Annotated in this window: 97 protein-coding genes, 1 tRNA gene and 1 pseudogene (1 of these 99 only partly in view); 47 read left to right on the plus strand and 52 right to left on the minus strand. The window is 68.0% G+C overall.

Annotated elements, in window-relative coordinates; genetic code table 11:
• The 3 genes in view from mexA to PcP3B5_RS02800 are tightly spaced (at most 15 nt apart) and all read left to right on the plus strand, a layout consistent with a single transcriptional unit that may run on beyond the window.
• Positions 1 to 1,109 carry the 3' portion of a multidrug efflux RND transporter periplasmic adaptor subunit MexA gene (mexA, locus tag PcP3B5_RS02790; RefSeq protein WP_009615280.1) on the plus strand. 40 nt of this gene lie to the left of the window's left edge, so 1,109 of the gene's 1,149 nt are visible here — the last part of the coding sequence; its start codon lies off the left edge, out of view; the stop codon is at positions 1,107 to 1,109.
• Between the two features lie 15 nt (positions 1,110 to 1,124).
• On the plus strand, positions 1,125 to 4,268 hold the full coding sequence (locus PcP3B5_RS02795; RefSeq protein ID WP_043315852.1) for an efflux RND transporter permease subunit: 3,144 nt from the start codon (positions 1,125 to 1,127) through the stop codon (positions 4,266 to 4,268).
• Between the two features lies 1 nt (position 4,269).
• Entirely contained in the window at positions 4,270 to 5,715 is a 1,446-nt protein-coding gene (locus PcP3B5_RS02800) for an AdeC/AdeK/OprM family multidrug efflux complex outer membrane factor (RefSeq protein ID WP_061560523.1), read from the plus strand.
• Between the two features lie 871 nt (positions 5,716 to 6,586).
• Here PcP3B5_RS02800 and PcP3B5_RS02805 read toward each other — a convergent pair.
• The 13 genes and pseudogenes from PcP3B5_RS02805 to ubiE all read right to left on the minus strand — a co-directional run bounded on the left by PcP3B5_RS02805 (position 6,587) and on the right by ubiE (position 17,001).
• Entirely contained in the window at positions 6,587 to 7,015 is a 429-nt protein-coding gene (locus tag PcP3B5_RS02805; RefSeq protein WP_009615389.1) for a UPF0158 family protein, read from the minus strand.
• A gap of 68 nt (positions 7,016 to 7,083) precedes the next feature.
• Entirely contained in the window at positions 7,084 to 8,658 is a 1,575-nt protein-coding gene (locus tag PcP3B5_RS02810) for a methyl-accepting chemotaxis protein (protein WP_043269465.1), read from the minus strand.
• Positions 8,659 to 8,877: 219 nt separating this feature from the next.
• On the minus strand, positions 8,878 to 9,750 hold the full coding sequence (locus tag PcP3B5_RS32495; protein WP_372241065.1) for a methyl-accepting chemotaxis protein: 873 nt from the start codon (positions 9,748 to 9,750) through the stop codon (positions 8,878 to 8,880).
• Between the two features lie 33 nt (positions 9,751 to 9,783).
• A pseudogene (locus tag PcP3B5_RS32500) lies at positions 9,784 to 10,791 on the minus strand (methyl-accepting chemotaxis protein); the annotation flags it as partial.
• A 157-nt stretch (positions 10,792 to 10,948) separates the two neighbouring features.
• Positions 10,949 to 11,656 carry a 16S rRNA (uracil(1498)-N(3))-methyltransferase gene (locus PcP3B5_RS02820; protein WP_061560525.1) on the minus strand — a complete coding sequence of 236 codons (708 nt, stop codon included), beginning with the start codon at positions 11,654 to 11,656 and terminating at the stop codon, positions 10,949 to 10,951.
• Entirely contained in the window at positions 11,653 to 12,453 is an 801-nt protein-coding gene (tatC, locus tag PcP3B5_RS02825; RefSeq protein WP_009615398.1) for a twin-arginine translocase subunit TatC, read from the minus strand. The genes PcP3B5_RS02820 and tatC overlap by 4 nt, the downstream gene beginning before the upstream one ends.
• Entirely contained in the window at positions 12,450 to 12,896 is a 447-nt protein-coding gene (gene tatB / locus PcP3B5_RS02830; RefSeq protein ID WP_058487684.1) for a Sec-independent protein translocase protein TatB, read from the minus strand. Before tatB ends, tatC begins: the two co-directional genes overlap by 4 nt.
• Before the next feature lie 13 nt (positions 12,897 to 12,909).
• A complete protein-coding gene (locus PcP3B5_RS02835; protein ID WP_009615402.1) occupies positions 12,910 to 13,155 on the minus strand; it encodes a twin-arginine translocase TatA/TatE family subunit in 246 nt (81 codons plus the stop codon).
• 25 nt (positions 13,156 to 13,180) lie between these two features.
• A complete protein-coding gene (locus PcP3B5_RS02840) occupies positions 13,181 to 13,519 on the minus strand; it encodes a phosphoribosyl-ATP diphosphatase (protein WP_009615404.1) in 339 nt (112 codons plus the stop codon).
• Positions 13,512 to 13,916, minus strand: coding sequence for a phosphoribosyl-AMP cyclohydrolase (gene hisI / locus PcP3B5_RS02845; protein ID WP_009615405.1), 405 nt, complete (start codon positions 13,914 to 13,916; stop codon positions 13,512 to 13,514). Before hisI ends, PcP3B5_RS02840 begins: the two co-directional genes overlap by 8 nt.
• Positions 13,917 to 13,998: 82 nt before the next feature.
• The gene (ubiB, locus tag PcP3B5_RS02850) at positions 13,999 to 15,597 is read right to left on the minus strand and encodes a ubiquinone biosynthesis regulatory protein kinase UbiB (RefSeq protein WP_043269455.1); all 1,599 of its coding nucleotides are present in this window, start codon (positions 15,595 to 15,597) and stop codon (positions 13,999 to 14,001) included.
• Positions 15,594 to 16,217: a ubiquinone biosynthesis accessory factor UbiJ gene (locus tag PcP3B5_RS02855; protein WP_061560526.1), complete on the minus strand. Its 624-nt coding sequence runs from the start codon at positions 16,215 to 16,217 to the stop codon at positions 15,594 to 15,596. Before PcP3B5_RS02855 ends, ubiB begins: the two co-directional genes overlap by 4 nt.
• 1 nt (position 16,218) lies before the next feature.
• Positions 16,219 to 17,001: a bifunctional demethylmenaquinone methyltransferase/2-methoxy-6-polyprenyl-1,4-benzoquinol methylase UbiE gene (gene ubiE / locus PcP3B5_RS02860; RefSeq protein WP_043319126.1), complete on the minus strand. Its 783-nt coding sequence runs from the start codon at positions 16,999 to 17,001 to the stop codon at positions 16,219 to 16,221.
• Positions 17,002 to 17,131: 130 nt separating this feature from the next.
• On the opposite strand from ubiE, the gene PcP3B5_RS02865 reads away from it, so the two are divergent.
• The 3 genes from PcP3B5_RS02865 to PcP3B5_RS02875 all read left to right on the plus strand — a co-directional run bounded on the left by PcP3B5_RS02865 (position 17,132) and on the right by PcP3B5_RS02875 (position 18,857).
• Positions 17,132 to 17,407: a polyhydroxyalkanoic acid system family protein gene (locus PcP3B5_RS02865; RefSeq protein ID WP_009615409.1), complete on the plus strand. Its 276-nt coding sequence runs from the start codon at positions 17,132 to 17,134 to the stop codon at positions 17,405 to 17,407.
• A gap of 129 nt (positions 17,408 to 17,536) precedes the next feature.
• Positions 17,537 to 17,959 carry a phasin family protein gene (locus tag PcP3B5_RS02870; protein ID WP_061560527.1) on the plus strand — a complete coding sequence of 141 codons (423 nt, stop codon included), beginning with the start codon at positions 17,537 to 17,539 and terminating at the stop codon, positions 17,957 to 17,959.
• Between the two features lie 10 nt (positions 17,960 to 17,969).
• Positions 17,970 to 18,857 carry a phasin family protein gene (locus PcP3B5_RS02875; protein WP_061560528.1) on the plus strand — a complete coding sequence of 296 codons (888 nt, stop codon included), beginning with the start codon at positions 17,970 to 17,972 and terminating at the stop codon, positions 18,855 to 18,857.
• Positions 18,858 to 18,907: 50 nt separating this feature from the next.
• On the opposite strand, the gene PcP3B5_RS02880 is transcribed toward PcP3B5_RS02875, so the two are convergent.
• The 10 genes from PcP3B5_RS02880 to PcP3B5_RS02925 all read right to left on the minus strand — a co-directional run bounded on the left by PcP3B5_RS02880 (position 18,908) and on the right by PcP3B5_RS02925 (position 32,572).
• Complete coding sequence (locus tag PcP3B5_RS02880; protein ID WP_043269446.1) at positions 18,908 to 19,522, minus strand: TetR/AcrR family transcriptional regulator; 615 nt, start codon at positions 19,520 to 19,522, stop codon at positions 18,908 to 18,910.
• Between the two features lie 275 nt (positions 19,523 to 19,797).
• Entirely contained in the window at positions 19,798 to 21,480 is a 1,683-nt protein-coding gene (phaC, locus tag PcP3B5_RS02885; protein WP_043319131.1) for a class II poly(R)-hydroxyalkanoic acid synthase, read from the minus strand.
• 178 nt (positions 21,481 to 21,658) lie between these two features.
• Positions 21,659 to 22,669, minus strand: a complete 1,011-nt coding sequence (gene phaZ, locus PcP3B5_RS02890) for a poly(3-hydroxyalkanoate) depolymerase (protein WP_237142617.1) — start codon at positions 22,667 to 22,669, stop codon at positions 21,659 to 21,661.
• Positions 22,666 to 24,345 (minus strand): class II poly(R)-hydroxyalkanoic acid synthase, encoded by a 1,680-nt coding sequence (gene phaC / locus PcP3B5_RS02895; RefSeq protein ID WP_061560529.1) that lies wholly within the window; start codon positions 24,343 to 24,345, stop codon positions 22,666 to 22,668. Before phaC (PcP3B5_RS02895) ends, phaZ begins: the two co-directional genes overlap by 4 nt.
• Before the next feature lie 396 nt (positions 24,346 to 24,741).
• Positions 24,742 to 25,113: a gamma-butyrobetaine hydroxylase family protein gene (locus tag PcP3B5_RS02900; RefSeq protein ID WP_009615423.1), complete on the minus strand. Its 372-nt coding sequence runs from the start codon at positions 25,111 to 25,113 to the stop codon at positions 24,742 to 24,744.
• 447 nt (positions 25,114 to 25,560) lie between these two features.
• Complete coding sequence (hslU, locus tag PcP3B5_RS02905) at positions 25,561 to 26,901, minus strand: ATP-dependent protease ATPase subunit HslU (protein ID WP_043269440.1); 1,341 nt, start codon at positions 26,899 to 26,901, stop codon at positions 25,561 to 25,563.
• A gap of 29 nt (positions 26,902 to 26,930) precedes the next feature.
• Complete coding sequence (hslV, locus tag PcP3B5_RS02910) at positions 26,931 to 27,467, minus strand: ATP-dependent protease subunit HslV (protein WP_024128800.1); 537 nt, start codon at positions 27,465 to 27,467, stop codon at positions 26,931 to 26,933.
• 155 nt (positions 27,468 to 27,622) lie between these two features.
• A complete protein-coding gene (locus tag PcP3B5_RS02915) occupies positions 27,623 to 28,414 on the minus strand; it encodes an SPOR domain-containing protein (RefSeq protein ID WP_061560530.1) in 792 nt (263 codons plus the stop codon).
• Between the two features lie 6 nt (positions 28,415 to 28,420).
• Entirely contained in the window at positions 28,421 to 30,160 is a 1,740-nt protein-coding gene (gene argS / locus PcP3B5_RS02920) for an arginine--tRNA ligase (RefSeq protein ID WP_061560531.1), read from the minus strand.
• Between the two features lie 192 nt (positions 30,161 to 30,352).
• The gene (locus PcP3B5_RS02925; protein WP_061560532.1) at positions 30,353 to 32,572 is read right to left on the minus strand and encodes a primosomal protein N'; all 2,220 of its coding nucleotides are present in this window, start codon (positions 32,570 to 32,572) and stop codon (positions 30,353 to 30,355) included.
• A gap of 220 nt (positions 32,573 to 32,792) precedes the next feature.
• Here PcP3B5_RS02925 and rpmE point away from each other — a divergent pair, with 220 nt between their 5' ends.
• From rpmE to PcP3B5_RS02965, 8 genes are all read left to right on the plus strand, one after another.
• The gene (rpmE, locus tag PcP3B5_RS02930) at positions 32,793 to 33,008 is read left to right on the plus strand and encodes a 50S ribosomal protein L31 (RefSeq protein WP_009615432.1); all 216 of its coding nucleotides are present in this window, start codon (positions 32,793 to 32,795) and stop codon (positions 33,006 to 33,008) included.
• 23 nt (positions 33,009 to 33,031) lie between these two features.
• Entirely contained in the window at positions 33,032 to 33,838 is an 807-nt protein-coding gene (locus PcP3B5_RS02935; protein ID WP_061560533.1) for a thermonuclease family protein, read from the plus strand.
• Positions 33,835 to 35,286 carry a M48 family metalloprotease gene (locus PcP3B5_RS02940; RefSeq protein WP_061560534.1) on the plus strand — a complete coding sequence of 484 codons (1,452 nt, stop codon included), beginning with the start codon at positions 33,835 to 33,837 and terminating at the stop codon, positions 35,284 to 35,286. Before PcP3B5_RS02935 ends, PcP3B5_RS02940 begins: the two co-directional genes overlap by 4 nt.
• A 104-nt stretch (positions 35,287 to 35,390) precedes the next feature.
• Complete coding sequence (locus PcP3B5_RS02945; RefSeq protein WP_043269415.1) at positions 35,391 to 36,659, plus strand: malic enzyme-like NAD(P)-binding protein; 1,269 nt, start codon at positions 35,391 to 35,393, stop codon at positions 36,657 to 36,659.
• A 542-nt stretch (positions 36,660 to 37,201) separates the two neighbouring features.
• A complete protein-coding gene (locus tag PcP3B5_RS02950) occupies positions 37,202 to 38,548 on the plus strand; it encodes an NfeD family protein (RefSeq protein ID WP_061560535.1) in 1,347 nt (448 codons plus the stop codon).
• Entirely contained in the window at positions 38,545 to 39,312 is a 768-nt protein-coding gene (locus tag PcP3B5_RS02955; RefSeq protein ID WP_141766302.1) for a slipin family protein, read from the plus strand. The genes PcP3B5_RS02950 and PcP3B5_RS02955 overlap by 4 nt, the downstream gene beginning before the upstream one ends.
• 93 nt (positions 39,313 to 39,405) lie before the next feature.
• Positions 39,406 to 40,179, plus strand: coding sequence for a phosphatase PAP2 family protein (locus PcP3B5_RS02960; protein ID WP_061560536.1), 774 nt, complete (start codon positions 39,406 to 39,408; stop codon positions 40,177 to 40,179).
• Positions 40,180 to 40,228: 49 nt separating this feature from the next.
• A complete protein-coding gene (locus tag PcP3B5_RS02965; protein WP_058487665.1) occupies positions 40,229 to 40,957 on the plus strand; it encodes a substrate-binding periplasmic protein in 729 nt (242 codons plus the stop codon).
• 7 nt (positions 40,958 to 40,964) lie between these two features.
• Here PcP3B5_RS02965 and yccS read toward each other — a convergent pair whose 3' ends face one another.
• Both yccS and dbpA read right to left on the minus strand, forming a co-directional pair.
• Positions 40,965 to 43,160: a YccS family putative transporter gene (yccS, locus tag PcP3B5_RS02970; RefSeq protein ID WP_061560537.1), complete on the minus strand. Its 2,196-nt coding sequence runs from the start codon at positions 43,158 to 43,160 to the stop codon at positions 40,965 to 40,967.
• A 382-nt stretch (positions 43,161 to 43,542) separates the two neighbouring features.
• Positions 43,543 to 44,919 (minus strand): ATP-dependent RNA helicase DbpA, encoded by a 1,377-nt coding sequence (gene dbpA, locus PcP3B5_RS02975; RefSeq protein ID WP_061560538.1) that lies wholly within the window; start codon positions 44,917 to 44,919, stop codon positions 43,543 to 43,545.
• A gap of 335 nt (positions 44,920 to 45,254) precedes the next feature.
• Between dbpA and PcP3B5_RS02980 the strand changes: the two genes are divergently transcribed.
• Positions 45,255 to 45,467, plus strand: a complete 213-nt coding sequence (locus tag PcP3B5_RS02980; protein ID WP_009615451.1) for a cold-shock protein — start codon at positions 45,255 to 45,257, stop codon at positions 45,465 to 45,467.
• Between the two features lie 110 nt (positions 45,468 to 45,577).
• Positions 45,578 to 46,072 carry a retropepsin-like aspartic peptidase RloA3 gene (gene rloA3, locus PcP3B5_RS02985; RefSeq protein ID WP_061560539.1) on the plus strand — a complete coding sequence of 165 codons (495 nt, stop codon included), beginning with the start codon at positions 45,578 to 45,580 and terminating at the stop codon, positions 46,070 to 46,072.
• A gap of 1 nt (position 46,073) precedes the next feature.
• On the opposite strand, the gene mdtD is transcribed toward rloA3, so the two are convergent.
• Positions 46,074 to 47,507, minus strand: coding sequence for a multidrug transporter subunit MdtD (mdtD, locus tag PcP3B5_RS02990; RefSeq protein WP_061560540.1), 1,434 nt, complete (start codon positions 47,505 to 47,507; stop codon positions 46,074 to 46,076).
• A 263-nt stretch (positions 47,508 to 47,770) separates the two neighbouring features.
• Here mdtD and PcP3B5_RS02995 point away from each other — a divergent pair, with 263 nt between their 5' ends.
• A complete protein-coding gene (locus PcP3B5_RS02995) occupies positions 47,771 to 48,316 on the plus strand; it encodes a DUF2780 domain-containing protein (protein WP_081884608.1) in 546 nt (181 codons plus the stop codon).
• Positions 48,317 to 48,585: 269 nt separating this feature from the next.
• Complete coding sequence (locus tag PcP3B5_RS03000; protein WP_043269398.1) at positions 48,586 to 49,128, plus strand: DUF2780 domain-containing protein; 543 nt, start codon at positions 48,586 to 48,588, stop codon at positions 49,126 to 49,128.
• A gap of 1 nt (position 49,129) precedes the next feature.
• On the opposite strand, the gene PcP3B5_RS03005 is transcribed toward PcP3B5_RS03000, so the two are convergent.
• Positions 49,130 to 50,017 carry an acyltransferase gene (locus tag PcP3B5_RS03005; protein ID WP_043269396.1) on the minus strand — a complete coding sequence of 296 codons (888 nt, stop codon included), beginning with the start codon at positions 50,015 to 50,017 and terminating at the stop codon, positions 49,130 to 49,132.
• Positions 50,018 to 50,147: 130 nt separating this feature from the next.
• Here PcP3B5_RS03005 and PcP3B5_RS03010 point away from each other — a divergent pair, with 130 nt between their 5' ends.
• From PcP3B5_RS03010 to PcP3B5_RS03035, 6 genes are all read left to right on the plus strand, one after another.
• Positions 50,148 to 51,392 (plus strand): HD-GYP domain-containing protein, encoded by a 1,245-nt coding sequence (locus PcP3B5_RS03010; RefSeq protein ID WP_043269394.1) that lies wholly within the window; start codon positions 50,148 to 50,150, stop codon positions 51,390 to 51,392.
• Between the two features lie 76 nt (positions 51,393 to 51,468).
• A complete protein-coding gene (gene rloA2 / locus PcP3B5_RS03015) occupies positions 51,469 to 52,008 on the plus strand; it encodes a retropepsin-like aspartic peptidase RloA2 (RefSeq protein ID WP_061560541.1) in 540 nt (179 codons plus the stop codon).
• Positions 52,009 to 52,063: 55 nt separating this feature from the next.
• Positions 52,064 to 52,747, plus strand: a complete 684-nt coding sequence (gene creB, locus PcP3B5_RS03020; RefSeq protein ID WP_043269390.1) for a two-component system response regulator CreB — start codon at positions 52,064 to 52,066, stop codon at positions 52,745 to 52,747.
• On the plus strand, positions 52,747 to 54,165 hold the full coding sequence (gene creC, locus PcP3B5_RS03025; protein ID WP_061560542.1) for a two-component system sensor histidine kinase CreC: 1,419 nt from the start codon (positions 52,747 to 52,749) through the stop codon (positions 54,163 to 54,165). The genes creB and creC overlap by 1 nt, the downstream gene beginning before the upstream one ends.
• Before the next feature lie 517 nt (positions 54,166 to 54,682).
• A complete protein-coding gene (gene creD, locus PcP3B5_RS03030) occupies positions 54,683 to 56,059 on the plus strand; it encodes a cell envelope integrity protein CreD (protein WP_043269386.1) in 1,377 nt (458 codons plus the stop codon).
• A gap of 11 nt (positions 56,060 to 56,070) precedes the next feature.
• Positions 56,071 to 56,373, plus strand: coding sequence for a hypothetical protein (locus PcP3B5_RS03035; RefSeq protein WP_043269384.1), 303 nt, complete (start codon positions 56,071 to 56,073; stop codon positions 56,371 to 56,373).
• Between the two features lie 265 nt (positions 56,374 to 56,638).
• Here the strand turns inward: PcP3B5_RS03035 and PcP3B5_RS03040 are convergent, their stop codons facing one another.
• From PcP3B5_RS03040 to PcP3B5_RS03065, 6 genes are all read right to left on the minus strand, one after another.
• Positions 56,639 to 57,262, minus strand: a complete 624-nt coding sequence (locus tag PcP3B5_RS03040; protein WP_061560543.1) for a glutathione S-transferase — start codon at positions 57,260 to 57,262, stop codon at positions 56,639 to 56,641.
• Positions 57,263 to 57,274: 12 nt separating this feature from the next.
• Positions 57,275 to 58,231, minus strand: a complete 957-nt coding sequence (locus tag PcP3B5_RS03045; RefSeq protein ID WP_061560544.1) for a Vgb family protein — start codon at positions 58,229 to 58,231, stop codon at positions 57,275 to 57,277.
• Between the two features lie 114 nt (positions 58,232 to 58,345).
• On the minus strand, positions 58,346 to 60,754 hold the full coding sequence (locus PcP3B5_RS03050; protein ID WP_061560545.1) for a TonB-dependent siderophore receptor: 2,409 nt from the start codon (positions 60,752 to 60,754) through the stop codon (positions 58,346 to 58,348).
• A 304-nt stretch (positions 60,755 to 61,058) separates the two neighbouring features.
• Positions 61,059 to 62,018 carry a FecR family protein gene (locus PcP3B5_RS03055; RefSeq protein WP_061560546.1) on the minus strand — a complete coding sequence of 320 codons (960 nt, stop codon included), beginning with the start codon at positions 62,016 to 62,018 and terminating at the stop codon, positions 61,059 to 61,061.
• Positions 62,015 to 62,533, minus strand: coding sequence for an RNA polymerase sigma factor (locus PcP3B5_RS03060; protein ID WP_009615470.1), 519 nt, complete (start codon positions 62,531 to 62,533; stop codon positions 62,015 to 62,017). The genes PcP3B5_RS03055 and PcP3B5_RS03060 overlap by 4 nt, the downstream gene beginning before the upstream one ends.
• A 172-nt stretch (positions 62,534 to 62,705) precedes the next feature.
• Complete coding sequence (locus PcP3B5_RS03065; RefSeq protein ID WP_061560547.1) at positions 62,706 to 64,883, minus strand: malate synthase G; 2,178 nt, start codon at positions 64,881 to 64,883, stop codon at positions 62,706 to 62,708.
• Between the two features lie 292 nt (positions 64,884 to 65,175).
• Here PcP3B5_RS03065 and PcP3B5_RS03070 point away from each other — a divergent pair, with 292 nt between their 5' ends.
• Positions 65,176 to 65,634 (plus strand): GNAT family N-acetyltransferase, encoded by a 459-nt coding sequence (locus tag PcP3B5_RS03070; protein WP_061560548.1) that lies wholly within the window; start codon positions 65,176 to 65,178, stop codon positions 65,632 to 65,634.
• Between the two features lie 22 nt (positions 65,635 to 65,656).
• Entirely contained in the window at positions 65,657 to 66,175 is a 519-nt protein-coding gene (locus PcP3B5_RS03075) for a glycine cleavage system transcriptional repressor (protein WP_009615475.1), read from the plus strand.
• Positions 66,176 to 66,801: 626 nt separating this feature from the next.
• On the opposite strand, the gene rarD is transcribed toward PcP3B5_RS03075, so the two are convergent.
• The 6 genes from rarD to PcP3B5_RS03105 all read right to left on the minus strand — a co-directional run bounded on the left by rarD (position 66,802) and on the right by PcP3B5_RS03105 (position 72,196).
• Positions 66,802 to 67,686 (minus strand): EamA family transporter RarD, encoded by an 885-nt coding sequence (gene rarD / locus PcP3B5_RS03080; protein WP_009615478.1) that lies wholly within the window; start codon positions 67,684 to 67,686, stop codon positions 66,802 to 66,804.
• 943 nt (positions 67,687 to 68,629) lie between these two features.
• Complete coding sequence (locus PcP3B5_RS03085) at positions 68,630 to 69,604, minus strand: serine/threonine protein kinase (RefSeq protein ID WP_061560549.1); 975 nt, start codon at positions 69,602 to 69,604, stop codon at positions 68,630 to 68,632.
• 166 nt (positions 69,605 to 69,770) lie between these two features.
• A complete protein-coding gene (locus tag PcP3B5_RS03090; protein WP_061560550.1) occupies positions 69,771 to 70,217 on the minus strand; it encodes a substrate-binding domain-containing protein in 447 nt (148 codons plus the stop codon).
• 78 nt (positions 70,218 to 70,295) lie between these two features.
• A complete protein-coding gene (locus PcP3B5_RS03095; protein ID WP_061560551.1) occupies positions 70,296 to 71,063 on the minus strand; it encodes a TOBE domain-containing protein in 768 nt (255 codons plus the stop codon).
• An 88-nt stretch (positions 71,064 to 71,151) separates the two neighbouring features.
• Entirely contained in the window at positions 71,152 to 71,850 is a 699-nt protein-coding gene (locus tag PcP3B5_RS03100) for a ComF family protein (RefSeq protein WP_061560552.1), read from the minus strand.
• Between the two features lie 52 nt (positions 71,851 to 71,902).
• Positions 71,903 to 72,196 (minus strand): hypothetical protein, encoded by a 294-nt coding sequence (locus tag PcP3B5_RS03105; protein ID WP_009615487.1) that lies wholly within the window; start codon positions 72,194 to 72,196, stop codon positions 71,903 to 71,905.
• 228 nt (positions 72,197 to 72,424) lie between these two features.
• On the opposite strand from PcP3B5_RS03105, the gene bioB reads away from it, so the two are divergent.
• The 11 genes from bioB (at position 72,425) to PcP3B5_RS03160 (ending at position 84,334) form a co-directional block, all read left to right on the plus strand.
• Positions 72,425 to 73,477, plus strand: coding sequence for a biotin synthase BioB (gene bioB / locus PcP3B5_RS03110; RefSeq protein WP_061560553.1), 1,053 nt, complete (start codon positions 72,425 to 72,427; stop codon positions 73,475 to 73,477).
• Between the two features lie 88 nt (positions 73,478 to 73,565).
• The gene (bioF, locus tag PcP3B5_RS03115; RefSeq protein ID WP_061560554.1) at positions 73,566 to 74,771 is read left to right on the plus strand and encodes an 8-amino-7-oxononanoate synthase; all 1,206 of its coding nucleotides are present in this window, start codon (positions 73,566 to 73,568) and stop codon (positions 74,769 to 74,771) included.
• On the plus strand, positions 74,764 to 75,489 hold the full coding sequence (locus PcP3B5_RS03120; RefSeq protein WP_009615492.1) for an alpha/beta fold hydrolase: 726 nt from the start codon (positions 74,764 to 74,766) through the stop codon (positions 75,487 to 75,489). The genes bioF and PcP3B5_RS03120 overlap by 8 nt, the downstream gene beginning before the upstream one ends.
• On the plus strand, positions 75,482 to 76,288 hold the full coding sequence (gene bioC / locus PcP3B5_RS03125) for a malonyl-ACP O-methyltransferase BioC (RefSeq protein WP_061560555.1): 807 nt from the start codon (positions 75,482 to 75,484) through the stop codon (positions 76,286 to 76,288). Before PcP3B5_RS03120 ends, bioC begins: the two co-directional genes overlap by 8 nt.
• A 148-nt stretch (positions 76,289 to 76,436) precedes the next feature.
• The gene (bioD, locus tag PcP3B5_RS03130) at positions 76,437 to 77,126 is read left to right on the plus strand and encodes a dethiobiotin synthase (protein ID WP_043269354.1); all 690 of its coding nucleotides are present in this window, start codon (positions 76,437 to 76,439) and stop codon (positions 77,124 to 77,126) included.
• A gap of 66 nt (positions 77,127 to 77,192) precedes the next feature.
• Positions 77,193 to 77,420, plus strand: a complete 228-nt coding sequence (locus tag PcP3B5_RS03135) for a hypothetical protein (RefSeq protein ID WP_009615495.1) — start codon at positions 77,193 to 77,195, stop codon at positions 77,418 to 77,420.
• A 304-nt stretch (positions 77,421 to 77,724) separates the two neighbouring features.
• Entirely contained in the window at positions 77,725 to 79,530 is a 1,806-nt protein-coding gene (locus PcP3B5_RS03140) for a phenylacyl-CoA dehydrogenase (RefSeq protein ID WP_043269352.1), read from the plus strand.
• Between the two features lie 222 nt (positions 79,531 to 79,752).
• Complete coding sequence (locus PcP3B5_RS03145) at positions 79,753 to 80,058, plus strand: type II toxin-antitoxin system RelE/ParE family toxin (RefSeq protein WP_203228555.1); 306 nt, start codon at positions 79,753 to 79,755, stop codon at positions 80,056 to 80,058.
• On the plus strand, positions 80,051 to 80,371 hold the full coding sequence (locus PcP3B5_RS03150) for a helix-turn-helix domain-containing protein (protein WP_043269347.1): 321 nt from the start codon (positions 80,051 to 80,053) through the stop codon (positions 80,369 to 80,371). Before PcP3B5_RS03145 ends, PcP3B5_RS03150 begins: the two co-directional genes overlap by 8 nt.
• A 169-nt stretch (positions 80,372 to 80,540) precedes the next feature.
• Positions 80,541 to 82,337 carry an acyl-CoA dehydrogenase C-terminal domain-containing protein gene (locus tag PcP3B5_RS03155; RefSeq protein WP_043319190.1) on the plus strand — a complete coding sequence of 599 codons (1,797 nt, stop codon included), beginning with the start codon at positions 80,541 to 80,543 and terminating at the stop codon, positions 82,335 to 82,337.
• A 218-nt stretch (positions 82,338 to 82,555) separates the two neighbouring features.
• A complete protein-coding gene (locus PcP3B5_RS03160; RefSeq protein ID WP_061560556.1) occupies positions 82,556 to 84,334 on the plus strand; it encodes an acyl-CoA dehydrogenase C-terminal domain-containing protein in 1,779 nt (592 codons plus the stop codon).
• A 668-nt stretch (positions 84,335 to 85,002) separates the two neighbouring features.
• Here PcP3B5_RS03160 and PcP3B5_RS03165 read toward each other — a convergent pair.
• Positions 85,003 to 85,893, minus strand: coding sequence for a LysR family transcriptional regulator (locus tag PcP3B5_RS03165; protein ID WP_009615504.1), 891 nt, complete (start codon positions 85,891 to 85,893; stop codon positions 85,003 to 85,005).
• A 100-nt stretch (positions 85,894 to 85,993) separates the two neighbouring features.
• On the opposite strand from PcP3B5_RS03165, the gene PcP3B5_RS03170 reads away from it, so the two are divergent.
• Positions 85,994 to 86,695 (plus strand): MOSC domain-containing protein, encoded by a 702-nt coding sequence (locus PcP3B5_RS03170; protein WP_061560557.1) that lies wholly within the window; start codon positions 85,994 to 85,996, stop codon positions 86,693 to 86,695.
• Positions 86,696 to 86,993: 298 nt separating this feature from the next.
• Here the strand turns inward: PcP3B5_RS03170 and PcP3B5_RS03175 are convergent, their stop codons facing one another.
• Positions 86,994 to 87,695 (minus strand): transcriptional regulator FNR, encoded by a 702-nt coding sequence (locus tag PcP3B5_RS03175; RefSeq protein WP_009615508.1) that lies wholly within the window; start codon positions 87,693 to 87,695, stop codon positions 86,994 to 86,996.
• 227 nt (positions 87,696 to 87,922) lie between these two features.
• Here PcP3B5_RS03175 and PcP3B5_RS03180 point away from each other — a divergent pair, with 227 nt between their 5' ends.
• Genes PcP3B5_RS03180 through PcP3B5_RS03190 form a run of 3 tightly spaced genes read left to right on the plus strand, consistent with a single transcriptional unit; the run spans position 87,923 to position 91,166 of the window.
• Positions 87,923 to 89,212 (plus strand): NAD(P)/FAD-dependent oxidoreductase, encoded by a 1,290-nt coding sequence (locus tag PcP3B5_RS03180; protein ID WP_061560558.1) that lies wholly within the window; start codon positions 87,923 to 87,925, stop codon positions 89,210 to 89,212.
• Positions 89,213 to 89,231: 19 nt separating this feature from the next.
• On the plus strand, positions 89,232 to 89,780 hold the full coding sequence (locus PcP3B5_RS03185) for a helix-turn-helix domain-containing protein (protein ID WP_043319201.1): 549 nt from the start codon (positions 89,232 to 89,234) through the stop codon (positions 89,778 to 89,780).
• 36 nt (positions 89,781 to 89,816) lie between these two features.
• A complete protein-coding gene (locus PcP3B5_RS03190) occupies positions 89,817 to 91,166 on the plus strand; it encodes a glutamine synthetase family protein (protein ID WP_061560559.1) in 1,350 nt (449 codons plus the stop codon).
• A 335-nt stretch (positions 91,167 to 91,501) separates the two neighbouring features.
• Here the strand turns inward: PcP3B5_RS03190 and putA are convergent, their stop codons facing one another.
• Positions 91,502 to 95,437, minus strand: a complete 3,936-nt coding sequence (putA, locus tag PcP3B5_RS03195; protein WP_061560560.1) for a trifunctional transcriptional regulator/proline dehydrogenase/L-glutamate gamma-semialdehyde dehydrogenase — start codon at positions 95,435 to 95,437, stop codon at positions 91,502 to 91,504.
• Between the two features lie 379 nt (positions 95,438 to 95,816).
• Between putA and PcP3B5_RS30370 the strand changes: the two genes are divergently transcribed.
• A complete protein-coding gene (locus tag PcP3B5_RS30370) occupies positions 95,817 to 95,975 on the plus strand; it encodes a YqaE/Pmp3 family membrane protein (RefSeq protein ID WP_009615518.1) in 159 nt (52 codons plus the stop codon).
• A gap of 300 nt (positions 95,976 to 96,275) precedes the next feature.
• Here the strand turns inward: PcP3B5_RS30370 and PcP3B5_RS03200 are convergent, their stop codons facing one another.
• Positions 96,276 to 96,764, minus strand: a complete 489-nt coding sequence (locus tag PcP3B5_RS03200) for a BRO-N domain-containing protein (protein WP_061560561.1) — start codon at positions 96,762 to 96,764, stop codon at positions 96,276 to 96,278.
• A gap of 458 nt (positions 96,765 to 97,222) precedes the next feature.
• Here PcP3B5_RS03200 and PcP3B5_RS03205 point away from each other — a divergent pair, with 458 nt between their 5' ends.
• Both PcP3B5_RS03205 and PcP3B5_RS03210 read left to right on the plus strand, forming a co-directional pair.
• Entirely contained in the window at positions 97,223 to 97,405 is a 183-nt protein-coding gene (locus tag PcP3B5_RS03205) for a type II toxin-antitoxin system HicA family toxin (protein ID WP_009615522.1), read from the plus strand.
• A gap of 32 nt (positions 97,406 to 97,437) precedes the next feature.
• Entirely contained in the window at positions 97,438 to 97,842 is a 405-nt protein-coding gene (locus PcP3B5_RS03210; RefSeq protein WP_043319209.1) for a type II toxin-antitoxin system HicB family antitoxin, read from the plus strand.
• 42 nt (positions 97,843 to 97,884) lie between these two features.
• Here PcP3B5_RS03210 and PcP3B5_RS03215 read toward each other — a convergent pair whose 3' ends face one another.
• The 6 genes from PcP3B5_RS03215 to rpsU form a co-directional block, all read right to left on the minus strand.
• A complete protein-coding gene (locus PcP3B5_RS03215) occupies positions 97,885 to 99,069 on the minus strand; it encodes a Fic family protein (protein WP_061560562.1) in 1,185 nt (394 codons plus the stop codon).
• Positions 99,070 to 99,278: 209 nt separating this feature from the next.
• Positions 99,279 to 99,355, minus strand: a tRNA-Ile gene (locus tag PcP3B5_RS03220).
• Between the two features lie 16 nt (positions 99,356 to 99,371).
• Positions 99,372 to 103,106 carry a bifunctional diguanylate cyclase/phosphodiesterase gene (locus PcP3B5_RS03225; RefSeq protein WP_061560563.1) on the minus strand — a complete coding sequence of 1,245 codons (3,735 nt, stop codon included), beginning with the start codon at positions 103,104 to 103,106 and terminating at the stop codon, positions 99,372 to 99,374.
• 118 nt (positions 103,107 to 103,224) lie between these two features.
• Positions 103,225 to 105,075, minus strand: coding sequence for an RNA polymerase sigma factor RpoD (rpoD, locus tag PcP3B5_RS03230; protein WP_009615539.1), 1,851 nt, complete (start codon positions 105,073 to 105,075; stop codon positions 103,225 to 103,227).
• Between the two features lie 78 nt (positions 105,076 to 105,153).
• Entirely contained in the window at positions 105,154 to 107,172 is a 2,019-nt protein-coding gene (gene dnaG / locus PcP3B5_RS03235; RefSeq protein WP_058073278.1) for a DNA primase, read from the minus strand.
• Between the two features lie 189 nt (positions 107,173 to 107,361).
• Positions 107,362 to 107,577 carry a 30S ribosomal protein S21 gene (rpsU, locus tag PcP3B5_RS03240; protein WP_003085057.1) on the minus strand — a complete coding sequence of 72 codons (216 nt, stop codon included), beginning with the start codon at positions 107,575 to 107,577 and terminating at the stop codon, positions 107,362 to 107,364.
• Between the two features lie 203 nt (positions 107,578 to 107,780).
• On the opposite strand from rpsU, the gene tsaD reads away from it, so the two are divergent.
• Positions 107,781 to 108,806: a tRNA (adenosine(37)-N6)-threonylcarbamoyltransferase complex transferase subunit TsaD gene (gene tsaD, locus PcP3B5_RS03245; protein WP_061560564.1), complete on the plus strand. Its 1,026-nt coding sequence runs from the start codon at positions 107,781 to 107,783 to the stop codon at positions 108,804 to 108,806.
• Positions 108,807 to 108,899: 93 nt separating this feature from the next.
• Here tsaD and plsY read toward each other — a convergent pair whose 3' ends face one another.
• Entirely contained in the window at positions 108,900 to 109,469 is a 570-nt protein-coding gene (plsY, locus tag PcP3B5_RS03250) for a glycerol-3-phosphate 1-O-acyltransferase PlsY (RefSeq protein WP_058487631.1), read from the minus strand.
• A gap of 82 nt (positions 109,470 to 109,551) precedes the next feature.
• Between plsY and folB the strand changes: the two genes are divergently transcribed.
• Positions 109,552 to 109,905 carry a dihydroneopterin aldolase gene (gene folB / locus PcP3B5_RS03255; protein WP_043269307.1) on the plus strand — a complete coding sequence of 118 codons (354 nt, stop codon included), beginning with the start codon at positions 109,552 to 109,554 and terminating at the stop codon, positions 109,903 to 109,905.
• The gene (gene folK, locus PcP3B5_RS03260; RefSeq protein WP_061560565.1) at positions 109,896 to 110,432 is read left to right on the plus strand and encodes a 2-amino-4-hydroxy-6-hydroxymethyldihydropteridine diphosphokinase; all 537 of its coding nucleotides are present in this window, start codon (positions 109,896 to 109,898) and stop codon (positions 110,430 to 110,432) included. The genes folB and folK overlap by 10 nt, the downstream gene beginning before the upstream one ends.
• Positions 110,433 to 110,657: 225 nt before the next feature.
• On the opposite strand, the gene PcP3B5_RS03265 is transcribed toward folK, so the two are convergent.
• A complete protein-coding gene (locus PcP3B5_RS03265) occupies positions 110,658 to 111,884 on the minus strand; it encodes a multifunctional CCA addition/repair protein (protein ID WP_061560566.1) in 1,227 nt (408 codons plus the stop codon).
• Between the two features lie 342 nt (positions 111,885 to 112,226).
• Positions 112,227 to 112,736 (minus strand): DUF4136 domain-containing protein, encoded by a 510-nt coding sequence (locus PcP3B5_RS03270; protein ID WP_061560567.1) that lies wholly within the window; start codon positions 112,734 to 112,736, stop codon positions 112,227 to 112,229.
• Positions 112,737 to 112,753: the final 17 nt, after the last annotated feature.

The raw sequence follows: 112,753 nt of genomic DNA on the forward strand, positions 1-112,753 counted from the left end.
TGCTCGTCGCCATGGCTACCCTTGCCGGTTGCGGCAAGAACGAGGCCCCGCAGCAGGCGCAGACCCCCGAGGTCGGCGTGGTGACCCTGCAGGCCCAGACGGTGCCGCTGAGCACCGAGCTGCCCGGCCGCACCACGGCGTTCCGGGTGGCCGAAGTCCGGCCGCAGGTCAACGGCATCATTCTCAAGCGCCTGTTCAAGGAAGGCAGCGACGTCAAGGAAGGCCAGCAGCTGTACCAGATCGACCCGGCCACCTACGAAGCCACCTACCAGAGCGCCAAGGCCAACCTGATGTCCACCCAGCAGCAGGCCGAGCGCTACAAGCTGCTGGTGGCCGACGAGGCGGTGAGCAAGCAGCAGTACGCCGATGCCCAGGCCGCCGCGCTGCAGGCCAAGGCCGCCGTCGACCAGGCGCAGATCAACCTGCGCTACACCAAGGTGCTGTCGCCCATCTCCGGGCGCATCGGCCGCTCGGCGGTGACCGAGGGCGCGCTGGTGACCAACGGCCAGGCCACCGCCATGGCCACGGTGCAGCAACTGGACCCCATCTACGTCGACGTCACCCAGCCCTCCACTTCGCTGCTGCGCATGCGCCGCGAGCTGGCCGCCGGCAACCTGCAGAAGGCCGGCGACAACGCGGCCAAGGTCAAGCTGTTCCTCGAGGACGGTTCGGCCTACCCGCTGGAAGGCAGGCTGGAGTTCTCCGAGGTCTCGGTGGACCAGGGCACCGGCTCGGTGACCATCCGTGCGGTCTTCCCCAACCCCAGGCATGAGCTGCTGCCGGGCATGTTCGTGCATGCCGTGCTGCAGGAAGGGGTGAAGGACAAGGCCATCCTCGCGCCCCAGCAGGGCGTCACCCGCGACCTGCGCGGCCAGCCCACCGCCCTGGTGCTGGGCGCCGACGACAAGGTCGAGCTGCGCAACATCAAGACCGACCGCACCGTCGGCGCCTACTGGCTGGTCACCGAGGGCCTGAAGCCCGGCGACCGCCTGATCACCGAAGGCCTGCAGTACGTCCAGCCCGGCGCCAAGGCCAAGGCCGTGCCGGCGAAGAACGTCGCCCCCGCGCCTGAGGCCGGCAAGCCCGCCGCCTCGGACAGCCAGGGTTAACCAAGGGGTTTCGCAATGTCGAAGTTTTTCATTGACCGGCCTATCTTCGCCTGGGTTATAGCCCTGGTGATCATGCTGGCGGGCGGGTTGTCGATCCTCTCGCTGCCGGTGAACCAGTACCCGGCCATCGCCCCGCCGGCGATCGCCATCCAGGTCAGCTACCCGGGCGCCTCCGCGGAAACCGTGCAGGACACGGTGGTCCAGGTGATCGAGCAGCAGATGAACGGTCTCGACCATCTGCGCTACATCTCCTCGGAGAGCAACGCCGACGGCAGCATGACCATCACCGTGACCTTCGACCAGGGCACCAGCCCGGACATCGCCCAGGTCCAGGTGCAGAACAAGCTGCAGCTGGCCACGCCGCTGCTGCCGCAGGAAGTGCAGCAGCAGGGCATCCGCGTGACCAAGGCGGTGAAGAACTTCCTGATGGTCGTCGGCATCGTCTCCGAAGACGGCAGCCTGACCAAGGAAGACCTGTCGAACTACATCGTCTCCAACATCCAGGACCCGCTGTCGCGTACCGCTGGCGTGGGCGACTTCCAGGTGTTCGGTTCGCAGTACGCCATGCGCATCTGGCTGGACCCGGCCAAGCTCAACAGCTACCAGCTGACGCCCAACGACATCGTCACCGCGGTGCAGGCGCAGAACGTGCAGATCTCCTCCGGCCAGCTGGGCGGCCTGCCCGCCTTGCCGGGGCAGCAGCTCAACGCGACCATCATCGGCAAGACCCGCCTGCAGACCGCCGAGCAGTTCGGCGACATCCTGCTCAAGGTCAACACCGACGGCTCCCAGGTGCGCCTGAAGGATGTCGCCCAGGTGGGCCTCGGCGGCCAGGACTACAGCATCAACGCGCAGTTCAACGGCAAGCCGGCCTCGGGTATCGCCATCAAGCTGGCCACCGGCGCCAACGCGCTGGACACCGCCAAGGCGATCCGCGCCACCATCGGCCGCCTGCAGGAGTTCATGCCCGAGGGCATGAAGGTGGTCTACCCGTACGACACCACCCCGGTGGTCTCCGCTTCCATCCATGAAGTGGTCAAGACCCTCGGCGAGGCGATCCTCCTCGTGTTCCTGGTGATGTACCTGTTCCTGCAGAACTTCCGCGCCACCCTGATCCCGACCATCGCCGTGCCGGTGGTGCTGCTGGGCACCTTCGGCGTGCTGGCGGCGTTCGGCTTCTCGATCAACACCCTGACCATGTTCGGCATGGTGCTGGCCATCGGCCTGTTGGTGGACGACGCCATCGTGGTGGTGGAGAACGTCGAGCGGGTGATGGCCGAGGAAGGCCTGCCGCCCAAGGAGGCGGCGCGCAAGTCCATGGGCCAGATCCAGGGCGCGCTGGTGGGCATCGCCATGGTGCTCTCGGCGGTGTTCCTGCCGATGGCCTTCTTCGGCGGCTCCACCGGGGTGATCTACCGGCAGTTCTCCATCACCATCGTCTCGGCCATGGCCCTGTCGGTGCTGGTGGCGCTGATCCTCACCCCGGCGCTGTGCGCCACCATGCTCAAGCCCATCGAGAAGGGCGACCACGGCGAACACAAGCGCGGCTTCTTCGGCTGGTTCAACCGCAAGTTCATCGACACCACCCACGGCTACGAGCGTGGCGTGACCTCGATCCTCAAGCACCGCTCGCCGTACCTGCTGCTGTACGTGGTCATCGTCATCGGCATGGCCTGGCTGTTCACCCGCATCCCCACCTCCTTCCTCCCCGACGAGGACCAGGGCGTGCTCTTCGCCCAGGTGCAGACGCCGCCGGGCTCCACCGCCGAGCGCACGCAGAAGGTGGTCGACCACATGCGCGAGTACCTGCTGGACAAGGAAGGCCAGGCGGTCAGCTCGGTATTCACCGTGACCGGCTTCAACTTCGCCGGCCGCGGCCAGAGCTCGGGCATGGCCTTCATCATGATGAAGCCCTGGGAAGAGCGCCCCGGCTCGGAGAACAGCGTGTTCGCCGTGGCCCAGCGCGCCCAGCAGTACTTCTTCAGCATCAAGGACGCGATGGTCTTCGCCTTCGCCCCGCCGGCGGTGCTGGAGCTGGGCAATGCCACCGGCTTCGACATCTACCTGCAGGACCAGGCGGGCGTCGGCCACGACGCGCTGATGCAGGCGCGCAACCAGTTCCTCCAGCTCGCCGCGCAGAACCCCGTGCTGCAGCGCGTGCGCCCCAACGGCCTGAACGACGAGCCGCAGTACCAGCTGCTGATCGACGACGAGAAGGCCAGTGCGCTGGGCATTTCGCTGGCGGACATCAACAGCACCATCTCCATCGCCTGGGGTTCGAAGTACATCAACGACTTCATCGACCGCGGCCGGGTGAAGAAGGTGTACGCCCAGGGCGAACCCGGTGCGCGCATGAGCCCGGAAGACCTGGCCAAGTGGTACGTGCGCAACAGCAGCGGCGAGATGGTGCCCTTCACCGCCTTCGCCACCGGCAAGTGGGCCTACGGCTCGCCGAAGCTGGCGCGCTACAACGGCGTGCCGGCCATGGAAATCCTCGGTGAGCCGGCCCCGGGCCGCAGTACCGGCGAGGCCATGGCGGCGGTGGAAGAGATCGTCCAGCAACTGCCCAAGGGCATCGGCTACTCTTGGACCGGCCTGTCCTACGAGGAACGCCTGGCCGGCTCGCAGACCACCTCGCTGTTCGTGCTCTCGGCCATCGTGGTGTTCCTCTGCCTGGCGGCGCTGTACGAGAGCTGGTCGATCCCGTTCTCGGTGATGCTGGTGGTGCCCCTGGGGATCATCGGTGCGCTGCTGGCCACCTCGATGCGCGGGCTGTCCAACGACGTGTTCTTCAAGGTCGGCCTGCTCACCACCATCGGCCTGTCGGCGAAGAACGCCATCCTCATCGTGGAGTTCGCCAAGGAACTGCACGAGCGCGAGGGCAAGCACATCGTCGACGCGGCCATCGAGGCCTGCCGCATGCGTCTGCGCCCGATCGTCATGACCTCGCTGGCGTTCATCCTCGGCGTGGTGCCGCTGGCGATTTCCAGCGGCGCCGGCTCCGGCAGCCAGCACGCCATCGGTACCGGCGTGATCGGCGGCATGGTCACCGCGACCGTGCTGGCGATCTTCTGGGTGCCGTTGTTCTACGTGGTGGTCAGCACCCTGTTCAAGGACAAGGCGTCCAAGGAACAGGCGACCACCGAGAAGGGGCATTGATATGAGAAAGTCCTTACTCAGCCTGGCCCTGGCGACCGCCGCGCTGTCCGGCTGTTCGCTGATCCCGGACTACCAGCGCCCCGAGGCGCCGGTAGCCCAGGCCTACCCCCAGGGCCCGGCCTATGCCGGCGCCCAGGGCGGCGGCGCGACCGCCGCGGACCTCGACTGGCAGAGCTTCTTCAGCGACCCGCAACTGCGCCGCCTGGTCGAAGTGGCCCTGGACAACAACCGCGACCTGCGCGTCGCCGCGCTGAACGTCGAGGCCTACCAGGCGCAGTACCGCATCCAGCGCGCCGAGCTGTTCCCGGCGGTGAGCGCCGACGTGAGCGGCTCGCGCCAGCGCCTGCCGGAGCGGGTGTCGACCACCGGCAACGACATGATCAGCAGCCAGTACGGCGCCACCCTGGGCGTCACCGCCTGGGAAGTGGACCTGTTCGGCCGCCTGCGCAGCCTGCGCGATGAGGCCCTCGAGCAGTACCTGGCGACCGAAGAGGCGCGCCGCAGCACCCAGACCGCGCTGGTGGCCAACGTCGCCAACGCCTACCTGACGCTGCGCGCCGACCAGGCCCAGCTGAAGCTGACCCGCGACACCCTGGCCACCTACCAGAAGACCTACGACCTGACCAAGCGCAGCAACGAGGTCGGCGTCGCCTCGGCCCTGGACCTGCGCCAGGCGCAGACCTCGGTGGAAAGCGCGCGGGCGACCCTGGCGCAGTACACCCGCCTGGTGGCCCAGGACCAGAACGCCCTGACCCTGCTGCTGGGCAGCGGCGTGCCGGCCGACCTGCCGCAAGGCATGGACCTGGAGCAGCAGGTGCTGGCCCAGGTGCCGGCGGGCCTGCCCTCGGACCTGCTGCAGCGGCGCCCGGACGTGCTGGAAGCCGAGCACCAGCTCAAGGCGGCCAACGCCAACATAGGCGCGGCGCGGGCGGCCTTCTTCCCGAGCATCAGCCTGACCGCCAACGCGGGCAGCCTGAGCCCGGACCTGTCCGGCCTGTTCGACGCGGGTTCCGGCACCTGGCTGTTCAAGCCGTCCATCAGCCTGCCGATCTTCAACGCCGGCAGCCTGAAGGCCAGCCTGGACCTGGCCAAGGTGCAGAAGAACATCTACGTCGCGCAGTACGAGAAGGCCATCCAGACCGCCTTCTCGGAAGTCGCCGACGGCCTGGCTGCACGGGGCACCTATGGTGAGCAGCTGACCGCCCAGCGCGCCCTGGTCAAGGCCAGCGAGGACTACTACCGCCTGGCCGAGAAGCGCTACCGCACCGGCGTGGACAACTACCTGACCCTGCTCGACGCCCAGCGCTCGCTGTTCAGCGCCCAGCAGCAGTTGATCACCGACCGCCTGAACCAGCTCACCAGCGAGGTGAACCTGTACAAGGCGCTCGGCGGCGGCTGGCAGGAAAGCACCGCGCAGAAGCAGTCCAAGGCGCAGCCCAAGGGCTGAGGCCCATGCCCACGAAAACGCCGCCCCTCGGGGCGGCGTTCTCGTTTGTGGAGCCCGGCGATTTTTGTCCTGCAGGCCGCGCCGGGATGCTCTTCGTAGGAGCGGGCCCTGCCCGCGATTCGCGCGCAGGGCGCGCTCCTACAGGGGAATGGCGCGGGTGGGGTTGCGTAGGAGATCTCATCCGCGAATCGCGCCGGGACGTTCGGCTATCGCGGACAAATTCCGCTCCTACGACCGCGCTTCCCTGGAATTGTAGGAGCGGGCCCTGCCCGCGATTCGCGCGCAGGGCGCGCTCCTACAGGGGAATGGCGCGGGTGGGGTTGCGTAGCGGATCTCATCCGCGAATCGCGCCGGGACGTCCGGCTATCGCGGACAAGGTCCGCTACGACCGTGCCTCCCTGGAATTGTAGGCGGGCCCTGCCCGCGATTCGCGCGCAGGGCGCGCTCCTACAGGGGAATGGCGCGGGTGGGGTTGCGGATCTCATCCGCGAATCGCGCCGGGACGTCCGGCTATCGCGGACAAGGTCCTACGATCGTGCCTCCCTGGAATTGTAGCGGGCCCTGCCCGCGATTCGCGCGCAGGGCCCGCTCCTACAGGGGAATGGCGCGGGTGGGGTTGCGTAGGAGCGGATCTCATCCGCGAATCGCGCCGGGACGTCCGGCTATCGCGGACAAGGTCCGCTCCTACGATCGTGCCTCCCGGGAATTGTAGGAGCGGGCTCTGCCCGCGATTCGCGCGCAGGGCGCGCTCCTACAGGGGAATGGCGTGGGTGGGGTTGCGTCGACATCGTAGGATGGGTTGAGCGGAGCGATACCCATCGCCATGGTCCGATGGGTATCGCAAGCTCAACCCATCCTACGAAGAGCGTCCCTACAACGCGGCGCCTTGCCCGGCCGGGCGGATGTCGTGGTCGGCCAGCCAGTCCAGGGCGCATTCGCGCAGGCGTTCGGCCTGGTAGTCGTACCAGGCCTGGAGCAGGTCCGGGTAGCCCATGAGCACATGGCGGAAGGCCTTGAACGGCTTGCGCCCTTCCAGGGCCGAGGCCATGGCGGCGTAGGCGTGGGGTTCGCCGACCTCGCGGAGGAAGTCGCGCATCAGTTCCAGGGATTCGCGGCTGCTCAGCGGCTCGATCGGCAGCAGGCGCTCCGGGTCCTGCTCCAGCAGGAGCAGCAGGTCCGGGTCGGGGGAGTCGCTCAGCAGCGGCACCACCTGGCCGCTGCCCAGGTCCAGGTAGTGCTCTATGTCGCTGGTGTCGAGGGCGACGGCGAGTTCGTCGAGGTCGATGGTCAGCGGGCGCATGGTCACTCTCCGGTTGGGCGAGAGCCCAGCCTATCCCATGCGCGGCCTTCCTGTCCGCTGCAATCCTGTTACAGGCGGAAGCGCCCGACCTGGCCCTGCAGGTCGCTGCCCAGGCGCGCCAGTTCGTTGCTCGAGGCGGCGGTCTGCTGGCTGGCGGCGGCCGATTGCTCGGCGATGTCGCGGACCTGGCCGACGCTGCGGCTGATCTCGGCGGCGACGCTGCTCTGCTGTTCGGCGGCGGAGGCGATCTGCAGGTTCATGTCCTGGATCTGTGCCACGCTGCGGGCGATGGCGGCCAGCGCGTCGCCGGCGCGGCGCGTCAGCTCGACCGAGTCGCCGGTCAGCTCGCGGCTGTCGTCCATGCACTGCGCGGCATCCTCGGCGCCGCGCTGCAGGGCGGCGATCAGCGCCTCGATCTCGGCGGTGGACTGCTGGGTGCGCTGGGCCAGGGCGCGCACCTCGTCGGCGACCACCGCGAAGCCGCGCCCGGCCTCGCCGGCGCGGGCGGCTTCGATGGCGGCGTTGAGGGCCAGCAGGTTGGTCTGCTCGGCCACCGACTTGATCACGTCGAGCACGCTGCCGATCTTCCCGCTGTCGCCGCGCAGGCGCGCCATGGCCTGGGTGGAGCGTTCTACCTCGGCGGCCAACTGGTCGATGCGGGCGATGGCCTGGCCGACCACCTGCTCGCCGTCGCGGGCCTGGGCGTCGGCCTGGCGGGCGGCACCGGAAGCCTGCTCGGCGTTGCGCGCCACTTCCTGCACGGTGGCGGCCATTTCCTCGATGGCGCTGGCCACCTGCTCGGTTTCCAGGCGCTGGCTGTCGACGCCGGCGCGGGTCTGCTCGGTGACCGCCGACAGCTCGTCGGCGGCGGTGGCCAACTGGCCGACGCTGCCGCCGATGTGGCCGATCAGCTCGCCCAGGCTGTCGCGCATGCGCAGCATGGTGCGCTGCAACTGGCCCAACTCGTCGCGGCGCTGCAGGTGCAGGTCGCCGCCCAGGTCGCGGGACAGGTCGCCCTGGGCGATGTGCTCGGCCAGTTCGAGGGATTCGTGCAGCGGGCGGACGATCTGGCGGTTGATCGCCCACACCGAGAGGGCGCCGAAGAACAGCGCGAACAGGGCGGTCAGCGCCTGGTGCCATTGCGCCTGGCTGGCCGCCGCGTCGCGCTGCTGCAGCCCTTCTTCGAACAGGGCGCCGCTGGCGCGGAACAGGGCTTCGGCACGGCTGTCGAGGCCGGGGTTGGCTTGCCCGCGCTGTTGTGCGTCGGCGCGCAGCAGGTCGTCGGCGGCCCGGGCGTAGTCGGCAAGGGCCTGGCGCAGGGCGTCGAGGCGGGGCCCGGCGAGGCCGTCGCGGGCCAGGCGCTCGCTGCCGGCCTGCAGTTCGCCCAGTACCGAGCGCAGGCGCTGGGCCTGTTCCGCGCTGCCTTCGAGCTGGTAGCGCAGGCGCGCCAGTTCCGCCTGGCGGGCGCCGCCGTCGAGCTGGCCGATGTGCGTCAGGCGTTCGCTGTAGGCGCCCTGTTCGTTCAGGCCCTGGATGCCGCCGAGCAGCACCAGCAGGGTCAGCAGCAGGCAGATGCCGAAGCCCACGGCGAGCTTGAGGCTGACGTTCATGCGGCCGAGCTGAAGGACCAGCCAATCGTACATGTCGAATACTCCAGGCAGACGAGGCCGCGGGACGGGCCCGAAGCCGGAAATGCAGGCTGTTTTGTCGTTCTTCTTGTCGTGCAGGCGAGGGACTTTTTCGGGACGCATCTGTGTGCGTCATAGCTTATCGGCGATGTTGTCTGAAACTTCAGTGCCAAATTCGTAATTTTTCGTACGTCGGCAAAGGCCCGCCAGGACGGCGGGCCGGAGGGGGAGGGCTCAGAGGCGGAAACGGCCGACCAGGCCCTGCAGCTCGGTGCCCAGGCGCGCCAGCTCGACGCTGGAGGCGGCGGTCTCCTCGCTGGCGGCGGCGGTCTGCTCGGAGATGTCGCGCACGCTGAGCACGCTGCGGTTGATCTCCTCGGCCACCGCGCTCTGTTGCTCGGCGGCGGCGGCGATCTGCTGGTTCATCGACTGGATGCCAGAGACGGTGCGGGTGATGGCCTCCAGCCGCTCGCCGGCGCGGCGCGCCAGTTCCAGGGTGTTGTCGGTGAGCGCGCGGCTGCTCTCCATGCGCTGTACGGCCTGCTGGGTGCCGCTGTGCAGGCCGGCGATCAGTTCCTCGATCTCCTCGGTGGACTGCTGGGTGCGCCGGGCCAGGGCGCGCACCTCGTCGGCGACCACGGCGAAGCCGCGCCCGGCGTCGCCGGCGCGGGCCGCCTCGATGGCGGCGTTGAGGGCCAGCAGGTTGGTCTGCTCGGCCACCGCCTTGATCACGTCGAGCACGCTGCCGATCTTCTCGCTCTCGCGCTTGAGCTGCTGCACCGCTTCGTTGGAACGGCCCACCTCGCCGGCCAGGCGGTCCATCTGCCCGACCGCCTCGCTGACCGCCTGGGCGCCGGCGCCGGCCTCGCGGTCCGCGGCGCTGGCGGCTTCCGAAGCTTCCTCGGCGTTGCGCGCCACTTCCAGCACGGTGGTGGCCATCTCGGTCATGGCCGTGGCCACCTGGTCGGTCTCGCTCTTCTGGTTGTTCACCCCGGCGCTGGTCTGCTCGGTGACCGCCGAGAGTTCCTCGGCGGCGCTGGCGATCTGGGTGACGCCGTCGTGGATGCGGCCGATCAGCTCGCGCAGCGACTGGTTCATGCGCTGCATGCTGGCCTGCAGCTGGCCCAGCTCGTCGCGGCGCTCGACGCGCAGTTCCTGGCTGAGGTCGCCGTCGGCGATGCGCGCGGCGGCGGCCAGCGACTGGCGCAGCGGCAGGACGATCTGCCGGGTGATCAGCCAGGCCGCCAGCACGCCCAGCACCAGGACCAGCAGCGAGGCCAGGGCCAGCAACTGCTTGGCGTGGCTGGCGTCTTCATTGCGCTTGGCGGTCTGGCCGTCGCTCAGTTCAACGCTGAGTTTCTCGATCAGCAGGCCGCTGTCGCGCATCTGGTCGCGCGCCTGCTGGCTGTTGTTGACTTCGTTGCGGTAGCGGTCCAGCGCCTTGCGGTAGTCGCGCAGGGCGTTCACCACGGCCTGGTAGTTGGCCTGCTGCTCCGGCACGGCGGCCTGGGCGCGTTGTTCCACGGTGGCGGTGACCTGCTCCAGGGCGCTGATCGCGCCCTGTTCGAGGCTGGGGTCTTCGTTGGCGGTGTAGCTGAGCACCTGGAAGCGGGCGTCCATCAACTGGCGGCCCAGCTCGGAGACGTCGGCGATGGCCTTGAGGGAGTCGACGCTGCCGCTCTCCACCAGGTGCTGCTCCACCAGCTCCAGCCCCTGGGTGACCACCGAGGCCTTGCGGATCAGCGTCTTGCGCGCGCTGTCGCGGCTGTCGAAGGACTTCCGCAGGCCCTTGAACAGGGTGCGGTACTGGCTGGTGAGCTGGCGTTGCTGCTCGACCTTCTCCAGGTCCGAGGGCACGACGAGCAACTGGCCGACGCGCTGTTGCTGCCGGTCCAGCTCGTTGATGCTCTGTTCCACCAGCTTGGCGTCTTCCGCGGTGCGGCTGGACTGGTATTTCAGGCGGGTGGTGCGCAGGTCCTTGGTCATGGCGAGCAGCCTGGAGATTTCGCCGATCTTGTCGCCCCGGGATATCAGGCTGTTCAGGTTGAGCGCGCCGGTCAGCGCGATGAGCAGGGTGAGCAGCAGCACCAGGCCGAAGCCGATGGCGAGTTTCCAGTTGACCGTGAGATTGCTGAACCAGCGGGACATGAACGCGGCGCTCCAGGGGACGATGGGGCTGCGGCTGCCGCGGGTGCGGCCGCCGATTGACCAATGCCTGTCATATCGGCGAGGCGACACGAATCTGAAATTTCTTTAGTGATTTTCTGACGGACGCTCTCCGGCGGGCCTGCCGCGGCGCTTGGCCTCAGAACAGCCGGGCCAGCAGGGCGGTGACCGCGGTTTCCACGCGCAGGATGCGCTCGCCCAGTTGCACCGGGGCCAGCCCGGCCTCGCGCAGTTTCTCGACCTCGTAGGGAATCCAGCCGCCCTCGGGGCCAATGGCCAGGGTCACGGCCTGCTTGACCGCCCGCGGGCAGTCCGGCCAGGGCCCGGGATGGCCGATCAGCCCCAGGCTGCCGGCGGCCAGGGCCGGCAGGCGGTCTTCGACGAAGGGCTTGAAGCGCTTTTCGATGGTCACTTCCGGCAGCACGGTGTCGCGGGCCTGCTCCAGGCCCAGGACCAGCTGTTCGCGGATGGCCGCGGGCTCCAGGAAGGGCGTCTGCCAGAAGCTCTTCTCCACCCGGTAGCTGTTCAGCAGCACCAGGCGCGGCACGCCCATGGCGGCCACGGTCTGCAGCACGCGGCGGAGCATCTTCGGCCGCGGCAGGGCCAGCAGCAGGGTCAGCGGCAGCTTGGCCGGCGGCGCCTGGGTGAAGCTCACCTGCAGCTGCGCCTCGTCGCGGGAAAGGCTCAGCAGGCGGCCTTCGCCCATCAGCCCGCCCAGGCGGCCGACGCGCAGGCTGTCGCCGCTTTCGGCGCGGTGCACTTCGTGCAGGTGGGTGAGGCGGCGGTCGCGCAGCAATACGCGGTCCGCCGCGACGAAGTCGGCGTCGTCGAGCAGCAGCAGGTTCACGGGCGCGTCGCTGGCGGCTGGTCGCCTTTCTCTTCGGGCTGCTCGTCCTCGTCGCGGTTGCGCTTGCGGATCAGCCGGCTGAACAGCACCCCGGCCTCGAACAGCATCCACATGGGCACGGCCAGCAGCGTCTGCGACATCGGGTCCGGCGGGGTGAGGACCATGCCGACCACGAAGCAGCCGATGATGACGTAGGGGCGGATCTTCTTCAGGTAGGCCACGTCGACCACCCCGATCCACACCAGCAGCACCGTGGCCACGGGGATTTCGAAGGCCACGCCGAAGGCGAACAGCAGGGTGAGGAAGTCCAGGTAGCTGTTGATGTCGGTCATCGGCGTCACCCCTTCCGGGGCCTGGCCGAGGAAGAAGTGGAACATCAACGGGAACACCAGGAAGTAGGCGAAGGCCATGCCGGTGTAGAACAGCACCACGCTGGAAGCCAGCAGCGGCAGGGCCACGCGCTTCTCGTGCTTGTACAGGCCGGGGGCGATGAAGCCCCAGATCTGCGCCAGGATCACCGGCATGGCCAGCAGCACGGCGACGATCATGGTCAGCTTCAGCGGCGCGAGGAAGGCCGAGGCCGGGTCGATGGCGATCATGGTCGCGCCTTCCGGGAGGAAGCGGCGCAGCGGCGCGGAGGCCAGGGCGTAGATCTTCTGCGAGAAGTACAGCAGGCCGATGAAGATCACGAAGATCGCCACCACGCAGCGCAGCAGGCGCGTGCGCAGCTCGGTCAGGTGCGAGACCAGGGGCATTTCCTGGTCGTTTTCGGGCTGTTCGGGTTTTTCGTCGCTCATGGGGTACGCGGCGTCTCGGACGGAGGGGCGGCGGCCGGCGCGGCCGGGGCCTCGGGCGCTGCTGGCGCGGCGGGCGCCTCGGGGGCGGCCGGGATACCGACGCCGGGCATGTTGGCCAGGCGGCTGTTCGGGGCGATGGTCGGCGGCGCCGTGGGCTCGGCCTGCGCGGCGCTATCGGCCGGCGGCTGCTGGCCGGTGAGCGGCGCCATCAGCTTCTGCGCTTCACGCTCCATCTGCAGGATGTGCTCGTTGTGCAGTTGCCGGCGGATTTCGTCGGCGCCCAGCTCGCGCTCCACTTCCTGCTTGATGGCGTTGAAGCTGCGTTTCAGCCGGCCGATCCACAGGCCCGCGGTGCGCGCGGCGCCGGGCAGGCGCTCGGGGCCGAGCACCAGCAGGGCGACCAGGCCCACCAGCAGCAGTTCGCTGAAGCTGATTCCGAACATGGCGTTCTTCCCATCAGTCCTTGCGCTGCGGCTCTTCGACCTTCTGCGCCTGGGCGTCGATGGTGTGCGGCTGGTTCAGCGGCGGGTTGGCCGGCGGCTGCTGCTGGGGCTTCTCGTCCTCTTCGGTGTTCATCGCCTTGCGGAAGCCCTTGACCGCCTCGCCGACGTCCGAGCCCAGGGTCTTCAGGCGCTTGGTGCCGAACACCAGCACCACCACGATCAGGATGACGACCCAGTGTTTCCAGTCAAAGATGCCCATCTTGTTCTCCTCGAAGTAATCGGGTTCAGGCCGACGGCTGGCGCGCAGCTTTCTCGTCGTGGCCGGAGAGGCCGAAACGGCGCTCCAGCTCGTCCAGCACCGCCTGGGGATGCTGGCCGAGGGCGGCGAGCATGACCAGGGAATGGAACCAGAGGTCGGCGGTTTCGTAGATCAGGTCCGTGCAGTCGCCGCTCTGCGCGGCGTCCTTGGCGGCAAGGATGGTTTCCACCGATTCCTCCCCGACCTTTTCCAGGATCTTGTTCAGTCCCTTGTGGTACAGGCTGGCCACGTAGGAGCTTTCGGGGGCGGCGTTCTTGCGCCCCTCCAGCACCTCGGCCAGGCGCGCGAGGGTGTTGTCACTCATGGCTGTGCCCCGGCTTGTCGTAGATGGCGTGCGGGTCCTTGAGCACCGCGTCGACGACCTTCCAGCCGCCGTCCTGGTAGACCCGGTAGAAGCAGCTTTCGCGGCCGGTGTGGCAGGCGATGCCGCCGACCTGCTCGACCATCAGGATGACGACGTCGGCGTCGCAGTCCAGGCGCAGTTCGTGCAGCTTCTGCACGTGGCCGGACTCCTCGCCCTTGCGCCAGAGCTTGCCGCGCGAGCGCGACCAGTAGATGGCGCGGCCCTCGGCGGCGGTCAGGGCCAGGGACTCGCGGTTCATCCAGGCCATCATCAGCACGCGGCCCGTTTTGTGGTCCTGGGCGATCGCCGGCACCAGGCCGTCGGCGTTCCAGTGAATTTCGTCCAGCCAGTCTTTCATCTTCGCTTCCGTACAGCGGGCGTTCTCACGCCCCGCGGCAGTTTCATCAACGACCAAGTGTGCCAGCAGTGGCGACGACTGGCTATCGGCGCAGAATCAGATACAGACCACCGGCCAGCATGGCCCAGGCCGGCCAGGCCTCGATACTGTGGGTGGCCAGGCCGATCTGGGTGGCGCCGGCCACCAGCACTGCGCCGATCAGTCGCGGCACCCAGGCCCCGGCCAGGGGCTGGGCGCCGGTCGCTTGCGGCTCCCGGGGCTGCGCCAGGCGCTCCAGGGTGTCGCGGGTCATCTGCGCCAGGTGCGGCAGCTGCTCGACGTGCTGCTGGGCGTTGCGCAGCAGCTGGGCGGGGCTCATGCGCTCGCGCATCCAGCGTTCCAGGTAGGGCTGGGCGGTGCTCCACAGGTCCAGCTCGGGGTAGAGCTGGCGGCCCAGGCCTTCGATGTTCAGCAGGGTCTTCTGCAGCAGCACCAGCTGCGGCTGCACTTCCATGTTGAAGCGCCGCGCGGTCTGGAACAGGCGCAGCAGCACCTGGCCGAAGGAAATGTCCTTGAGCGGCTTCTCGAAGATCGGCTCGCACACCGTGCGGATCGCTGCCTCGAAGTCGTTGACGCGGGTTTCCGCCGGCACCCAGCCGGAGTCGATGTGCAACTGGGCGACCTTGCGGTAGTCGCGCTTGAAGAAGGCGATCAGGTTGCGCGCCAGGTAGTCCTGGTCCTCGTCGGTGAGGCTGCCGACGATGCCGCAGTCCACCGCGATGTACTGCGGGCTCCAGGGCGTGCGGGTACTGACGAAGATGTTGCCCGGGTGCATGTCGGCGTGGAAGAAGCTGTCGCGGAACACCTGGGTGAAGAAGATTTCCACGCCGCGCTCGGCCAGGGCCTTGAAGTCGGTGCGCTGGTCGCGCAGGGTGTCCAGGTCGGTGACCGGGATGCCGTAGATGCGCTCCATCACCAGCACCTTGGGCCGGCACCAGTCCCAGTACACCTGGGGCACGTAGAGCAGCGGCGAGCCGTCGAAGTTGCGCCGCAGCTGGCTGGAATTGGCCGCCTCGCGCAGCAGGTCGAGTTCGTCGTAGATGGTCTTCTCATAGTCGCTGACCACCTCCACCGGGTGCAGGCGGCGGGCGTCGGCGGAGACGCGCTCGGCCAGGCGGGCGAGGATGAACAGCCAGGACATGTCGGCGCGGATCACGGGCTTCAGGCCCGGGCGGATCACCTTGACCACCACTTCCTCGCCGCTTTTCAGCTGCGCAGCGTGGACCTGAGCTACCGAGGCCGAGGCCAGCGGCTCTCGCTCGAAGCGGGCAAAGACCTGCTCGACCTTCGCCCCCAGCTGCTCCTCGATCAGCGCCACCGAGGCTTCCGGCGGGAACGGCGGGACCTTGTCCTGCAGGCGCGCCAGCTCATTGGCGATGTCGTCGGGCAAGAGGTCGCGGCGGGTGGAGAGGATCTGCCCGAACTTGATGAAGATCGGCCCCAGGCCTTCCAGGGCCAGGCGGATGCGCTCGCCGCGGCTCAGTTCCAGCTTGCGCCGCGGCAGCCAGCGCCAGGGCAGCAGGCCGCCGAGCAGGCGCAGGTACCAGGGCAGCATCGGCAGTTCGAGGATGAGGTCGTCGAGGCGGTAGCGGATCACCACGCTCTGGATGCGCAGCAGGCGGCGGAAGGCGAGCAGCTTCATGCGTCGGGTTTCAGCTTCTTGGACAGGCGCGCCAGGCGCGCGTCGAGGCGATCGAGGGCGATCTTCAACTGGTCGAGTTCGGCGAAGCGCGCTTCGGCCTCGTTGCGCCCGACCAGGGTGCGGCTTTCCTCGGCGAGGTAGTCGGCCAGGCTCAGGCGCAGGCTTTCCAGGCTGTCGCCGGCCCAGCGCGCGCCGCCGCGCAGGCGGCTGCCGAGCAGGTGCGCGGGCAGCGGGCCGAGCCAGCGCTGCACTTCGTATTCCCAGTCCAGCCCCAGGCTCTGGAGGATGTCGGCCAGCTCCAGGAGCAGGGCGCTATCGCCGCCCATCTCCACTTCCGGGCTGTGCAGCACGCTGGTCTTGTCGGCCGCCAGGGCCAGCTGCAGCAGGCGCCCGGCCGGGGCGCGCAGGGTGCAGTCGACTGCGGCCTCGTGGTGCGCGGCCAGGTGCAGGCCGTCGGCGTCGGGGAGGATGAACAGGCGCAGCGGCGGCGCCTGGCAATCCACTTCCAGGACCCGCCCGGCGAGCCGGGCGAGACGCTGCAGGGCCACGCCGTCCAGGCGCAGCACGCGGTTCACGCCGGCTTCGGCGCTGGCCAGCAGCGCCTGGGTCAGGAGCGCCATCTCAGGGCTTGATGCCGCGGTGCAGGGCGACCACGCCGCCGGTCATGTTGTGGTAGGTGACGCGGTCGAAACCGGCCTCGACCATCATCGACTTCAGGGTTTCCTGGTCCGGGTGCATGCGGATCGACTCGGCCAGGTAGCGGTAGCTGTCGGCGTCGTTGGTGACCAGCTTGCCCATCAGCGGCAGCAGGGTGAAGGAATAGGCGTCGTAGGCCTTGGACAGCAGGCTGCTGGTGGGCTTGGAGAATTCCAGCACCAGCAGGCGCCCGCCCGGCTTGAGCACCCGCAGCATGGAGCGGATGGCGGCGTCCTTGTGGGTGACGTTGCGCAGGCCGAAGGCGATGCTCACGCAGTCGAAGTGGTTGTCCGGGAAGGGCAGCTTCTCGGCATCGGCCTGGACGAACTGGACGTTGCCGGCCACGCCGCTGTCCAGCAGCTTGTCGCGGCCGACCTTGAGCATGGAGGCGTTGATGTCCGCCAGTACCACCTCGCCGGTGGGGCCGACCAGGCGCGAGAACTGGCGGGTCAGGTCGCCCGTGCCGCCGGCGATGTCGAGCACGCGGTTGCCGGCGCGCACGCCGGACAGCTCGATGGTGAAGCGCTTCCACAGGCGGTGGATGCCACCGGACATCAGGTCGTTCATCAGGTCGTACTTGGCGGCGACCGAGTGGAACACCTCGGCGACCTTCTCGGCCTTCTCGCTCTCGCGCACGGTCTTGTAGCCGAAGTGCGTGGTGGGGTCGGCGGGGCCCTGGTCCCCGGCGGGTTTGCGCGGCTCGCTCATGGCGTTTCTACCCTGGAAGTCAGTGGCGGGCATTCTAACAGGATGTGGGAAAAACGCCGCCCCGTGGCGCGGGGTGCGGCGAAACGTCGTGCGGCGTATCATCCACCGGTCTGTCATTCCGGAGTCGCCCATGTCCCGCATCCACGTCGAACGTCCCCATTGCCTCGGCCGCGAAGCCGCCCGCGAGAAGGCCCAGAAGCTGGCCGAGAAGCTCGCCCGCGAGCACGGCGTGAGCTACGAGTGGCAGGGCGACGTGCTGACCTTCAAGCGCAGTGGCGTGGACGGGCGCATCGAGGTGGGCGAGGACCGCGTGGCGGTGGAGGTCAAGCTGGGCCTGCTGCTGTCGGCCATGGGCGGGATGCTCAAGGGCGAGATCGAGCGCGCGCTGGACAAGGCGCTGGCCTGAGGCCGAGCACCTTGTCCGGCGCTCCGCACCGGCTGGTATGTGTTTTCTAATTTTCCCCGATACCTTGCACTCAAGCTCGCAACGCTGCGGGCCTCTACGGACCCCCGAGAACAGTGTGAGGAAACCACCATGGCCAAGGTCGCCAGCAAGAAGAAAGTCGAGAAAGCCGTCAGCGAGTCGTCCCTGATCACCGACGTCAAGCACTACGCCCGCCAGATCTGGCTGGCCGGCCTGGGCGCCTATGCGCGCGTCGGCGCCGAGGGCACCGAGTACTTCAAGTCGCTGGTGAAGGAAGGCGAAGGCCTGGAAACCAAGGGCCGCCAGCTGGTGACCGAGCAGGTCGAGTCGGCCAACGACAGCGTCAAGAGCAGCGTCTGGCTGGTGAAGGACAAGTTCGAGGCGCAGCTGGACAAGGTCGAGAAGGCTTTCGACAGCCGCGTGGCCTCCGCGCTGAACCGCATGGGCATTCCGTCGCGGCAGGATGTCGAGGCGCTCTCTGCTAAGCTTGACGAGCTGAGCGCGGTGCTCGAGCGTGTCGCGAAAACTCATTGAGGAGAGCGGGATGGCTGGCAAGAAAACTACCGATAAAAAAGAGTCCAGTTGGGTCGGCGAGATCGAGAAATACTCGCGGCAAATCTGGTTGGCTGGTCTGGGGGCCTACTCGAAGGTCAGCAAGGACGGCAGCAAGCTGTTCGAGACCCTGGTCAAGGATGGCGAAAAGGCCGAGAAGCAGGCCCGGACCGAAGTCGATAAATCCGTCGGCGCGGTGAAGTCCACCGCCCGTTCGGCGCGTTCCAAGGTCGACGAAGTGAAGGACCGCGCCCTGGGCAAGTGGGGTGAGCTGGAAGAGGCGTTCGACAAGCGCCTGAACAGCGCCATCTCGCGCCTGGGCGTGCCGAGCCGCAACGAGGTGAAGGACCTGCATGCGAAGGTCGAGACCCTGACCAGGCAGATCGAGAAACTCACCGGCGTCAGCGTCAAGTCGGTGGCCAAGCCCGCCGCCAAGGCCGCTGCCAAACCTGCGGCCAAGGCTGCAGCGAAGCCCGCGGCCAAGCCGGCCGCCAAGACCGCGGCGGCCAAGCCCGCTGCCAAGGCTGCTGCGAAACCGGCTGCGGCCAAGGCCGCGGCGAAGCCTGCAGCCAAGCCGGCCGCCAAGCCTGCTGCTGCGAAGGCCGCGGCGAAACCGGCTGCGAAGCCGGCCGCCAAACCGGCTGCCGCCAAGCCTGCGGCGAAACCGGCTGCTGCGAAACCGGCAGCCAAGCCTGCCGCTGCCAAGCCTGCCGCAGCGAAGAAGCCGGCGGTGAAGAAGCCTGCGGCGCCCAAGGCGGCCAAGCCTGCTGCAGCGGCCACGCCGGCCGCGGCTCCGGCTCCGGCGGCCACCCCGGCGCCGGCTGCGGCAGCTCCGGTCGCTCCGGTAGCGGCTCCGGCCACGCCGCCGACCCAGGCCTGACGCGTTACCCGTGGTACCCGACGCCCGGCCTCGTGCCGGGCGTCTTCATTTCAGGCGTTCAGGTAGCGCTGCGCCAGGCGCTCGGCGGCCAGCCGCGAGTCGCCGCGCAGGTGCGGCGCCACCAGCATCATCACCTGGTAGACCACCAGGCGTATCTCGCCTTCGCGGCCGAGGATGCGCTGGTAATCCAGGGAGAACAGCAGGGTCAGGGTGATCTGCTCCACCAGTTGGCCGAGGGCATCGGTGTCGCTGGTCAGCTCGCCGTCGGCCTTGAGCCGGGCGAGCAGGGCGGCCAGGGTGCGCTTGAGCGCATTGAGCCAGCTGCGCATGCCGCGGGCCAGCTTGGGCAGGCGCCCGGCCAGGTTGGAGAGGTCCTGGAAGAGGAAGCGGTAGTGCGCCAGGCGCTCGACGATCAGGTGCAGGAACAGCCAGTAGTCCTCGGCGCCCAGGCGCGCGTCGGCGGGCGGGTCGAGCAGCGGCTGCAACTCCTCCTCGAAACGGGCGAACAGGCCCAGCACCAGCGGTTCCTTGCCGTGGAAGTGGTAGTACAGGTTGCCGGGGCTGATACCCAGCTCGGTGGCGATCTCCAGGGTGGAGACGTTGGGTTCGCCCTGCTCGTTGAACAACAGCAGGGCGCATTCGAGGATGCGGTCGCGGGTTTTCATCCGTGTGCTGGTTCCGGCTTCGGGAGGCTCGACGATAGCCGGGGCGGGGCGCGCCGGCCAGTCCCTCGAAAGCGTGAGGGGGTGGGTTTTCTGCGACCGTGCTGCCCTGAAGTCGTAGGGCGCATAACCGTTCGCGGTTATCCGCCGATGCGCCGGGGCCACAGCCAACGCCCAGGTCAACCCCGGAGCCGCCGGAAACCAAGGCCAAACGGCGGATAACGCCGTAGGCGTTATGCGCCCTACGTCAGACCTGTCCGGTACAGCTCCATCGAGACTCACCGCTCGTGCACGTAAGTCCCCGGCGCCGCTTCCATCGGCGGGTGCTCGGCGTTGCCCAGTTCGAAGCTCACCGGCCGGCGTTCGCCCGAGCGCTCCTGGATCCACGCCAGCCACACCGGCCACCAGCTGCCTTCCTGGCGCTGGGTGTCGTAGTACCAGGCGCGCGGGTCGGAGGCGAGCTTGCCGTTCTCGAAGTAGCAGGCCTTGGGGTTGCCCGGCGGGTTGAGGATGCTCTGGATGTGCCCGCTGTTGGACAGCACGAAGCGGCTGTCGCCGCCCAGCAGCAGGGCCGAGCGGTAGACCGCGTCCCAGGGGGTGATGTGGTCGGTGATGCCGGCGACGTGGAAGTTGTCCACCGCCACCTTCTTCAGGTCGATGGGCGTGCCGCAGATTTCCATGGCGCCGGGCCGAGCCAGCGGGTTGTGTTTGAAGAAGTCGAGGAAGTCGCCGTGCAGCGCCGCCGGCAGGCGGGTGTTGTCGTTGTTCCAGTAGAGGATGTCGAAGGCCGGCGGCAGCTTGCCCAGCAGGTAGTTGTTGACCCAGTAGTTCCACACCAGGTCGTTGGGGCGCATCCAGGCGAACACCTTGGCCATGTCCTTGCCCTCCAGCACGCCGTGCTGGTAGGAGCGGCGCTTGGTGCTTTCCAGCGTCTGCTCGTCGGCGAACAGCGCCGCCGGGGTTTCCACCTGGCTGTCCAGCAGGCTCACCAGGTAGGTGGCGCTGGCGATCTTGCGCAGTTGCCGGCGCGCCTGCAGGTGGCCCTGCAGCGCGGCGATGGTCAGGCCGCCGGAGCAGGCGCCCATCAGGTTGACGCTGCGGCTGCCGCTGATCGAGCGGACCACCTCGATGGCCTCGTCCAGGGCCTTCACGTAGGTCGACAGGCCCCACTCGCGGTGGCGCGCATCGGGGTTGCGCCAGCTGACCATGAACAGCTGCAGGTTGTTCTTCAGGGCGTACTGGACGAAGCTCTTTTCCGGGCTCAGGTCGAAGATGTAGTACTTGTTGATCTGCGGCGGGACGATCAGCAGCGGCTTGGCGTGCAGGTGCTCGCCCAGGGGCTTGTACTGGATGAGTTCGAGCATCTCGCTGCGGAACACCACCGCGCCCGGGGTGGTGGCCAGGTTGCGGCCGACCTCGAAGGCGTGCTTGTTGACCTGGCTGGGCATGCCGCCGTTGTGCAGCAGGTCGTCGAGCAGGTGGCGGCCGCCCTTGAGCAGGCTCTGCCCGCCGGTGTTGAACAGCTCCTTCACCGCCAGCGGGTTGATCAGGCTGTTGGTCGGCGCCATGGCGTCGGCGAACAGCGACAGCAGGAAGCGCGCGCGGGCGCGGTCGTCGCCGTCCAGGTCGCTCTCGTCGATCCACGCAAGCAGTTGCTGCTGCCAGGCCAGGTAGGCTTGCAGGGTGCGCCGGTAGAAGGGGTTGAGGCGCCAGGACGGGTCCTGGAAGCGGCTGTCCTGGGGGTTGGGTTGCAGCGGCGAATCGCCCAGCAGCACGTGGCCCATCTGCTTGCCGAAGGCCGCCAGGTGGCGGGCGCTGTGCAGCGGCCGGCGCACGCCCTGGACGGCGAGCTGGCGCAGGGTGGACAGCATGTCCTTGCCGCGCAGGCCGACCATGGCGCTCTGGGCGTTCATGAAGTCGGCGGGGGCCGGCAGCCTGCCGGTGCTGGAGTTCTCTCGCATGTGCAGCTCTCCCTGGGAAAAGAACCGTCGTCAGTCGGGCGCAGCAAGGCCCGTACCAGAATCGGCGCAGGTGCATTCCTGACGCACGCAGGGGCTGAAGCATAGGCACGAATCGGCGCGCCTGCCGGTCACCGACGATGAACGTGCACTGTTACGAGGCGATGATCGAGGCCGGGGGTCAGCCGGCCTTGGGGGCGAACGGGCGCGGGTGCATGACCGCGCGCTGCCGTTCCTCGGCGAGGAACTTCATGATGATCGGCGCCACCGTCTCGGCGCGGGTCACCAGGAACAGGTGGCCATCGTCGATCACGTGCAGCTCCGCGTTGGGGATGCGCCAGGCCAGCAGGCGCATGTTCACCAGCGGGATGATCGGGTCGTCGTCGCCGGCCAGCACCAGGGTCGGCTGCTGGATGCGGTGCAGCCAGTGGATGCTGGTCCAGCCCAGGCCGGCGAACAGCTGCCAGTAGTAGCCCAGCTTGCCCGAGGAGCGCACCTTGGCGGCGAAGGCCATGGCCAGCCGGGGATCGCGGCGGAAGGCCCCGCCGTAGATGTCCGGGGCGATGTGCGCGCCATAGGACGGCTGGATGTAGCGCCGCGGGCTGGCCATGCGCCAGAGCACCTTGGGCTTGCCCGGGACCATCACTGCCCCGGCGGCGGTGGCCGCCAGGATCAGCTTCTTGCAGCGCTCGGGATAGTCATGGGCGAACTGCTGGGCCAGGGCGCCGCCCCAGGACACGCCGATGGCGGTGACCTGCCCGTAGTCCAGGTAATCGAGCATGCGCGCGGCCAGCTTGGCCAGGCCGGGGAAGCGGTAGGGCGTGCTCGGCGTGGACGAGCCGCCGACGCCGGGCACGTCGAAGGCGATCACCTCCAGGTCCGGGTCCAGCGCGGCGACGAAGGGGAACACCAGCTCCAGGTTGGCGCCGATGCCGTTGAAGATCAGCAGCGGCGTCATGTGCCCCTTGCCCGGGCGCACGGCGGTGCGGATGGTCTGCCCGTCCAGGTCGATGGTGCGGAACACGAAGGGCTGCGGCGCGAGCACGCGCGCCCGCGTCTCGGCCGGCTGCTGCGGCTCGGCCGCCTTGGCGGCGGAGCGCGCCTTGCGCTGGCGCGTGGCCTGCGGCGCCGGCTCGGGCTGGGCCGGCGCGTCCTGCTGCGCGGTGGCGTCGGGTAGGTTTTCTGTCTTCATCGTTCGTGTACGTAGGTGCCGGGGGATGCTTCGCCAGCCGGGTGGGCCTTGTTGCCCAGGGCGGTCGGCGCCTTTTTCAGCTTGCCCGCGCGCTCGGCCAGCCACTGTTGCCAGTGCAGCCACCAGGAGTCGGCGTGCTTGCTCGAGTTTTCCTGCCAGGTCTTCGGATCGACGGTCAGGTCCGGGCCGGTCATGAAGCGGGCCTTGGGGTTGCCCGGCGGGTTGAGGATGCTCTGGATGTGCCCGCTGTTGGAAAGGATGAACTCGCACTTGCCGCCGAGCAGGCGCGCCGAGCGGTAGCAGGCTTCCCAGGGGGTGATGTGGTCGCTGAGGCCGGCCACGCAGTAGAAGTCGCAGGTGACCTGCTTGAGGTCGATGGGCGTGCCGCCCACTTCCAGGGCGCCGGGGCGGGTCAGCGGGTTGCTCTTGAACATCTCCACCAGCTCGCCGTGCAGCGCGGCCGGCAGGCGCGTGGTGTCGTTGTTCCAGAACAGGATGTCGAAGGCCGGCGGCTCGTTGCCCAGCAGGTAGTTGTTGACCCAGTAGTTCCAGATCAGGTCGTTGGGGCGCATCCAGGCGAACACCTTGGCCATGTCCTTGCCCTCCAGCACGCCGGACTGGTAGGAACGGCGCTTGGCGGCTTCCAGGGTCTTCTCGTCGGCGAACAGGGCGACGGTGGTGTCCAGCTCGAAGTCCAGCACGCTGACCATCTGGGTGAAGGCGTGCACCTTCTCCTCGCCCAGGGCCGCGTAGTGGCCGAGCAGGGTGACGGTGGTGATGCCGCCGGAACAGGCGCCGAGCATGTTCAGGTCCTTGCTGCCGGTGATGGCCAGGACCACGTCGATGGCTTCCTTGAGAGCCTCGATGTAGGTGGTCAGGCCCCATTCGCGCTGGGCCTTGGTCGGGTTGCGCCAACTGACGATGAAGGTCTGCACCTGGTTGCGCAGGCAGAAGCGCGCCAGGCTCTTCTCCGGCGACAGGTCGAAGACGTAGAACTTGTTGATCTGCGGCGGCACCACCAGCAGCGGGCGCTCGTGCACGCTCTCGGTGATCGGCCGGTACTGGATCAGCTCCAGCACGTCGTTGCGGAACACCACCGCGCCCTCGGTCAGGGCCAGGTTCTTGCCGACCTCGAAGGCGTCCATGTTGACCTGGCTGGGCATGCCGCCGTTGTTCACCAGGTCCTTGGCCAGGTGGCTGAGGCCGTCGAGCAGGCTCTTGCCGCCGGTCTCGAAGAAGCGTTTGACCGCGGCCGGGTTGCTCAGGGTGTTGGTCGGCGCCATGGCTTCGGTCATGAGGTTGATGACGAACTGGCCGCGGTTGATGTCCTGGGGCGACAGGTCGCTGTTGCCGATCCACTGCTGCAGCTCCTTGCGCCAGGCCAGGTAGGTCTGCAGGTAGCGGCGGTACAGCGGGTTCTGGCTCCAGGCCGGGTCGTTGAAGCGGCGGTCGTCGTCGGCCGGGCGCAGCTGCGAGGTACCGAGCAGGACATTCTTCAGCTCCAGGCCGAAATGGCCGACGTGCTTGACGCTGTGGAAGGGCTGCCGCAGGGCCTGCAGCAGCACCATGCGGGCAGTGGACAACAAATCCTTGCCGCGAATGCCTATCACCGGGTTGAGGTTCAGGGTGTTTTCCGCGGCTTGCTGGGGCAGATCGTTGTTCTTCTTTTCGGTCATCGGCGACGCTCCATTGTCCTGAGACGAATACTGGCGGGGCTGCACCTAGGTGACGGGCCAAGTACTGCTCGGGTTAGCGGAACGTGGAGCAGGCTCCACGCAGGTCAACACTTGGCGGCATCGCTGGGGTCCTGGGCCCGCGTCTGCAACGGCGTTGCACTGACTTGGTTACCCGAGATTCCCCCGCCGCGCAAGCTGGTGCAGCGTGGTTCCCTGCGCCCGAGTATGTCGCGAAAGATTAGAAAACGCGCCCTAGAGCGCTCGCTCGTCCGCGGCTCGAACACGGGGAACACGCGGTTTCCAGTGTGCAGGGCGAATGTTGCAAATGACGTGCCCTGATCGGGGGCAGGAGGATGGCGAGGCGCCGGCGCCGGGTAAACCGGCGCAAAGGTGGGTTCAGAGCATCAGCCGGACCACCGACTCGTCGGGGTCGCGGGACTTGCCGGCGGCGGCCAGCTCGGCGAGGTATTCGGCCCACAGCTGGTCCTTGCGGGTGCACAGCTGGTAGAGGTAGTCCCAGCTGTACAGGCCGCTGTCGTGGCCGTCGTCGAAGGTCAGCTTGAGCGCGTACTGCCCGGCCGGCTCCAGGCCGATGAGGGCGACGTTCAGCTTGCCGACCTGCAGCACCGGGTTGCCATGGCCCTGCACCTCGGCCGAGGGCGAGTGCACGCGCAGGAACTCGGCGGAGAGGTCGTAGGACTGCTCGCCGTACTTCAGCGTGAGGGTGCGCGAGGCCTTGTGCAGCTGGATGGCGGTGGGGATGTGCATGGGAAACTCCGACTAAAGGCTGCTCTTCGTAGGATGGGTTGAGCTTGCGAAACCCATGCGGTTGCGGCGATGGGTATCGCTTCGCTCAACGCCATCCTACGAGGGTGTTCCGGCTGCTCTTCGTAGGATGGGTTGAGCTTGCGAAACCCATGCGGTTGCGGCGATGGGTATCGCTGCGCTCAACGCCATCCTACGAGGGTGCTCCGGCTGCTCTTCGTAGGATGGGTTGAGCTTGCGAAACCCATGCGGTTGCGGTGATGGGTATCGCTTCGCTCAACACCATCCTACGAGGGTGCTCCGGCTGCTCTTCGTAGGATGGGTTGAGCTTGCGAAACCCATGCGGTTGCGGTGATGGGTATCGCTGCGCTCAACACCATCCTACGACGGTGAGGGGCATCGGCTTTTCGCTCTTGCCTATAGCTTCCAGCCTATAGCCTCCAGCGGCTGTTAGAGAATATACCGCGACAGATCCTCGTCCTGCGCCAGCTCGCCCAGGTGGCCGTTGACGTAGGCGGCGTCGATCACGATCGGCTTGTCGCTGTGCTCGCTGGCCAGGTCCGCTGCGTCGAAGGAGACTTCCTCCAGCAGGCGTTCCAGCAGCGTGTGCAGGCGGCGGGCGCCGATGTTCTCGGTCTTCTCGTTGACCTGCCAGGCGATCTCCGCCAGGCGCTGGATGCCGTCGTCGGCGAAGGCGATGTCCAGGCCCTCGGTCTTGAGCAGCGCGGTGTACTGCTCGGTGAGCGAGGCGTGCGGCTCGCGCAGGATGCGCTTGAAGTCGTCCGGGCTCAGGGCCTTGAGCTCGACGCGGATCGGCAGGCGGCCCTGCAGCTCCGGCACCAGGTCGCTCGGCTTGGATAGGTGGAAGGCGCCCGAGGCGATGAACAGGATGTGGTCGGTCTTGACCATGCCCAGCTTGGTGTTGACGGTGCAGCCCTCGATCAGCGGCAGCAGGTCGCGCTGCACGCCCTCGCGGGAGACGTCGGCGCCACCTACGTTGCCGCGCTTGGCGATCTTGTCGATCTCGTCGATGAAGACGATGCCGTTCTGCTCCACGGCTTCCAGGGCGCGGGCCTTGAGGTCCTCTTCGTTGACCAGGCGCTGGGCCTCTTCGTCGCGGATCAGCTTCATGGCCTCGGCGACCTTCAGCTTGCGCGTCTTGCGCTTGCCCTTGCCCATGTTGGAGAACAGGTTCTGCAACTGGTTGGTCATCTCCTCCATGCCGGGCGGCGCCATGATTTCCACGCCGGCCGGGACGTCGGCCACTTCGATGTCGATCTCCTTGTCGTCCAGCTGGCCTTCGCGCAGGCGCTTGCGGAACAGCTGGCGGGTGTTGGAGTCCTCGCGCGCCGGCTCGTCGCCGAAGCCGCCGGTGCGCGCCGGCGGCAGCAGGGCGTCGAGGATGCGTTCCTCGGCGGCGTCCTCGGCGCGGTACTTGACCTTCTGCACTTCCTGCTCGCGGAGCATCTTGATGGCGGCGTCGGCCAGATCGCGGATGATCGACTCGACGTCGCGGCCGACGTAGCCCACCTCGGTGAACTTGGTCGCTTCCACCTTGATGAACGGGGCGTTGGCCAGCTTGGCCAGGCGCCGGGCGATCTCGGTCTTGCCGACGCCGGTGGGGCCGATCATCAGGATGTTCTTCGGCGTCACCTCGGCGCGCAGCTCGGCCGGCAGCTGCATGCGCCGCCAGCGGTTGCGCAGGGCGATGGCCACGGCGCGCTTGGCGTCGTCCTGGCCGATGATGTGGCGGTTGAGTTCGTGGACGATCTCGCGGGGAGTCATGGACATTTGTTCGGCTACTCCGGAGCGACAGGGCCTCAGACGGCGCTGTCGAGCTCCTCGATGGTGAGGTTCTGGTTGGTGAACACGCAGATGGAGCCGGCGATGTTCAGCGCCGTTTCGGCGATCTCGCGGGCGGACATGGCGTCATCGGCCTTTTGCAGCAGGGCCATGGCCGCGGCCTGGGCGAAGCCGCCGCCGGAGCCCATGGCGATCAGGCCGTGTTCGGGTTCGACCACGTCGCCGTTGCCGGTGATGATCAGCGAGGCGTCCTTGTTGGCCACCGCCAGCATGGCTTCCAGGCGGCTCAGGGAGCGGTCGGTGCGCCAGTCCTTGGCCAGCTCGACGGCGGCGCGGACCAGGTGCCCCTGGTGCTTTTCAAGCTGCTGCTCGAAGCGTTCGAAGAGGGTGAAGGCGTCGGCGGTGGCGCCGGCGAAACCGGCCAGCACCTGGCCGTGGTAGAGGCGGCGGACCTTCTTCGCGTTGCCTTTCATGACGGTGTTGCCAAGGGAAACCTGGCCGTCGCCGCCCATGACGACTTTGCCGTTGCGGCGGACAGAAACGATAGTGGTCAAGGGGGAGTTCTCCACACAGCGGGGCATTGGTGCCCGAATGCGGAGTCATATGGGGATGAAGGACGCGGCCTTCAAGGCAGGGCGACGGACGTGCCTTGAAGGCGGTGTCCTGCGGGCGCCGCGCGAACCCGCCCAAGGCGGGCCCGCGCGGGGCTTCAGCGGGTCTGGCGCTGCTGTAACAGCAGGTTGCTGAAGCCGTTGGCCGACAGTTGTTTCTGCGCCGCGGAAACCTGCGAGCGGTCGCTGAACGGGCCGACCATCACCCGGTACCAGGTCTCGTCGCGCACCGCGCCGGATTCCACCCGCGCGCTCTGGCCGAGGAGGATCACCTGGGCGCGCACGCGGTCGGCGTCGGCCTGCTTGCGGAACGAACCGGCCTGCAGGAAGAACTGGGTGGCGGCCACCGCCGGCGGGGCGATCGGCTTGCTCGCCGGGGCCGTGGCCGGCGGCGTGGCCTTGGCCTGGGCGGCCGGCTGCTGCACCGTCGCCGGTTGCTGTGGCGGCGTGGCCGGCTTGACCACCGCCGGCGGCGGCGGAACCTGGCCGTTGAGCGCGGCCTGGGCGCGGGCGGCGTCGATCTTCGCCGCTTCCTCCGGGGTGCTGACCACCGTCGGCGTCTGCGGCTTCTCCGGCACGGCTTCCGGCGGCACCACCACTTCCGAACCGGGCAGCAGGGTGTAGAAGTCGTACTTGGGCTTCACCGCGATGGCCGCCGGCGGCTGCGCCGGCGTGGCCGGCTTGGCGCCCTGGGCGATGCCCGGCTTCTGCTGCTCGGGCTTCTCCCGGCGCACGTCGTTGCGGCCCGGTTCCAGCTTCGTCAGGAACATGATGAAGCCGCCGATGGCAAGGCCTGCGACCAGCCACACCCAGCCGGGGACCGAGGTCTTCTTGGCCGGGGCCTGGTAGCGGCTGGCGCCGCGCTTGGGAGCGGGTTTCTTCTTGGCCATGGAGGGTTACATGCGTTCCAGGGTTTCCAGGCCCAGCAGCTCCAGGCCCTGCTTGAGGGTGCGGCCCGTCAGTGCGGCCAGTTTCAGGCGGCTTTCCTGCTGCTCCGGGGTCTGCGCGGCGAGGATCGGGCAGTGCTCGTAGAAGCTGGAGAACAGCCCGGCCAGTTCGTACAGGTAGGCGCAGAGGATATGCGGCACGCCCTTGAGCGCGACATTGTTGAGCAAGTCGCCGAACTGCGCCAGCTGGGCGGCCAGGGCCTGCTCCTGCGGGGCTTCCAGGACGATCTTGCCGCCGACCTCGTCATAGCCCTTGCCCAGCTTGCGGAAGATGCTGGCCACGCGGGTGTAGGCATAGAGCAGGTAGGGCGCGGTGTTGCCCTCGAAGCTGAGCATCTGCTCGAAGTTGAAGCTGTAGTCGCTGGTGCGGTGCTTCGACAGGTCGGCGTACTTCACCGCGCCGATGCCCACGGCATGGGCGATGTGGCGCAGCTCGGCCTCGCCCAGCTCGGGGTTCTTGGCCTTGACCAGGGTGTAGGCGCGCTCCTCGGCTTCGTTGAGCAGGTCGATCAGCTTCACGGTGCCGCCGTCGCGGGTCTTGAACGGCTTGCCGTCGGCGCCGTTCATGGTGCCGAAGCCCATGTGCTCCAGGTCCATGCCGGCCGGGACGAAGCCGGCGCGGCGGGCTACCTCGAACACCTGCTGGAAGTGCAGGGCCTGGCGCTGGTCGACGAAGTACAGCACGCGGTCGCAGTGCAGCACCTTGTTGCGGTAGCGCATCGCCGCCAGGTCGGTGGTGGCGTACAGGTAGCCGCCGCCGGCCTTCTGCACGATCACCGGCAGCGGGTTGCCCTCGGCGTTCTTGAATTCGTCGAGGAACACGCACAGGGCGCCGTCGTCCTCGGTCAGCAGGCCCTTGGCCTTGAGCTCGTCGACCACGTTGGCGAGGTCGTCGTTGTAGGCGCTCTCGCCCTTGACGTCGGCCATGGTCAGCTTCACGCCGAGCTGGTCGTAGACCTTCTGGCAGTGCGACAGGGAGATTTCGTTGAAGCGCGTCCACAGGCGCAGGCACTCGGCGTCGCCGGCCTGCAGCTTGACCACCAGCTCGCGGGCGCGGTCGGCGAACTCGGGGGACTCGTCGAAACGCTTCTTGGCGGCGCGATAGAAGACTTCCAGGTCATGCAGTTCGGCCTGGGCGTCCACCGGCTGCTCTTCCAGGTAAGCCAGCAGCATGCCGAACTGGGTGCCCCAGTCGCCCACGTGGTTCTGGCGGATCACGGTGTCGCCGAGGAACTCCAGCACCCGGGCCACGGCGTCGCCGATGATGGTCGAGCGCAGGTGGCCGACGTGCATCTCCTTGGCCAGGTTCGGCGAGGACATGTCGATGGCCACGCGCTGCGCCGGGCCGGCCTTGCGCACGCCCAGGTGGTCGTCACCCAGGGCGGCGTCGAGGCTGGCGGCCAGCCAGGCCTGGTCCTGGAAGAAGTTGAGGAAGCCGGGGCCGGCGATCTCCACCTTGGCCACCTGCGGGTTGGCCGGCAGTGCGGCGACCAGTTGGGTCGCCAGGTCGCGCGGCTTCAGGCCGGCGGGCTTGGCCAGCATCATGGCGATGTTGCTGGCGTAGTCGCCGTGGCTGCGGTCCTTGGTGGTCTCGACCTGGATGTCCGGGCTCAGCCCGGCCGGCAGGGTACCGTCCTCGACGAGGCTGGCGAGGGCGTGCTGGATCAGCTGGCGGATGGTGTCTTTCATGGCGTTTCTCCGTGCTCGCGCGCGACTCGGGGCGCTCGACCGCATATCTGGCTCAGAACCGCGCATTATCGGTGCCTGAAGGGCGCAGCAGCAAGCCGTAAGCTTAAAGCTACAAGCAAAAGCCCATCTGGACCTTGATTTGCCCCAGTCAGATCGCTGCTTTTGCTTTTTCCAGCTTCCAGCTGCTCTTTCCTAGAACAAATCGATCGGATCGACGTCCAGCGACCAGCGCACCTGGCGCCCGCCCGGCATGCTTTCGAGGATCGGCAGCCAGCACGACAGCAGGCGGTGCAGCGGCACGCGGGCGCTGCTCATCAGCAGCAGCTGGGCGCGGAAGCGGCCGGCGCGGCGTTCCATGGGCGCCGGCACCGGGCCGAGCAGCTCGACGTCGCTGCCCAGTTGCGCCTGCAGGCGCTCGGCCTCGGCGCAGGCTTCTTCGAGGAAGCCTTCGGCCTGGCCCGGCTTGTGCGCCTCGGCGCGCAGCAGAGCCAGGTGGCAGAACGGCGGCAGGCCGGCGGCGCGGCGCTCGGCCAGGGCCTGGTCGGCGAAGGCGAAGTAGCCCTGCTCGGTCAGTTGCACCAGCAGCGGGTGGTCGGCCAGGTGCGTCTGGATCAGCACCCGGCCGGGCTCCTCGGCGCGCCCGGCGCGGCCGGCGACCTGGACGATCTGCTGGGCCATGCGCTCGCTGGCGCGGAAGTCGGCGGAGAACAGCCCGCCGTCGGCGTCGAGGATGGCCACCAGGGTGACGCGCGGGAAGTGGTGGCCCTTGGCGAGCATCTGGGTGCCGACCAGGATGCACGGCTCGCCCTTGTTGATGGTGGCGAACAGGTCGCGCATGGCGTGCTTGCGCGAGGTGCTGTCGCGGTCGATGCGCAGCACCGGGTAGTCGGGGAAGAGGATGCGCAGGCGCTCCTCGGCGCGCTCGGTGCCGGCGCCGACCGGGCGCAGGTCCAGTTGGCCGCACTTGGGGCACTGGCGCGGTGGGCGCTCGCGGTGGTCGCAGTGATGGCAGCGCAGCTCGCCGGAGCCCTGGTGCAGCGTCATGCGCGCATCGCAACGCGGGCACTGGCTGATCCAGCCGCAGTCGTGGCACAGCAGGGTCGGGGCGAAGCCGCGGCGGTTCAGGTACACCAGCACCTGCTGGCCGGCGCCGAGGGTTTCGCCGATGGCCCGTTGCAGCGGCATCGACAGGCCGGCGTCCAGCGGCAGGCTCTTCACGTCCAGGCGCTGGAACTTCGGCGCCTGGGCGCCGCCGGCGCGCTGCGTCAGGCGCAGCAGGCCGTAGCGGCCGCTGGCGGCGTTGTGCAGGCTTTCCAGCGAGGGCGTGGCCGAGCCGAGCAGGATCGGCACCTTCTCCAGGCGCGCGCGCACCAGGGCCAGGTCGCGGGCGTGGTAGCGCAGGCCTTCCTGCTGTTTATAGGAAGCGTCGTGCTCCTCGTCGATGATGATCAGCCCGGGGGTCTTCAGCGGGGTGAACAGCGCCGAGCGGGTGCCGATGACGATGTCGGCCTCGCCATCGCGGGCGGCCAGCCAGGCGTCCAGGCGCTCGCGGTCGGTCAGCGCCGAGTGCAGCAGGGCGATGCGCGCATTGAAGCGGCGCTCGAAGCGGCTCAGCGTCTGCGGGCCGAGGTTGATCTCCGGGATCAGCACCAGCGCCTGCTTGCCGGCCTCCAGCACCTGGTGGATCAGCTGCAGGTAGACCTCGGTCTTGCCGCTGCCGGTGACGCCGGCCAGCAGGTAGCTGTGGAAGGCGCCGAAGCCGGCGCGCACCGCTTCGCAGGCGGCGCGCTGCTCGGCGTTGAGCGGCAGCTCGGCCTGGGCCAGCCAGCCGCCGTGGTGTTCCGCCGGCACGTGGCGGCGGCTCTCCAGCGTGGCCAGGCCCTTTTCCACCAGCAGGTCGAGGCTGTCCTTGTTGATGCCCAACTGGCTCAGCAGTTCATGGAGCACGCCGTGGGGGTGCTGCTGCAGCGTCTGCAGGGCCTGGCGCTGGCGCGGCGCGCGGGCCAGGCGCGGGTCGTCCAGGCGCGCGCCGGGGACGGCGAGCCAGAAGCGCTGCACCCGCGCCTCGGCCGGCTCGCCCTGGCGCAGCAGGTTGGGCAGCGCCCAGGACAGGGTGTCGCCGAGGCTGTGCTGGTAGTACTGCGCGGTCCAGCGGCACAGCTCCAGCAGGTGCGCCGGCATCGGCGGCTCGCGGTCGAGCACGGCCAGCGCCGGGCGCAGCTTGTCCTCGGGCACTTGCGAGCTGTCCGACAGCTCCACCAGCACGCCGACGATCTCGCGGCGGCCGAAGGGCACGCGCAGGCGCACGCCGGGCTGCAGGCGGCCGGGGTCGAGCCCGCGCGGCGGCAGGTAGTCGAACAGGCGGCGCAGCGGCGAGGGCAGGGCGAGGCGCAGGATGCTGGGTCGGGGCACGCTGTGGGCTTTCCGGGGCGTCGTGAGGCGGCGATCTTAGCACGGGGCGCGGCGACGGTCGGTCGGCGCCCCGACTTGCGCTGGACAAAGTCTCTGGTATGATCCACGCCCTTAATTTGCGTGCGGTGCCCGGTAAAAGATCCCGCCCGCGGTCCTCGAAGGCCGTGGCTCGGCTTCTGCCAGAGACTGGGTGGCGGCACACCAACCAGAGGAAGACATCATGAAACCGGAAATCCATCCCGCGTACGAAGAAATCGAAGCCACCTGCAGCTGCGGCAACGTGATCAAGACCCGTTCGACCCTGTGCAAAGGCATCCACCTGGACGTCTGCTCCGAATGCCACCCGTTCTACACCGGCAAGCAGAAAGTCGTGGACACCGGCGGCCGTATCGATCGCTTCAACCAGCGCTTCGCCATGTTCGGCGGCAAGAAGTAAGAGCGATTTCCGGAAAAGCCCCGATGGCCTTTCCCGATCTGCTGAAAAAGGCGCCCCTGCGGGGCGCCTTTTTTGTGCTCGCGATTTGCCTGGGCGCCCCGGCCCTGGCGGCGTCCTGCCCGGCGCCCAGCGACGCCGGCACGGTGCGCGTGGCGCGGGTGGTGGATGGCGACACCCTGAAGCTGGCCGATGGTCGCAACGTGCGCCTGATCGGCGTCAACGCCCCAGAGCTGGCCCACGGCGGGCGCAGCACCGAGCCCTTCGCCGAGGCCGCGCGGCAACGCCTGCAGGCGCTGGTGGCGGCCAACGACGGCGAATTAGGGTTGCAGCTCGGACGCCAGGGCAAGGATCATTACGGCCGCACCCTGGCCCACCTGTACGACCGCCAGGGGCGCAACATCGAGGCGCAACTGCTGGCCGAGGGGCTGGGCTACCTGGTGGCGGTGGCGCCCAACACCGAGTTGACCGCCTGCCAGCAGGCCGCCGAGCGCGAAGCGCGCAAGGCCGGCCGCGGCCTGTGGAAACGCCCGCCGGTGCAGGACGCGCAAAGCCTGCGCCAGAGCGGCTTCGCCATCGTCCGCGGGCGCGTCGCCCAGGTGCAGCGCAATCGCGGTGGCCTGTGGCTGGAGATGGACGGTTCGCTGGTCCTGCGGATCGAGCCTAAGCTGTTGAAAGCGTTCGATAAGCGCACGCTGGAGGCGCTGCCCGGGCGCACCCTGGAAGCGCGCGGCTGGGTGATCGACCGCGCCGCGCGCGGCGCCGTGAAACCGGGGCAGGCACGCTGGATGCTGCCCATCACCGACCCGGCCATGCTGGAGCTGCTGCCATGACCAAGACAAGGATGCTGTTGCTCACCTGCCTGTTCACGCTGAGCGGTGTGCTGGGCGGCTGTGCGGTCAACCCCGCCACCGGCGAGACTGACTTCGTCACCATGAGCGAGCAGGACGAGCTGGCCCTCGGCCGCCAGGCCAGCCAGGAAGCGGCCAAGCAGTACCCGCGCTACGCCGACGAGAAGCTCCAGGCCTACGTGCAGCAGGTGGGCGAGCGCGTCGCCCGGGTCGGCGACCGGCCCACCCTGCAGTACCGCTTCACCGTGGTCGACAGCCCCGACATCAACGCCTTCGCCCTGCCCGGCGGCTACATCTACATCCACCGCGGGCTGATGGCCTACCTCAATTCCGAAGCCGAGCTGGCCGCGGTGCTGGGCCACGAGATCGGCCACGTCACCGCCCGCCACAGCGTGCGCCAGCAGAGCCAGGCCAGCGCCTGGAACGTGCTCGGCGCGGCGGTGGCCATCGGCACCGGCGTCAGCGCCGCCGGAGACCTCACCAACGTCCTCGGCACCGCCGTGGTGCGCGGCTACGGCCGCGACATGGAGCTGCAGGCCGACGGCCTGGGCGCCAAGTACCTGGCCCGCGCCGGCTACGACCCCAAGGCGATGATCCAGGTGGTGCGGGTGCTGAAGAACCAGGAGGACTACGCCCGCCAGGTTGCCCAGGCCAAGGGCGAGGCGGTGCAGCCGGTGGGCTACCACGGGCTGTTCGACACCCATCCGGACAACGATCGGCGCCTGCAGGAGGTGCTGGGCCCGGCCCAGGCCCTGGCCGGCGGCCAGCAGGAGGTCGGCCGCGACCGCTACCTGAAGGCCATCGACGGCATGCCCTTCGGCGATTCCGCCGAGTCCGGCATCCGCCGCGGGCAAAGCTTCTACCACGGCGAGCTGGGCTTCACCCTCAGCTATCCCAGGGGCTGGGGCATGCTCAACCAGCCCACCGCGCTGATCGGCTACCCCGAGGACCAGCAGGCCTACATCGGCATGAAGCTGGTGCCGCGCGACGGCCAACTAAGCCCGCTGGAATACCTGCGCAAGGGCGCCGGCGGCCGCCTGGCCGACGAGCAGGAACTGAACCAGGCCGGCCTGAAGGGCGCCACCGCGGTGATCCCCGGTTCGCCCGCGCGGCGCGTGGCGGTGATCTACAAGGACCAGGGCGCCTACCTGTTCGTGGGTGTGGTCAAAGGCCGCGCCTCGCTGGAAAGCCGCGACGCCGAGTTCCTCTCGGTGATCCGCAGTTTCCGCCCGCTGCGCGCCGACGAACGGAAGCTGGCCGAGCCGCGGCGCCTGCAACTGGTCCAGGCGAAGGCCGGGCAAAGCCTGGAACAGCTGGCAAAGGGCGGAAACGAGCCGGAATCTGACGCGATTTCTCGTATACGATTGCTAAACGATTTGTATCCAACTGGTCAGCCAAAACCCGGGGAATGGTTGAAAATCGTGCGTTAGCAGCATTGACACCGCAGCCCTGAAGCTATCTTGGCAGGCGCTTTCTTCCCGCGTATGCTCGGTCGCCCGTCTGTCCAACAAGCAATAAAGCGGAAGTGCCAAAAATGTCTGATCTCAAGACCGCTGCCCTCGAATATCACGCGCAACCCCGCCCCGGGAAACTCAGCGTCGAGCTGACCAAGCCCACCGTCACTGCCCGCGACCTGTCGCTGGCCTACAGCCCGGGCGTGGCCGAGCCGGTCCGCGAGATCGCCCGTGACGCCGAACTGGCCTACAAGTACACCGGCAAGGGCAACCTGGTCGCGGTGATCTCCGACGGCACCGCCATCCTCGGCCTGGGCAACCTCGGCCCGCTGGCCTCCAAGCCGGTCATGGAAGGCAAGGGCGTGCTGTTCAAGCGTTTCGCCGGCATCGACGTGTTCGACATCGAGGTCGACGCCGAGAGCCCGCAGGCCTTCATCGACACCGTCAAGCGCATCTCCATCACCTTCGGCGGCATCAACCTGGAAGACATCAAGGCGCCGGAGTGCTTCGAGATCGAGCGCGCGCTGATCGAGCAGTGCGACATCCCGGTGTTCCACGATGACCAGCATGGCACCGCCATCGTCACCGCCGCCGGCATGCTCAACGCCCTGGAAATCGCCGGCAAGAACCTGGAAAGCGCGAAGATCGTCTGCCTGGGCGCCGGCGCCGCCGCCATCTCCTGCATGAAGCTGCTGGTGAGCATGGGCGCCAAGGTCGAGAACATCTACATGATCGACCGCCAGGGCGTGATCCACGCCGGCCGCACCGACCTGAACCAGTACAAGGCGGTGTTCGCCACCGAGACCGACAAGCGCACCCTGGCCGATGCCCTGGAAGGCGCCGACGTATTCGTCGGCCTGTCCGGCGCCAACCTGCTCAGCGCCGAAGACCTCAAGCGCATGGCGCCGAACCCGATCGTCTTCGCCTGCTCCAACCCGGACCCGGAGATCAAGCCGGAACTGGCCCACGCCACCCGCAACGACGTGATCATGGCCACCGGCCGTTCGGACTACCCGAACCAGGTGAACAACGTGCTGGGCTTCCCCTTCATCTTCCGCGGTGCCCTGGACGTGCGCGCCACCCGCATCAACGAAGAGATGAAGATCGCCGCCGCCCTGGCCCTGCGCGACCTGGCCAAGGAGCCAGTGCCCAAGGACGTGTGCGAGGCCTACGGCGTATCGTCCCTGGAGTTCGGCCGCGAGTACATCATCCCGAAACCCATGGACAAGCGCCTGATCACCGTGGTCTCCGATGCCGTGGCCAAGGCCGCCATCGAGAGCGGCGTGGCTACCCTGCCGTACCCGAAGCACTATCCGCTGCAGTCGGTGGAAGACGTGTTCAAGGGCTGACCGGGCCGCTCTCTTTGGCTTGAGGCCGAAGGTGAAAGCGCCGTTTCTTCCGTGAGGGGGGAACGGCGTTTTCGTTTCTGGGGCTTTGTAGGAGCGAGCTTGCTCGCGAAGGGGGGCCCCCGGTGATTCCGCTGCCTTGGCTTGGCTCCGCTCCCTCTCCCTAACCCTCGGCTGCGCGCCCCGCCCTGAAGGGAGAGGGGACCGTTCGGAGTGCGCTGATGCTTCGGCGTTGGCCGGCGAGCACAGGGACTACCGGCTGAAACCAAGCCTTCTCTCGGCACGGACTAGCCCCCTCTCCCTCTGGGAGAGGGCTGGGGTGAGGGATGCGGAGCCAACCCGAAACACCACCGCCACCGGGAGCTCCATTCGCGAGCAAGCTCGCTCCTACGAAAAGCCGTGCCCACCCGGACGCTGGGCGCGGCCTCTAAACACCCTGCAACAGCCTGTCACGGGCATCCCGGGGCAGGGGACTATGCTGTAGGAAGGCGCCGCCCCTTCATTCGCCCGCGGCGCCGCTTCGGTCCTGGCCGGGGAGGCGTGCCATGCTCACGCTGTTTCGCCGCTGCGCTTTGCTCCTGCTGCTGTTCGCGGCCGGGGCGCTGGCGGCCCCGCCGGCGGTGGTGCTGACGGTGGACGGGGCCATCGGCCCGGCGACTTCCGACTACGTGGTGCGCGGCCTGCAACGCGCCGTGGACGAGGGCGCGCCTCTGGTGGTGCTGCGCATGGACACCCCCGGCGGGCTGGACAGCGCCATGCGCGACATCGTCAAGGCGATCCTCACCAGCCCCATCCCCGTGGTCGGCTACGTCGCCCCCAGCGGCGCGCGGGCGGCCAGCGCCGGCACCTACATCCTCTATGCCTGCCACCTGGCTGCCATGGCCCCGGGGACCAACCTGGGCGCCGCCACCCCGGTGCAGATCGGCGCGCCTGGCGCCCCGGAAAAGCCCCAGGGCAAGGACGGCAAGCCCGCCGTCAGCGAGGAGGACACCCTCAAGCGCAAGCAGGTCAACGACGCGGCGGCCTACATCCGTGGCCTGGCGCAGCTGCGCGGGCGCAATGCCGAATGGGCCGAGCGCGCGGTGCGCGAGGCGGTCAGCCTGTCCGCCGAGGAAGCCGTGAAGCAGAAGGTGGTCGACCTGCAGGCCGGCGACCTCGACCAGTTGCTGCGCGCCATCGACGGGCACAAGGTGCAGGTGGCTGGGCAGGCGCTGAGCATCCACAGCGCCGGCCTCGCCTGGGTCGAGCACCAGCCCGACTGGCGCACCCGCCTGCTGGCGGTGATCACCGACCCCAGCGTAGCGCTGCTGTTGCTGATGATCGGCGTGTACGGGCTGATCTTCGAATTCGCCAACCCCGGCCTGGCGCTGCCCGGCGTGCTCGGCGGCATCTGCCTGCTGCTCGGGCTCTACGCCATGCAGCTGCTGCCGGTGAACTACGCGGGGGTGGCGCTGATCGTCCTCGGCCTGGCCTTCATGGCCGCCGAGGCCTTCGTGCCCAGCTACGGCAGCCTGGGCATCGGCGGCATCGCCGCCTTCGTGATCGGCGGGCTGATCCTGCTGGACACCGACGCGCCGGGCTTCGGCATTCCCCTGGGGCTGATCGTCGGCGTGGCCACGGTCAGCGCGCTGTTCATCGCCGGGGTGCTGGGCGTGGCCATGAAGAGCCGGCAGCGCCAGGTGGTCAGCGGCGCGGCCGGCCTGGTGGGCAGCCTGGCGACCGTGGACGCGGTGGCCGACGGGGATGCCCACGCCGGCTGGGTACAACTGCAGGGCGAACAGTGGCAGGTCCGCTGCGCCCGGACCCTGCGCGCCGGCCAGCGGGTCAAGGTGCTGGCGCGCGACGGCCTGCGCCTGGAGGTGGCGGCCGACGACGAATCGGGAGGTGACTGATGGGTATTCCCTTCGGACTGCTGGTGGCGCTGGTCCTGCTGCTGATGCTGGTGGCCAGCGCCCTGCGCATCCTGCGCGAATACGAACGCGGGGTGGTGTTCCAGCTCGGCCGCTTCTGGAAGGTCAAGGGCCCCGGCCTCGTGCTGGTGATCCCGGTGGTGCAGCAGATGGTCCGCGTCGACCTGCGCACCGTGGTGCTCGACGTGCCGCCGCAGGACGTGATCTCCCGCGACAACGTCTCGGTGAAGGTCAACGCGGTGGTGTACTTCCGCGTGCTCGACCCGCAGAAGGCCATCATCCAGGTGGAGAATTTCCTCGCCGCCACCAGCCAACTGGCCCAGACCACGCTGCGCGCGGTGCTCGGCAAGCACGAGCTGGACGAGATGCTGGCCGAGCGCGAGCGCCTGAACCTGGACATCCAGAAGGTGCTGGACGCGCAGACCGACGCCTGGGGCATCAAGGTGGCCAACGTCGAGATCAAGCACGTCGACCTCAACGAGTCCATGGTCCGCGCCATCGCCCGCCAGGCCGAGGCCGAGCGCGAGCGGCGGGCCAAGGTGATCCACGCCGAGGGTGAGCTGCAGGCCTCGGAGAAGCTGATGCAGGCGGCGCAGATGCTCTCCCGCGAGCCCGGCGCCATGCAGCTGCGCTACATGCAGACGCTGGGCAGCATCGCCGGCGACAAGAACTCCACCATCGTCTTCCCCATGCCCATCGACCTGCTCAAGGGGCTGCTCGAAACAAATGGACAGACTAAGAAGTGACTGACGGCAGGTTGGATGGGGCTGAGGCGTCTACCCTGTAGGTTTTCTGAAAATTCCTTACCGTCCCCTTGCGGACGGACTACGGGGGAAACCATGAGCTACCGCAACCTGGCGGCCCTGACCCTAGTGTCATCCGCCCTTTTCGCCGGCTGCGCCGGCTCCCCGCAGATGAGCTGGTCGCGCGTCGGCGACTCCGCCCAGCGCGCCGTGCTCGATCCCGGCACCTGGGCGCCGGTGGCCGGCGCGGCGGTGATCGCCGCCGGCAACTGGGACCACAAGTGGCAGAAGTCCGCGGCCAACCACGAGTGGCTGTTCGGCGGCGACGCCAACTCCGCCGCCGACCACATGCTCAACGCCAGCACCGCGTTGAGCGTGGTCACCGGCCTGGCGGCTGCACCCAGGGGCAGCGAGGGCGAGGAGAAGTGGGCCTGGCGCGGGCGCAACCTGGCGCTGCTGGCCACCGACCGTTACGCGGTGACCGGCCTGGTGGAGGAGTGGAAGGAGGTGTCCGGGCGCGACCGCCCCGACGGCATCCCCGACGACTCCTTCCCCTCCAAGCACACGGCCGTGACCGCCGTGCACAACAGCTTCACCCGGCGCAACCTGGACTACATCGACATGGACCCGACCCTGCGCTTCACCGCCAAGGCCGGGCTCTACACGGTGGACGGGCTGACCGCGCTGGCGCGGGTGGAAGGCTCCAAGCACTACCCAACCGATACCTTGGTGGGCATGGCGGTGGGCAACCTCGCCGCCAACTTCACCTACAATCTGTTCCTTGAGGGATCGCCAGACAGCGCCTATTCCTTCGGTGTTCTGCCCGAAGCCGGTGGGGGAATGAGCCTGCGCGCGGCGATGCTTTTCTGAGTCCGCCCGCTTGCCGGTAGCGGGGCGCGGGCCTCGAGCAAGGAGAGCCATGCTGCTGCGTGCCCTGCTGATCGCCCTGGCCCTGCCGTTCTGCGTCCAGGCCGAGGAGCCGCTGAACCTGGTCGCCGACCGCTGGCCGCCCTATGCCGACGCGCAGATGCCCGGCCGCGGCCTGGCGGTGCATTTCGTCAGCACCGCGCTGACCCGCGCCGGCTACGCCATCCACTACGCCGAGGTGCCCTGGCCGCGCGCCCTGCACGGGGTGCGCAACGGCGAATACGACGTGCTGGTGGACTCCTGGTACAGCGCCGAGCGCGAGACCTTCGGGCAGTATTCCGAGCCCTACCTGGTGAACCGCCTGCGCTTCCTCAAGCGCAAGGGCTCGCCCATCGTCTTCGAGCGCCTGGCCGACCTCTACCCGTTCCGCATCGCCGTGGTCCGCGGCTACAGCTACACCCCCGAGTTCAATGAGGACCGCCGGCTGCACAAGGTGCCGGTGCTGTCCTTCCCCAACGCCGCGATGATGGTGGTCGCCGGCCGCGTCGAGCTGACTCTGGAGGACGAGTGGACCGCCCGCTACATCCTCGAACACGACCTGAAGGACGAGCGCCACAAGCTGGAGTTCCTGCCCCAGCCGCTGTCGGAGAACCCGCTGTACATCCTGGTCAGCCGCGCCAACCCGCGCCACGCGCAGATAATCGAAGACTTCAACCGCGAGCTGCGGCTGATGCGCGAGGACGGCAGCTACGACGCCTTCATGGACCTGCGCGGGCCCTGAGCCGGGCTCAGGCGGCGGCTTCCTGCTCGGCGCCGATCTCCTTCTTCAGCAGGTGCGCAGCCAGGCTGCGCAGCGGCGCCAGCTCGCGGCAGATCAGCGCCAACTGGGTCTGCACCAGGCGCTGCGGGTCTTCCAGCTCCTCCGGCACCTGTTCCAGGCGCTTGGCCAGGTCTTCCTCGGTATCGCTGTGGATGGCCACCGGCTTGCGCTGGGCGAGGCTGGCGGCGATGTCGTCGAGGCTGGCGGTGAGCTGCTCGGCGGCTTCGCCGATCAGCGCGTTGGCCGGCGACTCCGGCAGGCGGTCGCGGTGCGCGCCCAGGGCCGAGAGGTAGCTGAGCAGGGTGTGCGAAAGCACCAGGAAGCGGAAGCCCAGCTCGGCGTCCTTGCGGAAGTGGCCGGGCTCCAGAAGCATGTTCGACAGCGTGGTGGAGAGCGTCGCGTCGGCGTTGTGGGCGTTGCGCCGGGCGGTGCGGTAGATGAGGTCGTCGCGCTTGCCGCTGGCGTACTGCTGCATGATCTCGCGCAGGTAGCGGGCGTTGCAGGCCAGGGTGCCGCCGACCAGGCTGTGCAGGCGCCGGCCCTGCCAGTCGGGAAGGATGAGGAACACCGCCAGGCCGGCGATGAAGGCACCCAGCAGGGTGTCGAACAGGCGCGGCAGGATCAGCCCGTAGCCGTTGCCCACCTGGTTGAAGCACAGCAGCACCAGCAGGGTGATGGCCGCGGTGGCCAGGGTGTAGCGGGTGCTGCGGGTGGCGAAGAAGGCCACCCCGGCGACCACCGCCAGCAGCGATTGCACCAGCGGGTTGGGGAACAGGTCGATCAGCGCCCAGCCGGCCACCAGGCCGACGAGGGTGCCGAGGATGCGCTGCACCAGGCGGATGCGCGTGGCGCCGTAGTTGGGCTGGCAGACGAACACCGTGGTCAGCAGGATCCAGTAGCCCTGGGTCGGGTGGATCAGGTGCAGCACGCCGTAGCCGGCGGTCAGCGTCAGGCCCAGGCGCAGGGCATGGCGGAACAGCAGCGAGGTGGGCGTGAGCTGCTGGCGGATGCGCTCGAAGGCATCGCGCAGCGAGCGTGGCGAGCGGTCCAGCAGGGCGCTGTCCTGTTCCTCGGCGAGGGCGTCGGGGTTGCTCGCGCCGCTGAGCTTGTGGTCCAGGGTGGCGAGGTTGGCGGCCAGGGCGCCGAGGGAGCGCAGCAGCGCGCGCCAGGCCGGGTTGCCCTGCTGGCGCAGGTATTCCAGCGAGGCCTGGAGGTCGGCCAGGGCCTGCTCGCTGTCGTTGTAGTCGAAGCGCTGGCGCAGGCGGATGGCCCGCGACAGCGCCTGGCAGGCCTTGCCCTGCTGGTTGAGCAGGCGCTGGCAGCGGAACAGCACGTCGCTGTGGAAGAAGGCCTCGGCCAGGCGGTTGTAGGGGTAGTGCGAGGAGCTGGCGCGCTCGTGGACGTCCTGGGCGATGAAGTACAGCTTCAGGTAGCGGCTCAGCTTGGGCCCCGGGCGGCCATGGCTGAGGCGGCTGAGAATGGTTTCCTTGGCCTGGTTGAGCGTTACCACCAGCCTGCCGTTCTGCCGCGCCAGGGCCAGGCGCCGGTCCTCGACGTCGAGCTGGCGCAGCGGTTCGAACAGCGTCGACTTGATCTTCAGGTACTCGCCCAACTCGAAGTAGGCGCGGGCCAGCACCTGCTGCACCGGCTGGTTGGCGAAGAGCGCGTTCCACAGCACCGAGAGCGCGCCGTACCAGGCGGCGCCGGCCACCAGCAGCAGCGGCTCCTGCCACAGGTCGCCGGGGGCGCCGCCGCGCTGGTCGACGCCGATCATGGTGTAGATGGACAGGATCAGCGTGGCCGAGGCGATGGCCGCATAGCGCTCGCCCAACGCGCCCAGCAGCGTCATGCCGAAGGCCGACAGGGCCAGGCCGGCAACGAACAGCCAGGGGTAGGGGAACAGCAGTTCCACCGCCAGCGCGGCGATGAGGAAGCACACCAAGGTCACCAGCAAAGCCTTCAGGCGGCCCAGCCAGTGGTCGTCGGTCTCGGCCAGGGCGCTGGCGATGATGCCGAGGAACAGCGGGATCACCAGCTCGGTGCGGCCCAGCAGCAGGCAGGCGGCCATGGCCCCGGCCAGGGCGATGAACACCCGCAGGCTGTAGGCGAACTTGTCCAGCGCCCACAGGCGCCGCAGGGTCTCGAACAAGGGGGAGGAAAGCATGCGCGTCGGGGACTTCCGAGGTGTCTCTGCGCTGAGACTAGCGGATCGCCTGGCGCGCGGCTATTGGTTGCGGGGGATGCTTTTCGTGGGAGCGAGCTTGCTTGCGAACGGAGTTTCCTGGTCATAACGGTGCATGAGGTCACCGCCGTCCCCTCTCCCCCAGCCCTCGGCTGCGCGCCCCGCCCTGAAGGGAGAGGGGGCTTGTCCGTGCCGAGAGGAGGAATGGTTTCAGCCGGTAGCCTCTGTGCTAGCCGGCTAACGCCGAGATACCCGAGCACTCCGAACGGTCCCCTCTCCCTTCAGGGAGAGGGTTAGGGAGAGGGCGCTCTTTGGGGTAGACACCGTTCGCGAGCAAGCTCGCTCCTACGAAGAGCCCCGCGCGTCAGAGGATGCGCACCTTGAACGAACGCCCCTTGATCCTGCCTTCCTGCAGGCGCTTGAGCGCCGCCTTGGCCTGGTCGCGCTGCACCGCCACGTAGGCCTGGAAGTCGAAGATGGCGATCTTGCCCACCGCGCTGCCGGGCAGGCCGGCGTCGCCGGTGAGGGCGCCGAGGATGTCGCCGGGGCGCAGCTTGTCCTTGCGCCCGCCGGCGATGTTCAGGGTGGTCATCGGCGGCAGCAGCGGCGCCGGGTTGGCGCGCAGGAAGTCGATGCGCTCCCAGTTCAGCGGCTTGCCCTGCAGGTCTTCGATGGCCTGGGCGCGGGAGGCTTCGGCCGGGGCCACCAGGGACAGCGCCAGGCCCTTCTCGCCGGCGCGGCCGCTGCGGCCGATGCGGTGCACGTGGACCTGGGCGTCGCGGCTCAGCTCGACGTTGATCACCGCCTCCAGGCCCTCGATGTCCAGCCCGCGGGCGGCCACGTCGGTGGCCACCAGCACGCTGCAGCTGCGGTTGGCAAACATCGCCAGCACCTGGTCGCGCTCGCGCTGCTCCAGGTCGCCGTGCAGGGCCAGGGCGGAAATCTTCTGCGCGTCCAGCGCCTGGGCCAGCTCCACGCACTGCTGGCGGGTGTGGCAGAAGGCTACGGCGGACTGCGGGCGGAAGTGCTGCAGCAGGCGCACCACGGCGTCCATGCGTTGGCGCGGCTCGATTTCGTAGAAGTGCTGTTCGATCTGGCTGTCGTCGTGCAGCGCTTCCACTTCCACGCGCTCGGGCTGGCGCAGGAACTTCGCCGCCAGTTGCTCGATGCCGGCCGGGTAGGTGGCCGAGAACAGCAGGCTCTGCCGGCGCGCCGGGAGCTGGCCGATGATGTCGGCGATGCTGTCGTAGAAGCCCATGTCGAGCATGCGGTCGGCCTCGTCCAGCACCAGGGTGTTCAGCCCGTCGAGCACCAGGGAGCCGCGGCGCAGGTGTTCCTGTACCCGCCCCGGGGTGCCGACCACCACGTGGGCGCCGTGCTCCAGCGAGCCGATCTGCGGGCCGAAGGGCACGCCGCCGCAGAGGGTCAGCACCTTGATGTTGTCGGCGGCGCGGGCCAGGCGGCGGATCTCCTTGGCCACCTGGTCGGCCAGCTCGCGGGTCGGGCACAGCACCAGCGCCTGGCAGCCGAAGTAGCACGGGTTCAGCGGGCTGAGCAGGCCGATGCCGAAGGCCGCGGTCTTGCCGCTGCCGGTCTTGGCCTGGGCGATCAGGTCGCGGCCCTTGAGGATGACCGGCAGGCTGGCGGCCTGGATCGGCGTCATCTCTTTGTAACCGAGGGCTTCGAGGTTGGCGAGCAGGTCGGCGGAGAGGGGCAGGCTGGAGAAGGCGGTGGAGGTCACGAAGAAAAAACCCGACAGGCGTGTGGGCGCGCAGTGTAGCAGGAGGGGCGCCGCAGGGCCCTGGAGAAACGGGTAAAACCCGCGAATCCACTGGCGTTGGTCAACACCCGTCCGAAACGGACGGACGGTCGTATAGTGTATGTTTATACAGATTCGCTTTCCGCAGGTTTTTGTCGTAGAGTGCCTCCACTGTGTTTGCATGGGTCGCCGTCGATCGTGACCTGATGCGGTCGGTTATTCCACCCCGTCCTGCTCGACTCCTTGTAACTCCTTGCAACTCAGTTCCTGCCACTCTTTTGTGGCTATTTCTACATCTACGTTCCAAGGAGAACACCATGTCGAATCGTCAGAACGGCACCGTCAAATGGTTCAACGAGACCAAAGGCTACGGCTTCATCACCCCTGAGAGCGGCCCGGACGTCTTCGTTCACTTCCGCGCCATCGAAGGCCACGGCTTCAAGACCCTGGCCGAAGGCCAGAAGGTCAGCTTCGAAGTCGTGCAAGGCCAGAAAGGCATGCAAGCCGAGCGCGTTCAGGTAATCAACTAAGATTCCCTGGCGTCGCCGAAAACCCCGGATGGAAACATCCGGGGTTTTTTGTTGCCTGATTGGCGTAGGCCATCTGTACTGCCATTGCCCCCGACTCCGGAGCCCGATCCATGAAACCGCGCCTCGCCGGCCTGTTGCTGGCCTTCATCTGCCCCACGCTGTTCGCCGCGCAGCCGGCCACCTGGGGTTGGGTCGAGCAGGCCAGGCTGATGCCGGAGAACGCCCTGCTCAAGGTGCGCCTGGACACCGGCGTGCAGACCTCGGTGATGGACGCGCGCAACCTGGTGAAGATCCGCAAGAACGAGCAGCGCTGGGTGCAGTACGACATCCTGGTCAAGGATGCGGCGACCGGCCAGGTGCAGCGCCTGCCCTTCGAGCGGCCCGTCGAGCGCACCCTCAAGGTTCGCGGCGCCAACGGCATCGAGCATCGCCCGGTGGTGAGCATGGACCTGTGCCTGGGCGACAAGGTCTACCGCGAGCAGTTCGCCCTGGCCGACCGCGAGGGCAGCGACTACCCGGTGCTGCTGGGCCGCCGCAGCCTGGAGCACCTGGGCGCCGTGGACGTGTCGAAGACGCTGACCACGCCGCCCACCTGCAAGCCCTGAGTCAGTGCCCGTCGTCGGGCTCCAGGCGTCGCGGCGCCTGGGCCGAGCGGCCGTCGTCGCGGGCCAGCTGGAAGAAGATCGCCGCCGCCGCCATCGACATCAGCCCGACGCTCAGGTAGGTGGCGTGGAAGGCGCCCAGTACGTCGCCGGCGTTGACCTCCACGTCGCTCTTGAAGCCGCCCAGCAGCGCCGCCGCGCAGGCCACGCCGAGGCCGATGGACAGCTGCATCACCACCGACAGCAGGCTGTTGCCGGCGCTGGCGTTGTCGTCGCGCAGGTCGATCAGCGTCAGGGTGTTCATCGCCGTGAACTGCAGCGAGTTGACCCCGCCCAGCAGGCCCAGGTGGATCAGCAGCCAGAGGTAGGGCGTGTCCTGGTCGATCAGGCCCAGGCCGGCGATCAGCGAGCCCAGCAGCAGGGTGTTGCCCACCAGCAGGCGGCGGTAGCCGAACAGGTCGAGGATGCCCTTGGCCAGCGGCTTGACCACCATGGCCATGGCCGCCAGGGGGATCATGGTCATGCCCGCCTTGGCCGGCGCGAAGCCCAGGCCCACCTGCAGCAGCAGCGGCGTGAGGAAGGGCAGGGCGCCGCTGCCCAGGCGGGCGAACAGGTTGCCCAGCACGCCGACGGCGAAGGTGCGCGTCTTGAACAGGCTGGGCGGGAACAGCGGCGCCTCGACGTTGAGGGCGCGCAGCCAGTAGGCGGCCAGCAGCACCAGGCCGCCGATCAGCAGCATCACCACTCGCACGTGGGGCATGTGCAGCTCGCCCAGGCCCTCCAGGGCGATGGTGATCAGCACCATGGCGCCGCCGAAGAGCAGGAAGCCGGGGCTGTCGAAGCGGCTGCGCGCGGCGCCGCGCAGGTCGGGCATGAGACGGATGGCGAAGACGATGCCGAGCAGGCCCACCGGGATGTTGATGAGGAAGATCCAGTGCCAACTGGCGTATTCCACCAGCCAGCCGCCGAGGGTCGGGCCGGTCAGTGGGCCGAGCAGGCCGGGGATGGTGACGAAGCTGAGCACCCGCACCAGGTCGCTGCGCGGGTACACGCGCAGGATCACCAGGCGCCCCACCGGCATCATCAGCGCGCCGCCCAGGCCCTGCACCACGCGGGCGATGACCAGCACCCCGAGGCTCGGCGAGAGCGCGCAGAACAGCGAGCCGAGGCTGAACAGGAAGATCGCGAAGATGAACACCCGGCGCGTGCCGAAGCGGTCGGCGATCCAGCCGGAGGCGGGGATCAGCAGCGCCACCGTGAGCAGGTACGAGATGACCACCGCCTGCATGCGCAGCGGGTCCTCGTTCAGCGAACGGGCCATGCTCGGCAGCGCTGTGTTGAGGATGGTGCCGTCCAGCGCCTGCATGAAGAAGGCGACGGCCACCAGCCAGGGAAGGATGCGGGCGATGCGCGGGGTGAGGATGAAGGGCTCGCTCATGATGGGTCCTTGTTCGGCTCCCGCAAGCATAGGCGGGGAGGGCGGTGCTGCGCGAGGGGCGCGCCAGAGCCGTTGCGCTGGCGCGGCGGTGCGCCTGTGCTGGACCTGAAGGGGCTTTCGAGGGGATCGGCAGGCATTCGCCGCGACCCGGGCGCAGGCGCCGCAAGTTCGCGCCGAGGTGGCGGAACAATGGCACCCGCCGCCAGTCCAATCTGCGTCCCGCACACCTTCGGCGCGGGACGCCACTGCATCAGGAGATGTCGATGACCGTCAGATTCCGTGTCACCTGCGCCGCCGCGGCGCTGCTCGCCGCCAGTTCCGCCTTCGCCTTCAACCTGGGGGACGCCGCCAAGGCGGTGTCCGGCGTGGCCGAGGGCGGCAACCCGGCCCAGGTGGCCTCCACCCCGCAGACCAGCGGCCTGCTCGGCGCCCTCACCGGGCAGCTGGGCGTCAGCGACGAGCAAGCCATCGGCGGCACCGGCGCGCTGCTCGGCCTGGCCAAGAACAAACTCAGCGGCACCGACTACACCCAGTTGGTGAAGGCCGTGCCGGGCCTGGACAAGCTCAGCGGCGCCAACGCCCTGGGCGGCCTCGGCGGCAGCCTGGGCAACCTCGGCGGCACCGGCGCCAAGGGCCTGCTGGGCAACGTAGACAGCATGGGCGACGTGAACAGCGCCTTCAGCACCCTGGGCATGGACCAGGGCATGACCGGCAAGTTCGCCAGCGTGCTGCTGGATTACTTCGGCAAGCAGGGCGTGAGCAGCAACCTGCTGGGCAGCCTGGGTAGCCTGTGGGGCGTGGGCGGCTGACGCTGGGTATATCCCTGTAGGAGCGCGCCCTGCGCGCGAATCGCGGGCAGGGCCCGCTCCTACAGTCCACCGAGAGGCATGGCGTTCCATTGTAGGAGCGGACCTTGTCCGCGATTCCGACGGCGAGGCCGGCGCCTGCTGGGTATCGCTTCGCTCAACGCCATCCTACGGTTAAACCTGACGGAGCGTTCGGAACGAAGGGCATGGCCATCAGTCGAATCCGTTGACCGCCCATGCCGAGGCGGGACCTGCCTGCCGCGGAGCCTCCGATGATCGCCCGAGCCCTTCCCATCCTCGCCGCCTGCGCCTGGCTGGTGGCCTTCCCGGCCGCCGCCGAGACCTTCGAGGAAATCCCCAGCGCCGAGTCCGGTGCCGCAGCCACGGCCGCCAACGGCCTGGTGGAGACCCTCGGCCAGCGCCTGAACATCAGCGACGAACAGGCCATCGGTGGCGCCGGCGCCTTGATCGGCCTGGCCATGAACCGCCTCGACGACAGCCAAGGCACGCAGTTGCAGAAGAGCCTGCCGGGGCTGGACCAGCTGTCCTCGGGCAACCTCGGCGGCGGCATCGGCGCTCTGCTGGGCGGCGCCGGGCAGTTGCTCGGCGGCATCCAGAACCTGCAGGACGTCGACCAGGTGTTCAATGTGCTGGGCATGAGCGAAGGCATGGTCGACCGGTTCGCCGGCGTGATGCTCGACTACCTGGTCAAGCAGGGCCTGAACAGCCAGTTGCTGGGCACCCTAGGCAAGCTCTGGGAAAGCGCCCCGCTACCTTCCACGCCAGCCACCACGGTGGCCGGCAAGGCGATCTAGCTCAGAACTCGGCGCGCAGCGCGTCGATGCGCGCGTCCTTCTCTTCCCACAGGCGCGACACCCAGGCCTGCACGTACTGGCGGAATTCCGCGTCGTTCTCGTAGTCGCCCTGCCATAGCGCGGGGTCGATGCCGTGGGTGCGGATGTCGACGATCACCCGCGGCACCCTGCCGCTGAGCAGGTCCCAGAAGCCCGGCTTGGGGCCCTTGGGGTAGACCACGGTGACGTCGAGCATGGCGTCCAGCTGCTCGCCCAGGGCGGCCAGCACGAAGGCCACGCCGCCGGCCTTGGGCTTGAGCAGGTTCTGGTAGGGCGACTGCTGCTGGGCCTGCTTGGCCGGGGTGAAGCGGGTGCCTTCCAGGTAGTTCACCACCGTCACCGGCATGCCCTTGAACTTCTCGCAGGCGGCCCGGGTGATCTCCAGGTCCTTGCCCTTGAGCTGCGGGTTCTTCTCCAGGAAGGCCTTGGAGTAGCGCTTCATGAAGGGGTAGTCCAGGGCCCAGAAGGCCAGGCCGAGGAAGGGCACCCAGATCAGCTCCTTCTTCAGGAAGAACTTGAAGTAGGGCGTCTTGCGGTTGAAGGCCTGGACCAGGGCCGGGATGTCGACCCAGGACTGGTGGTTGCTCACCACCAGGTAGGAAGTGTCGCGGCGCAGCTGGTCGCCGCCGCGGATGTCCCAGACGGTGGGCGTCATCAGGGCGAAGATGGCCTTGTCGATCTCCGCCCAGGTCTCGGCGATCCACATCACCCCGTTGGAGCAGGCGTCCTTCAGCGCCTTGCCCGGCAGCACCAGCTTGAGCAGGGCGATCAGCAGCATCGGGCCGATCAGGATCAGGGTGTTGAGCAGCAACAGGAGGCTGGTGACGATTCCGGTCAGCGTGGCCCACATGGCGGTGCGATTCCTTGTTCCGGTTGGCGCGGCCATGATACGCAGGCGGCGCGGCCAGCCCAAGCCACCCCCTCCCGCGACGTGCGCCGGCGCACTATGCTCAGAAGAACCGACCCGATGATTGCCTGCCATGCCTGACTCCTTCTATGTGCGCCTGCCGGTCAAGGACGTGACCCTCGGTATGTACGTCCACGAGCTGTGCGGCTCCTGGATGGAGCACCCGTTCTGGCGCCGGCGCTTTTTGCTGGAAGACCCCGAGGACCTCAAGCGCCTGCGCGAGAGCGGCGTGCACGAAGTGCTGATCGACCCGGCCAAGGGCCTCGCGCCCCGCCCAGCGCTGGCCCCCGGCGAGTCCGCCGCACCGCCGCCGGCCTCGCCCGAGGAGGCGCCGGAGAAGCCCTGGCGCGCCATGGAAGACGAACTGCGCACTGCGCACCGGTTGTGCGTACAGTCCAAGCGCGCGGTCATGGCGATGTTCCAGGACGCGCGCATGGGCAAGGCGGTGAACGGCGAGCACGCCCAGGAGCTGGTGGAGGAAATCGCCGCCTCGGTGCAGCGCCATCCCAATGCGCTGATCAGCCTGGTGCGGCTGAAGAACGCCGACGAATACACCTACCTGCACTCGGTGGCGGTGTGCGCGCTGATGATCGCCCTGGCGCGCCAGCTCGGCCTGGACGAGGCGCTGGTGCGCGAGGCGGGCGCGGCCGGGCTGCTGCACGACATCGGCAAGATGCACGTGCCCATGGAACTGCTGAACAAGCCGGGGCGCCTGGACGAGCAGGAGTTCGCCCGGGTCCGCGAGCACCCGCAGCGCGGCCTGGACATCCTCCTCCAGGGCCGCCAGGTCGGCGCCCTGGTGCTGGACGTGTGCTTGCACCACCACGAGAAGCTCGACGGCAGCGGCTACCCGCACCGCCTGGCCGGCGAGCAGATCAGCCTGTTCGCGCGCATGGGCGCGGTCTGCGACATCTACGACGCCATCACCTCCGACCGCCCCTACAAGGCCGGCTGGGACCCCGCCGAGTCGATCCGGCGCATGGGCCAGTGGTGCGGCACGCACCTGGACGAGCAGGTGTTCCGCGCCTTCGTCAAATGCCTGGGCATCTACCCGGTGGGCTCGCTGGTGCGCCTGGAGAGCGAGCGCCTGGCGGTGGTGCTGGAGCAGCATCCCGAGGCGTTGCTCACCCCGGTGCTCAAGGTGTTCTATTCGATCCGCACGCGCGCGGCGATTCCCCAGCAGGTGCTCGACCTGGCCAAGCTCAAGGGCCGCGAGCGCATCGTCGGCCGCGAGTCGCCGGCGCAGTGGGGCTTCCGCAACCTGGAAACGCTGTGGAGCGGCCTGGACCGCCGCCGCGGCTCGCTGTTCGACGCCTGACAGCGGCCGCTGGCGAACCCCGGGCCGGCATGGTAGTCCTATGCGCCATGCATCCCGAACTGCCCTGGAGATTCCCGTGAAACCCGTTCTCGCCCTGCTTTCGCTGCTCGTCCTGCCCGGCCTGGCCCTCGCCGCCGAGCCCAAGCTCTACGGGCGCTACGAATGGGTCGGCCTGCCCGAGCTGGATCAGACGCTGCAGGCCAAGATGGACACCGGCGCCTACACCTCGTCGCTGTCGGCCAAGGACATCCAGCTGTTCCAGCGCGACGGCGACCAGTGGGTGCGCTTCCGCCTGGCCACCAAGGACGGCGGCGACTCGCAGTACGAGCACAAGCTGGCGCGCATCTCCAAGATCAAGAACCGCGCCGACGGCCGCGAGGAAGACGACGAGGAGGAGAACCCGGTGGCCCTCAGCGAGCGCCCGGTGATCCTGCTGCCGGTGTGCCTGGGCGGCGACCAGCAGGTGATCGAGGTCAACCTGGTCGACCGCAGCCACTTCAACTACCCCTTCCTGATGGGCGCCAAGGGCTTGCGCAAGTTCCACGTGGCGGTGGACGCAAGCGAGCGCTTCGCCGCCGGCAAGCCCAACTGCTCGGGCAGCCGCGAAGCCGATTGACGGGGCGCGGGCCTTGCGGCTTGATGGAAGGCCCGCCAGACCACGCACGGAAGCCATGCCGCACATTCTCATCGTCGAAGACGAAGCCGCCATCGCCGACACCCTGCTCTATGCCCTGCAGGCCGAAGGCTTCGCCACCACCTGGCTGAGCCTGGCCGGCGAGGCCCTGCAGCGCCTGCGCGAGGAGGCCTTCGACCTGGTCGTCCTCGACGTCGGCCTGCCCGACATCAGCGGCTTCGAGGCCTGCCGCCAGCTGCGCCGCTTCTCCGAGGTGCCGGTGATCTTCCTCACCGCCCGCGATGCCGAGATCGACCGCGTGGTGGGCCTGGAGATCGGCGCCGACGACTACGTGGTCAAGCCCTTCAGCCCGCGCGAACTGGCTGCGCGGGTCAAGGCCATCCTGCGTCGCGGGCCGCCCCGCGCCAGCACCGAGGCGGCCCCGGCCGGGCCCTTCCGGGTGGACGAGGAGCGCTGCCTGATCCACTACCGCGGCCAGGCGCTGAGCCTCACCCTCCACGAATTCCGCCTGCTCCAGGCGCTGCTGGCGCGCCCGGGCCGGGTGTTCAGCCGCGAGCTGCTGCTGCAGGCCCTGGGCGTGGCGGCCCAGGCCGGCTACGAGCGCAACATCGACAGCCACATCAAGAGCCTGCGCGCCAAGCTGCGCCAGGTGGCCGCGGACGCCGAGCCGATCCAGACGCACCGCGGCCTGGGCTACAGCTACGCGGCGGAGCAGGCCTGATGCCGCTGGGCGTGCGGATCTTCCTGGCGTACTTCCTGTTCGTCGGGCTGACCGGCTACTTCGTGCTGAGCACGGTGATGGAGGAGATCCGCCCCGGGGTGCGCCAGTCCACCGAGGAAACCCTGGTGGACACCGCCAACCTGCTGGCCGAGATCCTGCGCGAGGACCTGAAGAACGGCACCCTCGCCCGGAGCAGCCTGCCCGAGTCGCTCAAGGCCTACGGCGCGCGCAGCCCGCAGGCGGACATCTGGGGCGTGCGCAAGAACGCGGTGAACCACCGCATCTACGTCACCGACGCCCGCGGCATCGTCCTGCTGGATTCGGCGGGCGAGGCGGTGGGCCAGGACTACTCGCGCTGGAACGACGTCTACCTGACCTTGCAGGGCAAGTACGGCGCGCGCTCCAGCCGCGAATCGGCGGACGACCCGGACTCCTCGGTGATGTACGTGGCGGCGCCGATCAAGGATGGCGAGAAGATCATCGGCGTGGTCTCCGTCTCCAAGCCCAACCGCACCCTGCAGCCCTACATCGAGCGTTCGCAACGGCGCCTGGCCTGGCTCGGCGGCGGCCTGATCGTGCTCGGCCTGCTGGTTGGCGGGCTGCTCTCCTGGTGGCTGAGCGGCGCCCTGCGCAAGCTTACCCGCTACGCCCAGGCGGTCAGCGAGGGCCGCCGCGCCGAACTGCCGCGCTACCGCGGTGGTGAAATGGCGCAACTGGCCGAGGCGGTGGAGCGCATGCGCGTGCAGTTGGAGGGCAAGGCCTACGTCGAGCGCTACGTGCATACCCTGACCCACGAGCTGAAGAGCCCGCTGGCGGCCATCCGCGGCGCCGCCGAACTGTTGGAAGGCGAGATGCCGGCGGAGCAGCGCAGGCGCTTCGTCGACAACATTGCCGGCGAGAGCCAGCGTTTGCAGCAACTGGTGGAACGCCTGCTGAACCTGGCCCAGGTGGAGCAGCGCCAGGGGCTGGAGGACAGCGAACCGGTGTCGCTGCGTGAGCTGGTGGCGGAGCTGTTGCAGGCCAACCTGGCGCGGCTGGAAGGTTTGCGGGTGGAGAACGCGGTGCCGGCGGAGGCGGTGGTGACGGGGGAGCGTTTCCTGCTGCGCCAGGCGCTGGGCAACCTGCTGGACAATGCGCTGGATTTCACGCCGGCTGGTGGGGTGATTCGCTTCGGTGCGCTGCGCGAGGATGGGCACTGGCGGCTGGGGGTGTTCAACGAGGGGCCGGTGATTCCGGGCTATGCGCTGGAGCGGCTGACGGAGCGGTTCTACTCCTTGCCGCGGCCGGGGACGGGGCGCAAGAGCACGGGGCTGGGGTTGAACTTCGTTGCCGAGGTGGCGGGGTTGCATGGTGGAAGGTTGGGCGTGGGGAATGTCGAGGGTGGGGTGGAGGCTTGGTTGGAGTTGCCGGGGGGCTGACAAGGGAAGAGCCTGAGAGCCCCTCTCCCCAGCCCTCTCCCTGAAGGGAGAGGGGGCTTGTCCGTGCCGAGAGGAGGAATGGTTCAGCCGGAAACCTTCGGTGTTGCCGGCTAACTCCAAAATACCCAACCACGCCGAACGGTCCCCTCTCCCTTCAGGGAGAGGGTTAGGGAGAGGGAAAGGCGCCCACCCACCACACCGAAGCAAGCCCCCGCAAACTCCTCATCCCCAGCCCTCTCCCTGAGGGGAAAGGGGGTTGTCCGTGCCGAGAGCAGAAATGGTTTCAGCCGGAGACCGTCGGTGTTGCCGACTAACTCCAAAATACCTAACCACGCCGAACGGTCCCCTCTCTCTTCAGGGCGGGGCGCGCAGCCGAGGTTAGGGAGAGGGAAAGGCGCCACCCACCACACCAAGCCAGCCCCCACACAATCCCCACAAATTCCCCATCCCCCCACCACGAAGCCCCCACAGTACCGACCCAGACTCTCCACCACCCCAATCCCCCCGGAGAGTCCCCATGAACCGACCCCTGCTCCTCAAGCTCGGCGCCATCGCCGTGCTCATGCTCCTGCTGCTGGTCCCCCTGCTGATGATCGACGGCCTGGTTGGCGAGCGGCAGGCCTACCGCGACGGCGTGCTGCAGGACATCGCCCGCAGTTCCGCCTACGCCCAGCGCCTGCGCGGGCCGCTGCTGGTGGTGCCCTACGTGCGCCAGGTGCTGGAGTGGGAGCGCGACGAGCGCAGCGGCACCCGCGTGCAGGTGCAGCGGGAGAAGCGCGGGCGCCTGTACTTCCTGCCGGAAACCTTCCTGGTCGACGGCCAGATGACCACCGAACTGCGCCACCGCGGCATCTACGAGGCGCGCCTGTTCCACCTGGAAAGCCGCGTCAGCGGCAGCTTCGTGGTGCCGGCGCACTACGGCGTGGGTGACGAACTGGCCAGCTACCGCTTCGAGCAGCCGTTCCTGGCGGTGGGCATCAGCGACGTGCGCGGCATCCAGAACGCCCTCAAGCTGAGCCTCGACGGCCGCACCCTGGACTTCGCCCCCGGCAGCCGCTCGCAGCGCCTGGGCGAGGGCGTGCACGCGGCGCTGCCGCTGGAGGCCAGCGCCGCCGAACAGCGCTTCGACTACGCCTTCGAGCTGGCCCTGCTGGGCAGCTCGCGGCTGGACATCACCCCGGTGGGCCGCGACAGCCAGGTCAGCCTCAAGGCCGACTGGCCGCACCCCAGCTTCGGCGGCGAGTTCCTGCCGGTGGAACGCAGCATCGGCGCCGACGGCTTCAGCGCGCGCTGGCGCACCAGCTTCTTCGCCAGCAGCATGGAAGAGGCGCTGCAGAACTGCTTCGCCGGCAAGGGTTGCGACACCTTCGACTCGCGCAGCTTCGGCGTCAGCCTGGTGGACCCGGTGGACCAGTACCTCAAGGCCGACCGCGCGCTGAAGTACGCGCTGCTGTTCATCGGCCTGACCTTCTCCGGCTTCTTCCTCTTCGAGGTGCTCAAGGGCCTGGCCTTGCACCCGGTGCAGTACGCCCTGGTCGGCCTGGCCCTGGCGCTGTTCTACCTGCTGCTGCTGTCGCTGGCCGAGCACGTCGGCTTCGAGCGCGCCTACCTGGCGTCCTCCGGCGCCTGCGTGGCGCTGATCGGCTTCTACCTGTGCACGGTGCTGCGCAGCGTGGTGCGCGGCTGTGCCTTCGGCGCCGGACTGGCGCTGCTCTACGCCATGCTCTACGGCCTGCTGCGGGCCGAGGACTACGCGCTGCTGATGGGCTCGCTGCTGCTGTTCGCGCTGCTCGCCGGGGTGATGGCGCTGACCCGCCGGCTGGACTGGTACGGCGTCGGCCGGCGTGCGGACGAGCCGAGCTTCTCCCTGGACGAAGTGAGCCACGAAGGCTGAAGGAGGCCGCCATGCACCTGCTGACGCGTTTCTCCCTGTGCCTGGCCGGCGGCCTGCTGCTGAGCGTGATGGCCCTGCCGCTGCTGATGTTCGTCGGCCACTTCGAGCTGATCGCCTGGCTCGCCGCCAGCGGCAAGCCGCTGGCCTGGCTGGCCCTGCACCTGCCGCCGGCGGATTTCTGGGATGGCCTCACCGGCGCCCGGGACGCGGCGAACAACCCCCACGTGCGTTCCTTCCTGGAACTGTGCGCGGGCTTCGCCCAGCTCGGCCTGCTGCTGGCGCTGCCGCTGTACTACTGGGGCGCGCGGCGATGAGCGCCTGGCGCGGGTTGCGCGAGGAGCGCCAGGCCGGCCGGCGCTTGGCGCGGCAGATCGCGGTGCTGGTGCTGCGGGTGCGCGGGGAAGGGTTCGCGAGCAAGGCTGGACCCGCTCTTCGTAGGATGGGTTGAGCTTGCGAAACCCATGCGGTCTGGTGATGGGTATCGCTTCGCTCAACGCCATCCTACGAGGGGCTGCCGTAGGCTTTTCGTAGGGCGAATAACGCGCCAGCGTTATCCGCCGTCGACGCCGCGCTGCTCCGTCAGACCGGCTGCGTGGCCTGCAGCGATGGGCGTTTGGCGGCCTCGGCGTACCAGGCCGCGAGCTTCGGGTACTGCTCGCGCCAGGCCCAGTCGGGGCGGCGGAAGTCGAGGTAGCCCAGGGCGCAGGCCAGGCCGATGGCGACTATGTCGAAGCGCTCGTTCAGCGCTGCGAAGGCCTCGCCCTCGAAGTGCGCCAGGGCGCGTTCGATCTTCTGCTGCTGGCCTTGCAGCCAGCCGTCCCAGCGCTTCTCCTCGGGGCGCACGAAGGTTTCGTAGCGGCTGATCACGGCGGCGTCCATGATGGCGTCGGCCAGCGCGGCGAGGGTCAGGCGCTGCCAGCGCTGCGGGCCTTCGCGGGGGATCAGCGGTGCGCTGGCGTGCTGCTGGTCGAGGTATTCGACTATCACCCGGCTGTCGTACAGGGCCTGGCCGTCGGCCAGGCGCAGGCAGGGGATCTTGCCCGCCGGGTTGCAGGCGTTGACACCGTTGTCCGGGCTCACCGGGCTGAGGTTGGCGGCCTGCAGGCGCACCTTGTCGAGCTGGCCGGTCTCGTGCAGCAGCACCATGACCTTGCGCACGAAGGGCGAGGCGGGGGCGTGGAACAGGGTGAGGGTGGGGCTCATGGAATCTCCTGGTTACTCGCGGATGACCAGCAGGCGGTCGCTGCCGGCGTCGGCGCCCCAGACCTCGCCGGGGCGGCCGCTGAGCTGGCTGACGCGGGCCTCGGCCTGGTCGCTGGGGTAGGCGGTGAATTTCTCGCTCTGCGGGTCGAAGCGCAGCACGGCGTCGCCGCCCAGGTCGCTGAGCCACACGCGGTCCATGGCATCGACGTAGAGCGCGCCGGGCTGCGGATGGTCGCCCGGCAGGCGCCAGCTCTTCCACTTGCCGTCGCTGGGGTCGAAGCGCCCGAGCCGTCCGCTGCCGGCCTCGCTCACCCACAGCCGGCCGATGGAGTCGGCGCCCAGTTGCTGCGGCCGGCCGCCCTGTTCGGGCAGCGGGAAGCGGGTGACGGCCTGGCCGAGGGGGTCGATGCGGTTGATGCTGTCGTCGTCGGCGGAGACGTACCAGACCTGGCCGTCGGGCGTTACCGCCAGGCCCTGGGCGCCCTTGCCGCCGGGCGTGGCCCAGACTTCGAGCTTGCGCGTGGCGGGGTCGATGCGGCCGTAGAAGCCCTTCGCGCCGGTGAACCAGATGTCGTGGTCGTCATCGAACACCAGGCTGTCCAGGCCCGCGTCGGCGGCTTCCTTGGGCAGCGGCACGACTTCGCTGCCGAGGCGGTCCGGGTCGACGCGGACCAGGGCGTTGAGGCCGCTGTCGGCGATCCAGGCTTCGCCATCCGGGCCGGCCAGCACGGCGCGCGGCGCCGAGCCCTTGCCCAGGCTGACCTGCTCGTCCTGCCCGCTTTGCGGGTCGAAGCGGCCCAGCGAGCCGTTGCCCTCGGCGACGTACCACAGCCGGCCATCGTCGAGCATGGCCACGGCCTGGGGCGCGGCGCCCTTGGTCAGGGGGTAGTACTGCGGGTCGGCGGCGTGGGCGGCGCAGCTCAGCAGCAGGCCGAGCAGGGTGGGCAGGAGTCGCGGGCTTTGCGGCATTGGGGTGCTCCCGGGCGTGGCCGTTGGAAGGCGCACTGTAGCGCGCCACGCGCCGGGAGGCGAACGGCGCGCGGGGAACGCGCCGTGTGGGATGGCCGCCGTGGCGGCCGGAGGTCAGAACTTGTAGTCGAGGCTGGCGACCACGTTGCGACGGTCGCCGTAGTAGCAGTAGAAGCCGTCGCAGGTGGAGATGTATTCCTTGTCGAAGACGTTGTTCGCGTTCACCGCCACGCTCAGCCCTTTCAGGCTGTTGTCCAGGCGGCCGAGGTCATAGCGCACCGCGGCGTCGTACAGGGTGTAGGAACCGGTATGGCCGTCCGACTTGTCGCGCACGTAGGCCATGCTGCCGATGGCGATGTTGTCGGTCTCGCCCACGTAGCGGGTGCCGAAGCCGATGCCGAAGCCGTCGAGCAGGCCTTCGTGCCAGGTGTAGTCGGCCCACAGCGAGGCCTGGTTCTCCGGCGTCAGCGGCAGCGGACGGTTCTTGTCCAGCGGGTCGGCGACCTTGGTCATCTTGCTGTTGGAGTAGGTGTAGGCGGCGGTCACCTTGAGGTTGTCGGTGACGTTGCCGACGGCTTCCAGTTCGAGGCCGCGCACCTGCGCCTCGCCCACCGGGTTGCTGCGGCCCAGGGAGTCGGAGAGCACGATGTTCTGCCGCTTCAGGTCGTAGACGGCGGCGCTGAGCAGCAGGTCGCGGCCGGGCGGTTGGTACTTGATGCCCAGTTCGTACTGCTTGCCGGTGCTCGGTTCGAAGGCCATGCCGTTGTTGCCGCCGGCCTCGGTCTGGAACGACTCGGCGTAGGAGATGTAGGGCGCCAGGCCATTGTCGAACACGTAGCTGAGCGCCGCGTTGCCGCTGAACTGGCTGTCGCGGCGGGTGTCGGTGGCGCCGCCGGCGTTGTAGAACTTCGAGCCGGTGTGGGCCCAGTCATGGCGGCCGCCGAGGGTCAGGCGCCAGTTGTCCAGGGACATCTGGTCCTGGGCGTAGAGGCCGGTGTCGCGCATCTTCTGGTTGTAGTCGTTGTACGCGGTGTAGCTGACGTTGCTGAAATCCTGGCCGTAGATCGGCTGCTTGATGTTGCTGCTCGGCGCGCTGCCGTACAGCCACTGGTAGTTGGTGTTGGCGCGCTGGTGGTCGAGGCCCAGCAGCAGGGTGTGCTTGACCGGGCCGGTGGCGAAGTCGGCCTGGAAGTTGTTGTCGATGGCGAACTGGCTGATGTCTTCGTTGACCACGTTGGCGCCGCGCGCCACGGTGCCGTCGTCGCTCACCGCGGTGGCCCAGCCGCCGGCGGTGATGCCCTGGAACGACAGGTCGCTCTTGGTGTAGCGCAGGTTCTGGCGGAATTGCCAGACGTCGTTGAAGCGGTGCTCGAAGGCGTAACCCAGGGCGTAGTACGTTTTGTCGTAGAACTCCCAGTCCGGGTCGCCCAGGTTCTCGTGGTACTTCACCTTGCCGGCCGGGGTCGACAGCTTTGTGCCCTGCAGCGGCAGGAACTGGCTGGTGATGCCGGTATCGTCGCGGTTGAACTGCGAGAGGAAGGTCAGGCGGGTGTCTTCGTCGAAGTTCCAGGTCACGCTGGGCGCGATGTTGTAGCGCTTGCTGTCGACGTGCTCGACCTGGGTGTTGCTGTCGCGCACCACGCCGCTGACGCGGTAGAGCATCTTGCCCTGGTCGTCGATCTTGCCGGTGCTGTCGAAGGAAATCTGCTTGTGCTCGTAGCTGCCGACCTGCAGCTGCACTTCATGGCTGCTTTCTTCCTGCGGGCGACGGCTGACCATGTCCAGCAGGCCGCCGGGCGGGGTCTGGCCGTACAGCGAGGAGGCCGGGCCGCGCAGCAGGGCGACGCGCTCCAGGTCCCAGGTTTCCAGCTTGGGCATGGTGTAGGAGCCCTTGGGCAGGGGCAGGCCGTCGAGGAACTGGGTGGGCTCGAAGCCGCGCACCTTCAGCCATTCGGCGCGGGTGTCGCTGCCGTAGCTGCTGGCGATCACGCCGGGCATGTAGCGCACGGCGTCGTCGAGGTTCTGCACGTTGCGGTCCTGCATCTGCTCGCGGGTGGCCACGGAGATCGACTTGGGCGTTTCGAGGATCGAGCTGTCGGTCTTGGTGCCGGCGCGGGTGCGGGTGGCGAGGTAGCCCACGGCCGGGCCGTCCGGGTCTTCCTGCACGGCGCTCACGGTGGTGGCGCCCATGGCCAGGGTGTCCTTGGGCAGCGGGCGCACGCTGTAGCTGCCGGATGCGTTCTCCACCAGCTCCAGGCCGGTGCCTTCCAGCGCCTGGCGCAGCGCGCCGACGCCGTCGAAGCGGCCCTGCACGGCATGGGCGCTGCGGCCGTTGGCCAGGGCCGGGTCGATGCTCAGGCTGATGCCGGCTTGCGCGGCGATGCGGTTGAGGGTGCTGGCCAGCGGGGCGGCGGGCATCTGGTAGTCGCGCATGGCATCGGCTGCGACGCAAGCCAGCGGGCTGGCGAGAAGGATGGCGGCGGCCAGCAGGTGCGGGCGGAAGGCCATGGTGGGGGACGGCATCGGGGATTCACTCCTGGGTGTGAATATGTCTCGTTCGCCTCATTGCCGGACGACAATCGGAAAGTGATAGGGCTGTGCGGAAAAAATTTCGCGGGGCCTGTTTCCGGACCGCCCGGCCGCGCGTAGGGGCGGATTCCATCCGCGATCCGGCTACCAGGCCGGCGCCATGCCTTGTAGCGGCATGGCAGGAGAAACACGAACGTAGGATGGGTGGAGCGAAGCGATACCCATCGCCATGGCCGCATGGGTTTCGCCAAGGCTCAACCCATCCTACGAAGAGCGTTTCGCGCGGCCGGCAAGGGGCTCAGCCCCGCGGTACCACCTTCGTCCACCAACCGCCGTGCCGCTCGATGCGCACCGGCAGGCTCGGCGGCAGCGAGTCCAGGGCCAGGTCGGTGTCGCGCAGGGAGAAGCTGCCGCTGATGCGCAGGTCGGCCAGCGCCGGGTCCAGGCCCAGGTAGCCGCTGCGGTACTGGCCGAGTTTCTCCAGCAGGTCGGCCAGCCGCATGTTGTCGGCCACCAGCATGCCGTGGGTCCAGGCGTCGGCGGTGGCGCTGTTGGCCTCCAGCGGGCCCAGGCCGTCGGCGCGCAGCAGCACGTGGCGGCCCTGGGGGACGACGGTTTCGTCGCGGCCCCGCTCGGGCCTGGCCGCCACCGCCGACTGCAGCACGCTGAGCAGGGTGCCGTCGGCCTGGCGTTCCACCAGGAAGCGGGTGCCCAGGGCGCGCAGGCGGCCATCGCGGGTTTCGACGATGAACGGGCGGCTGTCGCCGTGGGCGGTCTGCACCATGATTTCTCCGCTGAGCAGGACGATGCGCCGCTCGTTGGCGTCGAAACGGATGTCCAGGGCGGTGCGGCTGTCCAGTTGCACCAGGGTGTCGTCGGGCAGGCGCAGTTCGCGCAGCTCGCCGGTGCCGGTGACCACGTCGGCCAGGGCGTAGCGCAGCGGCAGGTAGCGGTTGCCCACGCCCAGCGCCAGCACCCCGGCCAGCAGCAGCGACAAACCGGTGCCGGCCAGTCGGCGCAGCTTGCGCCGCGATTCGCCCGGCGCGCGCAACAAGGCGCTGCGCGCCGCGGGGCCGGCGGCCGCGCTCAGGTTGCGGTCGAGCATGCCCAACTGGCGCCAGGCGCGGGCGTGTTCGCTGTGGGCGGCGTGCCAGTGGGCGAAGGCGGCTTCGTCTTCGGCATGGGCCTCGCCCGAACCCAGGCGCAACTGCCAGGCGATGGCCTCGTCGAGGATGCGGACGGAGACCGGGCCCTTCATGTCGGCTCGCCGTACAGGGCGATGTAGCACTGGCGCAGGCCCTGGGCGATGTACTGGCGCACCCGCGGCACCGATACGCCCAGGCGCTCGGCGATCTCGGCGTGGCCCAGGCCGTCCAGGCGGTTGAGCAGGAAGGCGCTGCGCGCGCGGCTGGACAGCTTGCCCAGCAGGCGGTCGATCTCGCGCAGGTCGGCGAGGATGAGGAACTGGGTTTCCACCGAGGGCTGCTCGGCCTCGGGCAGTTGCAGCAGCTCGTCGAGGTAGGCCTGCTCCAGCGCCTGGCGGCGCCAGTGGTCGACCAGCAGGCCCTTGGCCACGGTCACCAGGAAGGCCCGCGGCTCGCGCAGGCTGGGCAGTTCGCGGCGGCCGAGGATGCGCACGAAGGTGTCCTGGCCGAGGTCCTCGGCGCGCTGCGGGCAGCCGACGCTGCGATTGAGCCAGGCGAGCAGCCAGTCGCGGTGGTCGCGGTAGAGCGCGCCTACGAATTCGCCATTGCCAGTCTGGACTGCCGACACCTTTGCTCCCCCACCCCGATTCGGAATGAACGACAAAACGATAACTATTCGCAAATGATCGCAAAGTGCAACCAGCCTGCGCAATCGGCGCCTGTCGGTTTTCGGGAAAAAGGCGGGCCGGAAATGAAAAAACCGCCCCGAAGGGCGGTTTTTCAGCTTACGCAGGCGCGAATCAGAGGCCGTTTTTCGCCTTGAATTCGCGACGACGGCGGTGCAGCACCGGCTCGGTGTAGCCGTTGGGCTGCTTGGTGCCTTCGACCACCAGTTCCAGCGCAGCCTGGAAGGCCACGTTGTCGTCGAAGTTCGGCGCCATCGGGCGGTACAGCGGGTCGTTGGCGTTCTGCCGGTCGACCACCGCGGCCATGCGCTTGAGGCTCTCGACCACCTGCTCCTTGGTGATCACGCCGTGGCGCAGCCAGTTGGCCAGCAGTTGGCTGGAGATGCGCAGGGTGGCGCGGTCTTCCATCAGGCCGACGTCGTTGATGTCCGGCACCTTGGAGCAACCGACGCCCTGGTCGATCCAGCGCACCACGTAGCCGAGGATGCCCTGGGCGTTGTTGTCGATCTCGTTCTTGATCTCTTCCGCACTCCAGTTGGTGTTGGGCGCCAGCGGAATGCTCAGGATGTCGTCGACCGAGGCCGGCGCGCGCTTGGCCAGTTCGGCCTGGCGGGCGAACACGTCGACCTTGTGGTAGTGCAGGGCGTGCAGGGTGGCCGCGGTGGGCGAGGGCACCCAGGCGGTGTTGGCGCCGGCCAGCGGGTGGGCGATCTTCTGCTCGAGCATGGCGGCCATCAGGTCGGGCATGGCCCACATGCCCTTGCCGATCTGCGCCTTGCCCTGCAGGCCGGTGGCCAGGCCGACGTCGACGTTGTTGTTCTCGTAGGCGCCGATCCACTTCTCGGTCTTCATGGCGCCCTTGCGCACCACGGCGCCGGCTTCCATGGAGGTGTGGATTTCGTCGCCGGTGCGGTCGAGGAAGCCGGTGTTGATGAACACCACGCGCTCGCGGGCTTCCTTGATGCAGGCCTTGAGGTTGATGGTGGTGCGGCGTTCCTCGTCCATGATGCCGACCTTCAGGGTGTTGCGCGGCAGGCCCAGCACATCTTCGACGCGGCCGAACAGCTCGTTGGTGAAGGCGACTTCTTCCGGACCGTGCATCTTCGGCTTGACGATGTACACGCTGCCGGTGCGGGTGTTCTTGCGGGTGGTGTTGCCGTTGAGGTTGTGCACCGCGATCAGGCTGGTGAACAGGCCGTCCTGAATGCCCTCGGGCACCTCGTTGCCGTTCTTGTCGAGAATGGCGTCGTTGGTCATCAGGTGGCCGACGTTGCGCACGAACAGCAGGGAGCGGCCGTGCAGGGTCAGCTCGGAGCCGTCGGCCTTGGTGTAGACGCGGTCCGGGTTCATGGTGCGGGTGAAGGTGGTGCCGCCCTTGCTGACTTCTTCGGCGAGGTCGCCCTTCATCAGGCCCAGCCAGTTGCGGTAGATGACCACCTTGTCGTCGGCGTCGACCGCGGCGACCGAGTCCTCGCAGTCCATGATGGTGGTCAGCGCGGCCTCCATCAGCACGTCCTTCACGCCGGCGGCGTCGGTCTGGCCGATGGGGCTGGCGGGGTCGATCTGGATCTCGAAGTGCAGGCCGTTGTGCTTGAGCAGCACGGCTTGCGGCTTGGCCGCCTCGCCCTGGAAGGCGATGAACTGGGCGGCGTTCTTCAGGCCGCTCTGGCTGCCGTTCTTCAGGGCGACGACCAGCGCGCCGTTGTTCACGCTGTAGGCGGTGGCGTCGACGTGGCTGCCGGATTCCAGCGGCGCGGCTTCGTCGAGGAAGGCGCGGGCGAAGGCGATGACCTTGTCGCCGCGGACCTTGTTGTAGCCCTTGCCCTTCTCGGCGCCGTTCTCTTCGCTGATGGCGTCGGTGCCGTACAGCGCGTCGTACAGCGAGCCCCAGCGGGCGTTGGAGGCGTTCAGGGCGAAGCGCGCGTTCATCACCGGCACCACCAGCTGCGGGCCGGCCATGTGGGCGATTTCCTCGTCGACGTTCTGGGTGCTGGCCTGGAAGTCTTCGGCTTCGGGCAGCAGGTAGCCGATCTCCTGCAGGAAGGCCTTGTAGGCCGCGGCGTCATGGGCCTGGCCGGCGCGGGCCTGGTGCCAGCCATCGATCTTGGCCTGCAGCTCGTCGCGCTTGGCGAGCAGGGCCTTGTTCTTCGGGGCCAGGTCGTTGACCACGGCCTCCACGCCTGCCCAGAACTTGCCGGCGTCTATGCCGGTACCGGGGATGGCTTCGTCGTTGACGAAGTCGAACAGGACTTTGGCGACCTGCAGGCCACCGACTTGAACGCGTTCAGTCATTGCTTGCCTCACTCTGCTCAGGACCAGCTCGGAACCCAGGCAAGACGCCTTGTAGTCCGAGCCGCGGAATACTACATGATGCCGTGGGAAAAATCAGTGGGCTTGCGTCGCGGTTAGACCAAAGAACGCATCTCAGTCACGTAGCAGCAATAATGTTCGCAAAAAACTGGTGGATTGTTCCAGATAAATCTGAAAACAGTACACGATTTATTCGGCGAGGAACCTGCGACGCCCCGTCGCAGCTGGCTCCGTGCCGCGGCCTATACTCAGGCTTCACCCTCGGAGGATCACCATGCTCATCGCCCGCGCCACCCTTGCCGACCTCGACGACCTGGTTCCGCTGTTCGCCGGCTACCTGGACTTCTACGAAGTGCCGGCGCCCCCGGCGGACATCCGCGACTTCCTCGGCCAGCGCCTGGAGCGCCACGAGTCGGTGGTCTACCTGGCGCGCAGCATCGACGGCGTGGGCCTGGGCTTCGTCCAGTTGTACCCCTTCTTCGCCTCCCTGGCACTACGCCCGGCCTGGCTGCTCAGCGACCTCTACGTGATCCCCGCGGCGCGCCGCGACGGCTATGGCGAGGCGCTGATGAACGCCGCCCGCGCCCACGCCGAGGCCAGCGGCGCCTGCGGCCTGCAGCTGGAAACGGCGAAGGACAACCGCAACGCCCAGGGCCTGTACGAGCGCCTGGGCTACCAGCGTGACGAACGTTTCTACACCTACTGGCTGGACCTGGGCCAGGCCCGGGGCTGACGCATCGACGCAGGAGGCTGCCATGAATCATCTCGTGCTCACCATCATCGCCCAGGATCAGCCGGGGCTGGTGGAACGCATCGCCCAATGCATCGCCGGCCACGGCGGCAACTGGCTGGAGAGCCGCATGTCGCGCATGGCCGGGCAGTTCGCCGGGATCCTGCGGGTGGCGGTGCCGGCCGAAGGCTACGACGAACTGGTGGAAGGTCTGCAGGAACTGGGCGAGCACGGCATCCGCGTGCTGCTGGCCGACAGCGGCATCGAGCCTTCCTGCAACTGGAAGCCGATCCACCTCGACCTGGTGGGCAACGACCGCCCGGGCATCGTCCGCGACATCACCCGCCTGCTGGCCGAGCACGGCGTCAACCTGGAGCGGCTGACCACCGAGGTGCTGCCGGCGCCCATGAGCGGTGAGCCGCTGTTCCACGCCGACGCGGTATTGGCGGTGCCGCTGACGTTGCCGCTGGAGCAGTTGCAGCAGCACCTGGAGGCCCTGGCCGACGACCTCATGGTGGATCTGAATTTCCACAAGGAGGACTGATGGGCAGGTGGAAGGCCTCCGTCCTGTGCATAAGTCTGTTGAGGAAATGTGTGTCAAGCGCTGAATGCCCCGCAGAGTGGGGCTTCAAGCGCAGCCGATCGTTGTGAACAGAACGCCAGGGGTTGCCCACAATCGCCGTGGGTTGTCCTGTTGGTTGGCTGTGGATGGATGGCTACACATCAGGCCAAACGTGGCCTGTGGCGGATCGCTCAGAAAATGATCCGTGCCCGGGGCACTCGCTGGCGGGGGCGGCTTATCCACGTCTTTGCACAGAAACCGTGGGTCGCGCTGTGGGCAACTGTTGTATGCCTGGCTACAGGCCGCGTGGAATCCGGGCTTGGAGGAAGTGATCAAAAATGCGCCAGGGCCGTCGAAGCCCTGCACAGAAACCCGGGAAAGCCCTGTGGAAAACCCCTGGGTAGATCGCCAGGGGCCTTTATCGACGAGCCTTGCGGGAATTTGTACGAGTTCTGAACAGCCATTCTCGCCGCCGTCAGGGTGTTCCGATTGTGTGGCGGCGCTATGGGGTTATCCCCGGCAGCGCTGGATGAAGCTGTGGAAAAGTTCCGGATGCCTTGCTGCAGGCCCCGCCAGGCGGGGCCTGCAGCTTGTCGCTCAGGAAATGATCAGGCGCGCCGCAGGCGGTACCAGATGTCCACGCTGTACACCACCAGCGCCAGCCAGATGCAGCCGAAGGCCACCAGGCGGGTGGAGTCCAGGTGCTCGCCGAACAGCAGGACGGCCTGCAGCAGCACCAGGGTCGGCGCGATGTACTGCAGGAAGCCCAGGGTCGCGTAGGGCAGGTGGCGCGCCGCGGCGTTGAAGCACACCAGCGGCACCAGGGTGATGGGGCCGGCGGCGGCCAGCCAGAGCGCCTGCGGGGTGGTCCAGAAGGCGAGGTGGGCGCTGGGGCCGTCGGCGAACAGCAGCAGCCAGCCCAGGGCCAGCGGCAGCAGCATCCAGGTTTCCACCACCAGGCCGGGCAGGGCGTCCACCGGCGCCTGCTTGCGGATCAGCCCGTAGAAGCCGAAGGTCAGCGCCAGCACCAGCGACACCCAGGGCAGGCTGCCCAGCTGCCAGACCTGCTGGGCCACGCCCAGCGCCGCCAGGCCCACGGCCACCCATTGCAGCGGGCGCAGGCGCTCGCGCAGCACCACCAGGCCGAGCAGCACGTTGATCAGCGGGTTGATGTAGTAGCCCAGGCTGGCTTCGAGCATGTGCCCGTTGTTCACCGCCCAGACGTAGACCAGCCAGTTGCTGGCGATCAGCACCCCGCTGGCGCCGAGAACGGCCAGGCGCCGCGGGTTGTCCAGCAGCTCGCGCCACCAGCCGGGGTGCTTCCACACCAGCAGCAGGGCGGCGCCGAACAGCGCCGACCAGATGGCCCGGTGGGTGATGATTTCCAGGGCGGGAATGCTTTCCAGCAGTTTGAAGTAGACCGGGAAGAGTCCCCAGATGACATAGGCGGTCAGGCCCAGGGCATAGCCCCGGCGGGGATTGGCGGTGGCCATCGGACGTCCTTGCGGCAGAAGAAAAGAGTGGCCGCGCCATTCTAGGGGGCGCGGCCGATGTTGTCTGTGCGTTCAGTTTCTGCCGGGCGTAACGGCGGACGTTACGCCGCGGCCAAACCGCGGGAACCTAGAAAACAACGTAAGCGGGCCCTGCCCGCGGTTTCGCGCGCAGGGCGCGCTCCTACAGGGGAATGGCATCGGCGCTCGGGCTTTCCCCTCACCCCAGCCCTCTCCCGGAGGGAGAGGGAGCCAGTCCGTGCCGGGAAGAGGCCTGGTTTCAGCCGGTGATCCCTGTGCCAGCCGGCTGACGCCGAAACACCCGTGTACTCCGAACGATCCCCTCTCCCGGAGGGAGAGGGAGCCAGTCCGTGCCGGGAGGAGGCCTGGTTTCAGCCGGCGGTCCCTGTGCCAGCCGGCTGACGCCGAAACACCCATGCACTCCGAACGGTCCCCTCTCCCGGAGGGAGAGGGAGCCAGTCCGTGCCGGGAGGAGGCCTGGTTTCAGCCGGCGATCCCTGTGCCAGCCGGCTGACGCCGAAACACCCATGTACTCCGAACGGTCCCTCTCCCGGAGGGAGAGGGAGCTAGTCCGTGCCGGGAGGAGGCCTGGTTTCAGCCGGCGATCTTTGTGCTAACCGGCTAACGCCGAAACACCCATGTACTCCGAACGGACCCCTCTCCCGGAGGGAGAGGGAGCCAGTCCGTGCCGGGAGGAGGCCTGGTTTCAGCCGGCGATCCCTGTACTAGCCGGCTAACGCCGAAACACCCGTGTACTCCGAACGGTCCCCTCTCCCTCCGGGAGAGGGTTAGGGTGAGGGGGCCGCAGGCCTGCTCGCTCGATTCCGTGCCCCTATGCGTTCCGTGAGGCACGGCGTTTCCCCCGCACAAACGGGCCCGCGAATCGCGCGCAGGGCGCGCTCCTACGGGCGCACGATGGGATGGCTCAGAACAACCGCAGCGGCTCCTCGTCCAGCGCCGCCAGCTGCTCGCGCAGCACCAGCACCTGCTCGCCCCAGTAGCGCTCGCTGCCGAACCAGGGGAAGCTCGGCGGGAACGCCGGGTCGTCCCAGCGCCGCGCCAGCCAGGCGCTGTAGTGCATCAGGCGCAGGGCGCGCAGGCCCTCGATCAGCGGCAGTTCGCGCGGGTCGAAGTCGTGGAACTCCTGGTAGCCGTCGATAAGCTCGGAGAGCTGCAGCAGGCGCTCCTGGCGCTCGCCGGCCAGCATCATCCACAGGTCCTGCACCGCCGGGCCCATGCGGCAGTCGTCGAGATCGACCATGTGGTAGACCTCGTCGCGGCACAGCAGGTTGCCCGGGTGCAGGTCGCCGTGCAGGCGGATGGCGGTGTAGCGGTTGTCGGCGAACAGGGCGTCCAGGCGCTTGAGCAGGTCGCGGGCCACCGACTCGTAGGCCGGCAGCAGGCTCTTGGGCACGAAGTTGCCTTCCAGCAGGGTGGCCAGGGATTCATGGCCGAAGTTATCCACAGTCAGCTGCTCGCGGTGCTGGAAGGGGCGGACGGCGCCCACCGCGTGCAGGCGGCCGAGCAACTGGCCGAGGCGGTACAACTGATCCAGGTTGCCCGGTTCCGGCGCGCGGCCGCCGCGGCGCGGGAACAGGGCGAAGCGGAAGCCGGCGAACTCGAACAGGCTTTCGCCGTCGCGCACCAGCGGCGCCACCACCGGCACCTCGCATTCGGCCAGCTCGGCGGAGAAGGCATGTTCCTCGCGGATGGCCGCGTCGCTCCAGCGTCCGGGGCGGTAGAACTTGGCCACCAGCGGCTCGCTGTCCTCGATGCCCACCTGGTAGACGCGGTTCTCGTAGCTGTTGAGCGCCAGCACCCGGGCGTCGCTGAGGTAGCCCAGGCTTTCCACCGCGTCGAGGACCAGGTCGGGCGTAAGGGCGGAGAAGGGATGGGACATGGCTGCGATCCAGGGCAGTGAACAGGCCTCTAGTCTACGCACACCGCCACGGGATTGCTGGCCCCTGCGCCATTACGCCTGGGGGAGGCTCTGGCGAAACCCATGGGGTCATGGCGATGGGTATCGCTTCGCTCAACGCCATCCTACGTGGGGTTCTCCTGCGGCGTCAGTTGCCGCAGGCGCTGAAGTGGAAGCCGGCCTTTGCCAGCGCCTCGGGATTCGCTTTCAGGTAGTTGAAGAAACGCTCCGCCAGCTCGCGCCGCGGGCCTTCCACCAGCACCAGGTAGTACTGCGGTTGCGGGGCGCAGGCGTAGGGCAGCGGCGCTTCGCCGCGGCCCCGGGTGTGCAGCGCCTGCACGCTGTGGGCGCCGTCGTCGGCGAAGAACAGGTCGAAGGCCATGCCCTGGCCGATGTCGCGGGCCAGCTCGGCGCTGTCGCCCTCGATCAGCAGGACCTTGTTGCCGGTCTGCAACTGGTACTGGTCGGCCAGCGCCTCCAGGGCCGCCATCGGCTGGTGACCGCTGGCCACGCGCAGCACGTCGGGGGTGGCCTGGCCGAGCGACGGCAGCAGGGCGCTGCATGTCAGTAGCAGGGGGATCAGGAAGCGGCGCATGGGCGGGGGCTCCGGCAGTGGGATGGCCTATTGGAACCCCACGGCCGGCGCCGGCCCTTGATTCAAGGCAGGCTTCGCTCAGACCGGCGTGCCGAGGATCACCTGGGCCGGGGAGAATTGCGTGCGCACCCGGCTGCCGGCGGCCAGGCGCAGGATGTCGATGCGTTCCTGATCCACCAGGGCGCAGAGCATCTGCCCGCCGGGCAACTGGATGCGCACTTCGCTGGGGCCGTCGCCGGCCTCGCGGATGTCCTCGATGCGCCCCTCCAGGGCGTTGAGCCCGGCCGGGCATTCGATCTGCGGCAGGTCGACGTAGAGCCAGCCGGCCTTCATCAGCGCGATCACCGGCAGGCCTTCGCGCAGCTCCAGCTTCTCGGTGCTCTCGCGGGTAATGCGTGCGTGGATGCGCGCGCCGCCGGGCAGGTCGACGCCGATCAGGTCGTTCAGGCCCGCCGGCTCGATGCTGCAGACGCGCCCGTGCAATTGGTTGCGCGCGCTGGTGCGCAGCATCAGGCGGCCGATCAGCTCCAGGTCCTCGCCGTCTTCCTCGATGCTTTCGAGCATGCGCTCGCGCAGTTCCTCCAGACGCTGGTACAGCGCCAGCAGGCGTTCGCCGGCCGGCGTCAGGCGCGCGCCGCCGCCGCCCTTGCCGCCGACGCTGCGTTCCACCAGCGGGCGCTCGGCGAGGTTGTTCAGCTCGTCCACCGCATCCCAGGCGGTCTTGTAGCTCATGCCGGCGGCCTTGGCGGCCTGGGTGATGGAGCCCAGCGCGGCGATCTGCGCGAGCAGGGCGATGCGTTGCGGGCGGCGGGTGACGTGCTGGGTGAGAAGGCTGAGGCTGGTCATCGTTTTCGTTGTTGTGTTCGCGATAGGGCGAGGCTGGTAGCTGCGCCGGCAAAAGGCAAGTGGAATCCGTCGGCTGCCGGCGCCGGGCTCAGCCCGGCTTCGGCGTGCGGGCCAGGCAATAGACGTCCACCCGCGCGGCGCCGGCACGCCGCAGCAGCTGCGCCAGGGCTGCGGCGGTGGCGCCAGTGGTCAGCACGTCGTCCACCAGCGCCAGGTGCAGGCCGCGCAAGGCCGCGCCGTCGTCCAGGGCGAAAGCCTGGCGCAGGTTGCGCTTTCGCTCGGCCTTGTCCAGGCCCTGTTGCGCCGGGGTGTCGCGCACCCGGCGCAGCGGCTGGCGCCAGGGCAGGCCGAGGTCCGCGGCCAGGCGCCGAGCCAGCAGCTCGGCCTGGTTGAAGCCGCGCTGGCGCTGCCGGCGCGGGGCCAGGGGCACCGGCAGGAGCAGGTCGGGCAGCGGCAAGCCCTCGGCGAAGGCGTGGCGCAGGTGGCGCCCCAGCAGTTGGCCGAGCAGCCGGCCCAGTGGCCGGTCGGCCTGGTGCTTGAAGCGGGTGATGGCGCCGTCCACCGGGAAGGCGTAGCGCCAGGGCGCCAGCACCTGGTCGAAGGGCGGCGGCCGGCGCAGGCATTCGCCGCAGGTCAGGCCGTGTTCCGGCAGCGGCAGGGCGCAGGTGTTGCAGTGGCCGCCCAGCCAGGGCAGGTCGGCGTCGCAGCCGGCGCACAGCGCCAGGCCGGTATCGGCCGGGCCGCCGCAGAACAGGCAGTCCGGGCGCGGAACGAGCCGCTCGCGCAGGCGGGCGAAAGTGAGCAGGGTGGCGTCCTCCGGGTGATGCCCCGGCGGACGCTCAGTGGATCAGCCAGCTCATCACGATCAGGCCGAGCACAGTGAGCAGGATGCCGCCGAAGAAGGAGCGCCGGACGAAGGCGCGGATGCCACTGTAGAGCAGCAACAGGCCGAGGAAGAGTAGGACGAAGCTGAAGATCGACACGTCCATTCCGATGGCCCGGGCCAGGCCATGGAGGAACTGGTCCATGGCCGCCCAGATGGCGCCCAGCAGGCCGGAAAGGAGGTCGACGACGAAGCGGATCGCCTTGCCGAGGGTCTGGCCGAGCCAGTCGAAAGTGCCTTCTGTTTCCATGAGCTCGCGGGATTCCTTCGAGTACCTGTGCTGTTGGAGTGGCGTTCTGCCCCCAGGTTCACGGCGCATGAATGATTGTTCAAATAATAGTCACTTGTCGACTTGTGACTTCAACTTGGTTGACAGCGACCAAGGCTTACATATCATGCCTCCAAAGCCTGAACCGCCACGCCCTGCCGTGGCGGCCGAGAACAACGAGGCGTCAGCCCGCGTCCGAAGGAACTCCCCATGAGTGCAACCGCATCCATCGCCACCCGCCACGACTGGACCCTCGCCGAAGTGAAGGCGCTCTTCGAGCAGCCCTTCAACGACCTCCTGTTCCAGGCGCAGACGGTGCACCGCGCGCACTTCGACCCGAATCGCGTGCAGGTCTCGACCCTGCTGTCGATCAAGACCGGCGCCTGCCCGGAAGACTGCAAGTACTGCCCGCAGTCCGGCCACTACAACACCGGCCTGGACAAGCAGAAGCTGATGGAAGTGCAGAAGGTGCTGGAAGCGGCCGCCGAGGCCAAGGCCATCGGCTCCACCCGCTTCTGCATGGGTGCCGCCTGGAAGCACCCCTCGGCCAAGGACATGCCCTACGTGCTGGAAATGGTGAAGGGCGTGAAGAAGCTCGGCCTGGAAACCTGCATGACCCTCGGCAAGCTGACCCAGGAGCAGACCCAGGCCCTGGCCGAGGCCGGGCTGGACTACTACAACCACAACCTCGACACCTCGCCGGAGTTCTACGGCAACATCATCACCACTCGCACCTATAGCGAGCGCCTGCAGACACTGGCCTACGTGCGCGAGGCGGGGATGAAGATCTGCTCCGGCGGCATCCTCGGCATGGGCGAGTCGGTGGCCGACCGCGCCGGCCTGCTGATCCAGTTGGCCAACCTGCCGGAACACCCGGAGTCGGTGCCGATCAACATGCTGGTCAAGGTCAAGGGCACCCCGCTGGCCGAGGAGAAGGACGTCGATCCCTTCGACTTCATCCGCACCCTGGCCGTGGCCCGCATCATGATGCCGAAGTCCCACGTGCGCCTGTCCGCCGGCCGCGAGCAGATGAACGAGCAGATGCAGGCCCTGGCCTTCATGGCCGGCGCCAACTCGATATTCTACGGCGAGAAGCTGCTGACCACCCGCAACCCGCAGGCCGACAAGGACATGCAACTGTTCGCCCGCCTGGGCATCAAGCCCGAGGAGCGCGAGGAGCACGCCGACGAGGTGCACCAGGCCGCCATCGAGCAGGCCCTGGTCGAGCAGCGCGATTCGCAGTTGTTCTATTCGGCCGTCTGACGACGGCAAGCTGGAAGCTTGAAGCCGGAAGCTTGAAGTAGCCGGTCCGGGCTTCTAGCTTTCAGCTTCTCGCTTCGAGCTTCCTGCCATGTCCTTCGATCTCTCCCCCCGCCTCGCCCAGCGCCAGGCGGACGATCTCTACCGCCAGCGGCCGTTGCTGGAGTCGCCGCAGGGCCCGCTGGTGCGGGTCGACGGTCGGCCGATGCTGGCCTTCTGTTCCAATGACTACCTGGGCCTGGCCAACCATCCCGAGGTGATAGCCGCCTTGCGCACCGGCGCCGAGCGCTGGGGCGTGGGCGGTGGCGCCTCGCACCTGGTCAACGGCCATTGCGGGCCGCACCACGAGCTGGAGCTGGCGCTGGCCGAATTCACCGGGCGGCCGCGCGCGCTGCTGTTCTCCACCGGCTACATGGCCAACCTGGGCGCGGTGACCGCGCTGCTGGGCAAGGGCGATACCGTGCTGGAAGACCGCCTCAACCACGCTTCGCTGCTGGACGCCGGGCTGCTCAGCGGCGCGCGCTTCTCGCGCTACCTGCACAACGACGCGGCCAGCCTGGCGCAGCGCCTGGGCAAGGCCGAGGGCAACACCCTGGTGGTCACCGACGGCGTGTTCAGCATGGACGGCGACCTCGCCGAGCTGCCGGCCCTGTGCGCCGAAGCCAAGCGTCACGGCGCCTGGGTGATGGTCGATGACGCCCACGGCTTCGGCCCGCTGGGCGCCCACGGCGGCGGCATCGTCGAACACTTCGGCCTGGGCCTGGACGATGTGCCGGTTCTGGTCGGGACGCTGGGCAAGGCCTTCGGCACCGCCGGCGCCTTCGTCGCCGGCAGCGAGGAACTGGTGGAGACGCTGATCCAGTTCGCCCGCCCGTACATCTACACCACCAGCCAGCCGCCGGCGCTGGCCTGCGCCACGCTGAAGAGCCTGGAACTGCTGCGCGCCGAGAGCTGGCGCCGCGAGCACCTGGGCAGGCTGATCGCGCGCTTCCGCCGTGGCGCCGAGGCCATCGGCCTGACGCTGATGGACAGCTTCACGCCGATCCAGCCGATCCTCATCGGCGGCAGCCGCCAGGCCATGGCGCTGTCGGCCGCGCTGCGCGACCACGGCATCCTGGTCGGCGCCATCCGCCCGCCCACCGTGCCGGCCGGCAGCGCGCGGCTGCGCGTGACCTTCAGCGCCAGCCACAGCGAGGAGCAGGTCGACCGCCTGCTCGAAGCCCTGGAACAGAGCTGGCGCCAGGTCTCCACCAGCCTGCTGGCGGAACTCGATGCCGAGGAGGGCGAGGATGCGTGACCAACTGATACTGCTGCCCGGCTGGGGCCTGGGCAGCGCGCCCCTGGAGCCGCTGCGCGACGCGCTGCTGGAGCAGGCGCCGCACCTGCACGTGCACATCGAGCCGCTGCCGCGGGAGGCCGACCCGGCGCTATGGCTGGACGAACTGGACGACGAGCTGCCCGAAGGCAGCTGGCTGGCCGGCTGGTCCCTGGGCGGCATGCTCGCCGCCGAGCTGGCCGCGCGCCGCGGCGAGGCCTGCCGCGGGCTGATCACCCTGGCCGCCAACGCCAGCTTCCGCCAACTCGACGACTGGCCGCAGGCCATGCCCAACAGCGTCTTCGAGGACTTCTTCGAAGCCTTCCTGCTGGAGCCGGAGCTGACGCGCAAGCGCTTCACCCTGCTGGTCAGCCAGGGCGCCCGCGACGCCCGCACCCTGGCGCGGCAGCTGCAGGTGGCGCTGCCGGCGCTGGAGACCGGGGCGCTGAGCGCCGGCCTGCAACTGCTGGGGCGCCTGGACACCCGCGCGGCGCTGGAGCGCTACGACGGCCCGCAACTGCACCTGTTCGCCGGCAACGACGCGCTGGTCCCGGCCGGCGCCGCCGAGGCGCTGCTGGGCTGGTTGCCGGACGTGGAAGTGAGCACCATCGCCGGCGCCAGCCACGGCCTGCCGCTGGAGCGCCCGGACGAGGTGGCCGCGGCCATCCTGGCTTTCATCCACGAGGGCGACGATGTCTGATCCCCTGGGCGGCGCGCTGCCGGACAAGCGCCAGGTCGCCGCTTCCTTCTCCCGCGCGGCCGCCACCTACGATGCGGTGGCCGAACTGCAGCGCGGCGTCGGCGACAGCCTGCTGGCGCGCCTGCCGGCCGAGTTGGCGGTGCGTCGCTGGCTCGACCTGGGTTGCGGCACCGGCCACTTCAGCCGTGCCTTGGCCCAGCGCTTTGCCGAAGCTGAAGGCCTGGCGGTGGACATCGCCGAAGGCATGCTGCGCCATGCCCGCGAGCACGGCGGCGCGCAGCATTTCATCGGTGGCGACGCCGAGCGCCTGCCGCTGCGCGGCGAATGCTGCGACCTGCTGTTTTCCAGCCTGGCCATCCAGTGGTGCGCCGACCTGCCGGCGGTGCTCGGCGAAGCGCGCCGGGTGCTGCGCGAGGGCGGCGTGTTCGCCTTCAGCAGCCTGTGCATCGGCACCCTGGGCGAACTGCGCGCCAGCTGGCAGGCGGTGGACGGCTTCGTTCACGTCAACCGCTTCCGCGCCTTCGCCGACTACCAGGCGCAATGCGCGGCCAGCGGGCTGGAAGTGCTGCAGCTGTCCACCGAGGACCGCGTACTGCACTTCCCCGACCTGCGCAGCCTGACCCACGAACTCAAGGCCCTGGGCGCCCACAACCTCAACCCCGGCCGCCCCGGCGGGCTCACCGGGCGGGCGAGGGTGCGGGCGCTGATCGAGGCCTACGAACGCTTCCGCCAGCCCGAGGGGCTGCCGGCGACCTATAGGGTGGTCCACGCCATCCTGCGCAAACCCATCTCTTCGTAGGAGGGGACTCCGGCAAACACGACGCCCGTAGGATGGGTTGAGCGAAGCGATACCCATCACCGCCACCGCATGGGTTTCGCAAGCTCAACCCATCCTACGAAAGCCCCTCGGCGCAGCCGGCACCTATGTATAGCCCTTGAGGAACCCCATGCCACACGCGTTTTTCATCACCGGCACCGACACCGAAATCGGCAAGACCACCATCGCCGCCGGCCTGCTGCACGCCGCGCGCATGGCCGGGATGTCCACCGCCGCCGCCAAGCCGGTGGCCTCCGGCTGTGAGCGCCGTCCCGAGGGCCTGCGCAACGGCGACGCCCTGGCCCTGCTGGGCGAGTGCAGCCTGCCGCTGGCCTACGAGGAGGTGAACCCCTTCGCCTTCGAACCGGCCATCGCCCCGCACCTGGCGGCCCGCGAAGTCGGCGTGGCGCTGAACGTGGACACCCTGGCCGGGCCGGTGCGCCACGTGCTGGCGCGCGGCGCCGACTTCACCCTGGTGGAAGGCGCCGGCGGCTGGCGCGTGCCCCTGGCCGGCGAAGAGAGCCTGTCGGACCTGGCCATCCGCCTCGACCTGCCGGTGATCCTGGTGGTGGGTGTGCGCCTGGGCTGCATCAACCATGCGGTGCTCAGCGCCGAGGCCATCCTGCGCGACGGCCTGCCGCTGGCCGGCTGGGTGGCGAACATCGTCGACCCCAAGACCTCGCGCCTGGAAGAGAACCTGGCGACCCTCGCCGAACGCCTGCCGGCGCCCTGCATCGGCCGCGTGCCTCACCTGGCCGCGCCGACGCCCATGGCAGTGGCCGCGCACCTGGACCTGGGCATTCTTGATCTTCCGGACTGATGGCCTTTGAATATCATCGGCGATCCTGCTTGAATAGGCGGCAGGTTCCTCCGAGGAAGATCGACCATGGAAATCTCCGGTAACGCATTCAGTACCGGTCTGCAGGGGCTGCAGCGCGGCCTGCAGCAGGTCGACCGTGCCGCCGCGCAGGTGGCCGCGCAGCCCGTGGCCAAGGACGACATCGCCCGGCCCGTGGTGGACATGGAAATGAGCAAGTACGCCGCCCTGGCGTCCAGCCGCGTCCTGCAGACCGCCGACGAAACCCTCGGGACGCTGATCGACATCAGCGTCTGACGCTTTTCCTCCCTTCAGAATTTCCTCTCAGCAGCTTCGGATAGTCGTCTGTCGACGGCCTGCGGCTGGGCTTTACTTATCCCTATCGATACCCGCGAATGCAGCGCTCTGGCCCGTGCCCTTGAGCGTGACCGGGTGGTCGGTTTGCGCGCTTGACAAGGGTAGGGCGTAAACGTATGTTTCAAACGCCTGTTTGAGAGTCGAGGCGCGCGGCGCATCGGCTGGGCGGCCGGGAACGCTCCCGTACAGCGACCGCAAGCACCGGTCGCCCATTAACCAGAACCCTTCGTAGAGGTTTACCGCTATGCCTGATTACAAGGCCCCCTTGCGTGATATCCGTTTCGTTCGCGACGAGCTGCTGGGCTACGAAGCGCACTACCAGAACCTGCCGGGCGCCCAGGACGCCACGCCGGACATGGTCAATGCCATCCTCGAAGAGGGTGCCAAGTTCTGCGAACAGGTGATCGCCCCGCTGAACCGCGTCGGCGACCAGGAAGGTTGCACCTGGAGCCCCGAGGGCGTGAAGACCCCCAGCGGCTTCAAAGAGGCCTACCAGCAATTCGTCGAAGGCGGCTGGCCGAGCCTGGCCCATGACGTCGAGCACGGCGGCCAGGGCCTGCCGGAATCCCTGGGCATGGCCATCAGCGAAATGATCGGCCAGGCCAACTGGTCCTGGGGCATGTACCCGGGCCTGTCCCACGGTGCCATGAACACCCTGCACGCCCACGGCACCCCGGAGCAGCAGGCCACCTACCTGACCAAGCTGGTGTCCGGCGAGTGGACCGGCACCATGTGCCTGACCGAGCCGCACTGCGGCACCGACCTGGGCATGCTGCGCACCAAGGCCGAGCCCCAGGCCGACGGCACCTACAAGGTCACCGGCACCAAGATCTTCATCTCCGCCGGCGAACACGACATGGCCGACAACATCGTCCACATCGTGCTGGCCCGCCTGCCCGACGCCCCGCAGGGCACCAAGGGCATCTCGCTGTTCATCGTGCCGAAGTTCCTGCCCAACGCAGAAGGCGGCGTAGGCGAGCGCAACGCCGTTTCCTGCGGCTCCATCGAGCACAAGATGGGCATCCACGGCAACGCCACCTGCGTGATGAACTTCGACGCCGCCACCGGCTTCCTGATCGGCCCGCCGAACAAGGGCCTGAACTGCATGTTCACCTTCATGAACACCGCTCGCCTGGGCACCGCGCTGCAAGGCCTGGCCCACGCCGAGATCGGTTTCCAGGGTGGCATCGCCTACGCCCGCGAGCGTCTGCAGATGCGTTCGCTGACCGGCCCGAAAGCCCCGGAAAAGGCCGCCGACCCGATCATCGTACACCCGGACGTGCGCCGCATGCTGCTGACCGCCAAGGCTTTCGCCGAAGGCAACCGCGCCATGCTGTACTTCGCCGCCAAGCAGGTCGACATCGTCCAGCGCAGCCAGGACGAAGAGCAGAAGAAAGCCGCTGACGCGATGCTGGCCTTCCTCACCCCGATCGCCAAGGCGTTCATGACTGAAGTCGGCTTCGAAGCGGCCAACCACGGTGTGCAGATCTACGGCGGCCACGGCTTCATCGCCGAGCACGGCATGGAGCAGAACGTCCGCGACAGCCGCATCTCCATGCTGTACGAAGGCACCACCGGCGTTCAGGCGCTGGACCTGCTGGGCCGCAAGGTGCTGATGACCCAGGGCGAGGCGCTCAAGGGCTTCACCAGGATCGTGCACAAGTTCTGCCAGGCTAACGAAGGCAACGAAGCCGTCAAGGAATTCGTCGCCCCGCTGGCCGCGCTGAACAAGGAGTGGGGCGAGCTGACCATGAAGGTCGGCATGGCCGCCATGAAGGACCGCGAGGAAGTCGGCGCCGCTTCGGTGGACTACCTGATGTTCTCCGGCTACGCCTGCCTGGCCTACTTCTGGGCCGACATGGCGCGCCTGGCTGCCGAGAAACTGGCGGCCGGCACCAGCGAGGAGGGCTTCTACAAGGCCAAGCTGCAGACTGCGCGCTTCTACTTCCAGCGCATCCTGCCGCGTACCCGCGCCCACGTCGCCGCCATGCTGTCCGGCGCCGGCAACCTGATGGACATGGCCGAGGAAGATTTCTCCCTCGGTTACTGATCCTGCCGCTGCCGTCAGCCCGCTGCATGGCGGGTTGCTCAGAAAGCACCCTGCGAGCCCAGTGCTCGCAGGGTGTTTTCGTTTCCACGCCTGCACTTCTTGGCGCATGGCTTGATCGTTATACCAATATGGGTATAGATTCGTTCGGCCATTCACAAGGAAGCCGAGCCATCAGTGAAGTCGTTGATCTGGATGGGCAGCAGCAAGAGGGATCTTCTGGATATGCCTGACGATGTCCAGGATGTGTTCGGCTTTGCCCTGCACCAGGCGCAGGAAGGTGGCAAGCACCCCCAGACCAAGCCGATGAAAGGCTTCTCGGGTGCCGGCGTGCTGGAGGTTGTCGAAGACCATGATGGCGACACCTATCGAGCGGTCTATACGGTGAAGCTTGCGACGGCGGTCTATGCTCTGCACTGCTTCCAGAAGAAATCGACCAAGGGCATAGAGACTCCGCAGCACGACCTGGAGCTGATCAGGAAAAGGCTGAAGGATGCGCAAGCCCATGCGAAGAGCGTAGAGAATGATTGAGTTCGAAGAAGGCAGCGGCAACGTCTATGCCGACCTCGGCAGGGCCGATGCAGGCGAGATGCAGGTCAAGGCCAGGCTGGCATCCAAGATCGGTAGCATCATCAAGGCCCGCCACTTGACCCAGACCCAGGCGGCGGAAATCCTCGGGCTCCCTCAACCCAAGGTTTCCGACATGTTGCGTGGGAAATTCAGAGGCATCAGCGAGGCCAAGATGATCGACTGCCTGGCCCGGCTCGGACGTGACGTGCAGATCGTGGTCAAGGCCGCACCCCGCTCACGCCGGGAGGGGCGGGTGGAAGTGGTCTTCGCCTGATCGAGCCCGCCCGCTGGCGGGCTTTTTCCTGCGTGGCCGCAGTGTCGGCCAGGCGCCGGTTATGGCCGCGCATTCATCGCGCGCAGAGTGATTGCCGGGGCTTTCCGGCGCACAGTAGGTTCGGGGTTGATCCGCGCCGCTTTGGCGCCGAACCGACTGGAGAACCGCCATGCCCGAGTACAAGGCACCCCTGCGCGACATGCGCTTCCTGATCGACGAAGTCTTCGACTTTGCCGGCCGCTACCAGGCTCTGGGGGCGACCGATGCCAGCCCGGACATGGTTTCCGCCATCCTCGAGGAGGGCGCCAAGTTCTGCGAGCAGGTGCTGGCCCCGCTGAACCGCTCCGGCGACGAGGAAGGCTGCCACTTCGACAACGGCGTGGTGACCACGCCCAAGGGCTTCAAGGAGGCCTTCGCGCAGTACGTCGAGGGCGGCTGGAACGGTGTGTCCTCCGACCCGGCCTACGGCGGCCAGGGCCTGCCGCATTCCCTCGGCCTGCTGGTCAGCGAGATGATCGGCGCGGCCAACTGCTCCTGGGCTATGTACCCCGGCCTGACCAAGGGCGCCATGGCCGCCATCCACGCCCACGGCAGCGCCGAGCAGAAGCAGGCCTACCTGCCGCGCATGACCGCCGGCACCTGGACCGGCACCATGTGCCTGACCGAACCGCACTGCGGCACCGACCTGGGCATCATCAAGACCCGCGCCGTGCCCAACGCCGACGGCAGCTACGCCATCAGTGGCACCAAGATCTTCATCTCCGCCGGCGAGCACGACCTGAGCGAGAACATCATCCACCTGGTGCTGGCCAAGCTGCCCGACGCGCCGGCCGGCACCAAGGGCATCTCGCTGTTCATCGTGCCCAAGTTCCTGCTCGACGCCAGCGGCGAGGCCGGGGCGCGCAACGCCGTGGCCTGCGGCTCCATCGAGCACAAGATGGGCATCAAGGCCTCGGCCACCTGCGTGATGAACTTCGACGGCGCCACCGGCTACCTGATCGGCGAGGCCAACAAGGGCCTGGCCTGCATGTTCACCATGATGAACCACGCGCGCCTGGGCACCGGCATGCAGGGCCTGTGTCTCGGCGAAGTGAGCTACCAGGGCGCCGTGAAGTACGCCCAGGAACGCCTGCAGATGCGCGCCCTGACCGGGCCCAAGGCGCCGGACAAGCCGGCCGACCCGATCATCGTCCATCCCGACGTGCGGCGCATGCTGCTGACCATGAAGGCCTTCAACGAGGGCAACCGCGCCCTGGCCTACTTCACCGCGCAGTTGCTGGACATCGAGCACCTGTCCGACAACGCCGAGGAGCGCGAGCAGGCGGCCAACCTGCTGGCTTTCGTCACCCCGATCTGCAAGGCCTTCATGACCGACACCGGGCTGGAGGTGACCAACCACGGCATGCAGGTGTTCGGCGGCCACGGCTTCATTCGCGAATGGGGCATGGAGCAGCTGGTGCGCGACTGCCGCATCGCCCCGATCTACGAAGGCACCAACGGCATCCAGGCCCTGGACCTGCTGGGCCGCAAGGTGCTGGGCAGCCAGGGCAAGCTGCTGCTGGGCTTCACCAAGCTGGTCCACCAGCTGTGCCAGGCCAACGCCGAGCACCCGCAGCTCAAGGCCCAGGTGGCGCAGCTGGCGGCGCTGAACAAGCAGTGGGGCGAGTTGACGCAGAAGGTCGGCATGGCGGCCATGAAGAACCCCGACGAAGTGGGCGCGGCGGCGGTGGACTACCTGATGTTCTCCGGCTACGTCACCCTCGGCTACTTCTGGCTGCGCATGGCCCTGGTGGCCCGGCAGAAGCTGGAGGAGGGCGCCGCCGAGGCGGACTTCTACCAGGCCAAGCTGGCCACCGCGGACTTCTACTTCGCCCGCCTGCTGCCGCGCGCCGCGGCGCACCTGGCGGCGGTGGAAGCCGGCGGCGAGACGCTGATGCGCCTGTCCGCCGAGCAGTTCGCGCTCTGATCGCGGCGCCAGCGGCCCCGGTTGCCCCAGGGCGGCCGGGGCCGCTGGCTGTCCGGTGGATAAATATTGTGACCAATAATTAATTATTCGTTCACAACATGACGCTATGTCTCTGAAGTGTTTGCGGAGTAAGCTCCGCCGGCGTACCCTTGCGTACCTTCTATCCTGAATACCGCTGGCTGCTTGTTCAGCCGTTGTTTCGCTCGAGGATTCCCAACATGGCTGACTACAAAGCACCCCTGCGCGACATGCAATTCGTCCTCAACGAAGTCTTCGAGGTCAGTAAGCTCTGGGCCGAACTGCCCGGCCTGGCCGAGATCGTCGACGTCGATACCGCCGGCGCCATTCTCGAGGAAGCCGGCAAGGTCACCGCGGGCGTGATCGCCCCGCTCAACCGCAGCGGCGACGAGGAAGGCTGCAGCTGGAGCGCCGAGGGTGTGAAGACCCCGGCCGGCTTCCCCGAGGCCTACCGCACCTACGCCGAAGGCGGCTGGGTGGGCGTGGGCGGTTCGCCGGAGTTCGGCGGCATGGGCATGCCCAAGGTGATAGGCGCGCAGGTCGAGGAAATGGTCAACTCGGCCAACCTGTCCTTCGGCCTGTACCCGATGCTTACCGCCGGCGCCTGCCTGTCGCTGCTCAACCACGCCAGCGAAGAGCTCAAGGCCAAGTACCTGCCGAACATGTACGCCGGCACCTGGGCCGGTTCCATGTGCCTGACCGAGCCCCACGCCGGCACCGACCTGGGCATCATCCGAACCAAGGCCGAGCCCCAGGCCGACGGCAGCTACAAGGTCAGCGGCACCAAGATCTTCATCACCGGCGGCGAGCACGACCTGACCGAGAACATCGTCCACCTGGTGCTGGCCAAGCTGCCCGACGCGCCGGCCGGCTCCAAGGGCATCTCGCTGTTCCTGGTGCCCAAGGTGCTGGTCAACGAGGACGGTTCCCTGGGCGAGCGCAACGCCGTGTCCTGCGGCTCCATCGAGCACAAGATGGGCATCAAGGCCTCGGCCACCTGCGTGATGAACTTCGACGGCGCCACCGGCTGGATCGTCGACGCGCCGAACAAAGGCCTGGCGGCCATGTTCACCATGATGAACTACGAGCGCCTGGGCGTTGGCATCCAGGGCCTGGCCACCGGCGAGCGTTCCTACCAGAGCGCCGTGGAATATGCCCGCGAGCGCATCCAGAGCCGCGCGCCGACCGGCCCGGTAGCCAAGGACAAGGCCGCCGACCCGATCATCGTGCACCCGGACGTGCGCCGCATGCTGCTGACCATGAAAGCGCTGAACGAGGGCGGCCGCGCCTTCTCCAGCTACGTCGCCATGCAGCTGGACACCGCCAAGTACAGCGAAGACACCGCCGTGCGCCAGCGCGCCGAGAGCCTGGTGGCGCTGCTGACCCCGGTGGCCAAGGCCTTCCTCACCGACATGGGCCTGGAAACCACCGTGCACGGCCAGCAGATCTTCGGCGGCCACGGCTTCATCCGCGAGTGGGGCCAGGAGCAACTGGTGCGCGACTGCCGCATCACCCAGATCTACGAAGGCACCAACGGCATCCAGGCGCTGGACCTGGTGGGCCGCAAGATCGTCGGCAGCGGTGGCGCCTTCGCCAAGCTGTTCAGCGACGAAATCCGCGCCTTCACCGCCTCGGCCGGCGCCGAGCTGGCCGAGTTCACCGGCCCGCTGAACGCCGCCGTGCAGAACCTGGAAGAACTGACCACCTGGCTGCTGGACCGCGCCAAGGCCAACCCCAACGAGATCGGCGCGGCCTCGGTCGAATACCTGCACGTGTTCGGCTACACCGCCTACGCCTACATGTGGGCGCTGATGGCCCGCGCGGCGCTGGGCAAGGAAGGTCAGGACGACTTCTACGCCAGCAAGCTGGGCACCGCGCGCTTCTATTTCGCCCGCCTGCTGCCGCGCATCCACTCCTTGACCGCCTCGGTGAAAGCCGGCAGCGAGTCGCTGTACCTGCTCGACGCTGCGCAGTTCTGATCGGCGCAACCTGACAGGGCCCCGCTTCGGCGGGGCCTTGTCGTTTCAGGGGTGCAACGGTTTTGTAAGCCTAGGCTTACACGTCGTGGTGTCATTTGGCGTCTATCGGCTCGTCGGCGCGAGGGGTAATCTTCTTCTCAGTCAGGACATTGCGCAGGAAGCGCCGACGACAAAACGGAAAGAAAGGGATTCCACCACGGACGGTGGCCAGCACGGACGTCAGGATATCGGTCTGCAAAACCCCGCTCGCAAGGCGGGGTTTTCTTTTGCCTGCGATTTTTCCTGCCCGGCCAACTGTAGCGGGCCCTGCCCGCGATTCGCACGCAGGGCGCGCTCCTACAGGGGGACGGTGCGGGTGGGGCGGCGTAGGAGATCTCATCCGCGATCCGCGCCGGGACGCCCGGCTATCGCGGACAAGGTCCGCTCCTACGGGGGAGGAATACCGTGCCTCCCGGCAACCTGTAGCGGGCCCTGCCCGCGATTCGCGCGCAGGGCGCGCTCCTACAAGGGGAATGGCGCGGATGAGATCCTACGCCCTCCGGCAAACACAACGACCCGTAGGATGGTGTTGAGCGAAGCGATACCCATCGCCACGACCGCATGGGTTTTGCCAAGGCTCAACCCATCCTACGAAGAGCACTCTGGCGCGGCCTGCAAGACCGGTGCTCCTACGAAAAGCTCTGCACCACGCCTTCCAGCAGCGAGCGCAGCAACTCCACGGTGCTGTGCTGGCGCTGCGCATCGCGGTACACCAGCCCCACGCTCAGCGCAATGCGCGGCTCGCTCAACGGCTTCCACAGCAGGTCGCGGTTGCTGTGCAGTTGCCGCGCCCGGCCCGGCAGCACCGTGGCGAAGCGGCTGTGGGGCAGGCTGTCGAGGATGCCGCTCATGTGGTTCAGCTCGGCCTGCACCCGCGGCCGGCGGCCGATGGCGGCCAGCTGTTCCTGCCAGATCTGCCGGGCGCGGAATTCCTCGCCGAGCAGCAGCATCGGCAGCTCCGCGGCCTGGGCCAGGGACACCTTCTTGAATTCGCGCAACGGGTGGTCGGCGGGGATCACCAGTTGCAGCTCGTCCGGGTACAGCTCCACGCCGTGCAGCGCCGGCTGGCGCGGCGGCAGGAAGCCGATGCCGATGTCCAGCTGCCCGGCCAGCAGCCGGCGCTCGATCTCCACCCCGGACAGTTCGTAGATGCGCACCTGCAAATGCGGCTGCGCGGCATGCAGGCGTTCCACCAGGTAGGGCACCAGGCTGGCGTTGACCGTCTGCAGCACACCGATGGCCAGGCTGCGCGCGGCCTGGCCGCGGAAGCCGCGCAGGGCCTCGTGGGCGCGCTCCAGGCCTTCGAGCAGCGGCACGGCATGGTTGTACAGCGTGTGCGCCGCCACGGTCGGCACCAGGCGCTTGCCGACGCGCTGGAACAGGGCCACGTCGAGGCTCCGCTCCAGCTGGCGGATCTGCTGCGACAGCGCCGGCTGCGACAGGGCCAGGCGCTCGGCGGCACGGCCGACGTGGCCTTCCTCGTAGAGCGCGACGAAATAGCGGAGCTGGCGAAAATCCATAAGCGCGGCTTATCAACGAAACTGGAAAATCGAAATGGATAGGAGCCTATCCGAGGCTCTAGTCTAGTGCCTGTCCGCTGCTGCAGACGGGTAGACAAAGGTGGAAGGCATCGTCATCCAGGGTGTTTTCATAGGCAAAGTCGAAGAGTGCTGGGGCGGTTTGATCAGCGCCATCGACAAGCTGGAAACCCGCGAGGAAGTCTGGCTGGGCAGCGAAGGCCTGCCCGGCGACGAACAGGCCGACCTGCGCCACCACGGCGGCCTCGACCGCGCGCTGCACCACTACCCGGCCGAGCACTACCGCCACTGGCGCAAGCAGCACCCGCAGCAGCGCTGGCAGCAACCGGCCTTCGGCGAGAACCTCTCGACCTTCGGCGTCAGCGAGGCGGATGTGTGCATCGGCGACCTGTTCCGCTGGGGCGATGCGCTGATCGAGGTCAGCCAGCCGCGCTCGCCGTGCTACCGCCTGGGGCGCCGCTGGAACCTCCCGGAACTGCCGCTGGAGTTGCAGCAGCAGGGCCGCTGCGGCTGGTTCTACCGGGTGCGCCGCGCCGGCATGGTCAGCGCCGCCGCGCCGCTGGAGCTGGTGCAGCGGCACTACCCGCAGCTGAGCGTCGCCAGCCTGCTGCGCTGGTACTTCGGCGAACCGCTGGAGCGTTGCGGCCTGCGCCAGATGATGGCGTGCGACGCGCTCTCGCTGCGCTGGCGCAAGACCGCCGCGCAACGCCTGGCCAGTGGCGTGGTGGAAGACTGGACGGCCCGCCTGCAGGGCCCTGAATGCCTGGGCAGCGGCCCCGCCTGACGCGGCGGCTGCCCACAACCTGCCTCGCGCCCGCCCCCGGACGTCGTTTTGGTCCATCGGGGCGGCTTTTATTCCCGGCCGGGGCCTTGCGCCCCGGGGCCGGAGGCGGCCTGCCGGCCGCATCGCGGCGCCATGACGTATTCCATGTAGGAGCGCGCCCTGCGCGCGAATCGCGGGCAGGGCCCGCTCCTACCCCTCAGGCAAACACCGTAGGATGGGTTGAGCGTAGCGATACCCATCGCCAATGACCGCATGGGTTTCGCAGGCTCAACCCATCCTACGAGGGAAAGGCAGGGCTTCAGAGTTCGATCTCGCCGCCCGCCAGCGCGCACAGCTCGGTGAAGTCGACGATCTCCGTCTCCCGCCCGTTGACCCGCAACAGGCCGTTCTTCTGCAGGCGGGTGAAGCTGCGCGACACGGTCTCCACCGCCAGCCCCAGGTAGTCGCCGATCTCGTGGCGCGACATGCTCAGGCGGAAGCGCAGGGCCGAGAAGCCGCGCTCGCGGAAGTGCGCGGAGATGTTCAGCAGGAAGGCGGCGATCCGCGAATCGGCGTTGAGCCGCGAGAGCAGCAGCTTCATCTGCTGGTCCTCGCGGATCTTACGGCTCATCATCAGCAGCAGCTGGTGCGACAGCCCGGGAATCTGCTGCGACAGCAGCTCCAGTTGGTCGAAGGGAATCTCGCTGCACAGGGTGCTTTCCAGGGCGATGGCCGACACCGGGTAGCGGCCCTCGTCCATGCCGGAGAAGCCGAATATCTCGTTGGCGTAATAGAAGCCGGTGATCTTCTCCAGGCCCTGCTCGTTGGTGGTCACCGTCTTCAGCGAGCCGGAACGCACCAGGTAGACGTTGTGGAAGGCGTCGCCCTGGCGGAACAGGTGGTCGCCCTTGTGCAGCAGGTGGCCGGGCTTGATGAGGGCTTCCAGCTCCTGGAGCTTGTCGTCGCTGAGGGTGGGCGGTGCCAGTCGGCAATTCTTGCAATAAGGCTGCGGCTTCAGCATCCGATTCATCCGGTTATCCCCTGTACGCCCGACCGAACCGCGTCCGGCGGCCTTTTTATCTCCTAAGAACATAGCAATAGATGGGCGTCTGTCATCCCGCGCGCACGGACCGGCTTCCCCCTGGCTGGGCTGCCGCGGGTCGCTGTGGATTTGTGCCGGGCTGGCTTCATGAAATTAGTTGTGCTAGTTTTCATGAAAAACAAGCATGACAATTTCACGAGGTCGCCATGTTCCTGCAATCCAGCCAGCCCGTCGGCACCTACTACGCCGCCGCCAACCCGGAATTGCTGCAGCCCCGCGCGCAGCTGACGGATGCGCTGGAGGTCGAGGTGCTGGTGATCGGCGCCGGCTTCAGCGGCCTGCACACCGCGCTGCAACTGGCCGAAGGCGGCCGCCAGGTCTGCGTCATCGAGGCCAGCCGCATCGCCTGGGCGGCCTCCGGGCGCAACGGCGGCCAGGCGCTGCCGGGCTGGTCCAGCGACCTCGGGCCGATCGAGGCCGACCTCGGCCATGAAGGCGCCCTGCGCCTGTGGCAGGGCATGCTCTGGGCCGCGCGGGAAATGTGCGACCTGCCGCAGCGCCACGGCTTCGACTGCGACTACCGCGTCGGCCACCTGTGGACCGCCGTACTGCCGCGCCGCGTCGGCATGCTCGAAGAGTGGCAGGGCGAGGCTGCGCGCCGCTGGGGCTACGAAGGCCTGCAGATGGTTTCCCGCGCCGAGCTGCCGCAGTGGATCGCCAGCGAACGCTACCTGGCCGGCCTGTACGACCCGAATTCCGCGCACCTCAACCCGCTGAAACTGGCCTACGGCCTCGCCGGCGCGCTGGAGAAGGCCGGCGGGCGCATCTTCGAGCAGACCCGCGCGCTGCGCTACAGCGAGCAGGGCAACGGCTACCTGGTCGAGACCGAGCACGGCAGCATCCGCTGCGCCGCCCTGGTGCTGGCCTGCAACGCCTACATCGACGGCCTGGACAAGGAAGTCTCCGCGCGCATCCTGCCGGTGGGCACCTACCAGGTCGCCACCGCGCCGCTGGGTGCTGAGCTTGCGCACTCGCTGCTGCCGAAGAACTGCTGCGTCACCGACAACCAGTTCGTCCTCGACTACTTCCGCCTCACCCCCGACCACCGCCTGCTGTTCGGCGGCGGCTGCACCTACCTGGGCGGAATGCCCTCGGACATCCGCGCCGCCACCCGGCCCTACGTCGAGCGGGTGTTCCCGCAACTGCGCGGGGTGGAGCTGGAATACGCCTGGGGCGGGCACATCGACTGCAGCATGCGGCGTACCCCGGACATCGGCCGCCGCGGCGACCTCTACTGGCTCCAGGGCTATTCCGGGCACGGCGTGCTGCCCAGCCTGGCCGCCGCCCGCGCGGTCAGCCAGGCGATGCTGGGGCGCAGCGAGGAGCTCGACCTGTACCAGCGCCTGAGCAATCCCGGCTTCCCCGGCGGCCAGCGCTTCGCCGCGCCACTGGAAGCCGTCGGCAAAGCCTGGTATCGCTTGCGGGACTTCTTCTGATCCGAGCCGGAAAGCGCCTATGCAAGAACACCAGAACGAACACCTCGCGACCCTCATCCGCGACCTGCGCAAGCACAAGAACCTGACCCTCGGCGCCCTGGCCGAGCGCATCGGCCGCTCGGTGGGCTTCCTCTCCCAGGTCGAGCGCGGCCTGTCGCGCCCCACCGTGGCGGACCTCACCGCCATCAGCGAAGCCCTCGGCGTGCCGACCACCTACTTCTACGCCGAAGGGCCGGCGCGCGAGCTGGCCTGGGTGACGCGCCCGGCCGACCGCCGCACGCTGTACTACGCCGGCGGCATCACCGACATCCTCGCCTCGCCGAACATGTCCGGTGGCTTCTCGATGCTCGACAGCATCCTCGCCCCCGGCGCCACCAGCGGCGAGGACCACCTCAACGACAGCTCCGAGCAGGGCGGCTTCGTGCTGGAGGGCGAACTGACCCTCTGGTACCAGGACGAGACCGTCACCCTTTACCCCAACGACAGCTTCCAACTGCCGCCGCACGCGAAATTCCGCTACGGCAACCTGACAGACAAACCAACGAGGGTGCTCTGGATCTTCACCTGAAGGCATCCGGCCGCGCCCGACACAGGCACCAAGAAGATGAACCGCCAAACCTTCCCCGACCTGCTCAGCGAAGTACGCGCCTTCCGCGCCCAGAACCCGGACGTGCGCTACGTCGACCTGATCTGCCTGGACATCCCGGGGCACTTCTACGGCAAGCGCTACCCGGTGGACATGCTGGAGAAAGTCGCCGCCGGCTCGCCCCTGAAGCTGCCGCAGAACTGCGTGCTGCTGGGCGTGCAGGGCGGCCTGCACCCGATCGGCGACTACTGCTTCAACGACGGCGACCCGGACGCGCCGCGCCGGCTGATCCCCGGCACGCTCAAGCCGGTGCGCTGGGAGAGCCAGCCGCTGGGGCAGATGATCATCAGCTCCGACGGCACCGAGGCACCCATCGAGTTCGAACCGCGGGAAGTGTTGGCACGCGTGCTCAAGCGCCTGGAAGGCAAGGGCATCCGCCCGGTGGTGGCCTTCGAGCTGGAGTTCTACCTGTTCGACAGGAAGCTCAAGGACGGCCTGCCGCAGTACCCGCGCGACCCGCTGTGCGACGACGAGGACGACCAGCCGAACATGCACATCGAGCGCCTGTCGCGCTTCTCCGACGTGCTGCATGAAATCGTCGAGGCCTCGCGCGAGCAGGGCGTGGACGCCAACGTGATCACCGCCGAGATCGGCCCGGGCCAGTTCGAGATCAACTTCGCCCACTGCGAGGACGGCCTGCACGCCGCCGACCAGGCCGCGCTGTTCACCCGCGCCACCCGTGGCGTGGCGCTCAAGCACGGGTACCGCGCCAGCTTCATGAGCAAGCCCTACCTGCACGCGCCGGGCAGCGGCATGCACGTCCACGTCAGCCTGTACGACCGCGACGGCCGCAACCTGCTCGATGGCGAGGGCCAGCGCCCGCTGCGCCACGCCGTGGCCGGCTGCCTGGAGCTGCTGCCGCACTGCATGCCGATCTTCGCCGCCAACCACAACGCCTACCGCCGCTACGGCTCGCGGGTGAACGCGGCGAGCAAGGCCAGTTGGGGCTTCGAAGACCGCGACGCCTGCATCCGCATCCCCGAGTCCGACGGCCGGAACCTGCGCATCGAGCACCGCCTGGCCGGCGCCGACGCCAACCCGTACCTGGTCCTGGCGGCCATCCTCACCGGCATGGAATACGGCCTGGAAGCGGGCAAGGAGCCCATCGCCCCGCTGAACGAAGACCGCGACAGCGGCATCGACTTCCCCCGCGACATGCTCGGCGCGGTGGCGGCCATGGAGAACCATCCGATAGTGAAGGAAGGGCTCGGCAGCGAGTTCGTCTTCGTCTACTGCGAGAACAAGCGCCACGACCACTTGGAGTTCATGGACGAAGTCAGTGCGCGCGAATACCGCTGGTTCCTGTAGGAACCGGCCCATGGTCGGCTGCGCGTCGGCATAACTGCGTTGGAAACAGGCGAGAGCTTGCTCATTTACCGCGCGTAAACTCCGCGCTCTCGCCTGTTTCCGCCTTGTTCTGCTCTAGCTCGCCGGCCCTGGGCCGGTTCCGGTATTCAAGGAAGCGGCGGGGAGGGTAACCCCGCCGCGGCGTCCGCTGTGTGGGCGGACGCAAGGCATGGAATGCCTGGAGGGAAAGCCGCGCTGCCGGGCGGGTAGCCCCCTCGACGAGGGCGGTAGCGCGGTTCGCGCCGCAAGGGCGCGGGTGTCGCTGGCGGCGGCCGGGTAGGGCCGCCGCCGTCGCATCAGCCGATGGTCATCAGGCTGGCGTTGCCGCCGGCGGCCGCGGTGTTCACGCTCAGGGCGTGCTCCACCAGCAGGCGTTCCAGCGGTACGTCGGTTTCACCCTTGCCCAGGCCGTGCACGCCGACGATCGCGCCCTTGCGCTTGGCGGCCTGTTCGCACACCTCGCGCAGCTGGTCGGAATCGCCGTGGTGCAGGATGGCGTCGAAGGCGACTTCGGCGGCGGTCCAGTCGTTGACCAGCTCGATACGCTTCTGCACTTCCTTCGGCAGGCTGTCGCGCAGCTCGCGCTGGCTTGCCGGCCATACCGCCAGGCTGCCCACCGCCAGGGTGGCGGCCAGTTGCACCAGCAGGTCGGCACGCTCCTCGGCAATGTTCAGCACGCGCTCGCGCGGCAGCAGGGTGTAGGTGTTGCGCTCGCCGGTCGGGCCGGTCAGCACGTGGCAGGCGTAGCTCTGCGCCAGGCTGGCGAACTCGTCCGCCACCTTCGCCAGTTCCGGCTCCTGCTTGGCCGCCCAGTCGCGCAGGGCTTGCAGGGCCTTCTCGCGCTCGGCCGGGCGCGGCAGGGCCTGCACGTTGTCGCCGGCCAGCTGCCTGGCCACCGCATCGCGCGGGCGGGTCGACAGCAGGCGGAACAGGTACAGCGGGCCGCCGGCCTTCGGGCCGGTGCCGGACAGGCCTTCGCCGCCGAAGGGCTGCACGCCGACCACGGCGCCGACGATGTTGCGGTTCACGTACAGGTTGCCGACATGGGCGCTGCTCACCACCTGGCTGATGGTCTCGTCGATGCGCGTGTGCACGCCGAGGGTCAGGCCGTAGCCTGAGGCGTTGATCTGCGCCAGCAACTGGTCCAGGTCGGAACGCTCGTAGCGCACCAGGTGCAGCACCGGGCCGAAGATCTCGCGCTTGAGCTCGTCGAAGCTGTCCAGCTCGATCAGCGTCGGCACCACGAAGGTGCCGCGCTTGAGCGTGTCGCCGTTGACCCGCGCGGCCTGGAAGACCTTGCGGCCCTTGTCGCGCATGGCCTGGATGTGGCGGTCGATGTTGCCCTTGGCCTCGGCGTCGATCACCGGGCCGATGTCCACGTTCAGGTGCTCCGGCGAGCCGATTGTGTATTCGGCCATGGCGCCTTTGAGCATCTGCACCACGCGGTCGGCCACGTCGGCCTGCACGCACAGCACGCGCAGGGCCGAGCAGCGCTGGCCGGCGCTGTCGAAGGCGGAGTTGATCACGTCCACCACCACCTGCTCGGCCAGCGCCGAGGAGTCGACGATCATCGCGTTCATCCCGCCGGTCTCGGCGATCAGCGGAATGGCGCGGCCCTGGGCATCCAGGCGGCCGGCGATATTGCGCTGGAGGATGCCGGCCACCTCGGTGGAGCCGGTGAACATCACGCCGCGCACGCGCTCGTCGCCGACCAGACGCGCGCCAACGGTTTCGCCGCGGCCCGGCAGCAGCTGCAGCACGCCGGCCGGCACGCCGGCTTCGAGCAGGATGCGCACGGCCTGGGCGGCGATCAGCGGGGTCTGCTCGGCCGGCTTGGCCAGCACGGTGTTGCCGGCGGCCAGGGCGGCGGCCACCTGGCCGCTGAAGATCGCCAGCGGGAAGTTCCACGGGCTGATGCACACCACCGGGCCCAGCGGGCGGTGGCTGTCGTTGGAGAAGGTACGGGCCTGGGCCGCGTAGTAGCGCAGAAAGTCCACCGCCTCGCGCACCTCGGCGATGGCGTTGGCGAAGGTTTTGCCGGATTCGCGCACCAGCAGGCCCATCAGCTGCTGCATCTCGCTTTCCATCTGGTCGGCGGCGCGCTCCAGCACGGCGGCGCGCTCTTCCGGCAGGGTGGACTGCCAGATCGGCCCGCTGGCCTGGGCGCTGAGCAGGGCGTTGTTCACGTCCGCCTCGCTGGCCTCGTGTACCTGGCCGACGATGTCGCGGTGGTCGGCCGGGTTCTTCACCGGCTCGGCCGCGGCGGGCGCCGGGGCTTCGCCGCCGAGCACCGGCTGGGCGATGTAGGCCTGGTTGGTGCTGGTCAGCAGCGCTGAGGAGAGCGAGCCCAGGCGGTGTTCGTTGGCCAGGTCCAGGCCGGCGGAGTTGGCCCGGCCTTCGCCGTAGAGGTCACGCGGCAGCGGGATGCGCGGGTGCGGCAGGCCGAGGGTGCCTTCCTGGGCGGCCATCTGCTCTACTTGCTGCACCGGGTCGGTCACCAGGTCCTGCAGCGAGATGCTGTGGTCGGCGATGCGGTTGACGAAGCTGGTGTTGGCGCCGTTTTCCAGCAGGCGGCGCACCAGGTAGGCCAGCAGCGTCTCGTGGCTGCCCACCGGGGCGTAGATGCGGCACGGGCGGTTGAACTTGCCGTCGGCGACCTTGCCCACCACCTGCTCGTACAGCGGCTCGCCCATGCCGTGCAGGCACTGGAACTCGTACTGGCCGGGGTAGTAGTTCTGCCCGGCGATCTGGTAGATGGCCGACAGCGAATGAGCGTTGTGGGTGGCGAACTGCGGGTAGATGGCCTCCGGCACCGCCAGCAGCTTGCGCGCGCAGGCGATGTAGGAAACGTCGGTGTAGGGCTTGCGGGTGTAGACCGGGTAGCCCTCCAGGCCGTTGACCTGGGCCAGCTTGATCTCGCTGTCCCAGTAGGCGCCCTTCACCAGGCGGATCATCAGGCGGTGGCGGCTGCGCTTGGCCAGGTCGATCACGTAGTCGATCACGTAAGGGCAGCGCTTCTGGTAGGCCTGGATGACGAAGCCGATGCCGTTCCAGCCGCTCAGCGACGGCTCGAAGCACAGGCGTTCCAGCAGGTCGAGGGAGATTTCCAGGCGGTCGGCTTCCTCGGCGTCGATGTTGATGCCGATGTCGTACTGCTTGGCCATCTGCGTCAGGCCGAGCAGGGTCGGGTACAGCTCGTCCATCACCCGGTCGTACTGCGCGCGGCTGTAGCGCGGGTGCAGCGCCGAGAGCTTGATGGAAATGCCCGGGCCTTCGTAGATGCCGCGGCCGTGGGAGGCCTTGCCGATGGCGTGGATGGCCTGCTCGTAGGAGGCCAGGTAGCGCTTGGCGTCCTCGTCGGTGAGTGCGGCTTCGCCGAGCATGTCGTAGGAATAGCGGAAGCCGCGGCTTTCCATGTTCGCGGCGTTGGCCAGGGCCTCGCCGATGGTCTCGCCGGTGACGAACTGTTCGCCCATCAGGCGCATGGCCATGTCCACGCCCTTGCGGATCAGCGGCTCGCCACTCTTGCCGATGATGCGGTTGAGCGAGGAGGTCATGCCCGCTTCGGTGTGGGTGGACACCAGCTTGCCGGTGATCAGCAGGCCCCAGGAGGCGGCGTTGACGAACATCGACGGGCTCTGGCCCAGGTGCTGGCTCCAGTTGCCGTTGCTGATCTTGTCGCGGATCAGCGCGTCGCGGGTGGCCTTGTCCGGAATGCGCAGCAGCGCCTCGGCCAGGCACATCAGCGCCACGCCCTCCTGGGACGACAGCGAGAACTCCTGCAGCAGACCCTGCACCAGGCCCTGGCGGCCGCCGGCGCTCTTCTGGTTGCGCAGCTTCTCGGCGATGCCCAGGGCCATCTTGTTGGCGGCCTCGGCTTTGTCCTGCGGCAGGCGGGCCTGTTCCAGCAGCATCGGCAGCGCTTCGGTTTCCGGGCGGCGGTAGGCGGAAGTGATGGCGGCGCGCAGCACCGACTGCGGCAGGATGCTCTCGGCGAAGTCCAGGAACACCTGCAGGCCCTGCTCGTTCAGCGCCTCCAGCGACTCCTCGCCTGCCGCGGCGGCCAGGCCGGACTGCGTGGCGGGGGAGAGACCACCCTCGATCTGCTCCAGATAGTTGAAGATCGCCTGCTTGATGATCCAGTGCGGCGTGCGCTCGATGGTTTGGGCGGCTTGCTTCAGACGTTCACGGGTGGCGTCGTCCAGCTTCACGCCAAGGGTGGTGGTGGCCATGGTTGTACCTGTTATTGAAAGTGGGCACGGCGGAAATGTGGCGAGAATTTAAACGCCGGACGACAAAGGTGCAACCAGGTGCAACCAGCCATTGGTCGAACTCGACGGACTGTGTAGAAAGGTGACCATGCTGGCGGATGCAGCGGATGCCCGGCGATCGCTGCAAGAAGCGGACCTTGCGGGCTGTTCTGGAGAGTGGAGAGGCGCCGCTCAGGTGCGTGGGTGGGGTTGCACCTTTTCGATACATAGCGGCCCGGGCCTGCGTACAACTATGGCCCGTGGGTGGCATTCGGTCCAGGCGCGCAAAAGGATTGAACGCCAGCGAAGCGGCTGTGGTCGATGCTGGTGTCAGTAGCCACAGTTACAAGGAGCACCCGCCATGGACCTGATCCGCATCCTCATCGCCATCATCCTCCCGCCCCTGGGCGTGTTCCTCCAGGTGGGCTTCGGCGGGGCGTTCTGGCTGAACATCCTGCTGACGTTGCTGGGGTACATCCCGGGCATCGTGCATGCGGTTTACATCATTGCGAAGCGGTGAAGCGGGGTCCGGTCAAGGCTGTCGGCGCTAGAGCGAGGCCCGGCAGCCCTCTCCTTAACCCTCTCCCTGAAGGGAGAGGGGACCGTTGGGCAGATGCGGGCGTTTTGGAGTTAGCCGGTTAGCCAGGTAGGTTCCGGCTGAAACCATTATCTCTCTCGGCACGAACAGGCCCCCTCTCCCTTCAGGGAGAGGGCTGGGGAGAGGGAACCCAAGTCAAAAACCGCACCTGACCCAACCTTGACCCCCGTAGGATGGCGTTGAGCGCAACGATACCCATCACCATGAATACCGCCCCCAACCCTACAACTCCCGCCGAACCTCCCGCTCCATCAACCCCACCGCATCCCCAAACCGCACCCACAACTTCCCCTGCCAATCCAGCACGCTCAACTGCTGCCCCTGCACCCGCTTCACCCTTCGCCGCGGCAAATCCGGATCACCCTGCCGAGCATCCCGCAACGCCGGCACCACCTCATTGCTCAACCACTGCCGCAAGCCCCGGTTCTCCGGGTGATAGAAATGCACCATCAGCAGCGCATACACGCCGCTCTCGCTGACCAGCCACTCACGCGTCACCTCGCCGCCAGCCACCTGCAGACACTCGAACCGCTGCTGATCGGCATCCAGTTTGTGGATAACCCGCGTGGACACATGGCTGTTGGTCAGCCGCGCCAGGTCGCGCCCGACGAACCACGCCTGGTTCTCGATCAGCACCGCCCGCAGGGGCCGGCGATGGCGCAGGAAAACCGAAGGGACGAGAACGGAATCGGAAGTAGAAGAAAGGCTCATGCTGTCGCTCCTTGCTGCATCGAAGAAGCCGCCACCCAGGCAATCCGGAGAAGGGAGGCGGACCGTGCAAGGGTGGAATCCCGGAAGCAACCAACCGGTCGGGCAAAAGCCCGCCTCGCACGGCCCGCCATAGACAGCCGAAGATCGTTCGGTGAACGCCGAAGAACTCCGCTATGGCGTGTATTGCGATGGTTGCTAGCAGGATTCCACACCTGGCCACGTCTGATCCGTGGCAGGTGGAACGCTACGCAGCCGCCTCGTAAGACAGCAACGCCAATGCCCTGTAGGCAATTTCCCAGATTTCCGCTCCCGCCAACCCCCTCGTACCGCCCAAAGCCTCGGCGCTCTTCAATTGCGGCGGAGCGCCTGACGGCAAGGTCGAAAGTTGGGTGTGTAGTGTGTGTAGATAATCACGGCCTTGGTGTGTAGCATACACACCAAGGCTGGGCGGAGGGACGATGCGCAGTCGAGAAATCATGGAGTTGATCCGGGCGGATGGCTGGTTCCTGGTTGAGGTGAAAGGCAGTCATCACCAGTTCCGGCATTTCACCAAGAAGGGGCGGGTGACGGTTCCCCACCCCAGGAGCAACCTGCCGATCGGGACCGTGAACAGCATTCTGCGCCAGGCCGGCCTGCGATGAGTCGGCCGTCAGCCCAGGAGGAGGGCATCAACATGAAATTCCCCGTGGTTCTGCACAAGGACGCCGACTCGGATTACGGCGTGACCATCCCTGACGTGCCTGGCTGCTTCTCCGCCGGCGGCACCGTCAGCCAGGCGCTGGAAAACGTCCAGGAAGCCCTGGCCCTGCACTTCGAAGGCCTGGTGGCCGACGGCGAGACGCTCCCGCAAGCCCAGGAAGTGGACACCCACATGGGCAACCCCGACTACGCCGGCGGCGTCTGGGCGGTGGTCGACTTCGACGTCACCCCCTACCTGGGCAAGGCCGTGCGCTTCAACGCCAGCCTCCCGGAAAACCTCCTGCAACGCATCGACGAACGCGTGAAGCGCGACCATCGCTACGCCTCCCGCTCCGGCTTCCTGGCTACCGCCGCGCTGCGTGAGTTGTCTTCGAGCTGAGCCAGACGCTGCGCAATCACGCGGTTTTTCGCGGGGTAGGATTCAGGGTTCTTCGCGGTCGTCCTGTCGCTTGGCTGCTGGCAAGGACGAGGCAGGCCAATTGATCTGGTAGCGAGTGCTGCGCCCGCCGCCTGGCAGGCGGACCAGGCAGCCCTTGTCGAGCAGGTCACTCAGGTGACGGGTTGCGGTTGCCTTGGAAACCTTCGCTACAGCCTGGTACTGGGCGGCGCTGATGCCTTGCTCGAACCCGCCGCGTTCACCCAGCAGGTCGCCATCGAGCAGGCGGTTGAGCACCTTCAGCTGTTCGGCTGAAAGCACCTGCTCGTGGTGTGCCTGCCAGAAACGCGCCTTGCCCAGAACCCGGTCGATACGTGCCAGCGCCTGCTCCAGGCTTTTCAGCAGGGTGGCCAGGAACCACTCCAGCCAGGCGGTGATATCGAGCGAAGCCTTCTGGCGGCTTTCCAGTATCCGGTAGTAGCCGCGCCGATCCTCGAGAATGCTGGAGGACATGGCATAGAAGCGGATGGCCTGCTGCTCGCCCTGAGCCAGGGCCAGGTCGGTGATGGCGCGAGTCAGCCGCCCGTTGCCATCATCGAAGGGATGCAGAGTCACGAACCAGAAGTGCGCGATGCCGGCTCGCAGCAGTGGGTCCAAAGCGGCATCGGCGCGGCTGCTGGCGAACCAGTCGAGAAAGGCCTGAAGCTGCACTTCCAGCCCCGCGCGTGGCGGTGCCTCGAAATGCACCGTGGGCCGGTCGAGCCGTCCGGAGACCACCTGCATTGGCTCATCGCCCCGCAGATCGCCGACGTGGATTCGAGCGTGTGGGGACGTGTCGCCTATTGGAAAAAGCAGGCGATGCCAATGCAGCAGGCGTTCCAGTGTCAGTGGCTGTGCATGGCCGCGCGTGGCATCCAGCATCAACTCGGCCAAGCCCTCGGAGCGCGGCGTACTGCGCCCGCCACTCTCCAGGCCCAGCCGCCGCGCCAGGGAGGAGCGCACCGACTCGACATTCAACTGCTCGCCCTCGATGGCGGAACTGGTGACGATATTCTGCAGCAACGCATCCAGCGCATTCTCCGCATCACTGCCGGCATCGATCGTCCCAGCCATGCCCAGCAGACGCCCCTGGGCCTGGGCACAACTGCGCAGCAGCGGGGCAAGACGCTCGGCCTGCCAGCGGAAATCCGGCCAGTCAGGCTGCTGCCAGATCCAGAGGGGCTCGTTCATGGCATGTCTTCCAGGTCGACGAGCCGAATGAGTGGATTATTCGGCTCATTTAATGAGCTGATTGTGCGAGCTATTCGGCTCAGCGTCCAGCCGCCCGCAGGGTGGAAGTGGACGTCTTGCGGACACTTCGGCGGGTTCTGAAGGGGGCGGAAGGGCCTGAAAAGCCTCTCCCAGAAATGCCAAAGCCGCGCAATGCGCGGCTTTGAAGGTGGTGGGCCCACACGGACTCGAACCGTGGACCAAAGGATTATGAGTCCTCTGCTCTAACCGACTGAGCTATAGGCCCCCAGAAGGCCGGCGGATTATACCGGCGTCCCTTGCGCGGTGCCAATCGGATGCAGTGGGGTGAGGAAGCGGGCTGCGAACTGTTCCGCAGGCAGGGGCGGGCTGAGGGCGTAGCCCTGGACCTGGTCGCAGCCTTCTTCGGCGAGGAAGCGTTCCTGTTCTTCGCGTTCCACGCCTTCGGCGATGATGGTCAGGTTCATGCTGCGGCCCAGGGCGATGATGGCGCGGGCGATGGCGGCGTCGTGCGGGTCGTCCGGCAGGCCGTGGACGAAGGACTGGTCGATCTTGAGGATGTCCAGCGGCAGTTGCTTGAGGTAGCTGAGCGAGGAGTAGCCGGTGCCGAAGTCGTCGATGGCCAGTTGCACGCCCAGGCGTTTCAGGGCGTGCAGGGTGGTCAGGGCCTCGTCGGTCTGGTGCATCAGGAAGTTCTCGGTGATCTCCAGTTGCAGCCTGGGGGCGTGCAGGTTGTAGCGCTGCAGCAGTTCGCGCACCTGGTCTACCACGTCGTGCTGATAGAGCTGGGCGCCGGCGAGGTTCACCGACAGTGGGCCGAAGGCTGCGTGGCTCTGTTGCCAGCGGCTCATCTGCCGGCAGGCTTCTTCCAGCACCCAGGTGCCCAGGGGCAGGATCAGCCCGGTTTCCTCGGCCAGGGGGATGAAGCGGTCTGGCGGGATGGCGCCGTACTTGGGATGGCTCCAGCGGATCAGCGCCTCGGCGCCGACCAGCGCGCCGGTGTCCAGGGCCTGCTTGGGCTGGTAGTAGAGCTGTAGCTGGTGGGTTTCCAGGGCGCGGCGCAGTTCGTGTTCCAGGGCCACGCGTTCGTTGGCCTGGAAGGTCAGCTCGCGGGTGTAGAACTCGACGCGGTTGCGGCCTTGGGCCTTGGCCCGGTACATGGCCGCGTCGGCGTTCTTCACCAGGGTGGCGACGTCCTTGCCGTCCACCGGGAACAGGCTGATGCCGATGCTGGCGCTGACGAAGAATTCCTTGTCGTCGGCGACGAAGGCGTGGCTGAAGCAGTTCAGCAGTTTTTTCGCCACGTGCTCGGCGTCGGCGCTCTGGTGCAGGCCGGGCAGCAGGATGATGAATTCGTCGCCGCCCTGGCGGGCTACGGTGTCGATGTCGCGCAGCTGTTCGCGCAGGCGCCGGGCGATGGATTTCAGCAGCTGGTCGCCGACCGGGTGGCCGAGGCTGTCGTTGATGTGCTTGAAGCGGTCCAGGTCGAGGAACAGCACGGCGCCCAGCTGCTGTTCTTCCTGGCTTTCCTTCAGGGCGGAGGTCAGGCGCGATTCGAACAGCAGGCGGTTGGGCAGGCCGGTGAGCGGGTCGTGGTGGGCCTGGTAGTCGAGACGGGCCTGGGCGTACTTGAGCGTGGAGATGTCGGCGAAGACGCCGACGAAGTGGCTGGTTTCGCCGTTGTTGCCCCGCACGGCGCTGATGGTCAGCCACTCCGGGTAGAGTTCGCCGCTCTTGCGCCGGTTCCAGATCTCGCCCTGCCAGTGGCCTTCGGCGTTGAGGTGGTGCCACATGGCGACGTAGAAGCTGCTGTCGTGCTGCCCCGAGGCCAGCAGGCGCGGCGACTGGCCCAGCACCTCGTCCTCGCCGTAGCCGGTGATTTCGCTGAAGGCGCGGTTGACCGCGATCATGCGCTGGCTGGCGTCGGTGATCATCACGCCTTCGGCGGTGCTTTCGAACACGGTGGCGGCCAGGGTGAGCTTTTCCTGCATCTGCTGGCGTTCGGTGATGTCGCGGGCGATGGTCAGCAGGCAGTCTTCGCCGCTGATGACGATGTGGTGCGCCGAGAGTTCGCAGAGCCGGGCGGCGCCTTCGCGGGTGCGGATGAAGGCGGTGAAATCCTGCACCGTCGAGCGTTCGCGGATCATCTGCAGCAGGCGCTCGCGGTCCTGCGGGTCGGCCCACAGGCCCAGTTCCAGGGTCGAGCGCTCGCTGGCGCTCTCGCGGCCGTAGCCGGTGATGCGGGTGAAGCCTTCGTTGGCCTCCAGCAGCAGGCCGTCGCGGATGCGGGTGATGAGCATGCCGTCGGGGGAGGCGTGGAAGGCCTTGGCGAATTTTTCCTCGGAGGCGCGCAGTTGCTCCTGGGTCTGCTTGAGCTGGGAGATGTTGCGCGCAACCACCACCAGGGCGGGCGTGTCGTCCAGGGCCACGCGCTGTGCCGAGAGCAGGGCGGTGAAGCGGCTGCCGTCGCGGCGATGCAGGCTGATCTCGATGTTGTTGAGGTTCTCGCCCTGCAGGCGTTCGAGCATGCGCGGGCCCATGCCCGGTTCGCTCCAGATGTTCAGCTCGGTGGCGGTCTTGCCCAGGGCTTCGCTGGCGGGGATGCCGACCTGCTGTTCGAAGGTGCTGTTCACCGCCAGCAGGCGCCCGTCGATGCGCCGGGCGAGGACGATGATGTCCGGGCAGTGGTGGAACACCGAGGCGAATTTCTGCTCGGACAGGCGCAGCGCCTGCTCGGTGCGCTTGGCCTCGGTGATGTCGATCATCAGGCCGCGCAGGATGAGCTCGTCGCCGTGGCGGATGAGGGTGACGATGTCGCGTATCCACACCACGCGGCCGTCGGCGGCGAGCATCCGGTAGTCCAGGCTGTGGTTGCGCCCGGCGCGGCTTTCCGAGAAGCAGAAGCTCATGGCCTGTTCGGCATCGGCCGGGTGCAGGGTGCGCTGCCAGAAGCCCGGCTGCAGCCATTCGTGCTGCGGGTAGCCCAGCAGTTCCTGGGCGTGGGGCGAGACGTAGGTGAAGCGGTTTTCCGACAGGCGCATTTCCCAGGCGATGGCGGCCATGCTCTCGACCAGGCCGCGGAAGTGCTGCTCGCTGTCGCGCAGGGCCTGTTCGAGCCTCACCCGCCGCGCCACTTCGCCGCGCAGGCGGCGGTTCATCGCTACCAGGATGGCGACTATCGCCAGGCTCACCAGCAGGGCCGGCAGGCCGATGGTCAGCAGGTGGTGCGACCAGGCCGGGCGGTTGTCCAGCAGGCCCCCGACCCAGGGCGCCTGCAGGGCTTCGAGCTCGTCGTCGGTGAGTTCGGCGAAGAGTTTGTCGAGGATGCCGACGAGCATCGCGTCGTTGCGCGGCACGGCCATGGCCAACTGGTAGCGATAGGGGGTCTCGCCGCTGATCTGGATGCCTTCGAGCTTGAGTTGGCGCAGGCTCCAGACGCTGGAGGCGAAGTCGCCGACGAAAGCATCGACCTGCCCGGTGGCCAGTGCCTGCAGGGCCGCGGCGACGCTGGGCAACGGCAGCAGGTTGAGGTCCGGGTGCTTGGCGATCAGCAGTTCATGGGGCGCGTAGTGGTCGACCACGCCGACCTTCAGGCCGTACAGCGCCCGCAGGTTTTCCGGGTTGGGGCCATCCTTGCGGGCGAGGATGACGATGGGGAAGTCCAGGTAGGGGCGGGTGAAGGTCAGGTATTCGCTGCGTTCGGGCGTCGCCATGATGCCCGGCAGCAGGTCGATCTGGCCGTTGCGCGCCTGCTCCAGGACTTCGCTCCAGCTGCTTGGCTCGCTGGGCTGCATGCCGACCTGCAGGCGGTCGCTGATCAGCCGCACGTAGCTGGCGGCGAGCCCCTGGTAGCGGCCCTGGTCGTCGCGGAATTCGAAAGGTGGCCAGGAGGCGTCCACGCCCAGGCGCAGCTGCGGGTGCTGGCGCAGCCAGGTCTGTTCTTCCGGCGTGAGGGTGAGCGCCTGCGCCTGGAGGGCCCAGCATGCCAAGCACAACAGAAGAGCCTGCAGACGCGGCATGAAGAGCCTCGGAGCCGGGAGGGATATGCCGAAGTGTAGTCGGGCCCCGGGCGCTCCAGTAGCCCCCTGCCAGTATCCCTGAAAGAAAAACCCCCGGGCTGTGCCGGGGGTTCTTCGATCACTCGTCGAGGAAGGAGCGCAAGTGCTCGCTTCGCGACGGGTGGCGCAGCTTGCGCAGCGCCTTGGCTTCGATCTGGCGGATACGCTCGCGGGTCACATCGAACTGCTTGCCGACTTCCTCGAGGGTGTGGTCGGTGTTCATGTCGATGCCGAAGCGCATGCGCAGCACCTTGGCTTCCCGCGCGGTGAGGCCGGCGAGGACTTCGCGGGTGGCTTCCTTGAGGCTCTCGCTGGTCGCCACTTCGATGGGCGACTGCATGGTGGAGTCCTCGATGAAGTCGCCCAGGTGCGAGTCTTCGTCGTCACCGATCGGGGTTTCCATGGAGATCGGTTCCTTGGCGATCTTCAGGACCTTGCGGATCTTGTCTTCCGGCATGTCCATGCGTTCGCCCAGCTCTTCCGGGGTCGGTTCGCGGCCCATTTCCTGCAGCATCTGGCGGGAAATGCGGTTGAGCTTGTTGATGGTCTCGATCATGTGCACCGGGATACGGATGGTGCGCGCCTGGTCGGCGATCGAGCGGGTGATCGCCTGGCGGATCCACCAGGTGGCGTAGGTCGAGAACTTGTAGCCGCGGCGGTATTCGAACTTGTCCACCGCCTTCATCAGGCCGATGTTGCCTTCCTGGATCAGGTCGAGGAACTGCAGGCCGCGGTTGGTGTACTTCTTGGCGATGGAGATCACCAGACGCAGGTTCGCCTCGACCATTTCCTTCTTGGCGCGGCGGGCCTTGGCCTCGCCGATGGACATGGCGCGGTTGACGTCCTTGATTTCCGAGACCTTGAGGTCGACGTTGCTTTCCAGCGCGGAGAGCTTCTGCTGGTTGCGGATGACGTCGTCCTTCACGCGCTCCAGGGCTTCGGCGTACTTCGGCTTGGCCTTGAGCACGCTGTCGACCCAGGCTTCGTCGGTTTCCCGGCCGGGGAACAGGCGCAGGAAATCGGCGCGCGGCATGCGGGCGTCACGCACGCACAGTTGCATGATGGCGCGTTCCTGGCGGCGCACCTGGTCCAGGGCGTCGCGCACGCGGGTGACCAGGGCGTCGAACTGCTTGGGCACCAGCTTGATCGGCATGAACAGTTCGGCCAGGGCGAGCATTTCCGCATCGGCCTGCTTGCTGCCGCGGCCGTGCTTCTTCAGCGCCTTCTTGGTCTTGTCCAGCTGATCGGCGACCAGGCCGAAGCGGCGCGCGGCCTCTTCCGGGTCCGGACCGCCGTCGCCTTCGTCTTCGCTGTCGTCGTCGGACTCCTCGTCCTCTTCCTCGTCATCCTTGGCCTTGGCGTCGCCGCCCTTGTCCTTGAGGTCGAGTTCGACTTCCTCGGCGGGAACCGAGCCGTCGTCCGGGTCGATGTAGCCGCTGAGGATGTCGGACAGGCGGCCGCCTTCGCTGACCACCCGCTGGTATTCGTCGAGGATGCCGTCCACCGCGCCAGGGAACTGGGCGATGGCGCTCATGACTTCGCGGATGCCTTCCTCGATGCGTTTGGCGATCTCGATCTCGCCTTCGCGGGTCAGCAGTTCCACGGTGCCCATTTCGCGCATGTACATGCGCACCGGGTCGGTGGTGCGGCCGACGTCGCTCTCCACCGCGGCCAGGGCGGCGGCGGCCTCTTCGGCTGCGGCTTCGTCGGTATCGGTTTCGGCCAGCAACAGGGCATCCGCATCCGGGGCTGTCTCGAATACGTTGATCCCCATGTCGTTGATCATGCGGATGATGTCTTCCACCTGTTCCGGATCGGAAATATCCTCCGGCAGGTGGTCGTTGACCTCCGCGTAAGTCAGGTAGCCCTGCTCACGACCACGGCTGATCAACTCTTTGAGACGAGATTGCTGTTGCGCTTTTCCGGACATAACACCCTATCCACTGAAGGTCTTGGCGGGCTGAAATAAGCCGAGGATTATACCAGCTTCGAGGCTTCAGGCGCCAGTTCAGCTCTGGGGGCCTGGTGAAGAGGCATTGCTGAAGTGTTCCCTCAATAGAGCTTTCTCTTCGTCAGTCAGTTCACTGGGGCTCTTCTGCATCACGCTGCGCAGCCGCGCCTCGCGGCTGTTGTGCAGTTGACTGTGTGCAAGTGTAGTAATGGTGTCGCAGAACTGCTTTTCAAGATTGCCCTGGTCGATCAGCCATTCCTTTTCCGCCAGGGCCTGCAGCAGGCGTCCTTGCGGGGTGCCGTGCCAGCGCGCGATCAGTTGCATCGAGCGCTGCTTCGGGTTCTTCTGCAGCGCTTCGACGAGCGCTGCCAGCAGCTGCGAGTAGGTCTGCCCTTCGTTGGCGAAATGGCTGGCGTCCTCGACCTTCTGCGCCAGCTGCGGGTGATGCAGCAGGGTGCGCAGCGCGGTCAGGGTGGGCGATTCGACGCTGATCTCGGTGCGCGGCTGGCGCGGGGCGAAGTCGCCGCGCTTGCCGCCCTTGCCACCTTTGCCGTCCCATTTGCGCTCGCCCTTCCAGGGCTTCTTGCCCGCTTTGCCGCCAGCGAAATCCGACGGCGCCTCGAAATAGCTGGCGCTGTCCTGGTAGCTGGGCTCGCCGTGATCGGCGAAGTGGCCTACATCGTAGTCGCTGTATTCATGCGCGTGGCTGTCCGGGGCGACGCTTGGCGCGGCCTGGCCGTGCCCTTGGGCATGGCTCTGGCCGCCGCTTGAGCGTGGCGCGTTCAGGTGGTTGAGCGCCTCGCCGCTCAGGCCGGTGAGCTGGCCCAGGCGCTGGCGCATCAGCAGGCGCAGGGTGTTGCCGGGAATCTTCTCCAGCAGCGGGCCGGCCAGGGTCGCCAGGTGCGCCTTGCCTTCCAGGGTGCTGGGGTCGGCTTCCTGCATCAGTTGCTGGAAGAAGTAGTCGGCCAGCGGCTGGGCCTGCTGCACCAGGCGCGCACGGAAGGCGTCGGGGCCTTCGGCGCGGACCAGGCTGTCCGGGTCCTCGCCCTCGGGGAGGAACAGGAAGCGGATCTTGCGCCCGTCCTGCAGGTTCGGCAGGGCCGATTCCAGGGCGCGCCAGGCGGCCTTGCGCCCGGCCTGGTCGCCGTCGAAGCAGAACAGGATGTTCGGCACCAGGCGGAACAGGCGCTTGATGTGTTCCTCGCTGGTGGCGGTGCCGAGGGTGGCCACGGCGTTGCGTATGCCCTGTTGCGCCAGGGCGATCACGTCCATGTAGCCTTCCACCACCATGATTTCGTCGAGGTCGCGGTTGTTCTTGCGCGCCTCGAACAGCCCGTAGAGTTCCTGGCCCTTGTGGAATACCGGGGTTTCCGGGGAGTTCAGGTACTTGGGCTTGTCGTCGCCCAGCACCCGGCCGCCGAAGGCGATCACCCGCCCGCGGCTGTCGCGGATGGGGAAGATCACCCGGTCGCGGAAGCGGTCGTAGCGCTTGCCGCTGTCGGGGTTCTCCACCAGCAGGCCGGCGTCGAGCATGGCCTTGAGCTGCAGGTTGTCGCCGCCCAGGTGCTTGAGCAGGTTGTCCCAGCCCGGCGGGGCGAAGCCGAGGCCGAAGTCGCGGGCGATCTCGCCGGTCAGGCCGCGGCCCTTGAGGTATTCCACCGCGGCCTTGCGCGCCGGGTGGCTTTTCAGTGCCTGGCGGTAGTAGTCGGCGGCGGCGCTCAGCAGCGGGTACAGCGGCGAGTCGGTCGGCTGCCGCGGCTTGCCGCGCCGGCCCTCCTCGCGGGGGATGTCCATGCCGGCGCGCTTGGCCAGGTCCTCGACGGCCTGGACGAAGTCCAGGTTGTCGTGGTCCATGATGAAGCCCAGCGCGTTGCCGCCGGCGCCGCAGCCGAAGCAATAGTAGAACTGCTTGTCGGGGCTGACGGTGAAGGAGGGCGTCTTCTCCTTGTGGAACGGGCAGCAGGCGCTGTAGTTCTTGCCGGTCTTCTTCAGCTGGATGCGCGAACTCACCACATCGAGGATGTCGGTGCGGTTGAGCAGGTCATCGATGAAGGATTGCGGAATCAGGCCGGCCATAGACTCGTCGGGACGCAGGATGGACCCAGGCATACACCCAAGGCTGGCTTGGAGTATGGCATTTCATGGGGCGTGAAAAGCAAAAAACTCCGAGCTTCGCCAGGTGCGAATCGGAGTGCGGTGTAGCTTTTCAGGCACTCGCCCGGCGAGTGGGCCGGGCGATGTGCAGAGCGTGCGGCTGAGTCGAACTCAGTACAGACGCTCGCGGCGGCGCTGTTCGCGCTGCACTTTCTTGGCGTGACGCTTGACGGCGGCAGCGGCCTTGCGCTTGCGCTCGGCGGTGGGCTTCTCGTAGAACTCGCGGCTACGGACTTCAGCCAGTACACCGGCTTTTTCGCAGGAGCGCTTGAAACGACGCAGGGCTACGTCGAAGGGTTCGTTCTCTTTAACTTTGACGGCGGGCATCCAGGTCGTACCTTCAATGATTACCGGGGATTTATCGCGCTCCTGGCAGTAGGCACTGGAGACGGCGGTTTTCAAGGGTTGCGGATATTAACGGTTCGGGCTCAGGAATGCAAAGCCTCCGATCGAAAAACGCTGGTCGGTACCCGCAGCGGGCGATTATCATGCGCCGCTTCCCATTTGCCCAGAGTTGAAGGCTCGAACCCATGCGTGTGCTGGGGTTGGAAACCTCCTGCGACGAAACCGGCGTCGCCCTCTACGACAGCGAACACGGCCTGCTGGCCGATGCGCTGTTCAGTCAGATAGACCTGCATCGCGTCTACGGCGGGGTCGTGCCCGAGCTGGCCTCGCGCGACCACGTCAAGCGCATGCTGCCGCTCATCCGCCAGGTGCTCGACGAGGCCGGCTGCCAGAGCGGCGGCATCGACGCCATCGCCTACACCGCCGGCCCCGGCCTGGTGGGCGCGCTGCTGGTCGGCGCCTCCTGCGCCCAGGCCCTGGCGTTCGCCTGGGGCATACCGGCGGTCGGCGTGCACCACATGGAAGGCCACCTGCTGGCGCCCATGCTGGAAGAGCAGCCGCCGCAGTTCCCATTCGTCGCCCTGCTGGTCTCCGGTGGCCACACCCAACTGGTGCGGGTGGATGGCATCGGCCGCTACCAGCTGCTCGGCGAGTCCCTGGACGACGCCGCCGGCGAGGCCTTCGACAAGACCGCCAAGCTGCTCGGCCTGGGCTACCCCGGTGGCCCGGAGATCGCCCGCCTGGCGGAACAAGGCACGCCGGGGCGCTTCGTCTTCCCGCGGCCGATGACCGACCGTCCGGGCCTGGACTTCAGCTTCAGCGGCCTGAAGACCTTCGCCCTGAACACCTGGCAGCGTTGCCGGGAGGCGGGCGACGACGGCGAGCAGACGCGCTGCGACATTGCCCTGGCCTTCCAGCAGGCGGTGGTCGAGACGCTGACCATCAAGTGCCGCCGCGCCCTCAAGCAGACCGGCCTGAAGAACCTGGTGATCGCCGGTGGGGTGAGCGCCAACCGCGCCCTGCGCGAGCACCTGCAGAAGATGCTCGGCGAACTCCGCGGCCAGGTGTTCTATGCCCGCCCGCGGTTCTGCACCGACAACGGCGCGATGATCGCCTACGCCGGCTGCCAGCGCCTGCTGGCCGGCCAGCACGACGGCCCGGCGATCGACGTGCGCGCGCGCTGGCCGATGGAGTCGCTGCCGGCGGTATAAAAAGATGGCTGCAAGCGACAGGCGGCAAGCTGCCAGCGGCGTGCCGCCACTTTTCGCTTGCAGCTTGTCGCTGGTGGCTTGAAGCTCCCTGCCCTAGAAATGCCGTTCGCGCCCGGCCACGAGGTCGCGCAGGTTGCCGCGGTGGCGCCAGACGATGAGCCCGGTCAGCACCGTCATCGGCAGCAGCGCCGCCGGCAGTTGCCAGGCCAGCAGCGGCAGGGTGAGCGGGGTGGCGACCAGCGAGGCGAGCGAACTGGTGCGCGAGAGCCTGAAGGTGAGCAGCCAGGCCACCGCGGCGAGCAGCGCGGCCGGCGGGTAGAGCGCCAGGAGCATGCCGGCGGCGGTGGCCACGCCCTTGCCGCCGCGGAAGTTGAAGTACAGCGGGTAGAGGTGGCCGATCACCGCCGCCACGCCGACCCAGGCCTCCTGCATCGCGCCCAGGCCGAACAGGCGGGCGACGAGCACCGGCACCAGGCCCTTGGCCAGGTCGCCGACGAGGGTGAGGATGGCGGCCTTCTTCCCGGCCAGGCGCAGCATGTTGGTGGCGCCGGGGTTGCCGGAGCCGCCGGCGCGCGGGTCGGCGGTGCCGAAGAGGCGACTGAGGAGTACCGCGAAGGACAGCGAGCCGAGCAGGTAGGCGAGGATCGCCAAGAGCCAGACCATGGTTTCCACCGGGGACGAGACTGTCCCCGATTCTAGCGGGGTGGCGTACGCTTGTCGTGCACTGGCCTTGGAGCAGCAGTAAGTGGACAAAGTTTTTATCGAGGGCCTGGAAGTGGACACTGTGATCGGCGTCTACGACTGGGAGCGGGGGATACGCCAGTGCCTGCGTCTGGACCTGGACCTGGGCTGGGACATCCGCCCGGCGGCGGCCGACGACGACATCGCCAAGGCGCTGGACTACGCGGTGCTCTCCGAGCGCATCGGCGAGTTCGCCCGTGACGCGCATTTCCAGCTGGTGGAAACCTTCGCCGAGCGCCTGGCCGCGCTGCTGATGGGCGAATTCGGCATCCGCTGGCTGCGCCTGCGGGTGACCAAGCCGGGGGCGGTCGCCGCTGCCGCCGGCGTTGGCGTGGAGATCGAACGCGGATGCCGCTGACCACCGTTTTCCTCGGCCTGGGGAGCAACATCGAGCGCGAGCGCCATCTGCACGCCGGGCTCGAGGCGCTTACCGGCTTCGTCCGCAACCTGCGCTGCTCGCCGGTGTTCGAAAGCGAGCCGGTGGGCATCCGCAGCGGTCCCTTCATCAACCTGGTGGTGACCGGCGAGACCGAGCTGCCGCTGGCCGAGCTGAGCCTGCGGCTCAAGCACATCGAGGCCGACAACGGCCGCTACGCGCCGGAGCGCAAGGGCCTGCCGTTGGACATCGACGTGCTGCTCTATGGCGACCTGCATGGCGAGTTCGACGGCCTAGTGCTGCCGCGTGCCGAGGTGCTGAAGAACGCCTTCGTGCTCTGGCCGCTGGCACTGCTGGCGCCCGATGTGCGTCATCCGGGCGCCGGGCGTGACTTCGCCAGCCTTTGGGCCGAGGCGGACATCGACCAGCGCCTGTGGCCGGTGCCCTTCCAGTGGCGCGGCGCCGAGCTGACGCCGGCGGAATTGATCGCGGCGCACCCGGCGGCCTGATTCCGTCTGCCTTTCGTAGGAGCAAGCTTGCTCGCGAACCCTGGTCTTGCTCGGTGCCGGGGCTGTTCGCGAGCAAGCTCGCTCCTACAGGAGGGCGGGGCGTAGGGCGGATAACGTTCGACGTTATCCGCCGTTTGACCTGGGTCCCAGGTTACTCCGGGTTCAGCCTTGGAGTTGGCGGTGATCTGGGGTGTGGCGGCGTATAACCGCGAACGGTTATACGCCCTATGGGTGGGCTTCCTTGTAGGCCTTGAGTGCCTTCAGGCGTTCGCGCTTGAGGGCTTCGCCCAGTTCCGCGCCCTTGAAGCCCTTTTCCAGCAATGGCTGTACCGCCACTTCGCGGGCCGCTTTGGCGGCGCCGCGCAGGTAGTCGGCTTGTGGATAAACGCGGTTTTCCAGGCCGTGGCGGCCGCGGGCGTCCATTTCGCTGGCGGCGATGAATTCCTCGAAGCGCTGCGGCCGGCGGTAGACGTCGAAGGCCTGCAACAGCTCCAGCAGGGTGTTGGGCCGCAGTTCCAGGGCGCGATGGGCGTGGGTGTGGTATTCGCCGACCAGGCGCGCCAGTTCCTGGCAGTCGCGCGGCGCCTTGAAGCGGGCGTTGACCGCGTCGATCAACGGCAGGCCCAGGTGTTCGTGGGCGATGTGCCGGGGCCAGTCCTCGCGGCGGGTGCGCGCCTTGCCCAGGTCGTGGAGCAGGCAGGCCCAGCGCACGGTCAGCGGCTGGCGCTGCTCGGCGCACTGGCGCAGCACGGCCAGCAGGTGTTCGCCGGTGTCGATTTCCGGGTGGTGCTGGGCCGGTTGCGGCACGCCGAACAGGGCGTCGACCTCGGGCATCAGTACGGCCAGGGCGCCGCAGTCGCGCAGCACCTGGACGAACACGTCGGGGCGGGCTTCCATCAGGGCGCGGGCGATTTCCTTCCAGCTGCGCTCGGGCGTCAGGGCCTCCAGCTCGCCGGATTCGGACAGCTCGCGCATCAGAGCCAGGGTTTCGTCGGCGACCTTGAAGCCCAGTGGGGCGAAGCGCGAGGCGAAGCGGGCCACGCGCAGCACGCGCAGCGGGTCTTCGACGAAGGCCGGGGAGACGTGGCGCAGCAGGCGGGCTTCGAGGTCGCGTTGACCGCCGTAGGGGTCGATCAGTCGGCCGTTATCGTCCTCGGCCATGGCGTTGATGGTGAGGTCGCGGCGGATGAGGTCTTCTTCCAGGCTCACATCGGGGCTGGCGTAGAAGGTGAAGCCGCCGTAGCCGCGGCCGCTCTTGCGTTCGGTGCGCGCCAGGGCGTATTCCTCGCCGGTCTTGGGATGGAGGAATACCGGAAAATCCGCGCCCACCGGGCGGAAGCCCTTCTCGAGCATGTCTTCGGCGCTGGCGCCGACCACCACCCAGTCGGTATCGCTGACCGCTTGGCCGAGCAGGCGGTCGCGAACGGCGCCGCCTACCTTGTAGATCTGCATGAAGCTTTCTCCTGTCAGGGGGATAGCTTCGGGCTTCGGAGAGCGGGGGGCAAGCCTGTAGGCGCGCGCCCTGCGCGCGAATCGCGGGCAGGGCCCGCTCCTACAGGGGAATGGCGTGGAGCGGATCTCGTCCGCGAATCGCGCCGGAACCTCCGGCTATCGCGGACAAGGTCCGCTCCTACGAGGAAACTCCATACCTCACAGCAAATTGTAGGAGCGGGCCCTGCCCGCGAAATCGCGCGCAGGGCGCGCTCCTACAGGGGAATGGTACGGGTGGGGCAGTGTAGGATCTCATCCGCGAATCGCGCCGGAACCTCCGGCTATCGCGGGCAAGGTCCGCTCCTACGGGGTGGCCTGGGGAATCTGGCTTACCAGTGCTTCGACTGCGTGCTGCAGCAGTTCGCTGCTGGCGTGGGCCGGGCTCAAGCCGGTGCTGACGGTGCCTTCCCAGAGCACCCGGTCCTGCAGGTCGGTCAGGCGTACGCGCAGGGTGCCGGTTTCGTCGCGCAGGCGGTGGATGGCCAGGTAGGGGCCGAGGGATTGCGGCGGCGGCACGTCGACCTTGAATTCCAGCGGCGCGTCGCGCAGGGCCAGCCAGTAGTAGACGCGCAGTTGCGCGGCGCCGGCTTCGCGGTAGCCGCGCCTTTCCAGGCCCTGGCGCAGCCAGGCGTTGATCAGCGGGTAGCGGCTGGCGTAGGGCAGGGCGTCGACGGCGTTTTCCGGGGGCATCAGCTGGAAGGCCTGCAGGCCGGCCAGGCGGCTGTCCGCCGCCTGGGTCACGCGGGCCTGGGGGACCTGCGTGGTGCAGGTCGCGAGAGCGAGGCAGAGCAGGAGGATGGCGAAAAGACGCATGGCGACCTCGGCTGGGC

The sequence above is a fragment of the Pseudomonas citronellolis genome (genome assembly GCF_001586155.1).
GTDB classification, from domain to species: domain Bacteria; phylum Pseudomonadota; class Gammaproteobacteria; order Pseudomonadales; family Pseudomonadaceae; genus Pseudomonas; species Pseudomonas citronellolis.

Coding starts and splice junctions, on each gene's coding strand:
- PcP3B5_RS02795 (WP_043315852.1), top strand. CDS start 1,125: ATGTCGAAGTTTTTCATTGACCGGCCTATCTTCGCCTGGGTTATAGCC.
- PcP3B5_RS02800 (WP_061560523.1), top strand. CDS start 4,270: ATGAGAAAGTCCTTACTCAGCCTGGCCCTGGCGACCGCCGCGCTGTCC.
- PcP3B5_RS02805 (WP_009615389.1), bottom strand. CDS start 7,015: ATGCGCCCGCTGACCATCGACCTCGACGAACTCGCCGTCGCCCTCGAC.
- PcP3B5_RS02810 (WP_043269465.1), bottom strand. CDS start 8,658: ATGTACGATTGGCTGGTCCTTCAGCTCGGCCGCATGAACGTCAGCCTC.
- PcP3B5_RS32495 (WP_372241065.1), bottom strand. CDS start 9,750: ATGCAGCGCATGAACCAGTCGCTGCGCGAGCTGATCGGCCGCATCCAC.
- tatC (WP_009615398.1), bottom strand. CDS start 12,453: ATGAGCGACGAAAAACCCGAACAGCCCGAAAACGACCAGGAAATGCCC.
- tatB (WP_058487684.1), bottom strand. CDS start 12,896: ATGTTCGGAATCAGCTTCAGCGAACTGCTGCTGGTGGGCCTGGTCGCC.
- PcP3B5_RS02835 (WP_009615402.1), bottom strand. CDS start 13,155: ATGGGCATCTTTGACTGGAAACACTGGGTCGTCATCCTGATCGTGGTG.
- PcP3B5_RS02840 (WP_009615404.1), bottom strand. CDS start 13,519: ATGAGTGACAACACCCTCGCGCGCCTGGCCGAGGTGCTGGAGGGGCGC.
- hisI (WP_009615405.1), bottom strand. CDS start 13,916: ATGAAAGACTGGCTGGACGAAATTCACTGGAACGCCGACGGCCTGGTG.
- ubiB (WP_043269455.1), bottom strand. CDS start 15,597: ATGAAGCTGCTCGCCTTCCGCCGCCTGCTGCGCATCCAGAGCGTGGTG.
- PcP3B5_RS02855 (WP_061560526.1), bottom strand. CDS start 16,217: ATGGCGCTCCTGACCCAGGCGCTGCTGGCCAGCGCCGAAGCCGGCGTG.
- ubiE (WP_043319126.1), bottom strand. CDS start 17,001: ATGAGCGAGCCGCGCAAACCCGCCGGGGACCAGGGCCCCGCCGACCCC.
- PcP3B5_RS02865 (WP_009615409.1), top strand. CDS start 17,132: ATGTCCCGCATCCACGTCGAACGTCCCCATTGCCTCGGCCGCGAAGCC.
- PcP3B5_RS02870 (WP_061560527.1), top strand. CDS start 17,537: ATGGCCAAGGTCGCCAGCAAGAAGAAAGTCGAGAAAGCCGTCAGCGAG.
- PcP3B5_RS02875 (WP_061560528.1), top strand. CDS start 17,970: ATGGCTGGCAAGAAAACTACCGATAAAAAAGAGTCCAGTTGGGTCGGC.
- PcP3B5_RS02880 (WP_043269446.1), bottom strand. CDS start 19,522: ATGAAAACCCGCGACCGCATCCTCGAATGCGCCCTGCTGTTGTTCAAC.
- phaC (WP_043319131.1), bottom strand. CDS start 21,480: ATGCGAGAGAACTCCAGCACCGGCAGGCTGCCGGCCCCCGCCGACTTC.
- phaZ (WP_237142617.1), bottom strand. CDS start 22,669: ATGAAGACAGAAAACCTACCCGACGCCACCGCGCAGCAGGACGCGCCG.
- phaC (WP_061560529.1), bottom strand. CDS start 24,345: ATGACCGAAAAGAAGAACAACGATCTGCCCCAGCAAGCCGCGGAAAAC.
- PcP3B5_RS02900 (WP_009615423.1), bottom strand. CDS start 25,113: ATGCACATCCCCACCGCCATCCAGCTGCACAAGGCCTCGCGCACCCTC.
- hslU (WP_043269440.1), bottom strand. CDS start 26,901: ATGTCCATGACTCCCCGCGAGATCGTCCACGAACTCAACCGCCACATC.
- PcP3B5_RS02915 (WP_061560530.1), bottom strand. CDS start 28,414: ATGGCCAAGAAGAAACCCGCTCCCAAGCGCGGCGCCAGCCGCTACCAG.
- argS (WP_061560531.1), bottom strand. CDS start 30,160: ATGAAAGACACCATCCGCCAGCTGATCCAGCACGCCCTCGCCAGCCTC.
- rpmE (WP_009615432.1), top strand. CDS start 32,793: ATGAAACCGGAAATCCATCCCGCGTACGAAGAAATCGAAGCCACCTGC.
- PcP3B5_RS02935 (WP_061560533.1), top strand. CDS start 33,032: ATGGCCTTTCCCGATCTGCTGAAAAAGGCGCCCCTGCGGGGCGCCTTT.
- PcP3B5_RS02940 (WP_061560534.1), top strand. CDS start 33,835: ATGACCAAGACAAGGATGCTGTTGCTCACCTGCCTGTTCACGCTGAGC.
- PcP3B5_RS02945 (WP_043269415.1), top strand. CDS start 35,391: ATGTCTGATCTCAAGACCGCTGCCCTCGAATATCACGCGCAACCCCGC.
- PcP3B5_RS02950 (WP_061560535.1), top strand. CDS start 37,202: ATGCTCACGCTGTTTCGCCGCTGCGCTTTGCTCCTGCTGCTGTTCGCG.
- PcP3B5_RS02960 (WP_061560536.1), top strand. CDS start 39,406: ATGAGCTACCGCAACCTGGCGGCCCTGACCCTAGTGTCATCCGCCCTT.
- PcP3B5_RS02965 (WP_058487665.1), top strand. CDS start 40,229: ATGCTGCTGCGTGCCCTGCTGATCGCCCTGGCCCTGCCGTTCTGCGTC.
- yccS (WP_061560537.1), bottom strand. CDS start 43,160: ATGCTTTCCTCCCCCTTGTTCGAGACCCTGCGGCGCCTGTGGGCGCTG.
- PcP3B5_RS02980 (WP_009615451.1), top strand. CDS start 45,255: ATGTCGAATCGTCAGAACGGCACCGTCAAATGGTTCAACGAGACCAAA.
- rloA3 (WP_061560539.1), top strand. CDS start 45,578: ATGAAACCGCGCCTCGCCGGCCTGTTGCTGGCCTTCATCTGCCCCACG.
- mdtD (WP_061560540.1), bottom strand. CDS start 47,507: ATGAGCGAGCCCTTCATCCTCACCCCGCGCATCGCCCGCATCCTTCCC.
- PcP3B5_RS02995 (WP_081884608.1), top strand. CDS start 47,771: ATGACCGTCAGATTCCGTGTCACCTGCGCCGCCGCGGCGCTGCTCGCC.
- PcP3B5_RS03000 (WP_043269398.1), top strand. CDS start 48,586: ATGATCGCCCGAGCCCTTCCCATCCTCGCCGCCTGCGCCTGGCTGGTG.
- PcP3B5_RS03005 (WP_043269396.1), bottom strand. CDS start 50,017: ATGTGGGCCACGCTGACCGGAATCGTCACCAGCCTCCTGTTGCTGCTC.
- PcP3B5_RS03010 (WP_043269394.1), top strand. CDS start 50,148: ATGCCTGACTCCTTCTATGTGCGCCTGCCGGTCAAGGACGTGACCCTC.
- creB (WP_043269390.1), top strand. CDS start 52,064: ATGCCGCACATTCTCATCGTCGAAGACGAAGCCGCCATCGCCGACACC.
- creC (WP_061560542.1), top strand. CDS start 52,747: ATGCCGCTGGGCGTGCGGATCTTCCTGGCGTACTTCCTGTTCGTCGGG.
- creD (WP_043269386.1), top strand. CDS start 54,683: ATGAACCGACCCCTGCTCCTCAAGCTCGGCGCCATCGCCGTGCTCATG.
- PcP3B5_RS03035 (WP_043269384.1), top strand. CDS start 56,071: ATGCACCTGCTGACGCGTTTCTCCCTGTGCCTGGCCGGCGGCCTGCTG.
- PcP3B5_RS03040 (WP_061560543.1), bottom strand. CDS start 57,262: ATGAGCCCCACCCTCACCCTGTTCCACGCCCCCGCCTCGCCCTTCGTG.
- PcP3B5_RS03045 (WP_061560544.1), bottom strand. CDS start 58,231: ATGCCGCAAAGCCCGCGACTCCTGCCCACCCTGCTCGGCCTGCTGCTG.
- PcP3B5_RS03050 (WP_061560545.1), bottom strand. CDS start 60,754: ATGCCGTCCCCCACCATGGCCTTCCGCCCGCACCTGCTGGCCGCCGCC.
- PcP3B5_RS03055 (WP_061560546.1), bottom strand. CDS start 62,018: ATGAAGGGCCCGGTCTCCGTCCGCATCCTCGACGAGGCCATCGCCTGG.
- PcP3B5_RS03065 (WP_061560547.1), bottom strand. CDS start 64,883: ATGACTGAACGCGTTCAAGTCGGTGGCCTGCAGGTCGCCAAAGTCCTG.
- PcP3B5_RS03070 (WP_061560548.1), top strand. CDS start 65,176: ATGCTCATCGCCCGCGCCACCCTTGCCGACCTCGACGACCTGGTTCCG.
- PcP3B5_RS03075 (WP_009615475.1), top strand. CDS start 65,657: ATGAATCATCTCGTGCTCACCATCATCGCCCAGGATCAGCCGGGGCTG.
- rarD (WP_009615478.1), bottom strand. CDS start 67,686: ATGGCCACCGCCAATCCCCGCCGGGGCTATGCCCTGGGCCTGACCGCC.
- PcP3B5_RS03085 (WP_061560549.1), bottom strand. CDS start 69,604: ATGTCCCATCCCTTCTCCGCCCTTACGCCCGACCTGGTCCTCGACGCG.
- PcP3B5_RS03090 (WP_061560550.1), bottom strand. CDS start 70,217: ATGCGCCGCTTCCTGATCCCCCTGCTACTGACATGCAGCGCCCTGCTG.
- PcP3B5_RS03095 (WP_061560551.1), bottom strand. CDS start 71,063: ATGACCAGCCTCAGCCTTCTCACCCAGCACGTCACCCGCCGCCCGCAA.
- PcP3B5_RS03105 (WP_009615487.1), bottom strand. CDS start 72,196: ATGGAAACAGAAGGCACTTTCGACTGGCTCGGCCAGACCCTCGGCAAG.
- bioB (WP_061560553.1), top strand. CDS start 72,425: ATGAGTGCAACCGCATCCATCGCCACCCGCCACGACTGGACCCTCGCC.
- bioF (WP_061560554.1), top strand. CDS start 73,566: ATGTCCTTCGATCTCTCCCCCCGCCTCGCCCAGCGCCAGGCGGACGAT.
- PcP3B5_RS03120 (WP_009615492.1), top strand. CDS start 74,764: ATGCGTGACCAACTGATACTGCTGCCCGGCTGGGGCCTGGGCAGCGCG.
- bioC (WP_061560555.1), top strand. CDS start 75,482: ATGTCTGATCCCCTGGGCGGCGCGCTGCCGGACAAGCGCCAGGTCGCC.
- bioD (WP_043269354.1), top strand. CDS start 76,437: ATGCCACACGCGTTTTTCATCACCGGCACCGACACCGAAATCGGCAAG.
- PcP3B5_RS03135 (WP_009615495.1), top strand. CDS start 77,193: ATGGAAATCTCCGGTAACGCATTCAGTACCGGTCTGCAGGGGCTGCAG.
- PcP3B5_RS03140 (WP_043269352.1), top strand. CDS start 77,725: ATGCCTGATTACAAGGCCCCCTTGCGTGATATCCGTTTCGTTCGCGAC.
- PcP3B5_RS03145 (WP_203228555.1), top strand. CDS start 79,753: ATGCCTGACGATGTCCAGGATGTGTTCGGCTTTGCCCTGCACCAGGCG.
- PcP3B5_RS03150 (WP_043269347.1), top strand. CDS start 80,051: ATGATTGAGTTCGAAGAAGGCAGCGGCAACGTCTATGCCGACCTCGGC.
- PcP3B5_RS03155 (WP_043319190.1), top strand. CDS start 80,541: ATGCCCGAGTACAAGGCACCCCTGCGCGACATGCGCTTCCTGATCGAC.
- PcP3B5_RS03160 (WP_061560556.1), top strand. CDS start 82,556: ATGGCTGACTACAAAGCACCCCTGCGCGACATGCAATTCGTCCTCAAC.
- PcP3B5_RS03165 (WP_009615504.1), bottom strand. CDS start 85,893: ATGGATTTTCGCCAGCTCCGCTATTTCGTCGCGCTCTACGAGGAAGGC.
- PcP3B5_RS03175 (WP_009615508.1), bottom strand. CDS start 87,695: ATGCTGAAGCCGCAGCCTTATTGCAAGAATTGCCGACTGGCACCGCCC.
- PcP3B5_RS03180 (WP_061560558.1), top strand. CDS start 87,923: ATGTTCCTGCAATCCAGCCAGCCCGTCGGCACCTACTACGCCGCCGCC.
- PcP3B5_RS03185 (WP_043319201.1), top strand. CDS start 89,232: ATGCAAGAACACCAGAACGAACACCTCGCGACCCTCATCCGCGACCTG.
- PcP3B5_RS03190 (WP_061560559.1), top strand. CDS start 89,817: ATGAACCGCCAAACCTTCCCCGACCTGCTCAGCGAAGTACGCGCCTTC.
- putA (WP_061560560.1), bottom strand. CDS start 95,437: ATGGCCACCACCACCCTTGGCGTGAAGCTGGACGACGCCACCCGTGAA.
- PcP3B5_RS30370 (WP_009615518.1), top strand. CDS start 95,817: ATGGACCTGATCCGCATCCTCATCGCCATCATCCTCCCGCCCCTGGGC.
- PcP3B5_RS03200 (WP_061560561.1), bottom strand. CDS start 96,764: ATGAGCCTTTCTTCTACTTCCGATTCCGTTCTCGTCCCTTCGGTTTTC.
- PcP3B5_RS03205 (WP_009615522.1), top strand. CDS start 97,223: ATGCGCAGTCGAGAAATCATGGAGTTGATCCGGGCGGATGGCTGGTTC.
- PcP3B5_RS03210 (WP_043319209.1), top strand. CDS start 97,438: ATGAAATTCCCCGTGGTTCTGCACAAGGACGCCGACTCGGATTACGGC.
- PcP3B5_RS03215 (WP_061560562.1), bottom strand. CDS start 99,069: ATGAACGAGCCCCTCTGGATCTGGCAGCAGCCTGACTGGCCGGATTTC.
- PcP3B5_RS03225 (WP_061560563.1), bottom strand. CDS start 103,106: ATGCCGCGTCTGCAGGCTCTTCTGTTGTGCTTGGCATGCTGGGCCCTC.
- rpoD (WP_009615539.1), bottom strand. CDS start 105,075: ATGTCCGGAAAAGCGCAACAGCAATCTCGTCTCAAAGAGTTGATCAGC.
- dnaG (WP_058073278.1), bottom strand. CDS start 107,172: ATGGCCGGCCTGATTCCGCAATCCTTCATCGATGACCTGCTCAACCGC.
- rpsU (WP_003085057.1), bottom strand. CDS start 107,577: ATGCCCGCCGTCAAAGTTAAAGAGAACGAACCCTTCGACGTAGCCCTG.
- tsaD (WP_061560564.1), top strand. CDS start 107,781: ATGCGTGTGCTGGGGTTGGAAACCTCCTGCGACGAAACCGGCGTCGCC.
- plsY (WP_058487631.1), bottom strand. CDS start 109,469: ATGGTCTGGCTCTTGGCGATCCTCGCCTACCTGCTCGGCTCGCTGTCC.
- folK (WP_061560565.1), top strand. CDS start 109,896: ATGCCGCTGACCACCGTTTTCCTCGGCCTGGGGAGCAACATCGAGCGC.
- PcP3B5_RS03265 (WP_061560566.1), bottom strand. CDS start 111,884: ATGCAGATCTACAAGGTAGGCGGCGCCGTTCGCGACCGCCTGCTCGGC.
- PcP3B5_RS03270 (WP_061560567.1), bottom strand. CDS start 112,736: ATGCGTCTTTTCGCCATCCTCCTGCTCTGCCTCGCTCTCGCGACCTGC.